Source organism: Photobacterium kishitanii, assembly GCF_003026355.1.
Classification (GTDB): Bacteria; Pseudomonadota; Gammaproteobacteria; order Enterobacterales; family Vibrionaceae; genus Photobacterium; species Photobacterium kishitanii.
On record NZ_PYON01000011.1, the window covers coordinates 1 to 115,343 of the forward strand.

Sequence of the window (115,343 nt, forward strand, 5' to 3'; positions counted from 1 at the left end):
AAGAGCAGGAAGAGCAGGAAGAGCAGGAAGAGCAGGAAGAGCAGGAAGAGCAGGAAGAGCAGGAAGAGCAGGAAGAGCAGGAAGAGCAGGAAGAGCAGGAAGAGCAGGAAGAGCAGGAAGAGCAGGAGAGCATCACAATACGGGCAAGGCACGCAAGATAAGATAGATAAGAATATGGACATTGAAGCTTGTTAGCATAAACGTTTAAGTACGTAAGAGGATTGGTAATGAACCCGTTGCTACAAAAAAGCCCCAGTATCACTTTGAAGTGATGAACTGAGGCTTTTTTATTGGATGCTAATTACTGAACAGAGATTGGGTTACTATTTTCACGCTGTAATTTAAGGCTCGCAAAGTATTGCTGAGTTTCAGCAATTACAACATGACGCAGCATGACTAAACCAATGAGGTTTGGAATTGCCATTAAACCATTAACGATATCAGCAATGACCCAAATCATATCCAATTGCATGAATGCACCGCCAGCGATGAGCACTAAAAATACTAGCTTATAAGGCATTATTGCTTTTACGCCGAATAAGTAAGTAATGCAGCGTTCACCGTAGTAGTTCCAACCCAAAATAGTGGTAAAGGCAAAAAACATTAAGCCGATTGAGACCATTAATGGGCCGTAATATTCAGAATGCAAACCAGTAGCAAAAGCATGTGTTGTCATTGTTGCACCGGCAAAATCACCTGTCCATGCCCCTGTAACCACGAGGGTTAAACCGGTCATTGTACAAATAATAATGGTATCAAAGAATGTTCCTGTCATTGATACTAAGCCTTGGCGCACGCATGAATTAGTTTGTGCCGCTGCTGCAGCAATAGGAGCACTTCCTAATCCTGACTCATTTGAAAATACACCGCGAGCAATACCAGATTGAATAGCCAACATCATTCCAGCACCTACGAAACCACCTGTAGCGGCGTGGCCGGTAAAGGCTGATTGAATAACTGTTTCAATTGCAGCTGGTAGCGCGTGAAAATTCGTACCTAAAACAATTAGGCAAGCAATGATGTAGAAGCCAGCCATAAGAGGTACAACAGTACTCGCCACTTTTGAAATTGATTGAATACCTCCTAAAGTCACTGTTGCGACTAATAGGGTTAATATAACAACGGTAATTTCTTTTGGCACACTAAATGAAATTTGCGCGGCTTCTACAATTGCATTTGCTTGTGGGAATGTACCAATACCAAAACAAGCAACACCGACGGCAAAAATGGCAAATAGTTTAGCGAGCCATTTGCTACCAACGCCTTTTTCAAGGTAGTACATTGGACCACCAAGGATTTGGCCATTAGCATCGATTTCACGATATTTGACAGCTAATAAACATTCAGCATATTTGGTTGCCATGCCAAATAAAGCAGCGAGCCACATCCAAAATAGAGCGCCCGGACCACCGAGTTTGATTGCAGTTGCAACACCAACAATATTACCTGTACCTATTGTTGCAGATAAAGCGGTACATAATGCAGCAAAGCTTGATACATCACCTTCGCCACGGCTATCTGGATCTTTTTTGCCACCAAAAACATATTGCAATGCTAGTGGTAGGTAACGGATCTGGATAAAACCAAGTCGAACTGTAAGGTATAAACCGGTACCTACTAATAAAATTAATAGAGGAGGTCCCCAAACGAAGCTATCTAATGTGCGTAGAAAATTAAAAATTGTGTCATGTAGTGGATTCATTATTCCTCCTTCAACGTACAAAGGAAGAGATATAGAACAACAGGTAAATGTTAGTTACAGAATGGCTTCTGGTTGCTGCTCTTATCTCCTCTGTCCTTTTGCCTGAGAGTTTCACCGTAATATGCTACGGTTTGCTCCTTCGGCGCTCGATTTAACGAGTCTCTCCAGAGGCTCCTCCAATAACAGTCCATACCTATTGCATTACTGCAACCTGGTGCCTGAAAGATTTACGAATTAAAACATGATGGGATCATATCGCTTTTCGCTTACTTCTTCGGCGGGCCGACGTTTTATACCATTATGGTATTCGTCATTGGCCGCTCTCCTGCTATCTTCATCGGAACTCATTTCGCCCGCAATGTTAGGGGATAAAAATGTGATTGTCAGCAAAAAATTAAAAAAAAAAGCGCTTGCTGAATAAAATAAGCGTCAGTTGATAACAAATGGAATATTCCGTATAAAAATAAACCAGCTAAGACGATGGTAGTTATTGTGGCATTATTCCTACTGATGATAATTTATACGCGAGAGTTAAGGGTTTAAGGTGCTATCAAGTACTGAAATTAATTCATTATTAGCGTCAGAGGTGATCTCCCACCCAAATACCCCACCAAGTCCATGTTTTTTCGCATACTCGGCTTTAGCTTTTAGTGAACGTTTATCTTCAAAACTAATATATTCTCTATTTTTCTGATTATAAAGTACTGCGGCCTCGGCATGCTCATCATAATAATAACGGTAACCTAATTTAGGGTTTTTAAGAAAATATTTACTGATATCGCTGTAATTAAAATATCCAGGATCTTTAATATCAGATCCTTTATTTGAACCACCGTTACTACTAAGACCTTCGAACTTATTGAGTGGTATTAAATCAACACCTTGCCATCCTCGGCCATAAAAAGGGCTACCTATAATGATTTTTTGTTTTGCGACTTGTTTATTGATAAGCGTTTTTACTAGGTTATCTACAGAAGTATTATTTGGGGTGTTTGGTGTACTGTATAAGTTGCTATGATGACCAACCACGTTATTCCAGTTGCCTAAAAAATCAAAGCTCATTAAATAAAGTTGATCTAGATTTTTAGCTACATGAGGCCAATTAATACCTGGTAAGGTTTTCGTATCGGCATTGATGGCTGCCGAAAGTTGATAATGGCGGTTATTCTTATTACCGAGATAGTCTAATTTATGACGTAATTCTTCAATTAAAAGGCTATAAGCTTCTCGTTCTTGAATTACTTGGTCGTGCCCTTTGCCTGATAAACCATGTCCTCCTGGGTATTCCCAATCTATTTGAATACCATCAAAAAAATCATATTTAGTCATTAGTCCTACTGCTGTATCAATAAATGTTTGACGATAGATAGGGTTGGTAGCAACAGTATGAAAAGGTTCAGAGAGGGTCCATCCACCAAAGCTGGGTAGAATACTTAAATGAGGGTTTTTTTCAGATAATGCTTTTAATTGACCAAAATTTCCTTTGTAACTAACGTTAGATGCAGTTTCTCCAGTAAGTTTTATCTGTAATGCAGCATATTCATCGAGAATAATAGCGGTTCCAATCGGTTTATCTGCGCATTGGGTTTTGATTATTTTTTTGATGTTATCTGGCGATGAATTAACAGGGCCGCACACTGCTAGAAAAGCATAGATTAAATGAGTTAATTTTTCGGCAGGGATCATGCTTGCAGAGTATGGATTGTTAGGCGTGTAAACTTTCCAATCTGGGTAGTAAGCAGCAACAACATAAGGTCGATCATGCTCAGTAGCATAACTAAGGTTTATTTGAGATAAAAAACCATAGGTTAAAAGAGAGTATGCTGAGAGTGTACGAGCTATAGCAGAAAGAGAGATCATTTATTTCTTAATTAAACTTACAAAATTATTTGTATTATTAACCATATAGATAAAAATCATACATAGACTTGTTGTTATATTTTGATGTGAATCACAAAACTAATGCCAAGATCTAACATTAATTTTCTCAAGTATTTGGATGAAATATTGAGTTGATTATGCTGATAGTTGTATTTTTCATTAGCACATATTGATGTGAAAAGGCGATGGAATCTAATATTTAGAACAACAAATAAAGCCATTCTAAATTATTTTATTAATAGCATGTAATTATCTTCTTATTTAAAGGTATAAATGAGTTTTTTATATTTAAGACGCAATATTGGATAGCTAAGTGCGTTAGTTGTGATGTTAGGAGGTCATGTGATTTGGGTTAATTGCTGCTATAAAGAGAAATATACCAGTGTTAAGAATAATCTTGTGAAATATCATAATGTGTTGGAAGTATCACCTTATGAACTATTATTAACAATGACTGGGTATGAATTGATTTTCATTGAAATTGAAAACTCACAATCTAATGGCTTTAAATTATTACGTATTATCAAGCAACGTTATCCTACTGTAAAAATTGTTATTGTGTATCATGAGTTAGACTCTGAATTAGCGATTGTTGCATTGCGTGCTGGTGCAGAAGATATTTTGGTCGCTAGTGCGAATAGACAAAAACTTGATAGTTGTTTAAGCCGTTTACATACGCATAAAGAAGATATAGTTATTGATGATGATATATCGCAGCGTGAACGTTCAATATTACCGGCATTATCTATTATCGATAACGATATTAGTGCACCATTGCGAGAAGAGGAGCTTGCTAAAGCCTGTGATTTTTCAGCAACATATTTTTCCCGTTTATTTCACACCACGATGGGAGTGACACTGAAACAATATATTATTCAAAAGCGGTTAGATTTAGCTTGTGGATTACTAAGTGCAGATCATGAAAAAATAGCATCGGTTGCTACTTCAGCAGGATTTAAAGATGTCTCTTACTTTTCGCGCGTATTTAAAAAACATATCGGATGTTCACCGGGGAAATTTCGCTCAAATAATTATAAAGGATCATAGTAATTGGATGATCATTTACAGGTTATAGAGGAGTTGTTTATAATTATCGTCTCTTTCTTTTGATGACTTGATTAATGACAACATTTCATGAATTACTTGGTACTGATGATCGCTGCTCAAAAGCAGAAATAAAGAAAAAATATCGACAATTATCAGTTAAGTTACATCCAGATAAAGGTGGTTCTCAAGCATTAATGCAAATGTTGAGCATGGCTTACCAACAAGTAAGTAAAGGAAACGGCAATAAAAAATGTTCAGATATAATGATTGTAAATGATAATGACAGAGAGGAGGGTCGACAACAAGTCGCTGATTTAAATAAAAAAATATCATTATTAATTAAAGAAAAAAACCAGTTGCAAGCGTTGATTGAGCGTTATCAACAACAGGCGAGTGATGCGTATAATGCTGGTGAAAATCAGGCACAACAGACATTAGTTTTATTGCAAACCACTAATAAGCGTCTTAATGAACAACTTCTATTGTTACGTCGCCAAATCGAAGAGAATGAAATTAATCCGTCTTCATCTAACAAGAGATTAAACAAACAATTTGCTGTGATGATATTTTCAGTGTTAATCATTGTTGTTATTTTTTTGGGATGGTTTATTTGGCATTATCAATCTCAATATATACAGCCTCAACCTTTAGATTTGAGACCTACTCCGGTTACCGTTCAAGTAAAAAATGTAATAGCAACACAGGCAACAACGACGGAAAATATTGATGTCATAAGCGGTGCTGATAAAATAATGATGACAGATACGGTGGGGTTATGGCAACAGCGTTATTATGAAGGTACTCGTCAACCTTATATTGCGGTTCGTAGTCTTAATGGATCTTATATAGTTAAAGATTGTCAGGGAACATTTAGTTATTATTCTAATCGTTCTCATAATATGGCACGAGTACCTGCAAATTTAATTTTTAGCGCTAATGACCGCCAATTTTCAGTGTATCGAATACCTTATGGTAATGGGTCGAGTGATCAACAATGGTTAAATAGTCAGAGTCTAAGTATTAATAATAATATTTTTAGTAATAATGGTTATAAATCAAGTTCATTAGCGTTAGCAGCAGTGTGTAATAATACCGTACCATTTTAGTTACTGTGGTTATTTTAAACCTCTAGTACTATAACTAATAGCAATTATATAAAGGAATATTAAATGGATTTATCGTCGTACCAAGGGATTATTTTTGATATGGATGGCACTTTGGTTGATTCAATGCCTGCTCATATTAATGCATGGCAACAAACATGTGCTGATTTTGAGTTACCGTTTGAGCGTGATTGGTTTTACGCAATGGGTGGTTCGCCAACCATTAATACTGCAGTAGCGCTATTAAAAAAATACGACATTGATGCAGATCCACAATTATTGGTTACAAGTAAACTGCGTTATTTTGATGAAATAAAACATAAGGGCGATATTATTCCAGCTACGTTTTCGTTATTACAGCAGCAAAAGGCGCTGCATAAACCGATTGCTATTGGTACTGGATGTTATCGACATCATGCTTTAGAAATACTTTCTACTTCAGGTATTTTACCGTTGGTAGATGTTGTCGTAACGGCTAATGATGTCCAGCGACACAAACCCTTCCCCGATACATTTTTAGAAGCGGCAAGGTTATTGGGCGTACCAGTCTCACATTGTGTGGTGTTTGAAGATACTGAATTAGGTTGCCAAGCAGCACATGCCGCGAGTATGGATTGTTACCTTGTTCGTGATGGGATTATTAGTGAGTTTAGAGCCTTTAAACGATAGGGTTTAGTCATTTAAATAAATACGCTATCCTTGTAGCGTTTTTTTACTTATTAGTGATGTCATTATGACTAACCATTCGTCACGTAAACAGCCTCAACATCAATTATCTGAAACACGTTTTTGGATTCAGCGTTTAAGCAAAACAGCTATTCGAGCAGCTCATATTTTAGGTGTTGCTATCTCCAGTGGTGGTTTTATTTTCCACCTTGATAAAGCGTTATGGCTTAATTGGTGGCTATTAGCGATGTTCAGTGGTGGATTGATGATGGCACAAGAAATTTATCGTTCAAAGTGGTGGTTAATTCAGCTTAAAGGCGTGCTGACATTTATCAAGTTAGGGCTATTAGCATCAATTATTCTGATCCCTCAACAACAGCCTAATATTTATATTATCGTCTTATTACTTTCTGTCTTTATTGCTCATGGCCCCGCGGCATTAAGACATTACTCGATTTGGCATCGATGTGTTATTGATGAGCCAAAAGGGATGAGAAAAAAGAGTTTGAATGGGTAATAAAAAACCGTTAGTTGACTTCGTCGCTAACGGTTTTTTATTACAACAGAAGCAGCAAAAAAGAATCACAGTTAGTACACTGAAGAGTATGAATGAAAAAAGGAGTCGGAATGATTAAATATGGGGCGTTATATTTATTATTTACGATCATTTTTGCTGGCACTGTCATGATAGCTGATCGAATTCATAAGAATCAATTGCTTAAAGAAACAAAAGATTCTGTTTATTTAGATACAGATAAAGAGCGTGCAACATTTGCAGCTGATATTGTACGTAAATATATTTTAAAACCTGATCAACTTTTTCCTGCCGATGAAAATGGGTTACCGCCGTACCGTTATGGGTATGCTGATTTAAATAATAATGGCAGTGATGAAGTGTTTATTATTATGCAAACAGATGAGTTTTGTACTAAAAATGGCTGTCAGGGGTACCTTTTTAGCCATACTCAGAAAGAATTAGCCAGTTGGAAAAGCATTTATCGACCTATTTTAATCGCTGATGAATCTCATAATGGTTGGCGTGATATTTTGATTGGCAATGATAATAAAATGCACCGTATTGAGTATATTGCAGGTGCTTATCAAACAGACTTAGCTAAAGCCCCTGAGTTTAATAATCGTCAACAAGCATTAATTGCTGTTGGATTAGCACTTGATAGTAAATATTATCGCAATGGTGGTAGTAATTTAGCCCTAAATTATTCTCAGCCTATATTTGACTGTCAGCAATGTTTTTTGTTTAGTTTTAATCGTTATGATGAATCAGATAATGACTTTTATTTATCCGTAAATACCAAAGATAAAACGGTAACGACTTACCCTTGAAAAAAGTGTATCTAATTGTTTCAACTTGTAAGATTTTAATTCATTGTTTTTCAAAGGCTTATGTTTTTTGTGCGTTATTTTAAGAATTATGTATTTTACAAAAAAATACGATTGCTTATAGCTATAGTTCAGTATATATATTCCCATAATAGATATAATAAAAATTAATTATGGAAGTTATTTGTGGCAAATAAAAAGTTGATTGTATTAGCAATATCATCTGCATTAATGATGGGCTGTAATGGTAGTAGTGATTCAAGTGAGCCTATTCAACCACCTCCAGTTGTTGATCCTGAGATAACACCGCCGATTGATCCTGAAACACCAGATATTTTACCACCTGTCGATCCTGTTATTCCATCTGCGACAGGTGTGTTCTCGCTTAATGGTGATATGAATTTTGGTGCGAGTGTTATTTGTAATGATTCTCCTGCGACAGAGTTTGTCATTAAGCATGGCGATACTATTGTATGTTCATTTGAGAATATCGAATTAGCGACTTTTACTGATGTTCAATTGCAAACAACTAAGTCTGGCTCTAAAGAAAAAATTAAATTATTAACACTTGCTGAATCAGATCGGTTTGTTGCTTTTGCTGATGATGAGCGTATTAGTGCAATTGCTAATACACAAGCATTATTAAATAAAATGACAGTCGAAAGTGGTAAGGTGATTGATTTTAAATTATCAGCTCTTGACCAATTACGGTTTGATAATTTCTATAATTCTGATGACATATTGCTACCTATTGCTGAATTTAATGCCTTGATTAGCGATAAATTAGAAGAAAGTACAGAAACTGATAGCAAACCATCAACCCATGAACCTGAATCACAACCCGTTGTTACACCAGGAGCGAGTAACGATTTAAACAGTGGTTTTGTAAGTGCGAGTGCTGAGCAAAATTTAGGCTATCAGCCAACGAAAGTAATCTTAACCAAAGGCTTTTTACGTGATTTAGATGGTCAGCCTATTGTTGGTGTTGATTATTACAGTCCATCAGGGCGTGGGCAAACTGATGCTGAAGGTAAATTTAGCTTTAGCTGGGGCGAAAGTGTTGCCTTTGGTATTGATACTTTTGAGCTAGGTGAACTTAAAGCCAATAAAACTCAATTTACGGTGACAGATTTAGCTGAAGGGCATGCTGGTCGTAATATTGCTCGTTTATTAAAACGTTATTCTGATGCTACTGATCATATTCAGATTTCCGATCGTGTACATAACGTGTTTGCTCAATATCCAAATGTGATTAATGAAGCGTTAAATATCGAGCTGTCTGAATCCGTACAATTAGATAATGGTACTGGTCAGGAAGAACTTGTTGCTGGTGAATTCGAGAAGCAATTTGAATCAGGCTTAGCACAACAAATTGATAGCGCAATTTGTGGTGACACTTGTAAATCAAACTTGTTGTTTTCACCATTGTCTTTTCCACGTACGGCAACAGTAACTGAGAAAAATATCCAAGCTGATATTAATAAGCTTTGGGGTGCAGGGGCAGATGCTGTTAAAGATGGTTGGATGCCCGTAGAGAAGTTTCATGTGTTCTCTGATCCCGGTGGTAACTATTATGGCAGTGCAGGTTTTGTTCGAGGGCAAGGTGCGATAAATATTTCTAATCGTGCTTTCCCTATTATGATGACACGAAATGATAATAATTTTTGGTTAGGTTTTAACGAAAAGAAAGCATGGGACGAAAGAGGCCTTGCTTATATTACAGAAGCGCCATCAATGGTAAAACCAGCTTTTGTTGGTGCAGACACTGCTACTTTTGGTTTACCTTTTATAAGTCTAGGTGAATTAGGTGCAGGCCAAGCAATGTTGCTCGGTAATGCTCGCTATACCAGTATTTTAGTTTGCCCACGTAATTATAGTTGGGAAGGCGGAGTAACATCTGAAGGTAAATGTATTGTTCCAGCAGGAAGAACAACTGATACGGCAGATATGGCAAATTTCTTTAAGAATACTTTTCGTTATTTGCTAGCTGATAAATATGATCTTAGTAGCTCTCCTATCACCGTGGGAACAAATATAACAAAGACATACTTTAGAAAGCACACCACGTGGCATGGTAATGAGGCGTTATTTAACATTGATCCACAATTTAATGTGGAAACTAAAATAGTTAATAGTTTTTCTGGCCTTACTCCAGAAGATATACCTCTATTGATTATTCGTACTCATGAATATCAAGATAAGCCAAATGATCATGATCCTATGCTTGCTGATCTATCAAGACCATTATTAACAGAGCAAGATGTTACGGATCTTATTCAATATATAGAAGTGGGCGGTAAAGTAATCATTGTTGAAAGTATAAATGGTAAACCAAATGATGATATTAGACGTTTATTTGATAGTGTCGGTATCGCTGTTAATGGAGAATCTGTAGTACAAAATGGTGGCCCGAGTTGGGGATACCCTGATCGTATTAGATCACAGCGAGAGCATGATTTTTGGGTTATTGAAAGATACGCGGCAGTAAAAGGCCAAGAGGGTATTAAGCTTCCTTATAATATTGATGAAACGACAGGTGAAGTTTCTTGGGATTATATTCTACAAGGAAAACCTGATGATAAACCTAAGTTAGAAGTTGCTCGTAAGTCATATTTTAATATGGTGACGGGCAAGCACGAATCACAGTTAGCTTTTATTGATACAGCAGGTAAATCAGCAGAACAAATATCAACAGAAAAAGCGGCATTATTAACTGTTTTTGACGGCTATAAAGAGTGTTCTGATGATAATTATCATTATGAAGTGAATTGTTTAGAGCGTAGACCAGGTAATGGTATTAAGTTAACGGGCACTATGTACCGTCCAATTTATTCTGAATTAGATCTTAATGAAGCTACAGCAAAAGCGATGGTGAAAGCAGCAGATCTTGGTACCAATATTGAGCGTTTATATCAGCATGAGTTGTATTTCCGCACTAAAGGTCATCAAGGTGAGCGTCTAAACAGTGTTGATCTCAATCGTATTTATCAAAATATGACGGTCTGGCTGTGGAATGATCTTGATTACCGTTATGAGTCCGGTGTTAATAACGATGAGCTAGGTTTTAAACGCTTTACTGAATTTCTAAATTGCTATGGTGATAAAGCCCCAAGTCAAACCGCATGTAGTACAGAGTTAGGTCAAAGCCTTGTTGACAACAACATGATCTATGGTGCAAATAGTGATGTTAATGCTGACTATCAAGGTTGGATGAATCCAAGCTATCCATTGAACTATATGGAAAAACCATTAACACGCTTAATGCTAGGCCGTTCATATTTTGATTTAGATATTAAAGCTGATATTCGTCAATATCCGGGTGAAGCTAAAGGTTCATCATCAGCGTCTGTGGATGTTGATTTATCTAATAATACTGTTGCATGGTATGCCGGTAACCGTCAGTCAACAGGGCAGTGGGCGGTCGCACATCAACCATTTACTATTTCTGTTACAGGAAACAGTAATCCAGTAACAATTACTGTGGCTTTAGCTGACGATCTGACTGGACGTGAAAAGCATGAGTTGGGTTTACAGCGCCCACCGCGTGTTTCTAAGTCATTCACATTGCCCGCTGGTGGCTCTGAACACTTTACAGCCCCGTATGGTGGTTTGATTTACATATCAGGTAATGAAACAGGGAATATCACCGTTAATCTGGATGGAACAGTCGCAGCGCCATGGTACAAAAATAATGCTTGGGTAAACCCTCAAAATTCAGTGGCTCCAATCGGTGAAATTGAATCTGATAGCTTTATTTATACTGCGGCAGCAAAAAATCTACAAGCGAGTAATTATGGTGGTAGTCCACAGCAATTTGCGCAAGAGTTGGATATTTTTGCTGAAGATCTAAATGATTTTTATGCGCGTGATGAAATTAATGGTGAAGGTACAGAGCGTCATAAAAAAGTAACAGATACGACACTGCCTAATAATAAGCATCATGTGGTTAATGATGTAGCCATCTCTATTGGTGCGGCTCATTCTGGTTATCCAGTAATGAATATTAGTTTTGAGACCAATAGTAGCGATATCAAGATGTCACCATTAAATAGCTGGTTGTTATGGCATGAAGTCGGTCATAACGCAGCTGAAGCACCATTTAGTGTTGAAGGTTCAACCGAGGTTACTAATAATATTCTGGCACTTTATATGCAGGATAAACATCTCGGTAAAATGGCGCGGGTTGAGCAAGATATTCGTATGGCACCTGCTTTTGTTAATTTAGAGTCACCATATGCTTGGGCGGCTGGTGGTAATGGTGAACGATTAGTGATGTTTGCTCAATTAAAAGAGTGGGCTGAAACAGAGTTTGATATTACGAAAGCAATTACAGGTAAGTTACCAAGTTATTACGTTACTGATGTTGATGGCATGAAGGGTTGGAATTTATTTAAATTAATGCATCGCTTAAAACGTGGTGGCTTAGAGGAAAATATGCAATTACCAACCCCAAATGCTTGTCAATCAACTCAAGGTTTGAGTAAAGGTGATCAACTAATGGTGTGTGCATCTTATGCGGCACAAACTGATTTAAGCGGTTTCTTTAGCGCTTGGTCACCAGGTTCAAAAGCTTATATGATCCCTGGTGTGACAAAACCTTCCTATGAAGGTGGTGTTACAGATGCAGGGCGTGCGGCAGTAAAAGCGCTTAAGCTTGATATGCCAAAGCGTGATCCATTACAAATTAATTCAGTAACAGTACGACAAGCGAATTAAGCAGTAGCATTGTTAAAAAATGAAGCCGCGAATCAACTAAGATTCGCGGCTTTTTGTTATTTAAAATACTAAACATCTATTTAGCTATACCACAAATGCTCGCTGATATAGCATCCACGCGGTAAGTTGCTGAATATCTTTTTCGATTAAAGCACATAACATATCTTCAGGAATGGGTGTCGATTCAGCATTAAATGGCGGCATAGCACCATGCTTACAACGGTCTGGAAATGTTTGCTTTATCCATTGTAATTGGCTGATCCAACGTGCAGTAGATTGTGGTTTATCTGACTGAATTCCTAATTTCGTTGCTAGTAATAAACTATCGTTTAAACGTTGTATTAAAACCAACAAACTTAACCAATCCTTTGATGTGCGAGGGCTTAGATTAGGCTCTTTCAGTAAATTCATTACTTCGCCGTTCAAGGAGTAATAACGTTGTTGGCTTTGGTATAAGTTGATTTTTTGTTCCCATTGCGGTTTATCTAATACAGCAACATATAAGATTTGAGATTTTATCATGCTAGAAGTATGACGATCTAACCAGGTCATGGTCCAACTTGGCGCAATAAAATAATTGACTGAAAATGCGATAGTTACCCCGAATAGTGTGTCGATAATTCGATAGAATGACACATACGTATTATCAGGAGAGAGCAAGCTAATCGCAAATACAATCATCGATGTTAACCAAAACACATGAATGTCATAACGTTCTTTATGATAAGAGGTAAATGCGAAAAAAACTGAAATACTGGTTAGTAGTATAAGGTGCTGTGGTGGCACGAAATATAAACAAACAAAACAGTAAATACCACCTAATGCAGTACCATAAAAACGGTTCCAAATACGATGGTTAGTCACCGCCATTGATGACGTCAATAAGACAATAAATGCCGTTAATGAGATCCAATATCCTTGAGGAAGGTGATAAAACTCAGTTAAAAATTGTGTGACCGCTAACGTAACAGCGATCTTACCTGCATGGCGCCATTCTTTAGAATTAAATTTAAGTGCCTGACAAAAATCACTAATGAAAGCACTACTGTCATTAGTGAATAAGTAAATATTTTTACTATAATCGGGTGCTGAAAAAGTATCGAAATTGTAGCATCGTTTAAATTTCTCTATTATATCAATAATATAAACTGTGTTTTTATATTCATTAGTCGCAAATGTAGCAGTGATTTGTTGGTTGTTTTTTAATTGTTCAACTGTTGTTTCTATCCATGTAAATAATCTAATTCGCGTTGTTTGGTGAAGGTCAAAGCTGAGTACACGTTCTAAACAAATAATATATTCAGACATTTCTAATAAACGCTGCAGTTCGATTTTTATTTGTAATGCACGTTTAGATGAGGACACAGAGTTACTGTAATAAGCCAAGTTATGGGCACTCTGGTAGAATAACTGTCGTTTTGCGGCTAGTTGTGTTTCATTTTCAGAAAAACGTAATTCATTTAACCAGTCAGCAAGGGCATTGTGCACCGTTACTGTATGCTGTTGCAGAATTCGACCATTAAAAAATGGCCACAAGATTAGCGACGACACCATAACGCATAATCCAGCAAAGATATTCGCCATCATAATAATGGTTAAACTATCACCTACAGAAGCAAAATGAATTGTCATAATGTAGATAAAGCCAAAGTTATAGCCAAATGAGCGAATATGGGGGCGTTGATTAGACATTAAGCCATAGAGAATGGCTATTGAGCATAATGTGATGGCACTTAGCCACATATTATCAAAGACAAAAAATGCTAAATAAGTTGCTACAACGGTAATCAGTGCTGAGATCGCCAGTATCTGTAATCGTTTTAAATAGGGAAGGTTCCGTGCTTGAACACCGAGTAACCATGCAGTGATTAAGCCTGATATTCCCGCGCTAGTAAAACCTAAACTATAAAATAATCCTAAGCTAATTAACATTGGAAAGGTTATACGAATAGAATCAGGAATATCTGCGGCGTTGGAAAACCAGCTGCTAAACGTAGTCGTTAACGTTGTTATTTTCATGATGGCGGCTTGTTAGTAGTGAAACATACAGATACGACAAAAGATAGTTAGGAACTAAAAGCTAAATGAGTCGTAGAAAAGTAATAAATATTGATAAGCGAGTAATGGATTATTGGTAATTTCATAGCAAAAAATTAATGAGAAGATAGAGACAGTGCATCATGTGAAGCACTGCTCGTTTCATGTATTTATGCTGATTGTAGTAACAATTGACCAAGATAATTCATCGCAAAAGCAGCATCCTGTGCTGCCGTATTTACTTTGGTGATGAGTTGTTGAGCTCGCTCATCATCTTTTAAACTGATTTTTATCTTATTAACCAGTTGCTCTGACATTTCTGTCTTTTTCTTACAGTCATTAAATAATGCTGAAATAACTGCAATGTCAATCTCGCCGCCCTTGTCGAATAAATCGGCAGCAATGTTATATACAGTATGAAATTGATTAGCCGTATCTTTCTTGCCTGCTTCAACTTCTTTAGCCCACTCCGTAGACCATGTTTTAAAAATAACGGCAATTTGAGGGTTAGGTTGCACTTTTATTGGTTGCATTATGTAGTCCTTGAAGTGGTTATAACTAGCATAGTAATGCAGCTTATAACGGGATTAAAGCGCAATTTTTAGAAAGTGATAGCATCGGGTGAATTTCATAATGATTGGATGTTTTTACCTCAGAAACTGGTGGTTAACCGTACAACATTGAGGTAAGTATCACATTATTTAGTTATATATTCCATTTTACAGCAAGATCTTTGCGAAATGACTTGCATGCGACACTGTAACGTTTTACGTTAAATACAGCCCTTGGCAGTAGTGATAGCCAATAGGTGCTAAGGAGAAACTCATGATTAGTGTGAACTTCGAATTGGCAAAACAAGCATATGCTAAAGTGCTTATGTATCCTTATGGTGGTGAGATTGAGCAGAATGAATATACTGCACTGCGTGTCTTCCGTTGGGACTTAGCGCGAGCTGGCAAGCCAATAGATAAAGCCTTTGATTTAAGATTGCAAGCGGGTGGTTATCGTAAAATAGCGACACAGCCTGCAAGGGCACATCGTCCACTTCCAGCGTGCGTTTTAGCACAAATGAGCGAAAGCTGGAAAAGCCAACATGGTTACCTATAATGTTTGAATGTCCCTAAGGCTAAAGAATTTATTTCTTTAGCCTTTTTATTATATCCTTATTTTAGCCTACATCACGCAACTGAGTTTTTGATTTGGTGCTGAGTTCTACTCGTAATTGCCGACAGTAAATGTTCGCTAAGAGGGAGGGTAGCTATGGATTCGGAGCGTTATTTTAATATTCAGCTCATTAAGTATCAGCGGTATATTGTTGTCTCTTCTCGGTGATATTGTTGTGTGAAAATAAAGATAAAAAAACCAGTCATTGCTGACTGGCTCTTTAAGTTATAAATAAGATTTGATTCTATTATTTATCAAACGTATTTCCATTCGCTTCGCGTGCTTCTGCGATGGTATCTGGGTGCCATGCACCTTCGATATCTTTTAGTTCTTTAAACTTAGAACGGTCAAATTCTGGTGTTTTACCTGCTTTAAGTTGTTCTTCATAATCTTTGATGACTTTAATTGCCAATCCAGAAAGGAAGATAAGCGCAACAATGTTTACTAGTGCCATTAAGCCCATAGAAACGTCTGCTAAGCTCCAAACGACAGGAAGAGAAGCGACTGCACCAAACATCACCATGCCTAAAACACAAAGGCGGAATATCAGTAGGCCTTTCTTAGTGTTGCCATTTAGGAACATGATGTTTGTTTCGGCATACGAGTAATTTGCAATAATTGATGAGAAACAAAATAACAAGATAGCAGAAGCAATGAAATAGGTCGTCCAATCGCCTAATTGGTTGCTTAATGCTTGTTGTAGTAAACCAATACCTGTTGCTGCATCTGGCGTGTTCATTACACCAGATAGCATGATCATTGCTGCTGATGCCGTACAAATAACGATAGTATCAACAAATACACCTAGCATTTGTACGAAACCTTGCGATGCTGGGTGGTTAGGATTAGGGGTTGCACTTGCAGCAACGTTAGCCGCTGAACCCATACCCGCTTCGTTTGAGAACAAACCACGAGCAATACCACTTTGCATTGCCTGTGAAGCAGTAAATGCAACACCACCGGCAACAGCTTCATGCCAACCAAATGCACTTTTAACAATAAGTGTCAGTACAGCGGGTAATTCAGTAATATTCATTGCCACAATAACTAGCGCGATAGCTAAATAACCAACGGCCATAATTGGAACAATTTTAGTTGAAGCATTGGCTACACGTTTTAAACCACCCATAATAAAGAATGCAGTAAATACTACGATTACAATACCTTGTGTAGTTTCATTCCAACCAAAAGAGTGGTGTAGTGCGTCTGTGATGGTATTTGCTTGAACGGCATTGAAGACAAAACCAAAAGCAATGATAAGACAAATTGAAAAAAGAGTACCCATCCAGCGTTTGCCAAGACCTTGCTCCATATAGTAAGCAGGGCCGCCACGGTATTGGCCGTCAACATCTTTTACTTTGTAGACTTGAGCCAAGGTTGATTCTATAAAAGCGGTCGCCATACCAAATAAAGCAATCAGCCACATCCAGAAAATAGCACCAGGACCACCGATAGTTAATGCAACCGCAACGCCGGCCATATTACCCGTACCAACACGTGCTGCCATTGATGTACAGAAAACTTGATAAGAACTGATACCATTTTCAATATCACGTCCACTTTTTAATACATGTATTGAGTGGCGGAATTGACGTATTTGAATAAAGCCAAGACGAACACTGAAGTAAATACCGACACCAACCAGTAAATAAACGAGAAGCTGGCCCCATAAAACGCCGTTTACTGAACCAATAATCGCCATTAAGGTGTCATTTATTGATCCTAGTATATTTCCATTCGTAGAAGTCATATTTTTTCCTGTTAATAAAACTATGTAGCCTCGTAAGGTTACTTAGTGAAGAGGAACATTCATCATGTGTGAGTGCTCTTGCTATCGGTTGCTATAATAGGTTTTTTATTGATAATAATTTGCAATATATCTAGTCATTAGTTATTACAATTATTAAACATGTAACCGATTTCATTGCCATGGAAGGCGATGCAAGGTAGCACAAAAAATCGAAAATCCAAGGGGACTTATATCACAAAAAAAGAATTATTACTATGTAACACGTTACATTATTAACAATGTGGTGTTAATTTACTCTTTATAATCAATTGGTTACAAAAAAAATGTGAATAGGGTTATAGTAACTATATTGTACGCCGTACATTATCGCATGATGAGATTTAATGGATAAAAAAAACGACATAGATATTATTGATTTCGAGGTTATTTATTATTTTTAGATGGAATGAGTTATTCGAATAGTCGCTATAAAGGCTGTTAGACGGTGAAAAGTTGAATTTAGGCAGATAGAGAGCAAATTAGATATTACTCTCTTATTTTAGAAATAAAGCTAAATATGAGAATGCTTACTTTCCAGCAGCTTCAATGTATATTTTCTTATGACAATTGCCATAAAAAGGACGTCCCTTAGGACCCGACTCAAGCAGCTCTTGAACAGTGTTGTTAACATTAAATGATTTGCCTATATTCAATCTAACTTCATTTAAATAACGACCTTGGCTGCACGCTAAGCTAATTCGATCAACAGCATCGGCTCCAAAATGCGAAATAAGGTTCTTTTTAAAACTCGCGGTTGAGACATTATTGCCTATATTAGCTTTTATAAATTGGCCGATTGCTGAAGCATCTACTTTTTCTACCAGTTTTGTTGCTGTTAAAAAATAGGCGTTATCATCGAGGTTTTGACAGGCACCGTGTTTTTTCCACTGATATTCACCAAATTTTGTTTGATAATAAAAATTTGGCATCCACGGTGCGATTTCTTTGACCGTCGAAGAAGAGAGGTCTAAGCGTGCGTAACGATCGCAATAGCCATATTTGGTACCGCAACTGGTTTTGTTTGGCCACAATCCATGCAGAGTTAAATTAGTAATGTTTAATTTACCGTCATTAATTGCCGTACATTCTGGTTTATTACCCTTGTACTTAAAGTGTTCGCAAAATCCAGGCTGCCAAGTTAAGGCTAATACATATGAATCAAAATCATTGCGAGTATCACAGCTTTTTGACGATGTGTTTAATGATGCTGATGAAGAGGGCTGAGTTATAGCTTCATTATTAAACTTTGCAGTACCACAAGATTTACTAACCCAACGCATAGCTGGGGATGCATTAGGGATAAGTATTTGTATCCAATCATATTCTTTTTTATTAATAGCTTTTATTGCATATTGTTTATTATTAATTAATTGGGTGTTATCAGGGTTGGTTTGTTTACGAAAGGATTGGTAGGCTTCACAATGGCCATTTGATGTAAAACTACCAGAAGATCGAATTGATGCATTTGCAGCCAGACTAGAAAAAGCAATGATACTACCGACAACTACGGTGACTAAAAGAGAATTAGAGCGCACAATTTGCCTATTACTGAAGGATAATTAATTGCTAACTATAGTAGATTATTACATTTTTATTAAGGGATATAATCCGATACATAGAATAATAGAATGTGATATTGAGCGAAAAATCGAGTCAAAAAAGGACATATTCTCAAATTTAAATGAATAAATTGACGATTTTTTTAAATTAGTGTTCACAATAAAGCTAACTCAGAGTAATATTCACAGAAGTAGCGTCCCCTGCTACACGAAAATGAAAAGATCAATTATAATAAAAGAGTCTTTAATGTGAACAGATCACTTAAAGAGTGTTGGTGAACAGATACCAATCTCATTTATTCATCTGAGGTTATTAATTTCATTTAGCTAAATATAGAACAATGTTAATTTATCTGATTAAGATTGATCATCTTATCAATGCATGCTTAACCATTACAGTGTTAAAGCAAATTTGTATTATTATCCGAGGTTATTAATGGACAGTTTCGCTGCTGCAGAAAAAGCGCTCAGTGCGATGTTAAAAAGTGTAGAAGCTACAGGTGAAGTAAAGGAAGCCCGCATTGACTATCGTCAAATTTTAATTGATTTTGCTGATGAAGTTCCAGGTCGCCAAAAAGCGGTAATCAAACGTATTCCTCTGCAAAAAATCAATAACCTAATTGCTGTATTACATGAGTTCAAACAAGAATCACGTCAATCTCGTATGATTGAGATTTTAGCGATGATGGAAAAAGACGGTGTCTCACCGCATGATCTCCTTATTGAAGAGTTATCTAACGAAGTTGAATAACTATATGAATCAATAACTAAACTGATTTAAATGTTTATTTATTAAAATATAACTATGCCTATGCTGCTGATATCTTAATACTATATTTATTGTGTAATATCGATTACAGCCTTCTTATTTTAATATAGTAAGTTGCATTTTTATATTAATTAATTATTTAGTATGCAGAGTTAATTATATTAGCTCTGTATAGCCTCGCTTATATTCGTATTATTGAAAAACATTGCGGATAGTATGCATTGCTATCCGTCTTTTCTACGTCACACAATTAAACGTCGTTTTATTTTATTGCTAATTTTGTAAGCCTTTAATTTATAAAGCTACCTGTTTATGTTATTAATGAATATTATTTTGATTAATTGGTCACTAAGGATTTTATGTGGGTAATATTAACTGCAATGAACCTTTTATTAAAGCTCAGCACATTACTAAATCTTATCATGGTAAAAAAGCATTAGAAAACATTAGCTTTAACTTATCTAGTGGGCAAATTCTAGGCTTACTTGGTCATAATGGTGCAGGTAAATCGACATTAATAAAAACCTTATTAGGTATGCACAGTTGCGCGGGGGAGTTAAGCATTTTTAACTTATCTCCTGAAAAACATCGTGAAAAAATAGTTGAAAACCTTGCTTATATTTCTGATGTGGCGATGTTACCTGATTGGATGACAGTAAACCAATTAATGGCATATACAGCAGGTGTACATTACCGTTTTGAGCGACAAAAAATGCAGCAATATTTAGTTCAAACTAAGATTAATCTTAACAGTAAAATAAAAACGTTATCGAAAGGTATGAAAGTGCAATTGCATCTAGCACTGGTGATGGCTACGAATGTTAATGTGCTTATTTTAGATGAGCCAACGCTTGGATTAGATTTGATGTATCGTTCGACCTTCTATCGTACTTTGATGGCATGGTTTACAGAAGGTGAGCGAGCATTAATTATTGCGAGTCATGAAGTAAATGAAATAGCCCATTTATTAACAGATGTTTTAGTACTTAAAAATGGCCAAGCGGTTTTACAAGCTTCATTATCATCATTAGCTACTGAGTTTACGATTTTATCTGTTAACGAAGATAATATTGTCGCAGCTAAAGAATTAAACCCGTTAACAGTAAACTGCCAATTAGGACAATATCGATTATTGTTTGAAGGCGTTGATGCCTCGAGACTAACCCAGCTAGGTGATATAAGCCAACCAAGTCTTGCTGATATATTTTTAGCTAAGCAGCAGGAGGCGGCGGTATGAAACAAAGCTATACATTGATCAAGAATGAATTATTAGAACATAAAATAATCATACGACTACCGCTATTTCTGGCATTATTTACCATGGTGGTGGTGGTATTGGTATTGAGTAATATTAATAACTTTTCTTTTAATATTCAGATGAATGATATCGATGGTTGGCAACCACCGATTACAGCGTCATCATTCGCTGGTGTGGTTGGTTCGGTGTCTTTATTTATCGCAGGCATTGTATCATTACTGAGCTTTTTTACTTATTCTGCGAGAGCTCTTGCAAAGGAGCGTAAAGAAGGCAGCTTAGCTTTTTGGCATTCAATGCCGGTGAGCGATAGTAAAGCGATTGCGATTAAATTATTGGTTGCATTGGTTGTTATTCCATTGTTTTCATCATTGCTATTATTATTTGTTGATATAACAGTGTGGATCGTTGCTATGTGGGTTATGCCAGCAGACATGCTAGTTGAAAATTCACTTTCTTTAGTTGCGATTGGATTACATTGGGGACAGTTTATTTCAATGATGGCAGCGATGAGCTTAGCTTTATTACCCATTGCTTGTGTTATTTTTTGCGCTTCTCAGTTAACTGAACACCCATTATTGGTGCTGTTTGTTGCGATAACCTTAGTTAAATTCATTAGTTATATGTTGTTTGACTCGATGGCTATAGGCACTTGGCTTAATAAAGTCAGTAATTTGGCGTTTAATATTTTAACCAGTAATCATCCTTGGCAAACATTAACAAGCGTAGGAATGGTAACATTATTAGGACTATTAGTTTTATCGGTGGGAATATTTAAGACAAGTGTGCATTTACGTAGCGGTGATTGAGCCTAATGGTATAATGTTATTAAAAGAGAATGTAGCAATACATTCTCTTTTATTTTGCTTCTAATTAAACCATGGTTATTTTATTTCATATATACATTCGTATATCGGTTTAATTACAAAAAATACATTTAATAATTAAGCAGCAGAAACTGACTCAATGTACTGTACTTCGTTTTTATATTTACGAACATTACGAGATAGCGTGCCTTTTGGTAGCTCATAACGCTTCTCAGCTTCGTAGCTTGATAGTCCATCAAATACTACTGCTGCAACAGCAACACGTTGGTTTTCTGATTTGAAGATACGTTGTGCGATTAAATCATATTGTGTATTAGTCATAGTCTTGCCTATTTAATTTTTTTAGAGTGGGATAATGGTCATTCCAATTCGTCCACTCAATGCTTGAAAAACGGTCGACTTGTTATATATATAACAAGTAAACAAATGCTGTTAGCAAGACAATAGCAATGTGAACCTTAACAGAAGATTAATAGAATTATTTTTGTGGTTTAATTTAGAATTTAAAATGAAAAAGTAAGACTTTCTGTCAGTTTTTTTAATCATGGAGCTAGTAATTATGCTTTATTTTTAAATAGGTAATGTTAGATTGAATATATGTAGTGAAATAAGGGGAGCTGCTAACTCCCTTTATTGCGTTATTTTGAAATTAATTAGCCAATAAGACGTAATCCATTTGGCAGCGCATCACCAAATACGCGTTTTGTCTCTGCTTCTGTCAATATTTTGACCTCAGAAACCATTTCGATCCAGCTATCTGGGGCTTTACTTTGTTTTAATTTATTAATGACTTGCTGGCGTAGATCGTCATTAATATCTAATGTTCTATCACCCGTCATACGCGTCATCATTACTGCAGCAAAACCAATGTATGATTCTTTACGCCAATCATAAGTCATTAGTTCAGGTAAGCAATAAGATACATGCTCTGCTGATAATAAATTATGGGTACTGCCATAAAAAGGAGAGCGAGTTGCTATACGACCAATTGCCCACCAATGTGCTTGTGCATATTGAGTTTTTTGAAGACGGCCAAATAGCCACTCAATCAACTGGAGCTTTTTATCAAACGGTAAATGCTCTAAAGAAGCCGCTAAGCGTACCATATCTTCATAACTACGCTCTTGGAGCTCTTTATTTAGTTTGGCGTTACGGCTCGCGCCAGGAGTAATATATTTAGCAAGATCTTTATAGATAAGAAGCTGTTGTTCTTGCGTTAAACCTCCCGCAACACGACGCCAAAATGTCCACCAATCACACCATGTCTGGGTATTAGTATCAAATTGAATACCATGCTGATACAGCTGCCAGATTTGCTCCATACGGTACTCATCAGCAGGGTAACCAAAGCCTGGACGCATTGTAAAACCGGTTAGTTTTAGCCAATTACGTTCATGAAGATCTGAACGACGACGGCGCTTTTTACTATCAAGCAAGGCATTAGCTAGCTCACGTAAACAAGGAGTCTCCCAATTATCTCGCTTACCTAATATCTTATCGAGATCATTACGCAGTGTTTTGACTGCTTTATTGTTATCCGTCGTTTTACTGCCGCCAAATACTTTTTTAACTGCGTCAATCGCTTCCGGCATTCGAGCTGGAAGCTCACTTTCTGCGAGAGTACTATCAGAATCATTATTACGGTTTAAACGTGCTAAATCTTTGCGGATAGCAAATTCAACTTTCCAACGTTTAGTGTTGTCTGTAAGGCTAACTGCTTCAATTTGAAGCGTACCGACTTCAGTTAGCTGACAAGCTAAAGTAACTTCTTCACGATCTTTTTGGTTTGCTGCGAGTTGATTACGATCTCGATCACTGTCTAAGGTCGCGATAAAAGGAGGTAGGCTAACATAGCCATCACCTAATATTTCAATCAGTTCACCCACATCGTGATGTTTATCATTCGTCGATGAGACTAAGTTAAACCGCACAGGTTCACCTAAGGTCAATGCAAATTTACGGTGGGTTAGTGTAACTTCGATACCTTCCTCAATGCCTTTGGGTAATAAACAGATACCTTGTTTTGTACCTTTGTTTTCGCCAATAGTAAGGAAGAATGAGCGTGCTGAACCACCGCCTATTCTTAGTTGTGCGCCATGACGAGCTTTAGCATAAGCAACTGCACCAAATGCAACGGCTAAATCAGGGTGAAGGTTTTTCAATTCAGTGACAGGTGCGCCACGCCAGCGAGAGATTATATCTAAGGTACGGGCGGAAAGTAGGGGACTGTTAAATACGCCACCATTGAGTAATACCGCGACCGGAATAGCGGGTTGATCATCACTAATAATAATTGAATCTGGATAGCGAAGATTAAAATCATTAAATGCTTCACGGCAGACATTATCGTGTAAATCAATAAACTGCGCTACATGCTTACTAATCGCTGGATCTGCAGCATAGGGTAAGCCAAATTCAACCATAGCGGCTTGACGTTGGTTTGGTTGATCTGTGAATGCTGTGATAGGAAAAAAGCCATCAAGCGCAATGCTGTGCACTTCTTCACGGTTCAGTTCAATACTTTTAGCGCCGCCAATCAAACGCGAGCCACTGCCGAGCATGGTGACTTTGGCATTGTCTGGTGCATTACCTGATAATAACTTTTCTTTCACTTTACGGGTTTGCTGAATCAGTTTTGATAATGCCGCAGGACTCAGTTTCTTAGATTCACCATGTAATCGCTGTTCAGCGACATGTGCTAAGGCTAAATCGAGGTTATCGCCACCTAGCATTAAGTGATCGCCAACCCCAATACGATCAAGGGTCAATTTACCTTGATCGCTGCCGACTTTAATTAAACTTAAATCGGTGGTACCACCACCAACATCGCACACCATTAATAATGGAATGTCTTTTAATAATTCATCGGCTTGTTGACGGTTTTGAGCATACCAGTCGTAACAAACGGCTTGTGGCTCTTCAAGTAATAATACTTTTTTTAACCCAGCCAGCTCAGCAGCTTCTAATGTTAATGCACGTGCTGATTCATCAAAAGAGGCAGGAACAGTAATGACAACTTCTTGTTGTGCAAGTTTATCGTTTTTATGATGATAATCCCATGCTTGACGGACATGGTTAAGGTAGCTTGCACTTGCAATGACAGGAGATACTTTCTTTACATCAGACGTTGAAGCTGTTGATGACCACGGTAAAATGGCTTCGTTACGATCAACATGTTGGTGAGATAACCAACTTTTGGCACTGACGACTTGACGGCCTTCAACTTTGGCGCCTAATTCGCGGGCAAATTCACCAATAATTACGCTTGGGATTTCACCTTTTACAGGTTCAGCGTTCCAAGGTAATACCAGTTGGGTTATATCCATTTCCCCTTCTGCTGGGTGATAACGGAATGAGGGTAACAGTGGTTTACGTACCACTTCACCCGGTGCAATTAATTGGTCGATCTCGAAAATATGCATCGGACTTGTTTCTAACGTATCCGTAATTTCACTATAGGCGACAACGGTATGAGTAGTACCAAGATCAATACCGACAAGGTAGCGTGGAGAAGATGAAGGCATGCTGACTCCATAAAATAATTGAAATGAGAAAATAGCCAGATGGGAAACGGTTGACGTGTCAGGTTTACGGGAAAAAACAGGTGAGTATTGTCCCTGACATGTTTCATTGGCTAGTTGTTAGATAAATAAACGGCGCACTATAAAGTGCGCCGTTGTGTTAGTTATTACGCTTCGCGAACGTCAAATTCGACTTGCCACTTCTGACCGTTATCCGTCGCAATCGCTTCAAGGCATAACATGCCCAGTTCTGTAACATGCGAGGCGAGTTTAACAGGAATAACTTCGCCAGCAGTACGACCTTCAGAGACTGGTAGGGTCATTTGAATCGCGGGTAACTCTTCCATTTCTTCTGGTTGCCACCAATCAAGGTGAGTGCCTGCAATATCGTCACGACGTACAGTTGAACCAAAGAATTTAAACTGCACTGGCTGGCCGATAATCAAACCAAACTCTTGGCTTGGTACATCGGCTTGGCTGCCTTCTTCCATACCAAAAGGTGCTACACATAGTGCTTCTAATGGTGGCTCCATTCCTGGAATAGCAGGCATTGCACTTTCAATACCGACGTAGTAGCTACTTGCAATACCACCACGAATACGTACCCCTTTACCGCGGCGCACAAAGCCGTAGTATGAAGCACCGCTTGCAACTGCAAGATCAAGATCAAGTCCTGAAAGTAACTTCGCTTCTGTTGAGCCCGCTGTTGTTAACCAGTTATTGATAGTAGATAACAGACGCTCTGACAATAATGATGATTTCAGTACACCACCGTTGAACAAAATAGCTGTAGGGCGAATAAAGCCTTCGTGTTGTTGTTCATATTGTGCAAATAGCTCTTCTACAGCTTGGCTTTGACGGCTTAAGAATCCAGCAACATGGCGTGATACCGCAGCATCTTGTGCATATGGCAGACCCATTTGGGTTAATGCGCCACGAGCAGTTTGTACTGGTAATTCATCAATAGTTGTCTGTGGGAAGAAGCCTTCAACCAAGGTTTGTTGTACTTCTTCTTGTGTTAGTTCTGTTTGTAATGTGCCGCCTAGCAGCTTAGAACCACGACTAGGAACAACAATCGGCATCGATTGTAGTTCAGCATCGTTTAATAGTGCTTCTTTAGCATCACGACAAGCATGAGTAATTGCCAGCACTTGCCACGGTTGTAATTGCTTGCCTTCTTGCGCTAGCTTCATCTTTAAGCGATAGGCTAGAGCAAGATCCATGTTATCACCACCCAATAGGATGTGATCGCCAACAGCTACACGGTTAAGCGTTAAGTTACCGTCTTCTTCTGTAACTGCAACTAACGATAAATCCGTTGTACCACCGCCAATATCGACCACTAGAATGATATCGCCAACAGCGACTTGGTCACGCCAGTTATCGTCGTTATTCTTGATCCAGCTATAAACAGCAGCTTGTGGCTCTTCAAGTAATGTCAGATGCTTAAAGCCAACATTACGCGCCGCTTCTGCAGTTAATTCACGCGCAGCAGGATCGAAAGATGCCGGTACTGTGATGGTGACATCTTGATCACAAATAGGCGTGTCAGGATGTTGGAAATTCCATGCATCAGCCATGTGTTCAAGGTATTTTTGTGTCGCCTCTAGTGGTGATACTTTAACCACTTCTTCAGGACTATTTAGTGGTAGGAATGCCTCGCGGCGATTAACGCCACCATGACAAAGCCAACTTTTCGCGCTTGAAATAAGGCGAATAGGTGTCTTACTACCTAGATTTCGTGCCATAGCACCAACAATAGCATTAGGTTTTGCATTCCAAGGAAGTGCAGTATCACCTTCAGCTAGCTCTGATTCGTGAGCTTGGTACATAAATGACGGTAATTGATTTTTATCTTCCACATTACCAGGAGTGGTTAATTGTGGAATCGTCATTACTGTGACATCAGCGTTTTCATTCTCAAGATCGACATAAGAAAGCACACAGTGTGTTGTGCCTAAGTCAATACCCACGCTGTAACGATGTTGTTGTGTGTCTTGCATTATAATTCTACCTCAGCGGCTGCGATGATATGTACATCATGGCCTTCTGCCAGTTTAGGCAATTTAACATTTGTCACTTTCCAACCGCGATGGATCAGAGTGCCACTAAATGGCGCTTCACCGACCACGTTACCCGTTAGGCGTACTTCAGAAGCATTAAATCCTTGGGGTAGGGTGATGCGAGATTCTTCATCTTCAGAACGAACTGGTTCAAAGCTAAAGTATTCATTAAGTACTTTTTGACCGCCTTCATGAATAACACGAGCAGCAGCACCAATATCAGCATCTGCAAAGCCTTTAAGATCTTCTTGCATGAAATCAATAAAGCGCGCGTCTTGTTGTAAAAGTGACAGTAGTTGGAGTGCTGAATCTGGTGTTGATGTTTTTAGTTTTGGTTCAACTTCTACTTCAACGATCTTTTCAACAATTTTTTCTACTTCAACAATTTTTTCAACAGGTTTCTCGACGATCTTCTCAACGATGATCTCGACGGGTTTTTCAATCTCAACGATTTTTTCTACTTCAATCTCTTTTTCAACAATTTTTTCGATCTCAACAGGTTTACCTTTTTTCGTTAGATACATTAACAAAAAGATCACTGCTAATGCGCCTAAGATTGCGTGCCCCATGTCGATACTCGTTGGCATCGCCGACAAATCTACGTGCATCGCTGATAATTCAGTGAGCATATTGGAAAAATCAAAAGCCATATTTGTTTACTCTTAGCGGTTAAAGGTCGATTCGCGAAACGTTCTGTTAGAATCAGCTTCAAATAATTGCATGAATATTAGCATAGACCTTTTCGAAACGTGTTATCTATACAAGGTTTTATCTCTTAAAATCCCGAATAAAAGGTCTCTTCGCTTAAATTACAGTCAAAATATTAAGTTAAATACAATGAAAATTATGTTTAATTTTTAACTGAAAATGTAGCTATCATAATATATGGAGACTGGTGAAAACAATTTCAAGCTAACTGTTTGTATTAAAAGATCAACCTAGATTAAATTGTGATAGATGACAGAAGAGCTGAAACTTTACTTGAAATTTGTTGTTCGGTGGTGGTTCAATACGGCAATTGGCAATACGTTGTCTAAACTGACTAGAGAGACTAGCGGTTAATTCTTTATAAAATAGGTCAAGATATGTCGTCTGATTATACTGGCAGCAGTGCCGCTTATGCTCGTCAAGAAGCGGGCTACCGTGAAAAAGCATTAAAAATTTATCCGTGGGTATGTGGTCGTTGTTCGCGTGAGTTTGTTTATTCAAACCTGCGTGAGTTGACGGTACACCACGTTGATCATGATCATACTAATAACCCTCAAGATGGTAGCAACTGGGAATTATTATGCTTATTTTGTCATGATCACGAACATGAAAAATACACTGATGCAGATAATGGTCAGGGGAGTGTGATTCGTGCTGGTGAAGATGATCATCAAGCGGCGACATTTAACCCATTTGCAGATCTTAAAGCGATGATGGCGAATAAAAAATAACGCGATCGTGATTAAGTAAACACTGTTGTTAATGATAATGAAAAAGCCAGCATTTACAGAGGAGCCGTGTTTTGACACCGTTCACTGAATGCTGGCTTTTTACTTTTTACATTAAGTGCGATTAAGTACCTAAAATTTGTAGCGGTAGGCTAAGTAAACTGTCACCTAAACTCGCAAAATAAGCAATAATCCCTACGAAAGCAGCAACAAGGCCGATATACCACACCGTTGAGAAAATTTGACCGTAGCGATCTAAAGGCAACAAATGACTCTGATGGCGTTGTCGCCATTCAAAGATGATTTCTAAACTGCCCATAATCAGTAAAAAGCCAAATAAAGTTAGCCCTAAACGATAACTTAAAATAACCCCAGCGACGGCTGCTAATGCGCAAGCAATAATACCGATTTTACTGTTCATCGAAAAACTAATACTTTTCAGTACATGGCCACCATCTAATGGCAGAATCGGCAATAGATTGAATAGATTTAGCAGCGCATTAAAAACGGCTAACCCGGCAAAAAACATTTCTCCGGTGATCCAATAAGCAATCATGCTGACTAAGGACATGATTAAACCAAAGGCTGGTCCCATAATTGAAATCACGACATCTTGCCAACGAGTGTTAATTTTCTCGTCGCTTAATGCTAATCCACCAAGGAAAGGGATTAAATAAATGCCTTTGGTTTTCATGCCAAAATATTTCATGGCTCGAATATGGCCATATTCATGAAAGACCAAACACGCTAACAAAGCTAGAGCAAATTGAATTGAGAATAGCCATGAATAAGCGGCTAAACTTGCTGAAGCAAGAACAACTTTAATTAATTTAGCACTTTTAAGAGCTTTCATGCCTAATGATGCGAGTCCGATTAGGCTGAATCTTTTTTCTGGTTTTATGGGTTGTTGAGGTTGCTGGCGTTCAATATCTTTATCATTACGCTCACCCTGCGCAATCATTTGTTGATCGGCACTGGCTTGATAATGGATCAGAAATGGCTGCCAACTCAAAGTGCCGTTAAGTTGGCATTGAATAGTTTGTTCATTATTTGATAATTCAAACTGATGTGTAAATTGATCTGTATCGGTTGGCGCTGCTGCAATTTGGGAAACTAGCGTGTTATCCCAAAACAATTGTTGCCATCCAGCCATTGAGCCTTCAAGTCGCAGCGGCTTACCTAAAAAATCGATAGCCAATAGTTCCAATGCATTATCCATAGTGTAAAAAAAGATAATGGGATTATACGGAAAAAAATGTACTGAACGAGCTTATGTTACTGGTTGTTACATATTCTTCTGTCTTGTTATTGACCTTGCTTAGAGAATATAACTTTAATTGTCATGACTAAAATATACAGGTCGGTTTTGATCCAATTTGAGAGAGAATTAAGTGATAACGCATAACTATGATCAAAACCAACTTTGGAACGTACATCATCAATGCAAGTATCATAACCTTGGCTTATTTGAGCTAAGCCAGTAATTCCAGGTAAGACACCATAAGTACGTTCACTAAAATAAGGAATTTCATTCTCTAATTTTTGATAAAAAGGGGGCCTTTCAGGGCGAGGACCCACTAAAGACATATCACCACGTAATACATTGAATAATTGTGGTAATTCATCAAGACGAGTACGGCGTAAGAAGCGGCCAACATGAGTGACACGTTGATCTTCTTTAATGGCAAGTACTGCACCAGTATCATCTTCAGCATTTTGCTCCATGCTTCTAAATTTTATCATTTCAAAAATATGAATTTTGCTAGGTGTTGCCTTACCTACACGTAGTTGACGATAGAAGACATCACCTTTAGAGTCGAGCTTAATGGTTAAAGCAATAAGTGGAAAAAAGGGTAACACAATAATTAATATAATTACGGTGAGAAATAGGTCAAAAATACGTTTAGCAATCATAGTAGGCCTATGAATCCGTTGGTTTTTTATTTTACGAGATGAAGCTAGCATTGCCAACCTAATATTATTTATGCACACGATTCAATGGCCCTATTAATCTACGGAAAAGATAATTTATTCCACCAATAAAATTAGCGGCATGCCCAGCAATAAGATATGCCAATATTTGAAAAGATTTATGCGAAAAAATACGAGGTAGAATGATCCCTAATATGCCAAAAATATAACCTAAAGTTTGGCAAATAAAGGCAATTAAAAATAATGGATAAGTGATTAATAGCCCTGAGCCAATATAGGACATAATCATAAAATATGGCATGGTTATTCTTAAACCTTTACCTGAAAAAAAGGTAAAAGCGGTGCCTCTATATTTAGGATTAAATAAAGAGAACAAACGAATAAGTTGTTGTATATTCCCAGCAGAAATACGTAAACGTCGAGAAAAGTCATCTTTTTTATCGACATAATCGAGTTCTACTGCACAAATGCTGGGATCATAAATAGCATGATAACCTTGCTCAACAATACTCATTGGCAGAATAAAATCATCGTTAATGGTTTCCTTATCTAAAGGAACAAAAAGAGACGTTCGAAATAGATAAAATGCGCCATGGGCACCTAAGCTATCACCAAATGTAGCCTCTTGTTGTTTAATTTTAGTTTGGTAATCCCAATATTTTCTTTCTCCAACAGAACTTGGGGTTAGTAGGCGATAGGTCGCATTTACAACTCCGACATGGCTTTTTTCAAAGTGTTTAGCAGCAATGAGCAACGCATCATAGGAGATTAATGCAGAGACATCACTTAAGGCGATGATATCGCTATCATATTGAGGAATAAATTGATTAAGAATAGCGACTTTGCCTTGATTTTTTTCAAGGGATAAAACTTCGATATGAGTATCAGAACAGAGGGCTTCTTGAATAGTATTGTTAGCTATTTCGACGGTATTATCGCTGCATCCATCACAAGCGATAATAACTTTTAGTTTATCTGTTGGGTAATCTAGATATGAAATATTACGTATTTTTTCTGCGATCCATTGTGATTCATTATAAGCCGGAATGATGATGGTTATTGTTGGTAAGATGCAGTCTTGGTTGTTTTTTGAAAATTTCCGAGGTGTTGGATATATGGGTTTTTGTGGATGACGTTTAGCAAACCAACTTAAAAGCATTGGATAAAGTGCATGATGATAAATCACGGCAAATATGCTAAGAGATGTCATTATAAAGAGAAAGAGAATCATATATTTCCTCCTGAGAAGTAAAGTTGTTCATAAGCTTTTGTCATCGCTTGAGCATGATTATGTGTCAGAATAAATTCTCGAGCATCATAACTAATAGTTTGGTGTGGCATTGATTTTATGGCAGTAGATAAGGTGATTGCAGTATTGTTTGGCACCAGAATACTATCAGTACTTAATGTCTCTTTTACACCACCAACATCATTTGCAATACAAGGTATACCGCAGGCTTGGGCTTCTAATATAGAGAGCGGAAAGCCTTCGTTATTTGAAGGTAAACAAAATAGATCAAGAGCCTGATAAAAAGTTGGCATATCATCAACATGACCTAAAAAATGTACTCGGTGAGCTAATTTATATTGCCGTACTAATTGCTGTAGTGCGATGAGTGTTGAGCCTGATCCTGCGAATAATAAATGAAATGAAGCGGGTAATAATCGGAGGGCTTCAATAAGATGCTGCTGTCCTTTAATGGTTTCAAAACGGGCGGCATTACCGATCATGGTCGCATGTTTAGGTAGTGAAATTTGAAGCTTATTTCGAGCTTGGTATTTATCGCCAATCGTAAATAGACTGGGATTAATACCATTCTTAATTGTATAAATAGGGTAGGTTTTAAATATATTTCGTATTTTACGACTAACAAAATCAGCGTCAGCTACCACTATTGGCGTTGATAATTGGAGGGAAATATATTGTATAACTCGATGTTTATAAGTGTTTAAGTGCCATGCATCATGTTCTGTATGAATGTGTTTTATGCGGTTGCTATTATATTGAATAGCACAGCTTGTATAGAGTAATGGTCCAATATGGTGTGAATGGACAATATCAGCTTGATAGTCTTTCAATACTGAATGCAACTTTTTTATGGTCGATAATGATATTCCCTGAGGCTTATCTAAGCCTATTATTTGGTGTTTAAATGGAGCTAATTGTGTCCAGTTAGCCATTATTTGTTGTGTCGAGCCTTCCATGCTACAGATAAAAACACGATAACAAGGATCGCTAAATGCCAACATATTTAAGACCATTGTTTCAAGCCCGCCGGGGGATAAGTGCTGCACAACATGAATAATGGTTTTCATTACACACTCCTTATGATTCAGATATTAGAATGCAGGGATTGTGCCATTTAAAAGTTTTTTATATTCAGCAGGTTATTTTTAGTTTAATGGGGTTGTCAAAATGAGAATGAATATAATAGTGATTTGATATAGTTCAAAAAGATTTGAAAGATGTGGTTATTAATTTTTATTCGTTATTTCAGATTGCTTGGGAATACGACTGAGTATAGGAACTGAACTCAACATCGTAATTTGATCTTTTCTCCTAATGCTGGTGTCACAGACTTCGGTTAAAAAAGCTAATCCAGCGCCTAAACCTATTCCACCAATAAAGCCAGCAATAGCAAAAAAGTAAGATGGAAAATTGGATGGGCTCGTAGGTGTATAAGGACGGTCAATAATTTTAATACGTTTTTCTTGTTCAAAAACTCCTAATGAACGGGTTAATTTTGCCATTTCAAAACGATTGACGAGGTCGTTATATAATTGACGTTTTAATACTAGATCGCGTTGTAATTGCGCTAATTGTTTTTCATTTTGACTAAAACTTGCGACTTTCTTTTCTATTTCAGTAATGATGACTTCCAATACGCGAGTCTCTTCTTCTAAGGCGTCAACTTTAGCAGTTGCTTCTTGAAGCTCTTCTAGTTGAGATAATAAAATAGGGGGAGATTGCGCTATATTTTTACCCGGATTACTACTGGCGATATCCCACAATTGTTCTGTACTGAGTCCTGCTGGTTTTTGTGATAATAATCGTGCTCGCTCTTTTTGTAAGCGAGTTAAATTGCGTAAGCGTCCCTGTATTTGGCTATGTTTAGGCGTATATTTAGCTTGTAATAAGGTGAGTTCTGCTCGAATTTTAATGATTTGTTCTTCTAATTTACCTATGACTGGATTGGTTTTTGATAGCTGTAAATCAATAGAACCGAGTCGTTTTTTTGCACCAGCAAGCTCAGCTTGGCGTTCATATAAACGCTGTTTGAGTTTAGCTAAACGATCTAAGCTGGATAGCTGCATTTCTGGATGCGTTGTATTTTCTCTGTTTTTGAAATCGACTAATTCCTCTTCTGCGATATCAAGCTCTTTACGCCTAAACTTAATATGTTCGGCTAAGAATTGACTAGAATCTTTCATTGAAGAGCGTTCAGGAGCAAGTAACTGATCAGTGAAATAGCGACTGATTGTTTCTAATGTTGTTTTCATTCTATCTGGATTATTTGATCGATAATCAATTCGAATTAAATCTTTACCAGCCATTCTGACGGTAAGACTTTTGGATAACTGAGCAATAGCTTTATCAATTTCCTGTGGTGACATTGATTTATGTGTATAGCCTCTTTCCTCAGCGACAAGACCTAATATATGACGGCTATGAAGCAGGGTTTGCAGCGCACTAAGGCGTTCTTTTAGCATGGTTGAAACGGCAAGATCTTCTAAAAATGGATTCATTTTTGCTGTTTCTTGAATAAGCATACTAGTATGGGATTCATAATGCTTAGGTGATAATTTAGCAATAACAAGCCCAATAAAAGGCATAATAAATATCGGAATCACAATCATATATCGCCGTCGCCATGCGGCAGTTAAGATAATATAAAAACGCTGGCTTAGTGAAATCATAACGCTTTTAGCCATTGTTCAAGTTGATGTGCTTGTGCCTGCCATGTTTGTTGTTTACTTAACGCAATTTGTCGTAAACGTTTACTCTCTGCATCAGTGTTTACGTTGTCATTGTTATCCCAGTACGCTTTTATGAGGTTAAGATTTGTATTGAATTCGATGGAATTACGCGCAAGGTAAACAACCGATTTATAAGGTAGAACCGCAGGAAATGGTGTGCTAATAACCGGTGTACCAGTAGATAAATATTCTAATAATTTTAATGGATTACATGCTCTTATTTGAGAGTTGTCGACAAATGGCAATAAACTTACTTGCCAATGTTGGCTGTATTGCGGTAATTGGTGGTGTGGCTTTTCACCTAATAAATAGAGGTTATCATGCTCAAGAAAAGGCGAGTAACCTAATGTGTTTTTTCCAATGAACACGAAATTCCAATCTGGATTATCGGTAATAATATTATTTAATAAATTGTAATCGAGCCAGTGTGATAAGCTGCCGTAAAATCCTGCAGTAGGGCGATTATTATTGGGTAAGTCAGAAGCTCGCGATACTGGATTATTAAATAGATTAAAATCAACGCCATGCGGTAAGTAATGTACTTTATGCTGCGGAAATTTATTATATAATTTCATGCTTGCGGCTAGAACGAGATCAGCTTTGGCGATGAGTTTTTTTTCATGTTCACGGACAGTCGCATGATCGACACCAGCTAAAGCTTCAAAATCATCGCCACAGTAATAGACAACGCCATACTCGCCTAATAAGCCACAAAGATCAGCGACAGTTGGCAGTGATGTCCATAATAATGGTTGATATAATTGTGCTTGGTTTAAAATAGGAATTAATTGCTTACAAATGAGCTTCTTTGCTACCCAGCGAGCAAATTTACTTTTAGGTGCTGGGATTGTTTTTAGAGTTATGGTTTGAAAAGGTGAGGTTTGTGCAAGATGTGCAGATTGTATTTTTGATTGAGTAAGTTTGTCGAAAATACGTTTTATATCGTGCAAGGTAAATTGCGGCTGACGTAAACCAATAGAATTTACCCAAATAATTTTTCGAGTGAGCGCGAGGTGCTTAATAAGATGTTGCGTGCTTGAGGGTAATCCGCCCCAATCTTCAGCAAAAACGATGAGATCATGCTTCATGATGTATCCTTACCTTGGGAGTGAAGAACATCATTTTTCAATGTTTTTATAGCTTTAGCTGGATTGCCTGCAATCAAGGTATTAGGAGGAAAACTTTTAGTTACCACACTCCCTGTTGCAATAATTGACCTTGCTCCGATTGTTACATTGCCAATAATGCTGACTCGTGTGCCTACCCATACATCATTTTCTAAGGTGATATTACCGATTTGCTGTGGTAAATCAGGTAAACCTTGTGCCCGTAAATGAGGGTTTATTGGATGACCTGGGTAGCCACATAAAAATCCTTGGCCAGCAATACGTACGTTATCACCAATATTAATTTTGTTACCGACAACAACTGTTGTTTGCCAACCGATATCGACGTTATTACCAACGCAGAGGGTCGGATAGATAGAATCAGAGCGACCTATAAAGGTAGTTTTTCCAGAAATTCTACAATCATTCCCAATCGTCATAATGAGTGGACCATTAAAAAATGGTAAGCCGTTATAGAGTAAAGTACGTTTACCGTAGCTGTGTAAACGGCCTTTAAAAGCAGGAAGGTAATAAAAAAAGTGGCTAAAATAATGCCACAGAGTAATGATAGTCTGATGTAGACAGTAAAGACAAAGATTAAACCATTGCGGTGAAGGCAGTTCGAATACACGAATAAACGAGACTAGTCGGAACAATGCCATAGGGAATGGATGTTTACTATTTTTAATCCATTTCTCACATCGAGCAAAAGATAATAAATACATCATCGCTATGCCTTATTTTATGCACTATCTTAGTACTTACATAGTCTGTGCCAATAATTTCTTTAATTTTATCAATTTGTTAGCAATGAAGTGGTCATGTTTCTTAAATTGAGAATAATAATGAGAAAAATTATGGTTCGAGTTTGTCTAATACCCGTTTTGATATATTATTTATTGAAATAATTAATGCAGCTAAGATATAAATTGGCCAGGTAAAACCTTGTGTTAGAAATGTTCCAGATACAATCGTACCGATAAGTCCTGCATAGACTCCCTGCGCACTGACATAAATAACAGGATCCACTTGATTTTTATATTGTTGTAGCTTTTGTAAAGTAAGTTTAATATTTTTAATTAGAATAATAATTAAGCTAACGAAAATACCTAGTCCTATAAAGCCTGTTTCTGCTAAAACCGAAAGCCAAGTGCTATGAACCGCATGATTCATGCCGTCCCAATATGATGTGAAAAAAAAGAAGTTAGGGTAAAAGTTGCTGAGACCAACACCTGATAACGGGTTAGCAATTGCCATCTTGAAAGCCGCTTGCCATGCGTATAAACGACCCATTGATGATTCATCAATTCCAACTTCTGCGCTACCACCAGAGGTTCTATCTGCTATACCGGCAATTGTGAAGAGTATTATTCCAGTAATGGCAGCACTGCTAATAAGCAGTATTTTTGATTTTACTCGTTGCAACCCGTAAATGCCAAAGACAGCAATAATACCAAGTAGACCCCCGCGACTTTGAGTAAAGATTACGGCACAGAATAAAATAATCGTTACGATTAATCCAAATAAACGATATGGCCAAGATACTTGATGAGTTAGTAATAGTGCTATTGAAAATGAGATAGGGAACATTAGTACCAATGCTAAGTCGTTAGGATCACCTAGCATGGATCCGAGATCACGACCTATAGTAGTCCGGGTGCCCTCTACAAGCCCAATCCCTTTAATTCTATTATAAATTGCAGTTATTGCGACGATCAGTCCAGATATAATAATTGCTTTTAACGTTAATGCTAGTTGCTGAGGACGTTGAATTAGAATGGCAACAGCAAAAGTCATAACAATTATTTTTGAATAAATATCTAGAAAAGATTCTAATGCGAGACGACGGTCTATTGCAAAAAAAATACCGCTAATAATAATCATGGTAAATGCGGTAATTAATGTAAATTCACGACACCAGAAAAGCTGGATTCTACGATGAATAAAAATCTGCCATATAAAAGCTGTGAGCGAGATTATAGATAAATATTTTGGTATTTTAAAATCATATAAAAATGGAAAAACTTCATGTATTCGAAAGAATGAAAAGATAACAAATAGTAGTACGATTAAAAAAGGATTATTGAGGCTGTAATAAACGCTAATAGGTATTATTCCTATCGTTATAATTATCAGAGGATGAGGTATAAAATACCATATAACACCTACAATGATAGAAATAAAAAATGTGATTAGCCAATATGATTTTGATGATTTAGGCTGTGTGTAATTGGAGAACATCATTATCTCTTTTGAGTAATTTGTGTTGATTTACCCGTTATGGGGAAGATAATTAGCTGATTCCAAAACGAAAAAATTAATAAAGTAGATATTGATAAAAAAGCATTAGATAAATGTAATAATATGGTGCTTTGATATTGGCTTAATCCGATAGCTACGGCACTTATAACAAATAAACCGGCAATTTTTTTTATGGCATATGGAAAAGCAAAACAACGTTGAGATAGCCAGTAGGTGCTAAGTGTCCTGATACTTTGGGCTACGATTAAGGCAATGAGCACCCCATTAATTTTATAATAGGGTGTAAGTAGTATTATCATGGTTACTCCTATTATTGTCGAAAAGATATTAATCACTAATAATTTTTTTGTTTCTTGCTTAACTAATGCTCCTAAATTAATGAGTTCATTAAGTTCTTTGATAGCAAAAATAACAGCTAAAATATAAACCATCTCTTTGGCTGGTTGGTAGCTTGGTGGCATAAACCAATCTATAAAAAAAGGTGAAAAATAACATACCAAAACAGTTAAAACACATAATAAGACAATACTTATATGGGTAATTTCTGTTGTTGTATTCGCTCCGTTTTTAGATAAATACTCAAATCGTTTAGGCATCCACCACATACCAAATGGTTGCATTAGTAAAACAAGTATTAATGCAAATTTAAAGGCAATGGCATAAAGTGCAACGTCGTTAAATGAAACATAAATAATTAAGAACCAACGTTCGAGACCATTAAGTCCGAAAAATATGACACCACTGAACATTAAAGGTAAGCAATAGACTAAATATATTCGTGTAATGCGAAGATTAAAGTGATACTTAATATAAGTGGCTTTATTCATTTTATATTGAATATAGATAACTGCGACAGTTTGGATCATTGCACTAATAAATCCCGTTAAAATCACCTCAGTAACGCCATATCCATAGTGAAGTACAATCATGACTAACAGTGCTTGAAGAAGTGCTCTTCCGGTTGTTAAGTAAAAAAATACCCATGCTTTTTCTTTCATTCGTAATGCTGCGAGTACAACCATAACAACAGCTTCAAATGCTAATGGGATTAGTAGAAGTTCAAGTTCAAGAGTCGAACTTTTTAATGCGCTAATTTGACTTAATAAAGGACATAATATCCAAATTATAGGCAGAGAAATGGCTGCAATAATAAGACTGAGAATAAAGATATCGGCAGTAATCTTATTTTTTTTATTTTCATTGGCTATTCCTGAAAATCGATATAACGCTTCATGTAACGACAGCCCAAAAATAATACTAATAATAATAGCAATAGTTGAAAGAACTTCTAAACGGCCTAATTCTGATTGAGAAAGGTGAGTAGCAATATACGGTAACATTATAAGAGAGACACCTTTCATTAGTACAATACTCGTACTATAAAGAATGATATTTTTGATAGGTGTTGATAATGACCATATCTGCATCTGTACTTATACTCGTACAGGTGTTGATGGGTATTTGTTAACTATGGTTAGGTTTAATATTAGATTACTAATGAACTTAGATCGACCGACATAGAAAACTGTTCCAAAAACAAAGATATAATGACTGCTACCCATAATATTTCCTTGTGTATCTAAATAACTCATATCAAATTATTAAGATATGAAGATAAAATAAAGCAAAAGGAGTGCCAAGTTATTATGGTGTTAATTGATTGAAAATAAACGATTTTAATTTATTTTTAGTATCCCCATATTGATAAATCTATATTCTTAAATTGAGAATACACTTAATGACTATAAGCGGTTAATAATTCAGGGATTACAGCGCGCGATGAATAAGATTGGATAATTGTATTTTGAGCCATTTTTTGTATTTTATCTCGCTGTGATTTTTGTAATTGAGACCAATGCAGGACAGCAGCGGCAAGGGATTGTGGTTCAATAATCCAACCATTAATATTGTGTTTAATAAGTTGATGTATATTACCGACAGCAGTAGCAATAACAGGGATCCCATGTCCCATCGCTTCAAGGGCTACCATTGGTAAGCCTTCATATCGGGAGCAAATAACTAATAGTCCAATATGGGACCATATATTATCCATAGATTGCTTTTGCCCATGAAATTTCAAGTTCAAGGGAGCGCGCTGCCGCAAGGTGAAAGCTAAAGGACCATCACCATAAATATGAAAATTGAACTGTGGTAAACATAGCGCGAGTTCTACAAATCGTTCCGGTGCTTTTTCGTGACTTAAGCGACCAACAAAAGCTATCTGTTTACCGTGGGAAAGGGGAAGATGATCGGTATTTATGAAATTGTTAATAATATTGGTTTTGAATGGAATCCGTTGTTTTATATCATCACTGACAGCGAAATTTGTGTGATTCAAACACGCACTCCATCGATCAATTGCATCATATAATTTCACCTTCCCTGTAGGTATTTCTCCAGCATGGAAGGTATTAATAAAACGAATATTGCATTGAGTACAAAATAGGATTAGACGTATTAATCGACAATAAATAGCAGCTTTGTAACCATGAGAATGAATAACGCTGGGGCGATGTTGCAAAGTGAGTTGCAGTAGTGATCGTATTGAGCCTGATAAAAAATGATAGTCAATTTTTGCGTGGTTAAGTAAATGGGTTAATGGATGTGTTTTATGGTAACGGCATAAAAAAACGATACTAACATGTTGATGATGAAGAGTTAAACCTTTAGCGAGTTGTAAAATATGTGACTCAATGCCACCAATATCTTTACTATCGACTATCAGCCAAATACGTAATGATTTAATCTGACTCTTCATAGGTATCCCAAATTTGTTTTTTCCTATATAAAGTTGATGGGCTTAGTTCAAGTAATACTGCTGCATTTAGGACATTTCCTTCGCAATAATCAATTGCATTTTCAATAACTTCACGTTCAATATCAGCCATTGGACGAATGAGGTTCGTATTAATAGTTTTTGTATCATCATTTTCGATATTTGGCGTAGCGGCGGTATGCAATGGTGGATCTAGGTTTGCTGGTGGCTTTATGGGGGTGACGTTATTTTGCTTCTCTTGTGGCTTTTCAGAGACTTTAGTGGAAGACGTTAATTTATTGAGTGGCTCAGGTAAATGTTCCATTAGTACATGGGTATCATTGTGGAGCACAACAATATTACGAATGATATTTTGTAATTGACGGACATTACCAGGCCAAGAATAATGACAGAGTTTTAGTTCGACATTACGTTTTATAGCTCTAAATTTTTTATTGTCTTCTTTTGCATATTTTTTCAAAAAGAAACGTGCAATATCAATAATATCGGTGTCTCGGTCTCGAAGTGGTGGCATTTTGATGGGAACAACATTAACTCGGTAATACAAATCTTCACGAAATCGTTTTTCATTAAGTTCAGTAAGAGGATCACGGTTAGTCGCGCAAATAATACGTAAATCGGTACTTATTTCTTTACTACCACCGAGGGGAGTGAAGCGGCCAGTTTGTAAGAAACGGAGTAATTTCTTTTGCATTTCTAGTTCCATTTCACACAATTCATCTAAAAAAAGAGTGCCCCCATTTGCTTGCATTGCGGCACCTTTTCGGTCAGTCGTTGCACCAGTGAAAGCCCCTTTTACATGGCCAAATATTTCACTTTCCATTAAATCGCGAGGAATTGCACCGCAGTTAATGGCAACAAACGGTTTATTATAACGTTGGCTTTTATAATGAATAGCTTCAGCGCAGACCTCTTTACCTGTGCCACTTTCACCTGAAATGAATACATTGGCATTGGTGGGAGCAACAGCGTCAATAATTTTGTATACTGCTTGCATTGGTAAACAAGATCCAATAAACCCTTGATATTTTTTGTAGTTAAACGTGTTTTGAATGTCTTCAACTAACATTTCAAGCTTATTATTTTTAAGGTGATTTTTAATTGAAGTTTTAAGGCGATCGGCTTGAATCGGTTTTTCTAAAAAATCATTTGCACCATTTTGAATGAGTGTAACAGCGATATCTATGGTGCCATGAGCTGTTGCAATAATCACTGCTGTTGGTATTTTTTGATCTCTAATCCATTGTAAAATCTCTTTACCTGATATATCAGGGAGTTTGAGATCTAGAATGATTAACTGGGGGGGATTCTTTACAATAAAATTTTTCGCATCCTCACCTGTTGTTACATGAAAGAACTCGTAAGGTTCATTCTTCACATACTGTTTATAAAGAATCGCTAATGATGTTGAGTCTTCTACTAAAAGTACTTTTTGTAGCATAATAACATCCTGTTTATAGAGAAGTTTAACAACTAATTTTTATTGGTTTTAGTCTTTTCCTAAGTTTATAAATATGAGCTATTAGCGACTGATTTTTTGAATAAATACATATATAAGTGATAGTTAATCGGTGATTAATTATCTTTATATAATAATCAATTCTAATCTTATCAGTAATTATAGTCGTATTTTTAAATGCTTGATGAATAATAATAAGACGAGTTAATTCTATGATTAGGTAGTAGGTATTAACCATAAATAGAAGGTAGTTAATGACGGAATAGTCTAAATATCACAATTAATTACCATAAAGTAGTGTCATTTTTTTTCAATTAGTAATAGTAATGCATCATCATTAGGAGGAGTACCTGCTAACGTATCAAAAACATGCATTATTTTCTCAAGTGCGATATTAAGTGGAAGGTTTGCTGTTATAAGTAAATGTTTTTTTATTGATAGCTCAAGTGTTTCACGTTCTGTTATGGTGTTACCAGACTCAAATAAGCCATCAGTTAATAGTACTAATCGTTCATTTTTGTTTAGGATTAGAGAGATATTTTGATATTCCGTGTGAGGTAATAATCCGGGTAATGTGCCTTCAGCTTTAATTGAATGTAATCTCTTGTGGTGAATGTGTATTGGGTAAGGGTGTCCAGCACCACTTAATTTAATCGTATTAGCGTTAATAAAACTGAGGCAGCAGCCAGTTAGCATTGTTTGGGATAGTAATTGATCTTTATAAGCATTATCGGATAATTTCGTGAGTAATTGAGCTGGTTGGGTTAGATCTGTATTTTGCATTAGCCCGCGAATATAGCCAATATATGCGTAAGAGAAGAATTTAGCACTTTCATCATGCCCCATAACATCTGCAAGTAATAATTGTGTGATGCCGTTATGACTCGTCGATAGGATAAAATCTCCGCCACCTCGCCCTGTGTTGCGTTGCTGGAAAGCCAGTCGCCAGTGATTTGAATTAAGGTTGACTTGTGGCAGCAGTGAGGCCGTGATTTTCTGATTAACCTGTTGAGAAAGGAAATGATAAACCTGATTAAAGCGCGTAAGAACACGATGTATTGAATTGAGTAACTGCTTTTTTTTAATGGGTTTTTTTAAATAATCATCAATACCTAAATCGACTGCATCATGAATTATGGCTTCATCTAATGAATGAGACAAAAAGATAAAAGGCGTTGAAGATGTTTTGATTTTTTCCAATTGTTGTCGTAATTCAATTCCGCTCATTTCTGGCATTTGAATATCTGAAATAATTAAGTCGACTTTTTCATTTTTTAGAAAAGTTAAGGCTTGTCTACCATTAGCTGCAATGCTCACGCTAAATTGTGGTTTTAGATACGCACAGTAAAGCTGAACTTGGGATGTATTATCTTCAACTAATAAAATATGAGGCTTAATACGATGTGTATCGCGTTCCCAAAGGATAGTGAAAAGGTTATAGGTGGGTTGAGACTGGTAAAACATTCCATCAGAAATATTATTAATTATATTTATACCATATCCACAGCCTTTTAATATATCCGTCTTCGTTCTGGCATCTATTATTGAACGATGCATGGTTGGATCCCATGTTTCTCCATTATCTTTAATAAGTAATAGCCATTTCTTTTTTGACTTTCTAAAGCTAACCGTAATATCACGACTTGGAGGCGTCGCATGAATAATAAGATTAGTACACCACTCAGAACAACATAATAAGCAGTGTTGTTTTACATTTGTCTTAATATCAAGATGATCAAGAATTTTAGATAATGATTGACGTAATACTCGTACTGATTCAAGTTTTGTTGGCTGGATGCTTTCAAATAGAAGAATGGAATCTGCCATTATTACACCAAAATAGATAGAAATCGGTTATTTTTAATAAACTTAATAAGTTTTGTCGATATTTTGTCAGGTAAAAAAGTACAGCGTTTAATTTCGCGACAAATTTCATTTTTAATATGTGGTTGAAATTGGTCATTAAATACAAGCCCAACTAGGTTTGCATTATGTGCCGCTAATTTATCTAGCGCCTCTTTGATTTCATTTTGTCGTGTTTGACCAGATAGAATGATAAGGATAGTACCATCACAGCAACTTGCAACTGTATGTGCTGGAATATTTTGTAGGGCAGATTGAGACAGTGGTGAGGTATCTATGATAATTTTATCAAATTCTAATAACCATGTTGCGATTGTTTTTTTCAAGTTTTGAGGCTGGCGTAATGCAATAATATGCGCTTTGTTTTTAATGATCGATGTCCCTAATAACCCCACTTTATTATGAGGATCATAGGTTAAATAATCATTTGTTTGATTGTTAGAGTATGGGTTTTTTATAAACTGCGTTAAAGGAATTAAACTTGGATTTTGAAAATTAAGATCGACTAATAGGGTACGATAACCTGCTAATAAATGACGTTCAGTAATCGCTTGCGCTAGTGAAGTAACGCCTTCTTTGGGATTGCTAGATGTAATGCATATTGAGTGATAGTTCTGTTGCTCTAGGAACAAAAAAATATCTTCAATTTCCATCTGGTATGACGGGATTTTCATTACAAAGATCCAATCAAAGCCAGTGTTGCAAGTACTTGGAATATATCTTGGATACCAAGACGAACATTTGCCAGAATACTTTCATCTTTAGTTGGTACATAAACGGTGTCTCCAGCTCTTAATACAGGTAGCATTTTATAATCGCCTGTGCGGCTAAATTTGATAAGATCAAAGGTCCGTGCTTGCCCTTGATGACGCGAGTTATTAATAACACTGATTTTTTCAGGGTAAGCATTATCGGTCGTACCGCCAGCCTTAGCTAAGATATCTAATATGGTCATAGAATCATGAAAGCGATAACGTCCTGGTTTATGAACTGCACCCAACATGCGAATAGTTGTTTCATTAGTTTCATCTATCCATATACGTTTTTTTTCTGGAATATAAATTGAGTCACCGGTTTTCACTATCGGGAGTAATGATTCATCACCGGTTTCAAAATAAAGTGCTAGGTCTAATTTAGATACTTTTGAATATTTTTGGTTTCGGTGCGTGACACGAATATTATGCAGATCAGCATCGATTGTCGGTCCATCGGCAGCAGCAAGAATATCTAAAAAATGGAGATTATTAGTAAAGCGATAACGACCTCCAGAATTAACTTGTCCAAAGATATAAATAGAACTGTCTGATGTTTGACGTACCCATTGTGATTTATTATCCGTTGGATCGAGGGGTAAATCTCGAATTCTGATTGTTGCGCCAGCTCTAATGATAGGGAGAGAAGACTCAGGCCTTCCTTCTAACATAAAAGTATCAAGGTTAAATGTATAAACAAGGTTTTTTCCGTTAGCGTCAGGAGTAACAACTTCGATGTTGGCGGTATCTGCTCGTACCGTTGGACCACCGACATGGGCTAATAAATCGAGGAAGGACATTTCATCAGACCATTCTATTCGTCCTGGATCTTCGACTTCACCGAAGACACGTACAGCACGATGAGGTGCTATTTTTAACCATGATTTCTCATTCATATCTGTTTTTTCAGGAACAAAAATAGCATCGCCAGATTCAATTAATGGTGGTGCTTGATAATTAGTTCCTTCGGTATACCCAGAGAGGTCAAAATTAATGACTTCACCATGGGATTTTATGATTCGGATTTGCCGTGATTCTGCAAACCGAGTGGGGCCGCCTGCATTGGCAAGAATGCCCATAAAAGTAGCTCCTTTTTTACCTTCGTATGCACCAGGACTAGCTACCTCACCCATGACATAGACGATATTGGCACCAAATTTAATCTCTTCTTGTTGCTTAGGAATAAAAATAGTTGAACCTGGATACAGCTTGGGTAGTAAAGTTTCGTCACCTGAATCTAAGTATTTTTTTAGGTTAAAAGTTCGTGGTTCATTATTAGAAATAACTCTGATTTGCTCAACAGTCGCATAACGAGTTACCCCCCCTGCACGCATTAAAACATGCACGATAGTGGCATCCTCTTTATAAGAAAACGTACCAGGGTCGTGAACTTCACCAAAGACTTTGACAGCGTTTTTATCATCAGCAGCATCACCAGCTTGTGCTAATTTGGCGGTATCAAATTCTTGTTCAATATTACCAATCATTGCTGATGCTGGAATAAACAGGGTATCGAGAGACTGCAGGGTCGGTAATTTTGATAGATCACCGGAGTCTAAAAACGATTTATAATTAAATGTTGTTATTGTGTCACCACGACGTAGTTGTAAGCGATTGAGTTGTGCGCCTGGCCGTAATCCTCCGGCTGCATAAAGTGCCAGTTGTACCGAATCAGTATCAGCAATAATATATTCGCCAGGTTGATTAACATAACCTTGAATATTAATAATCAGTTGCCGTTTACTGATAAAAACTCTTAAGTGATTAAGATCCTGCATCACGGTTTTTAAGCTCATAGTAATAATCGTGACCATTTGTTGTTCTGTTTTCCCAGCAACGGTTAAAGGGCCTATTTCAGGTAGGGTGACTTGCCCTTGTTTATCCACTTGAAACGTTGCATTGAGTGATTCTTCTCCAGGTAAAATAATAGTTATAATGTCACCAACACGAACCGTATTTTCTGATTCAGCATAGGCAAAATGACCGGTTAACAGAAGGTAATAACAAGAGAATATAATCAGCCTAAATAAACGCATTGTATTTACCTCCAAGAGAAGTCATCAAGCATGAGAGGTTGATTTATATGCATTAATTCAATAGTGACTCGACGATTACTCAAATGCTCGCGTGCTTGTGGTGTAGAAAAAGAAGGGGGTTGAGAGTCTATTGAATCAATATGAATACGGTTAGGGTTGAGTCCAAAAATACTGAGATAGCGTTGTATTTGTTCGGCGCGTTGACGAGCAAGCTGACTGGCAGGTATATCGGCTGAAAACGAATCGCTATGACCTGTTATTAGTATTTTGTAATTATCGTTTTTTGCAAGTAATTGCGAGGCAACAGATAAATTAACAATGTATTTAGGATCAAGCTCTGATGAGTTAAAAATAAATTGATCAGCTTTATTGAGCAGATTATATATCTTTTTGGTGAAGACAATATTGTTTGTATCAGTGTCGCTGTCTATTGGGGGTTGGCAGATTTTTTGTTTTTTTGCGTAGTTTGTTTGTTGCTCCAATCGCTGTAATAAATTTCGTTGAATAATAAGACTGTTGGTGGCATCTATCTCTAATCCACCAACAAGCTCACTCGCTATTCTAGATTCATTTTGTTGAGCTTGGAGTACTGTGGCAGGAAAACACCATTGTGATTTATTCATGATTAATTCATCAAGATGACGGGCGACAAGTTCCCATTCAAATCGTAAACCATCTTCAGGGCCTAATGGTTGTAGATGCTCTAATATTGTCGATCGAGTGTTTAAATAATTATTAGTGCCTCCACCACGACCAGGTTCAGCAAAAGTAGTACAACCTGGCGTAAAAAATAAGCTAAGTATTAGAATTAACCCTAAGTTATGCTTCAGTTTTCTGAGTTCCATATCGTGATCATCTCCATTATACAATGAGTGCTATTCACGGCTTTCGTTTACAGGTATAGCATTCTCAATTCGTAGTAGTTTTAGTAATGACAGTGGTTGTCCATGAGCATTTTTTATCCGCATACTATGCTGTTTTTCTGTTAGTCTTTTATAGAGATAGACTAAAGCCCCAATCCCAGATGAATCTAAAAAAGCGACATTTTCCATATCTACGTCTATATGTGGATGTGGTTTGCTAATTACATCGTCAATGGTTGATTGTATATTTTGACATCCAGCTGCATCCATATCACCACTGATAGATAACACGATCGTATCGTCATTTATCTCTAATTGACGTAATTCCATATTTGACACCTAATTAAGTAATGTTGAGGTTATTAACAAATTAGCAGTAATTGTGCCAATAATATTATTCTTATAATTCAGTGCCTTGAGTGTTTTCGTCAGAGCGATAAAACTAAAAAATATAATTTCTATATTTGCAATGCAGTCTGATAGTTAATCTATTTTGGCATAACAGCTGATTTATTTACTGTGGATTAAGTAATAACAGTGACGATATGTCGATAACAGGTAGCATAAAAAATAGAGATGAATAGAAAGGGTTAATTGATATGTCATTAGTTAGGAATAATGTTAAATAAAAAATAATAACGTATTGTTATATATTGGTGTTTTTCATTTTTAGTCACTAAAGTATAGATTATGCTAATTTTGACAATAAAAAACGTAGTTTTGCTTTTTACTCGAGTGCGAAAGGACTATTATAACGGCTTCTAACTATCATGTTTTTTAGTAAATCATTAAAACCCAAGGCTATAATATCGTATGAGTTCTAAGCATATTCCTGTTTTTTCTTATTCATTGCTGCATCCTCGCTATTGGGGAACGTTAATGTTGATAGCATTAATGTATCTTCTTAGTTTATTGCCTTATCGTGTACAGTTTTTCTTGGGCCAACGTATCGGCCGCTTAGCGATTAAGCTAATGAAAAACCGTCGTCATGTAATTTATCGTAATCTAGAACTATGTTTCCCATCAATGAGTGAAAGTGAACGAGATAATTTAGTTAAAGAAAATATTGATAATACAGGGTTAGCATTATTTGAAACGGGTATGGCATGGTTTTGGTCTGATGCACGAGTGTGTCGTCACGTCACGATTAAGGGTATGGAATATATTGAACAATTAGAGCGTGAAGGCAAAGGAGCATTAATGGTTGCTGTGCATTCAATGAATCTTGAGCTTGGTGCTCGTGCTTTTGGTATTAAAAAGTCGGGTATGGGGGTTTATCGTCCCAATAACAATCCGTGTTTTGACTACTTTCAATATAAAGGTCGTTCACGTTCTAATCGCACCCTTATTGATCGAAAGGATGTTAAGGGTATGTTACGCGCACTAAAGTCAGGCGAACGAGTATGGTATGCTCCTGATCATGATTATGGTGTACGTCGTTCAGTATTTGCTCCTTTATTTGCGGTTGAGCAAGCATGTACAACAACGGGTACGAGCTTATTAGTCGATGCGACTCATTGCGCGGTAGTGCCATTTACTATGGTACGTGATAACGATTCTGGCCATTATACATTAACGGTATGTCAGCCTGTTGATGGCTTTCCTAATAAAGATCCAGAAGCCGCTGCTGTTTTTATTAATAAGATAGTTGAACAATCAATTATGGCCGCACCTAGTCAATATATGTGGCTTCATCGTCGCTTTAAAAATCGCCCAGAAGGGCAGCCAAGCCTTTATTAATTAACGTTATATTATCAATACAATCAAGCTCACTTTTTTAAGTGGGCTTTTTTATTGTGCTCTGATTCAGTGATTAAATTTTGTTTATTAACGTAATAATAACTAACCTTAATCACCGCTGTATAATGACGATTGCCGTATGGTATTCGCTTGCATTTAATAAACTATTTCACCTAATATAATAATAACATTAGTCAGATGAATACTTCGAAGGCGTTGTTTATTGTCAACACTTTGAAGATATTAACAGAGGAACCCTGTATTTTGTTATGAGTAAATTTACTGAGCCAACATTTATTAAATCATTATTACATCCTCGTTACTGGTTGGTATTGATGTTAATGGGAGTAATGTATCTGCTTAGTTGGTTACCATATTTCATCCAATTTCGATTAGGACAAGGTGTCGGTCGATTAGCTATGAAGGTTATGTCTAGTCGCCGTGAAACGATTAAGCAAAATATAGAATTGTGTTTTCCTTCTTTATCTGTAGATGAGCAGCAACAGTTAATTTCACAGAATATGGATAACACTGGATTAGCATTGTTTGAAACTGCGATGGCGTGGTTTTGGCCTGATATTCGAGTGGAAAGACATGTTGATGTTGAGGGGCTAGAGTATGTTGAGCAAATACAGCAGCAAGGAAAAGGTATTCTATTAATAGCAGTGCATTCTCTGAATTTAGAGTTAGGTGCGCGTGCTTTTGGTTTGAAAAAACCTGGCGTCGGTGTATATAGACCAAATAATAACCCTTGTTTTGATTATTTCCAGTTTAAAGGTCGTGTACGCTCAAATAAATATATGCTTGATCGTAAAAATGTTAAAGGCATGCTTAAGGGGTTAAAAGACGGAGAAATCTTATGGTACGCTCCCGATCAGGATTATGGTCGTGGCCGTAATTCAACCTTTGCACCATTATTTTCGGTAAAAGATGCTTGTACGACAACGGGGACCAGTTTATTGATTGATGCATCTGGCGCTGTTCCATTGCCTTTTGCGATGATCCGCAATAGTAATAGTGGTAAATATACGTTAAAGATATTTCCACCGTTAACTGAATTTCCACATAAAGAGCCTCATGATGCTGCTGTTTATATTAATAAAGCAGTAGAGCATTCAATTATGGCAGCACCTAGCCAATATATGTGGCTGCATCGGCGCTTTAAAACTCGCCCCGAGGGTGAACAAAGCTTATATTATTAGTTAATATATTAATAATAGCGCTACTCTATATAGGAAAAAACCGAGTATTAATATCTCGGTTTTTTTATACGTAGCTAATTAGAAATCATAGGTTAAGCTGACAGTGCTATAGATTTCGGAATGACTTTTATCGGAAGCTACTTCAGTGTTATAGATATATTTAGAATCGAGTAATAATGAAACATTACCAATAAGTTTGTTTTTAATATATCCATCAATAGAATAATTAGTATTTGAAACACCGTAGTCAATACCACTATTTGCACCGACTGATAATGTGGGAGTAATGTGTTTTTCCGCATTTACAAATGCATTGGCAATGATATTGCGCTCAACTTGATTAGGATGATCGGGATCATTTAGTTGGCGTTTGCTGTAACGAAAACCAGGACCACCGCCGATCGTTAATTTAGTCGTCTTTGTATCATAAATTTTATAACCTAAACCTGTTGCAATAATATATTCATGACGATAGGTTTCAAATTGGTCATGATTATATTCATTACGTAAGTAAGTAAATTTATGTGCATTAATCATATAGCGGGTATCTAACGCAATGCTATATTTATTGACACCATCTTCTTCTTTTGTTGAATCAGTGTAATAAGAACTAAATTTAAGTTTGTTACTCCAATCTTCTGTGCTGTGCTTCAACGAGGCGGCAGAATTCATCGACATCGAAGTATTTGTCGTTTTAGAGTAAATGAAACCTAACTTTGCCGTGCCTTTAAAATCAGAAGAAGACTCTTCAATTGGTTGATTATCTATGTTTGTGGCGTAGGCGGCGTGGCAAAATAAAGTTGTAATGGGTACTAACAGTAATGCTTTCATTGTTTAGCCGTCGAATGTAATTTGAGGCACAATGTAAGCAATATAGCAGTATAAAATGTCATGGTACTGTATGGTTGCTGTAAAGTGCTTGTGATGATGTTTAATGGGGGTGATGACAGGTGACTAAAAATATTTATAACTATTTGGTTTAAATAAAAAAGGCTAGTGGTTAGTTAGCCTTTTCTATAGTTTGTATAATTATTATTTACTGTATTAGTGAATAAAAAATAGCAGAGATAGACATTAAACCAATAATAGTTACGAATACATTACTGATAGCCCCTGAATATTTTTTCATAGCGGGTACTTTTTTTATTGCATACATTGGCATAATAAATAACAACATTGCAATAATTGGTCCGCCTAAGTTTTCAATCATGCCTAAAATACTTGGGTTGAGTGTTGCAACAGTCCAAGTGGTAATAAGCATAAATAAGGCAGTGAAACGATTAAGCGCTTTGTCTGAAATAGTTTTATTCTTATCACGTGCGACTTTGTGAATGATGCCATTTAAACCTTCACTTGCACCTAAATAGTGACCTAAGAAAGATTTTGTTATCGCGATAATTGCAACAATCGGTGCGGCATAAGCGATAACGGGTGTATCAAAATGGTTTGCAAGGTAAGTCAGAATAGAAGCATTTTGTGCTTTAGCCTCTATAAGATCGGCTGGTGTTAAGCTTAATACACAGCTACACACAAAAAACATCACGGTAATAACCATCATAATATGAGCGCGTAATAAAATACGTGAGCCTTGACGCTCAGCATTAACGCCATATTCTTTTTCTTTAGCAACCGCAAATGAAGAGATAACAGGTGAATGGTTAAAAGAAAATACCATTACAGGTAGGATTAACCATACAGCCATCATTACGGTATTAGTACTACCACCTTGAGGAATGATGTCAGTGAAAATAGCACCGTTCCAGTGGGGGACAAGGTATAACGCAAGCATCAGTAATACAGCAACAAAAGGGAAGACTAAAATGCTCATCGCTTTTACGATCAGTTGCTCACCTAAACGAACGATTGCCATTAATGCAATAATTAGGATTAATGCCAAAATTGCACGTGCTGGTGGCTCGATACCTAATTGAAACTTCATGAAGCTTTCAACGGTATTGGTTAAAGCCACGCTATAAACTAATAAAATAGGATAGATAGCAAAGAAATACAGCAGGGTAATAATTTTACCCATATTTTTACCAAAGTGTTCTTCAACCACATCAGTGATATCAGCACCAGGATTAGCACTAGATAATACAAAACGCATCATTGCTCTGTGAGCAAAAAATGTCATTGGTAATGCTAAAATCATCATGACGATGAGTGGGATTAAGCCACCAACCCCAGCATTGATAGGTAAAAATAAAGTGCCAGCACCAACTGCTGTGCCATATAAACCGAGCATCCATACGGTATCACTTTTACTCCAGCCGAGCTTTTGGGTATTTTCGGTTGTTGTTGCAGTTGTTTTTTGTTGTGCGGTGCCCATTATGGACATCTCCTCTATTTTATTTTCAGTCAATGTGTACTGAATAAGTTGAGTCACACAACAAGCGAATAAATACTTACAACAATAATTGTTGTAAAAAGTGAACGTTCCATGATCGTAATAAGCATATCCATGCTAGTTATCGTTGTTGTTGCTCTTTATCCTATTATGTTAGCAACAGAGAATGAAAAATAATTAACCATTATTGAAGTGGGTGAATTATAGGGTATAAGCATGCTACGCAACAATTTTTGCAATTAAAAAAAATTTGTTTGCTTAAAAAGTATTCTTGGTTGTAATTGGGGTGTTAATGGTGTTGTGTTGCGGTTTTTTGAATGGTTTCAGATGAGGAGTTATTGTTTATTTAATGTGTTATTTTATATTTGTATGACGTATTTCAATGTAACAGTAAAGTATAAATTTAATAGTAACAGTTTAAATGTTATCATTATTTTTAAAGTTACTCAAAAATAGTTGAATATTTAAATCAAAAAAAAGGAAGCGATGATACGCTTCCCTTATGATATTAATAGTGATTAATCACGAAAATTATCAAATTGGAATGGTTGACCAAGATCTTGCGCACGAACTAGCGCCATAGTCGCTTGTAAATCATCACGCTTTTTAGCTGTTACACGTAATTTTTCACCTTGAATAGCCACTTGAACTTTTAATTTGGCGTCTTTAATCGCCTTAACCAGTTTTTTAGCATTAGTGGTTTCTACACCTTGCTTAAATTCAATGTTCTGTGATGCTGTTTTACCTGAGAAGTTTATTGCTTTACGCTCAAGAGCATTGGCATCAACACCGCGTTTAGCAAGATTACCACGTAAAATCGCCACAATCTGATCGAGTTGAAATTCTGATTCTGAGGTGATTTTTACGATTTCTTTGTTTAATTCTACGCTGGCTTCAACACCACGAAAATCAAAACGAGTGCTAATTTCTCGGATTGAATTATCTACCGCATTTTTGATTTCTACGGTATCGACTTCGGAAATAATATCAAAACATGGCATGTTATTGGCCTCTAATCTGAATGTGGGAAATATATCCCGTTATAAATTAACGCGTACATTATACCGTTAATTGAATATGAGGAAAGGAGCAACAATGTATTGAAGCTCCTTTATTGTATTAAGATGTTAAGATGAAATTACGCGTTGGCGTCTTTAACGGCATCAGCAAGCATATTAAGCATCACTAGTGTATCACCCCAATCGATACATGGGTCTGTAATCGATTTACCATAAACCAGTTCAGTTTCTTTACCGCTAATTACTGTCTGGTTACCTTCTTCAATAAAGCTTTCGGCCATAATGCCAGCAATAGACTGACTGCCATTACGAATTTGCTCACAAATTTCAGCTGTAACATCAAGTTGGCGTTTATGTTGCTTTTGGCAATTACCGTGACTGAAATCAACGATTAACTTAGGCGTTAACTTAAATTCAGTTAAAGTAGCGCAAGCCGTCGCAATATCTTGTGGGTGGTAATTGGGCATTTTACCACCACGAAGAATAATGTGACCGTATGGATTACCAGAGGTGCGGTAAATCGTCATTTGACCATTTTTATCTGGTGAACAAAACAAATGTGATGCGTGTGTGGCTCGAATAGCATCAATAGCAATTTTAATATTGCCATCAGTACCATTTTTAAAGCCAACAGGGCACGACAACGCCGAGGCCATTTCACGGTGAATCTGAGATTCTGTGGTACGGGCACCAATGGCACCCCATGTGATCAGGTCAGCAATATATTGGCCAGTGATCATATCTAAAAACTCAGTCGCTGTTGGTAGTCCTAACGCGTTAATATCAATTAATAGTTTACGCGCTTTATGCAAACCAGCAGCAAGGTCAAGGCTACCATCTAAATGAGGATCTGAGACTAGACCTTTCCAACCTACAACGGTACGCGGCTTTTCAAAATAAGTACGCATAACGATAAAAAGTTGGTCTTTATATGTTTCTTGTACAGCAACAAGGCGTTTCGCATAATCAATAGCAGCATCGGTGTCATGAATTGAACATGGACCTACGATCACCAATAGACGTGAATCTTTCCCTGATAGGATCGCTTCAACTTGCTTACGTGCGTTATCAACATGCGCAGCAATAGCATCTGTCATTGGTGAGGCTGTTTCTACTTCTGCTGGTGTCGGCATTCGGCCGAGACTCATTGTGCGAAGTTCATCTGTTTTCATTGGCATAATAGTTTGCCTACCTTGGTATCTCTGTAATAACCCCGTTAAGATAGCCCAAATCAGTGTTGGAATAAACCAAACTTGTGATAACAAATAGGTTTTTAGCAAGTAACTATAGATATTGATAGCTGAAATGGCGATTTTGCATCCAATTATTAATATTCATAAACCTAGTCGCATATGTCAATGATGTTGAATAATTGTTATTAAATAATGTTTTGTTCTTGCTTGAAAATTGAACACGCAGTAAGGTCAATAAATAGTTATTTAATGGATTGATATTTATAAGCATCAGTCTCTTTAACACGGACGTATAGGTGGTGTATGACAACACAAACAGAATTAACGCTTACAACAACAACCGTATTGCGCAATACGCAACAATTAGCGACGATCTGCCATCAAGGGATAGGATTGGTATCATTAGATGATCTCATTGCAACCGCAATTGGTATTCATCCATTAGTTTTTACTCAACAAAGCGCTTTATCAGAATTAACTCAGCAAACATTGCAACAAAAAATAGCTGATCAATATGGACAGCAATCCGTTGCTTTAGCTGAATATTATGTCGCTATGTTGACAGAGTTATTAGTGTCAGCGGCAAGGCAACAAGGGGCTTCGCCATTAAAAGTGCAATTGGTGGGCGCTGATTCTGGCACTCGACATCAATTATTAGGTGCGGAATTAGAAATTGCAGAAGTGAATCCTCAATTAGGGTTACGCGGTGCCAGTTTTTGTGCTGATGTAAATTACAGACCGAGTTTTGCGCTGCAATGTGAAGCGATTAAGCGTGCCCGTGCTGCCGCAGGCGGAGAACAGATTGAATTAGTGGTGCCGTTTGTACGTACATTCAGTGAAGCCGCAACCATGATTGATTTGTTGGCTGAGCAGGGGTTATGCCGCGGTGCTAATGGCCTGAAAGTACATATGCTGTGTTCTGTACCTGCAAATGCATTATTAGCTGACACCTTTATTCATTACTTTGATGGTTTTGTGGTAGATGTTGAGCAACTGGCACAATTGGCATTAGGGCAAGATTTTTCTAATCCACATCTTACTTACCGAGTTGATACCCAAAATGATGCAGTGGTGCAGCTATTAAAAATGTTATTCGCCACGGTGAGTAATACCTCTAAAGATTGTGATATTTATTATAATAAGATTACTCAATCACCACGTTTACAACGATGGTTGATTGATAATGAAGTAACGACTGTCATTTGCTGATAATACAAACCAGCCGTTATTGTGCTAATAGCGCTGGTTTATTTTTGATTGAGGATCCGCAATTGAAGAATAAGTGCATCGAGTTGACAGATAAACTGGCGGGTTAGCCAAAAATAGCCATAAATGCCTAAAGCGTTGGCTGTATCATCAGGCGATATTTCTTCGGCCATTGTTGATAGAAGTTCAATATTGGGTAACTCATCGATATTGACTAAATGACTATGATTAACCGATGCCAACTCTAATTGATTTAAAATAGTAATAATATGTTGTTGATACTGCTTTAGATCTGTCTGGGCTAATAATTGACGACGGCTAATATCTGAACTCCAGTGGGTTTCAATTAATTGCTCTGTAACACTAATTAATGTGCGTTGTATAGTAATAATGGTTCGATAATGGCCTGCTAATTTGTGTCTTTCTTTTTGCACGTTAGGTAATAGGATTATCATTTTCATATGGCGTTCTAATACTTCACGTTTCATCGAATTAAGTTGTTTAATACTGAGCATATGAGCTGAAGCGTGAGCTTGATAAAGCTGACGTAATGCGCGTAAATTTTGATTAAACAGTGTATTCCAACTGGTTACAGCACGAATAGGTAATAACAATGAAAAGGCAATCGCAATTAAACTACCAATTAAAATATTAGCCACGCGCCATAGCGCTACACTCACTTCTAAAGCGGTATCACCCTGATAAGAAACTATAATTAGCGTCATTACGGCTAAAAAGAAGAAATAAATATTTTTTCCATAAGATTTTAGTGACAGTAAAAAGACCCATGCCAGCATCCACACTGGAATCAGATAATTAAGCTGGTGGGGGAATAAAACCGTTAATAGTCCTAATAAAGCGCCTAATAAAGTACCGCCAATGCGTTGAAAACCTTTATAAACAATAGCTCCAGCATAAGGTTGCATCATAACGACGACTACGGTAACAGGCCCCCACATCGAATGCGGTACATGCACAATAGAATAAAAAGCGAGTGTAAAAGCAATAGCCAATGTTACCCGTAAAGCATGAGAGAATTGTGCATGCGATATTAATAATGCTTTAAGACGTAAATACATGGCGTAGCCTATAGCTATTTAATAAAAGAATATAAACATGAGTTATCTCGTATTTTTCCATTATTGTTATTATTCCGCAATAGAATAATAGCAACAGTGTTAGCGATGAATAACTTGGCGCGGGATCACCTCGATATTTGGCTCATAAGTCCCTTTTATTGCATTTAACGCAAGTGTTAACGCATGTTCAGCAATAAGCTCAAATTGTTGTGGTAATGATTGTATTTTATTAGGCAAAAAATCGAGCAGACGATTATCACCAAAAGTTGCTAAACAAGTGGTACTCATCAATTGAGGATTTTTAAGTAAGCAATCAAGTACGCCTTCAAATAAAGTATAAGACGTGGCTAAAATAGCATCAGGAAAACAGTCATTATCAATCCATTGTTGAACAATTTGTTGGCCGTTTTGCTGACTAAAATGTTCGCCATATTCAATGAGAGTTGTGATGGCGTTGGGATGACGATCTATAGCAGCGATAAAGCCTTGCTGACGTTCTTTAGATACCCCGAGTTCCGCTACAGCACCAACTAAGCCAATGCTATTGATCGGTTGAGTTAGTAGTGATTGGGTTAGCTGATAAGCACCTTCTAAATCTTCGCTAATGATTGATATAAAAAACTCATCATCTAACGCACGGTCTATAGCAATAACGGGTACACCATTAGCTTGAATTTTACGATAAAAATCATTATCGGCAGCTAATGCACTGGCCACAATTAACGCATCAATGCGGCGACTAAGCAGAATATCAGCAACCTTCATTTCAGTTTCAGGATCATCATCAGAACAAGAGATGATCATCTGATATCCAGCTTTACGCGCATTACGTTCAAGTAGCTTAGCGATTTTTGCGTAACTGGTGTTTTCTAAATCAGGAATAATGAGCCCAAGAGAATAGCTATTGCCGATACGAAGAGATGTCGCGGCATGATCGGGACGGTAATTATGTTGTTCAACAATTGCCATTACCTTATGTTGGGTTTTTTCGCTGATACGGTATTGTTTAGCTTTACCATTAATAACGTAACTAGCTGTAGTACGAGAAACCCCTGCAAGTTTTGCAATATCATCCAATGTCATGGTGTTTATCCGTTGTTTATTAATATAAAGGGAAGCTTAAAATTTGTTAATTAGGCTGTTCATTATTTAACTGAATCTAATTTTGTGCGCTTGATCATATATTCATATGGCGTATGCTTAACAACGTTTGCAATTCTAGCTGAAACGATTCAGTATGCAAGCTGAAAGGTTTCAGCAGAAATTAAATGTGCATTTATTGGGTTTAGAATGTTGTGTTAGCATAACATTTTTATTTTCCCCAGTGCTGAAACGATTCAGCTATTGATAAGAAAAGATTCCTATTGAAAACAGATAGGGCTTATCAATAGTTAATTAATGAATAGCACCATAAATAGCGATGATCTCACAGAGCATTGAATCGGAGAGTTAAATGTTATCACTGTCTAAAAATGATATTGCGATGCAACAAATCGCATCCAACAAACAAGACGCAATCAAATCGTTGGCAGCTGATCTTGAAGCAACAGGGTTAGTACAGACAGGGTATGTCAACGGCATGCTTGCTCGTGAACAACAAAATTCAACCTATCTTGGTAATGGTATTGCGATCCCTCACGGTACAACTGAAACCCGAGATTTAGTCAATCATACTGGCGTTAAAATTCATCATTTTCCGCAAGGTGTGCCATGGGGCAATGATCAAACAGCTTACATTGCGATTGGCATTGCGGCTAAATCAGACGAACATTTAGGTATTTTGAAACAGTTAACCAAAGTGTTATCAGCTGACGGTATCGAAGACAAACTACGCCATTGTGAATCAGAGCAAGCTATCATTGCGTTACTTAATGGTGATGAACAGCAAGAAGCTGAATGTAACCCTGAACTTATTTTGAAGCAGTTTCCCGCACTAGATTTATTACAATTAACGGCAGTTGCCGCAGGGTTAATTAAATACCAAGGCTTTGCTGATACAGCTACCGTCACTGATGCGATAAGTCAGGGTCCGACTTATTTAGGCCAAGGCTTGTGGTTAGTGAGAAGTAATAAGCAGGTTAAGCGTACTGCGATTGCTATTGTGACGCCTCAAGTACCTTTTGAAGAATTAGGTCATCCCGTTGCCGGTATGATTATGGTTGCGGCTAATAATAACGCTCATAAAGCTAACCTTGAGTATTTAACGAACTTGATCTACCAAGGGAAAGTTAGCCAATGGTTAGCATCATCAGCTGTTGAAATGGTAACCGCATTGACGCAAGTGAGTTTAGAGGGGCATCAAGCTACATTCGCAATTCGTAACCCTCATGGTTTACATGCTCGTCCAGGCGCAATGCTAGTTAATACGACCAAAAAATTCGATGCAGATATTCAAGTGGTTAATGTTACTAGTGGTAGTAAACCTGTTAATGCCAAAAGTTTAATGAAAGTCATTGGGCTGGGTGTGAAATGTGGTAATGAACTGCAATTTACTGCGCAAGGTAGTGATGCTGAAGCGGCCTTAACCGCTATTGGTCAGGCGATTGCTGATGGTTTAGGTGAGAAATTATAAAAGGACAGTACTGATGACGATTTCAACCAATAATTCAGAGACAAACAACATGCAACAAGTGCTAAAACCGAAAGTCGTGACTGTCACACTTAATCCTGCATTAGACCTAACCGGAAGCTTACAGACCATTTCGCTAGGCACTGTCAATGTGGTTGAACAAGGTAATCTACATCCTGCCGGCAAAGGTGTTAACGTCGCTAAAGTATTAGCAGAGCTTGGTGCTGATGTTACCGTGACTGGTTTGTTAGGTGCTGATAACCAAGAACCTTTTTGCCAACTGTTTGAGAAAATGGGCGCGACGGATAAATTTGTACGTGTCGCTGGTGCGAGTCGTATTAACGTTAAATTGGTTGAGAAAAACGGTCAAGTTAGTGACATTAATTTCCCAGGGGTTGCGGTTACAGCAGCCAATATTTTAGCGTTTGAAAAAACATTATTTGAGTTAGCGACAACCCATGATGTATTTGTGATAGCGGGGAGTTTACCGCAAGGGATCACTCCAGAAATGTGTGCTAATTGGTTAGAAAAATTACATCAATTAGGCAAGAAGGTGTTATTTGATAGCAGCAAGTCAGCATTAGATGCAGGCTTAGATGCTCATCCATGGTTAGTTAAACCTAATGATGAAGAGTTAGCCGAGTGGGCAGGACAAGTATTTGAAACCCCACAACAATGCATGGCTATTGCTGAAAAAATTGCAGCGAAAGGCATTACTAATGTCGTGGTATCACTGGGTGCGAAGGGTGTGATGTGGCTAAACCATGAAGGTTGGTTACAGGCTCAACCACCGAAAATGGACGTTGTCAGTACTGTTGGTGCAGGCGATACCCTTGTTGCTGGTTTGTGTTGGGGTGAGATCAATCAATGGTCAAAAACGCAGTCACTACAATTTGCTACTGCATTATCGGCTGTGGCTGTTACCCAAGTGGGTGTTGGCGTTGATGATATCAATAAAGTAAACAACATCGCTCAACAAGTCATTTTAACTCAATAACTTAATCGCATAATAATAAGAACGTGAAGCGATATTGACCAAGGTGTAAATATGAAAATTGCATTAGTAACAGCTTGTCCTAGCGGCATTGCAACCACCATTATAGCTGCAGGATTATTAGAAAAAGCCGCAGCAGAATTACAATGGCAAGCAAGTATAGAGTGCCAAACATCACTTAATAGTACTAAGATTTTGACACAACAGCAGATCGATGATGCTGAGATGATCATTATCGCAGCGAGTACAGCGGTTGATACTACTCGTTTTGTAGGTAAAAAAGTTTATCAAGCTGATATCACTGCTTGTTTTGAAGCGCCAAAAGTATGGTTAGCTGATGCTGTAACCCATGCACAATTATTAACAGAAGCAAGTGCGCCGTCTGTTACTGATGCAACTGACAATGCAGTTAAAAAGATTGTAGCTATTACTGCTTGTCCAACAGGGGTTGCTCATACCTTTATGGCGGCTGAAGCGTTGACAGAAGAAGGTCAACGTCAAGGTTATGACATTAAAGTTGAAACCCGTGGTTCTGTTGGGGCTAAAAATCAATTAACTGATGCTGAAATTGCGGCTGCAGATTTAGTTATTATTGCTGCTGATATTGAAGTCGATTTAGCACGTTTTAATGGTAAAAAACTTTATAAAACCAGTACTGGTTTAGCATTAAAGAAAACTAAATCAGAGCTTGAAAAAGCCTTTGCAACGGCTGCGGTATATAATCATTCCGGTAATACCAACGCACAAAATACAGATGCTAAAACAGAAAAAGCAGGCCCATATAAACATCTAATGACAGGTGTGTCTTACATGTTACCATTAGTCGTGGCTGGTGGTTTATCTATTGCATTATCTTTTGTCTTCGGTATCGAAGCCTTTAAACAAGAGGGTACGTTAGCCGCAGCATTAATGACCATTGGTGGTGGTTCTGCATTTGCGTTAATGGTGCCTGTATTGGCAGGTTTCATTGCGTTCTCAATTGCAGATCGTCCTGGTTTAGCGCCAGGTTTAATTGGCGGTATGTTAGCAAGTTCTACGGGCGCAGGTTTCTTAGGCGGTATCGTTGCTGGTTTCCTCGCTGGTTACTGTGCTAAGTTCTTAGTTGAAAAGATCAAATTGCCACAATCAATGGAAGCGTTAAAGCCGATTTTGATTGTGCCATTACTGGCGAGTTTAGTAACCGGTTTGGTCATGATCTACATTGTTGGTGGCCCAGTATCAGCAGCGATGGCAGGTTTAACCACCTTCTTAAATAACATGGGTTCAGCTAACGCAGTATTACTGGGCATTATCCTTGGTTGTATGATGTGTTTCGACTTAGGTGGTCCAGTAAACAAAGCGGCTTATACTTTTGGTGTTGGTCTATTAGCTTCGCAAACTTATGCGCCAATGGCAGCAGTTATGGCAGCAGGTATGGTACCAGCAATGGGCATGGGCTTAGCGACATTCCTTGCAAAACGTAAGTTCTCTAACAGTGAGAATGAAGCGGGTAAAGCTGCATTTGTACTAGGTATGTGTTTTATCTCTGAAGGTGCGATTCCATTTGCAGCTCGCGATCCAATGCGTGTTATTCCAAGCTGTATGATTGGTGGTGCATTAACGGGTGCATTATCAATGTTGTTTGGCGCAAAACTTATGGCACCACACGGCGGCTTGTTTGTATTGCTCATTCCAAACGCAATTTCACCAGCGTTACTTTACTTAGTTGCTATTGCAGCGGGTACGATAGTAACAGGCGTATTGTATGCATTCTTAAAGCGTCCTGAAGAAGGCTCTATTGCCGCTCAAACGGTAGCTGCTAAAGCTTAATTAACAGCTACAAATTATTAATTAAAAGCCGACTTAATTGTCGGCTTTTTTATGGGGAAAGGGAGGGAATAGGTTATAAGGGACGAGGGAGTAACAAGAGGGCATTAAAATTCCAAACAGTGAATACAAAACCCATCCGTCATTCCCTACAGTGAGGTTACGAACGCCGATAGGGAATCTAATTACAGCACGTTGAATCGTTATTATTTTTGCGAGATGTATTTCTTTATGTATATAAGAAAGATAGACGCCATATCGTACCTTTTATACTGTTAATACATACAGAAATTAGTATTAGTAAAAAAGTGGCAACTAAAAGGCAGATGCTCGATTTTGTGACTTCTATCGGGTAACCAATGTAATAATGCTTTTGATGTATAATGCTTTTTTATAATGACGAATGAAATACGGGCGCAGGTTCAAAGAACAAATTCGGGCAAGTTGTTAATATAATAAGTTGTTATGTATCAGGAGAACTTGATGAGTATCGAAGAAAATCTATTTAAGACGGAAGAAGAAAAAGAGATGGCTGCCGGTATCGTTAAGTCATTCATTAAATCTGTAATTGGATATGGTGGCGTCGATATAAAAGGTTTATCGGATGAGGAAGCGTCCGTTAAAATAAAAGAGTACTTAGAGGAATTTCTTAACTCTGAACAAGAGATTAATATGATTATTGATCATAAAGACAGCTTGTTGGAAGAAGCTAGGAGATTAGTCTCAGAAAATAAAACAGACTTAGCTTTAGTGACGTATGCGACTTGGTGGGAACATTGGATTAATGGTGTCTTAGAGTCAAAACTGTACCGCAAGGAAATTACGGGCAAAGAGTTTAAGCAGGTTATTACTTCTCTCAACAATCGCGCAAAAACATCCTGGTTTCTCAAACTCATTGAGTTACCACCATTTGATAAGACACATTTAGAAGTGATGACTAAGCTAGCAGAAAAGCGTAATAGCTTTGTCCACTATAAATACCCAGTGGATATCGGTGAAAGCGAGAACCTAACAGAGTTTTTTGAACAAGTAGAAAATTCGATTCTTTATTTCATAGACTACGAATATATCCATATATTCCAATCTAAGCCAGACTTTGACTTCTGATACATAACAAACTGTTGAAGAGTGATTCGCAACGCGTGGCATTTTTACTATGCGTTGGTTTTAGTGATTAAGGTGGTATGCGGAAGCCTCGGTATTGCGTAGCTCACACCTTAACAGGGCGTTATGCACTAGTGTTTTTCGATATCAGAGGTGTAAATTGGAATTACTTTTTAATAATTACTTATCAGAATTTATTGCAGTTTTATCTATTACTGTTTTGACTATTATTATCCCTGGACCAGACTTTTTCATCGTTGTCCGTAATAGTCTAGCTTACACAAGACGTTCCGGTATTTTTACTACCCTAGGTATCTCTTTTGCAGTTTAGATCCGTGTTATATACACTCTTGCAGGTATCGGACTTATTTTGTCCAACTCTATTGTTTTGTTCACTATTGTAAAATATTTAAGGGCTGCTTATTTAATGTATTTAGGTTGGCAGTGCTTAAAAAGAAAACCTTTAAACTCTAAACAATATATTAAGCAAGAGATAAAAATTTCAGATTATTCTTATTTCAAGATGGGGTTATTAATAACGCGTTAAATCCTAAAGCAACTTTGTTCTTTCTGAGTTTATTTACTCAAGTTGTAAGTGTTGAAACTCCTTTTGAGATTCAGATTATTTATGGTGCTACAGTCTCCTTATCTTGTTTAATTTAGTTTAGTTGCTCAGAAAAGCGTTAAAAATACCTTTGAATTTATTCAATATTATTTTGAAAAACTCATGGGGGTAGTGTTAATTACTTTCGGTATAAAAGTAGCGTGGGCATCGAAGTAAGCGCATAACAAGTTGCTTAAATGGACTTGTAACTTGTGTGATTAACACTGCTCGTTATTGCTGCACACATTAACTCCCCCCTTAAGTGGCGTTATAGTCAAGGAGATAAAATGGAACTTATTTACCTAGAACGTACAGATGAGCTATATCAAGATGCATTAGATCTACGCTATGACTTGTTCTTTAGAACTCCCGGCCTTCCGCGAAAAATAATGTTTGATGAGCTTGAAAGTAGCAGCTTTCATATTGCAGCAGTAGATAATAACTCATTGTGTGCATATGGTAGATTAAGCGAGGAAAGCCCTCGAATATTTAAGATTTCGCAGATGGTCGTCCGCCCAAACATGCAAGGTCAAGGCTTAGGTACTCGCGTTCTAACAAAACTGACACACGAAGCTCTCGCAAAGGGAGCAGATGAAATATATTTAAATGCTAGGCTTCATGCCGTATCAATGTATGAAAAGTTGGGCTTTAAGACTTCAGGTCAATCTTATGTGGCTAATAGCACAGGCGTTCCTCATATCAAGATGATCAGGCGCGTCTAAATTGTCTATAACACGACTTAAAGACGGATTTTCATACCTGATATTTTTGTGCTAAAACAAAGGGAAGCCATAACCTTGCACATCAACTATGCGGTATTAAAATTGATCTTGTTATTATATTAAAATACTCACTAAAAATTCTGATAGTGACTGTAAAACCCATCCCGTCATTCCCTACAGTGAGGAACGAACGAGATAGGGAATCTATTATTAACGTGTTGTATCTTATTGTTTTCCACTCGTACCATTGATGGCCGATACGGAGAATAGCTCACGGTTATTTTATTACTGACTAATTTTGATATTAGATGTTGGAATTGAACAACAGGCTAATACCATTCCTTGTTGTTTATCATGATCATTTAATGCTGTGCTTGGTTGTTGTAAGACTTCCCCTTCAATGACTTTAACCTTACAACGGCCACATAAACCGGCACGACAACCGTTTTTTATGGGTAAATCTGCGGCTTCAATTTGATCAAGTAAGCTAGCCTGGTTATGTCCAGTAAATTGTTGTTGATTAAATTGGATGTTAATTGAGTGCTGTTGTTCAGGTACTGCTAATTGTTGACTAAATTGCTCTTGGTAAAAGTGAGCGGCAGGTAACCCCTGATTTATTAACAACTCTTGTGTTGTTTGGCTAAAGCGTGCATTACCACAGACATAGGCATGATAGTTGGCGAGGGATTGAAGTGACACAAAGTGCTCAGCACAGATACGGCCACAAAAAGAATGAGTCGAATCCTGTTGTTGGGTTAAACAGATAAATATTTTTATTTCTGGATGCTGGCGTTCTATTGCTGCAAGTTCAGTGGCAAATGGAATATCAGCCTGTGTTCGACAGTAATGATAAAAAATGAGTCCCTGAGTGTTTTTTTCGGCGATCAAGCTACGTAGCATCGACATCATCGGTGTGATTCCACTGCCAGCAGAGATGAGCAATGTATTTTGTTCTTTTTGTGGTTCGAGATAAAAACTCCCTGATGGCGTATCACTCCATATGTTGTCACCGACCTGTAAATTATCATGAAGCCAATTAGAAACCATGCCTTGATCAACTTTTTTCACAGAAATAGTGTAATGCTGGTGTGTTAGCGGTGATGATGAAAGGGTATAGCAACGCTCAAAAATCTGATTATTGATCGAGATATGAATAGGTAAGTATTGCCCCGGAGAGTAAGAGGCTAAAGTTTTTTTTTGCTGCGCTTTAAAAGAAAAAGAAACAAAATCCTTTGCGATGGGCTCACGTTTGATACACGTTAAAGCGATACGTCGATCTTTATATTGCTCTGGTGTGCGATATGATAATACTTCAACGCTATCACCTTGATGTATGATTCCTTCTTTTACGACGATAGCATTCATACCAAAATTAACATTTGTTGGGATTGCATTGTCAGAACGAAAGGTCATCAGTGTTGCAAGCGGTTCGTTATTGACGGCTTTTTGTGCAGTTTGAGGGTCGTAGTTGACTAATACACAACGGCTGCATGGTGCTTTAATTTCAAGCTCTACTTCGCCAATTCGAATTCTTTTCCAACTATCTTCTGCAAAAGCTTCAACACCTGAAACGACTAAGTTGGCACGAAACTTATCTATTGAGTGAATTTGTTGGGTACGTGCATTAAGGTTATCTAAAGATGCTTCAGAGATAATCATGACTGGAAAATTATCAGCAAAACTGACCTTTACTTGTGCTTTTCCTCCTGTTCTTTGACTTTCAATGCCGTTATACAGTAATTGTGCCGGTTGGCCTATAATCTCACTAACCCATTGATTTGCTTCTTCTGATGTTGTGTAGGCTTGAAAGGAATCATTCCATACGGCAGTTGATGTTTGTGTCTGCGTTAATTGTGTAAAATCCAAAGATAGTGGTGCTTTATTTGGAAAATTAAACAGTAAACCATGAGGTTGAATAACAGTAGTGAGCTGAAGTAATTGAGGATAACGTCGAGAGGTGATCATTGAACCATCAGTTAATGCGATCATAAAACGACGATCAATATCAATACCTGCGGATTTGACGATAGCGTGAGATAAAGAGAGTTTTTGAGTTGATTTAATAGGGTATATATTAATTTGAGAAAGCATTTTATTCACTGAGAATATCATCCTATGAGGTTAAATCGATACTTATTGGTTGAATAATGGAATTTCAGTGTTAGTGAAATGTCAGCTAATGACTGTTTATTAGTAAACTGTCTGTTTTTAGTGATTAAATGGGCGAAAAAGTGGATCTTATAATAGCTAGTGGTTTGTTGCTTTTATAAACCATTCTCTGTTGATTTTTTCTGGTTTTTATTAATTTTGTACTTATATGAAATTATATTGTTAGTTTGCATATAAATGTAGAAGTTATATGTGGAAAAGAATTGCTTGATGGTCAGTGTTATAATAATCCAGAATAATGTTAATTTATTAAACATTACTAAGAGTAATTTAAACACAAGGTATTTTATGTTTTCAGTGAATGACTATTAAGAATAGAAAATATGAGCTCGCGCTTTTAAGTGACATTTATTGATGTAATGATTTTTATTTTTTAAATCGTGATAAAGGAATATTTGGGTTGTATTTATATCACTTTCTACATTGTTTTATTCTTATTTAATAATTTACAGTGAAGGTTTATTTGGTTGAGTGTTATTTAGGGTAAGGTTATACCATTTTATTATTTCAGGTGTTGATGTTTATTATTAGTCGGGTAAATTCGTTTAACTGATTTCATTTATACAATATTCAATAATAACTAATTTTATATTGATTCAGCTATCAATTTATTATTTTAAAGCTTGCACGAAAAAGATGACACCTTAATAATCGGCTGATTTTTTATTTTAAGGTATTGATATGATTAACTCTTGTCCTCCGCATTGTGGAACACCGACATACTTAAGTGATACATATTGCCCTATTTGTGGTGATACTCTCGATGAAAAGCGTGCGTTGAATAATGTGCAAGACTTGTACCCAGATGCTTTTAATAGGCTTAAAGCACATTATCCAAATGCACAGTTAATTACTGGCCAAATTACTAAAACGCATTTCTACAAGCGAACAAAGCATACCAAGAATAATACTAATAGTTGTGCATTATGGTTTCTGACGGTTGAAAGTACTGATGGTATTCAATATCGATTTAATGTTGATGCTGAGAATAAGATCCTTGTTAACTTGAAAGTCGGTGATGTTATCACGTTTTCTGAACCTTACGCGGTTAAGGTACCAATGGTGCGTGATAATAATACCCCAGATGCGATCACCAATGATATTTTGCTTGATGCTGTTGTTTTACATACTGGTGAGGGACAGTTTTTACAACATGTGGGTATTCACCAACCGATTAATCCAATCGAGAAAATCATTACATACTATTTTTTTGCTCTTCTTTTTGCGGTGATTTTGGGTGGGTTTATTACATTGGCACCACACGGTCTTAATTTTTTCAAAGGAAATTTTTGGATATCGGTACTGCTCATTGGGGCGCCTGCCTGGTACTTTTGCCATCGTAAGCACCGTGAATTTTCTCAGGTGTTTGAAGATGAAAAACGGGTATATCAGTCATTCCTTGATATTTTGCCATTGATGCAAGGTGTTAGTTTGACGGATCTAGGCTATCACCAGAAAGTACGTCCAAAGGGGAATGATGACATATTATGTGACTATTGCGATCATCGCTTATCTACGCAAGCACATTATTGTCCTCATTGTGGAAAATCTCAGCACAATAATGAAACGGATGTCGATACTGTGATAGTTGATGCCATGGTGGCGTCTCATGATGGTGAGCTGGGGGCGGAAAGTGCGTTAATGACAGCGCCTAGCGGGGAGAATGTCGTTACAACAGAGAATATTGTTATGGCACACGCTGCCACGGCAACTCTGGCTGTTGAACCATCGGTTACCGTTAATCCTCGCCGAAATGTTATGGATGTCATTCATGCCAAAATGGCCGAGTTTCGTTACGATCATGAAGATAAGATAATATATCGACATGCTTTGGTTCCTAATGAAGAACTTAAAGTGACGGCTTGGTGTTACATGGCGCGAGTGATTGAGCGTGAAGCGAGTGTGGATATTAATCGTACTTCGGTGACGACGACGACGACTCGAACCGATCGTTATGGTGATAAAGATACCAGTATCTCTACTCATCATACGCGTGATGTTAGTTTCAATTCAAAATTGTTGATGCGTACCGAGCTGGGTCATGAATTTGAGTTGTGGTTACCCGAAAAAATGCGCAGTTATACTGATGTGGGTGACATCCTGATGGTGGAGGGAGTGAAACTTGAGGACAAGTCTGGTAAATCACACTATTACAACCCACATTATTTAAACATGACGAAAAAACGATATAACCGTGAGGGTTCAAATCTTGGTAGTTATAGGAATAAACCGATTTTACCTCAACTGATTCAGCTTTCTTTAGCTCTAATCTGTCTATGGGGATTTATTGAAATTGAACCGCAGATGTTGGCGATATTTCATCAGTGGGCGTGGAGTAGTGCGCTTATTAATCACTTAGGTTATACCATTTTTACGGCGTTACTTACCTTTGTTCCTTATATGCTGTTCTGTATCGTGATCAAGTGGCTGGATTCCCGTTCTCGTGATTGGTACAAAAATGAAGCTATAAGGATATATCAGCCAGTGTGGGCATTAAGAGATAAAGCGCTAGATGATATTGATGAACTACATGATTTGTTTACAAAGCTAAACTGATCGTCACTATATATGCCAAGTGTACTAAAGGTATAACAAAGTAATCTGTACGATACTAATGGCACTCATTGTTTAGAGTGTCATTGGTTAAAGAATTAAGTTAATAACAAATTTGTATTTCGTTTAGTCGGTATTATATGCTTGGAAAGGTTGTAAGTTTAAGCAAACATCAAAGCAGAAAAGAGAAGCGGATCCTTATCTTTTCTGCTTTAATTTCACATTACTTATTTGCTACACTTTTTAAATAAGCTAAGATTTCATCCTTCAGTAAAAGCTTTTCTTTTTTTAATTTATCAATTTCTACTTCATCAAAACCATCTTTTGACGTCATTTTTTCAATTTCAACATCTAATTCATTATGCTTCTTGTATAAACGGTCAAAAGCAATATCTTTACCTTCTAATGAATCGATTAATGCGCTGTATTCTGTAAACATGATTTTATCCTCATAATTAGTATGTCTTAGTTATACGCATTATCTGAATGAAAAATAAGAGATATTTTACTCTATTTATGAAAACGAATTTTACTTTTTACGACTATTGAAATAAAACTTGGCAGCCATAATATTGCAGGTTTTGACAACAATGTTTATGCTCATCTCAGATATATTTATATTAGGATTTAATGTTACGTGATACGGTAAGTACCCTCATGAATTGAAACAATGCGTATTAGATCTATTTTGAGGACATAATGCAATTATCAAAGAAACAAGCTGGTGTATTTAAAGGTATGGCGTTGGCAATGCTAATTTCTATTATTGTCATATCGCTAGCAATTTTTTTAGATCCTTTTCATTATTCGACTATTGATCAACTATCACAAAAATTGACGGTATTAGGGCTTTCTTTGATATTACCGACATTATTTTTACTCGTTTCAATTGGACGATTAGCAAAGTTTAGATTTTTTAGCCCAGAAGATATTGATGGCAGCGGGTTAACCTCGGCTACAAGTGAAGCAACTGTTTTACAAAGCTTACTTCAAAATACCTTAGAACAAATTGTTATCACATATGGTGTATATACTGCTTGGTGTCTATTAATGCCGGCGTCTTGGTTATCAGTTGTACCTTTGTGTTCAGTGTTATTCGCTATTGGGCGTATATTCTTTTTTAGAGGTTATAGCCAAGGTGCTCCAGCAAGAGCGTTTGGTTTTGCATTAACATTTTACTCAACAGTGCTAATGTTTTTGGTGCTTGTAATATATCAATTGATGATCGTTATTAGCTAAAATCTTACCTATGACTGATTATTATTAGAACAGGGTGTCATTGACATTGTTTTTATGACTGCCTATACCTAATAAACAGGGATGAATAATGGGTGGAATATATGACAAGTCTAAAGTCAGTGATTAAAAATATTATTCCTCCATGGGTTGTCACATATAAAACCGCTGAAAAGGGGATTTTATTAACCTTTGATGATGGCCCTGATCCAGATATAACGCCTCTCATATTAGACTTGCTTGAGCAATATCGAATCCATGCTGTTTTTTTTGTGCTAGGTAAGCAAGTGGTAAAGTACCCTAAAATTATTCAACGCATCGTTGCGAATGGACATTGTATTGGTAATCATTCTTTTAGGCATAAAACTGCAGATGAGTTGAGTTTTGGTGATTATTCTGATGATCTCAATAAATGTCAGAATATTTTGAAACCATTTATTACGTCAAGCCCAACATTATTTCGCCCACCTGAAGGTAGACTTTCATTTTTGGTTTGGTTTGTCATTAAATATCATCGTATGCAGGTGATGCTATGGTCGATTGAGTCGGGGGAGTGGGGGAAATATTCTCATGAAAGTGTCGATCAAATGTTCGACCGTTTAGTTAGTGATATTAAACCACATGATATTGTTCTTATGCACGATAATAGCCGTAAGGTTTTATTATTACTAGAAAAACTATTGCCGGTGTTAGTTGAGAAGGGAGATGAATTTATTAATCCCAAACAGGCTTTCCCGTATTTACATCATCATTAACTGAACAGTACTGGTATGTATCAGTTAGAGGTTTTATCTCAACAAGACTTAAAACAAGCGCTTTGTTTACCTAAAGAGGTGCAGCAGGCCTTTATTTTAGGCCAAACTGTTATAGATAACTGTTTTAGATATTCAGTCTTGCAGTGGGAAGAGCATTGCACTGAATGTGCGATGCCTGCCTGTTATAAGACATGTGATCTGTATGAACCGCGTCGTGATGGTCATTGTCGTCGGTTTGTGAAAGGTATTGTTCCTCTTTCAATTGCTGAGCGTCAATATCCGGTAGTTCAAGTTGACTTCAAACGTTGGGGGGCATTGATGTCAACATCATATATTGGCGTATTTGAACCTCAACAAGCCGATATTATTAATCGCAAGGCATCACGTGCTGAATATATTGCTCAACATACTGAATTTTCAGATGGATTATCTATTGCTGGACGACGGGGTATTGTTGTTCGAATGGCGACTCGGTATAAAAATTATTTAAGTCAGTCTATGATACCTAAGCAATGTGCGGATGCTTTTCTCATTGAAATATATTGTGAAACGAAAATAGATTTGAGCATTGTTATTCGGGCTATAAAAGGTAAATTGAATAAGATCCCATTTCAATATCGTCTACAAAAAGCGGCGGGTTATCATCAAGTTTTTATACCTTTTAAAAGTATTGCTCCACATGTTGATTTTCAAGAAATGCACTTTATTAATATTATTCCTAATAGAAGTGAAGCCGAAGAGGTGGACCCATTAACTGTTGTCTTTGGATTTGTCGGCTTTATTCAGCAGAGCCCTCAGTTACAAGAAAGAATATCGTTAGATGCATTACCAAATAAATCTATTAAAGTATTAGTTTGGGATTTGGATAATACATTATGGGATGGGGTTCTTGTCGAAGATGGCGCAGATCGGATTCAACTGAAAAAAGGTATAACTGAGGTTATAAAAACCCTCGATGCTCGTGGCATTGTTAGTTCGATTGCCAGTAAAAATGATCATGATATAGCTTGGGCGCATCTTAGCGCGTTAGGGCTTGCTGCATATTTTGTTTTTCCTGAAATTAATTGGGGGCCTAAAAGCCAATCAATTCAACGAATAGCTGAAAATTTTAATGTTGGTAAAGACACTATTGCTTTTATTGATGACTCCGCATTTGAAAGAAATGAAGTAAAGAACATACACCCTGAAGTAAGTATTTTTAAACATAGTGATTATATGACGTTAACTGAATTAGCGGCATTTAGTCCCCAGACTTCATCGGAATCAGCATTAAGACGTTCTTTTTATGTTGCTCAACAAAAACGATCAACAGTGCGCTGTGGTTTTGATGGGGAATATGGTGAGTTTATAAAGACGTGCAATATACAATTACAGATTAGATGCGCGCAACTGACATTTATCGATCGGATCCATGAATTAGTACAACGAACTAACCAAATGAATTTTTCAGCTACACGCTATGATCGTGAAATGTTGATGCAATTAATTCAAGATCAATCAGTAGCAACATTTTTTTTAAACGCAACGGATAAGTTTGGTGATTATGGAACGGTTGGTTTTTGTATCATTGATTTGAATCAGCGTCGAGTAACGGATTTGATGTTCAGTTGTCGTATTCAATCTAAACGGGTGGAACATGCTTTTTTAGGTTGGCTGTTAAATACGGCTTATTTGTCGGGATGGGATTGTTTACACGTTGAATATAAAGCGACAGCAAAAAATAGCCAATCTGAAAAAGTATTCTCTGATCTAGAATTTAAAAAAATCACTCAGCACCAAGGTGTAGCTGTTTACAGTAAAGAAACAACGAATGAGGATGTCAGTGATTATTTTATAACCATTGACGCGCCTAATATTGTTTTTACTGATCGTTAATCCTACGTTTTATATTATAGCTAACATAGTTGTATCGCTTTTTTTACTTTTAATTATTATGATAGCAATGATGATTATTGAGGCTAGGGAATGGCGACATTATTTTTTAAATGTCTATTGGGTGCCGCAGCAGTATTACTGATTGCGTTATTATCGAAAAGTAAGAGCTTTTATATTGCAGGATTAGTGCCTTTGTTTCCGACATTTGCATTAATTGCCCATTATATAGTGGGCTCAGAGCGCAGCATGGAAGATCTTCGTATGACAGCCTTATTTGGATTGTGCTCGTTAATACCTTATGCCGGATATTTAATGGCAGTGTATGTCTTGAGTTATTATTATAACTTAACCGCAACGTTATCGTTAGCAACGGTGGTATGGTTAGGTTGTGCTGGATTATTGTTAGTTGCGTGGACGCGTTGGAGTCCATTACTGATTGCTAATTCGCTTTAATAATGACGATCGCCATCTTAATGTCTTGCACTAAGATGGCGATGTTGTATTAGTTACGCAGATTTAGGCTTGCGTGTGCCGCGTGGAATACCGGTATCACGATCAGTGATTGGTTTACGGTTTCTTGGCTTCTTTGCCTTTGGTTTATCTGTGCTTGGTGTGTTGCTACGCGGCTTATCATTGCGACGTGGCTTACCATCAGTACTATTTTTATCTTCAGGTTTATTGTATTTAGGTTTGAAGTTTAAAATAGAAATAGGCACTTCTTTTGTTGGTACAAAGCCTTCAATTTCTTTACGAACGATTAAGTGACCTAATAGACGCTCAATCATGCATAAGTTTTTAAAGTTATCGCGTGATACAAATGAAATCGCTTCACCTTTAGATCCTGCTCGACCAGTACGGCCAATACGGTGAACATACTCTTCTGGTGGGAAGGGGAGATCATAGTTCACTACGCGGGTTAACTCATCAATATCTAGACCACGAGCAGCAACACCGGTTGCAATTAAGTATTTCACTTTACCCGCTTTAAAATCGTCTAAAACTTGTGCGCGTGCGCCTTGACTACGACCACTATGAATAGCTTCAGCAGCAATACCACGTTTTTCAAGTTGGCTAACTAATTTCGCTGCACCATGCTTTGTTTCAATGAAGATTAACGCCTGATCCCATTGTTGCTCATTAATTAAATGGCTTAATAGGGATGACTTCATGTCTTTATCGACAGTGATCAGACACTGATCAATTTTAGGTTGTGATGCTTCATCTTTGGCAACACTGATCTCAACTGGATTACGAACTGCTGTTTTTGCCAGTAAACGCACTTGAGCAGATAGCGTTGCTGAGAACAACATGTTTTGACGATCAAGAGGCAAGCGTTCGATGATCTTATTAATGTCTTCGATAAAGCCCATATCTAACATACGGTCGGCTTCATCAAGCACTAAAATTTCAATGGCATCGAAATGAATAGCACGTTTAGTGTACATATCCAATAAGCGACCTGGCGTTGCAACCAGAATATCAACACCCTCAATAAGGCGGCGTTTTTGTGGTTCGTAATCGACACCACCGTACATTGCCATAGAGGTTAAATTGGTGTGTTTGCTGTATTGGGCAATATTTGCCTCAACCTGAACAGCAAGCTCACGTGTTGGCGCGAGAATTAAAGCACGCACTCGTTTAGCTCGTACTTGCTGACCATCATCAAGCATTTGCAGAATTGGAAGCACGAAACTGGCTGTTTTACCTGTACCTGTTTGTGCTGCTGCAAGTAAATTTTTGCCGGTTAGTGCCACCGGAATGGCTTTTTCTTGAATCGGCGTAGGAGTGGTGTAACCCATATCGGTTACTGCTTTAACGATAGCGTCGCTTAATCCAAGCTTAGAGAAAGGCATGTAGAATCTCAGATAAATAAATCAAATAACGGCTCTCCCTAGTGTTAGGGTAACAGCCGACGAACAATAATGCGGATTATAGCACGGGCGACATTAGCTCATTATATTATTTCGTATTAAGCCTCGGCGAACATTTTTACACAGTTTGCCAAACTGCCTAATTTCATCAAACTGTGGAGTAACCCCACGTTCAATCGCGTGCTCCCAATAACTGACTTCAGTATCGACTAACTCTAATAATTTTTTAGGACAGCCAATGCATTTGTTATCAGGACCACAAACAAAGGTTTCAGGATCATAAAGTGGAAATGCCTGCTTAACATCGCTTAGAAGTTGACGCATGGCTGTTTGACGATCAGGTTTTTTATTCATGGTGTGTATGTACCTGTGCTAAATCAGTATTCTAATTAAGCACAGTGTAAATAACCATATTTATATTATATCTGATATCACTTGATCTTTATTTGGTTGAATTAACACATGTTTCTTTTTAATCCGCTCATTGATAGTAGTCGAGTTGATATTTCTTCAACGGATAATGACGAGGTGTTTAAATAAGGTATGGCTTCACGGCGAAACATAGCTTCCACCTTATGCAGCTCGTCTTGACATTGTTCTAGGCTGGCATATTCACTGTCAGCAAAACGCTCATTTCTAATTGCAACTAATCGTTCGATATCTATCGTCAGACCAAAAGTTTTAAAGCGGTAAGGCTCAATAGCTTTGGGGAGTTTTAATGCTGACATATCATCGGCAATGAAAGGATAATTGACCGCACGTAACCCAAACTGCATTGCTAGATATAAGCTCGTGGGGGTTTTACCACAACGAGACACGCCTAATAAAATAATATCGGCTTGCTCTAAGTGGTTGAGTGATACGCCGTCATCATGAGCTAGAGTATATTCAATTGCTGCAATACGATCATGATAACTAGCAGAGTCTTTATTTATGCTATGTGAACGCTGTAATTGTGGTGTTGCTTTCATGGCTAAATCACGTTCTAAAGGTTCAACTAAGACCTTCAGGACATCATAAAAAAGCGCATCAGCTTGCTCTATGATCTGTTTTATTTCAGGTACAACCACAGAATAAAACACGAGAGGTTGTACGCCATACTTTTCATTTGATTGATTGATAAGGTTTTTTACTTGTTTAGCGCGTTCAATTGACTCAACAAAAGGCAGGGTTGTTTGTTTAATATCGAGTGAAAATTGACCTAAAACGGCATGGGCGAGAGTCTCTGCCGTTATCGCTGTACCGTCTGAAATGTAAAACACGTCACGAAAATTGGTTTTATTTTGCATTGTATGTTGAATCCTTCAAAAAAAGTTGCAATTCTGTGCTTCATAGGAATAGCGAAGAGATACGTTAACATAAAATGGCATATCTTTAACACCGTCCACGCAAACGATTGCTGGTGTCGCTCGTTTTAGCTAATGATCAAGGAGAACTACCGTGCAGCAGAATGTTATTTGGTACAGTGATCTATCAATGAATGATGTTGATAGAGTTGGTGGAAAAAATGCTTCCCTGGGTGAGATGGTAGCAAATTTGTCTAATGCCGGGGTGAAAGTCCCTAATGGTTATGCGACAACCTCCTATGCTTTTAATCAATTTTTACAAGCTAATGGATTAAGCCAACGTATTTACGCTTTGTTAGATACACTTGATGTTGATGATGTGAATGCACTAAAACAAGCGGGTGCAACTATTCGTAATTGGGTACTTGAAAATCCATTACCAGCAGCGCTAGAAGATGATATCCGTACTTGTTACCAACAACTCGGAGAAGGTGATGAGATGCTATCTGTTGCGGTCCGTTCATCTGCAACAGCTGAGGATTTGCCTGATGCATCGTTTGCTGGACAGCAAGAAACATTTTTGAATGTACGCGGTATAGATGCAGTTATTGAAGCAACTAAGCATGTATTTGCTTCACTATTTAATGATCGTGCAATCTCATACCGAGTTCATCAGGGCTTTGATCATGAAGGCGTAGCATTATCTGCTGGCATTCAACGAATGGTTCGTTCTGATAAAGCATCCTCTGGCGTGATGTTTACATTAGATACTGAGTCAGGTTTTGATCAAGTTGTCTTTATTACTTCTTCATGGGGACTTGGCGAAATGGTCGTTCAGGGAGCTGTAAACCCTGATGAATTTTATGTCCATAAACCAACCTTAAAGGCAGGAAATCCAGCGGTTGTGCGCCGTACGATTGGCTCTAAACTTATTAAGATGGTTTACGCTGATGGTAAAGATCTTGGGACACAAGTTGAAATAACCGACACGACGGCTGCAGAACAAAGCCAGTTTTCATTAACTGATGCTGAAATTATGGAGCTGGCCAAACAAGCGCTGATTATTGAGCAACACTATGGCCGTCCAATGGATATTGAATGGGCAAAAGATGGTAATACCGGTGAGTTATTGATTGTTCAAGCACGCCCAGAGACAGTACGTTCGCGTGATGATCAACAAGTAATGGAACGTTTTCATCTTAATGATCAGGGACAAACCTTGATTGAGGGACGTGCGATTGGGCAACGCATTGGTAGTGGTCCAGTACGAATTGTGTCTGATTTATCACAGATGGATCAAGTACAGCAAGGTGATGTGCTGGTGGCTGATATGACCGATCCTGATTGGGAACCGGTAATGAAAAAAGCGTCAGCGATTATCACTAACCGTGGTGGGCGTACTTGTCATGCTGCTATTATTGCGCGTGAATTAGGTATTCCTGCTGTTGTCGGTTGTGGTGATGCAATGGCACTTCTACAAGACGGCCAAAATGTAACCGTATCTTGTGCACAAGGTGAAACGGGATATGTTTATGATGGCATTCTTGAATTTGAAGTACGTCGTTCTGAGGTAGAACAATTACCAACATTGCCACTAAAAGTGATGATGAATGTGGGTAATCCTGATCGTGCATTTGATTTTGCGTGTATTCCTAACGAAGGTGTTGGCCTCGCTCGGTTAGAATTTATCATTAATAAAATGATAGGTATTCACCCGAAAGCGTTACTGAATTATGATCAGCAAAGTGTCGAAATAAAGGCTGAAATAGACAAGCGAATTATCGGTTATGCAAATCCAGTTGAATTTTATATTGAGAAATTAACGGAAGGTATCTCAACATTAGCAGCAGCATTTTGGCCTCAGCGAGTGATTGTGCGGTTGTCAGACTTTAAATCAAATGAATACCGTAATCTTGTTGGTGGCGTAAATTATGAGCCAACAGAAGAAAATCCAATGCTAGGATTCCGTGGAGCATCTCGCTATATCGCGCCACATTTCCAAGATTGTTTTGCACTTGAATGTGAAGCGATAAAGCGCGTTCGTGAAAAGATGGGATTGAAGAACGTAGAAATTATGATCCCATTTGTGCGTACTGTCAGTGAAGCTGCATCTGTGATTGACTTATTGGCTAAATTTGAACTGCGTCGCGGTGATAATGGTCTTAAAGTGATGATGATGTGTGAATTACCTTCAAACGCGATTTTGGCTGAAGAGTTCCTTAAATACTTTGATGGTTTCTCAATTGGTTCTAACGATATGACTCAGTTAACACTTGGTTTAGATCGGGACTCTGGTGATATTGCGCATTTATTTGATGAACGTAATGATGCTGTGAAAGCGATGCTATCGTTAGCCATCAAAGCAGCCAATAAAGCGGGTAAATACGTAGGTATTTGTGGTCAAGGACCATCAGATCATGAAGATTTTGCTCGTTGGTTAATGGATCAAGGTATTGATTCAGTGTCATTGAACCCTGATACGGTATTAGAAACATGGACCTTTTTAGGTAAGCCTCACTAAATTGATGCTTAAAATAATACGGTAAATAAATATTAAGCCTGACTTTTATGTCGGGCTTTTTTTACGTTCTTTGCTACGCTTAATAAATACTATTATGAAACTGATGGTACTAAGTTTTACTTATAGCATTAGCAAGGATGAAAACATGATTAAAAATATAACGACAATATTCTATGTTGTAATTCTATTTTTTATCGGCTTAACAAAAGCTTATGCTAGTGAACGTCTGCATCAATGGGTGATAGATAGCACTTGGTTACAGCAGCAAATTATTCAACAACAGCCAATTATTATTTTTGATGCTAGAGATAAAGACCTGTATCAGCAAGGGCATATAAATACTGCAATTAATTTTCCTACTGCATTAACCTATGTTGAAATTAATAATGCTTATTATGTGAAAAATATCAAAAAAATAGCGCCATTATTACAACAAAAAGGAGTAACGATCTCACAACAAATCATTATTTATGATCAAGGCGATCTCAAAAATGCAGCGCGTTTATTTTGGGTGTTAGAATTATACGGTATTAAAAATATTGCTATTCTTAATGGGGGGATTGATGCTTGGTCTGAGCACTATCTACTGACTAAAAAAAGCACAACAGCTCAACCATCGCAGTATTTTCCTGTATTAAATCCCGCAGTTTATGCCAGTACAACAGTTGCTAAAGTGGCTGCTTATAGCGATTTATACCAACTATATGACAGTCGAACATTAGCGGAATTTATGGGTGAGCGTTCAGCAACGAAAAAATTTGGTCATATACCGACAGCCAAAAATATCCAAAATAGTGTGTTTTTTAATACAACGACTGAGGGGACTAAAATACTGAAGTCCCCTAAGCAGCTTGAAAGTATCTTTGCCACCTTAGATAAAAGTCGTAAAAGTGTGACTTATTGTAATAAAGGTAGAGCCTCAACGTTGACGTATTTTTTAATGAAACAAGCTGGATTTAAAGTGTCTCATTACGATGGTTCATGGTTAGATTGGTCAGAGAAAGGATTACCCGTAGAGAAGTAGATCGAGGGGTACTTTATGCAAAATACATCTGAGACTTATTGTATTAGTCAGCAACTCAAATCACAAAAAGGGTTGTTTCATAAAATTGCTTTAATGATGAGTGGCGTATTAATTTGTGTCATGTTAACAGCATTAACACTCAGTTATTATAGTAATACTCAGCGTTTAGTTAAAAACGTAAAAGTCATGATGAATGCACTGGCACCTGTTTTTATAGATACGATCGTATTTCAAGATACGGAGTCATCATTAGAATTTAATCGCTTAATTAGTCAGTATAAAGAAATTCGTTCATTATCTGTTTATGATTTTAATAATAAACTTCTCCATTATTATCATTCAGATGATGCCCAAGATCTTAATTTAAGGCCATTTCTTTATATATCAGGATTATCTAGATATAAACAGGATTATCTATTAAGTTATCCGGCTTATTTTAATGGGGACCCAATTTTCAAATATGTCGTTTATTATAGTTCTAGCAATATTATTAAAACGATAGTGATCCAAATATTGATTTATGTTTTACCTTTTTTGTTTTTTATTGTATTTATTCTTTTTTATATGTACCACAAAGTTACCCAACCATTAAATTATCTCATTCGTGAATTAACGAAGATGGGATCTGGGCGGTTAGATATTTCAGGATTGAAAAAAGATGATAGTGAAGTATCACTATTAGCGATCAAACTCAGTAAAGTGGATAACTATATTTTTGATAATGAAACCAAGCTACAAGGGTTGAACAATAAGTTACAGCAACAAACTAACCAACTAAATGAAGCATTGCGAATAAAAGGTAATTTTATGGCAAATATGAGCCATGAAATACGAACGCCAATGAACGGTGTCTTAGGATTTGTACAATGTTTAGAGGATAAAAAATTAGATTATCAATCAAAACAGCAGGTTGAATATATTAAGCAATCAGCAAATGCGTTACTTATTATTATTGATGAAATATTGGACTATTCAAAATTAGAAGCGGGTAATGTTGAATTACGTTTTAATCATTTTCATTTAGAAACGTTTATTCACGGCTGCATTGCTCCTTTTGAACATCAGTTACGAGAAAAAAACATTCAGCTATACACGGATATCGATGCCAATATAGCTCCTTATTTTGATGCTGATGAAGGACGAATACGGCAAATTTTAACGAATTTGTTAGGTAATGCTGTTAAATTTACCCATCGTGGAAGCATTGAATTGAGGGTGGGGTTATTAGACGATATTGATAGAAGCTCAACAACACCTCATGATCAGCTAGGGTTACACCAACAGCTATGTTTTAGCGTTAAAGACTCAGGAATAGGTATTGCTCCTGAAAGTATTGATACTATTTTTGATTCTTATACACAAGCAGATGGTTCTATCTCGCGTCAATTTGGTGGAACAGGACTAGGTTTATCCATTTCGAATAGTTTGTGTCAGTTAATGGCGACGACATTAAATGTCATTAGCGAACTAGGTAAAGGTACAACATTTTGGTTTAATGTTAACCTTAAATGTTGCGATCATCCACAAGCGATGAGTTGCAGTGAAAATTATAAAAATGATTTAAGTTTTTATGCAGATAAACGCATTTTAGTTGTTGAAGACAGTAAAGTAAATCAACAGTTAATCAAGGCATTTTTAGGTTCTTTTGGTTTATTGGATATTAATATTGTTAGCGATGGTGTGTTGGCGATTGATTACATTCATGGTCATGTTACCGATGTGATTTTGATGGATTGCCAAATGCCCAATATGGGCGGTATTGAGGCAACGCAACGTATTCGTCGTATGGATATCGTACAGCCATATATTATTGCGTTAACGGCTAACGTGCTTGAACAGGAAAAACAACATTGTCTTGACGCTGGTATGGATGATTATCTATCAAAGCCAATAGATAAGAAAAACCTATCTCGAACATTAGAACAGGCCTTTTTACAAATAGGAACGCTACCATTACTACAAAAAAACCAGCAATAAGCTCTGTACTTACTGCTGGTTAGTATTAATTATCGATAACTATTGGCGACAATTAATTATAGCTTGTCCCAAGCATCAGCCCAGTATTGAGATGTACCTGGAGCATAAGATGCGCTAGCACACCAGCCAGTGTAAGGCCATGGTTTACATTGGTAAATATTACCATCGTTAGCTAGCACTTTATCTCCAGCAAGATAGGCTTTACCTGCTTCATACGCAGGAGCATCAGTTACTGGCGGCTCAACGGTGCCTTTATCTTCAAGTGTAAAATCTAAACGCTGTTCTACGTTTTCATTGTTTGATGTTGCGATCATACGCAGTGAATATTTACCTGCAACAACATCGTTAAGTACCATATTAATCGTTTTGTTGCTATCTACACTATCGGTAAATTGCCCACCTGAAACAGGGTAGCCCATTGTATCAATAACATCGATCTGTACTGAACTCGCTTTATTAGCGCTGTAATTAAGGGTTAATTTTGCCGTGCCGTTAGTGATTGTGTAATTACCATTAACACCCGTTAAAGTTGCAGTAAAATCAACATCAGGTTGCTCTGTACCGCCACCACAATCGGTATCACCAACTTCACGCCACACCCCCCATTCGCCAGTTGTGCCTGGTTCATTACCTTGTGTCCACCAACCCGCTTGCCACTCTTTACCATTGTGACTTACTACATCACCTTCAACATAAGTAGCATCGGCTTGCCATGCTGGAGTACATACGATAGAGCCATCGTTAACAACCACTACACGTTTTACAGTTACGGTTTGGTTAGCACTGTCAGTAATGCTATAAACAAGCTCATATTGACCCGCAATTGCAGTGTTTACTGTGCCAGAGACTAATATTTTTGCCGTTAGATCGCCGTCTTCAGCATCTGTTGCTGCAACGCCTGCCATTGGGTCAAAGTTTTCACCCACTTTAATAACGCTATTTGCTACGCCAGTGAAGGTTGGAAGGGCGCTAAATACAGTTACTTTACGCGGCGATACTGTTTCGTTGTTATCAGAATCAGTAACTGAATAAGTCAGTACATATTCACCAACACGTTGAGTATCAACAGAACCCGTTACGGCAATAGACGATGTTAGATTACCATCTTCTTTGTCGTTTGCGGTTACGCCTGACATTTCATTAAATGTTGATTTATGTTGCACTCGAACATCAGCGATACCAGTAAAGCTTGGCTTACCCGGTTGTACTACTGGTGGTGTTTGACTATGAATAAATGGACCATAGGTATTAATAAAGCTGCTGTTGTATGCTTTACCTGATGCGTCAGTGCCGATATCCCAGTTAATCGACCATGTCATTACACCACGAAGAGGTTGAGCTTGGTTCTCTAAACGTTTAAACGCATTAAACAGATCTTGAGGCTCTTTAATAAAGCCTGTCGCTGCAGCATCGATATTAGTTGGAATACCAAAAACTAACTTATCATGCGGAATTGTTGTAAAGCCGCGGGTACCGTTAACTAATGAATCAGCAATGTAATAGATGAATTCTTCTTTTAGCGCATCGTTGTTTTGCGCAATCCAGCCAGGGCCTTCAACATAAACACCGTCGCCACCTTGGTTATAAAACTGCGGGTTGATCCAATCATAATAACCGTCAAGCCCTGTGATATAAGGAACATACTTACCAGCAGCCGTTAAGTATGGGAATTCAGGTGCCATGGTGATCAGGAAGTTTTTACCTTGCTCACGGTAGTGATCTTTTACGATACGTAATGCCGCAGGGATAACAGTTTGGTTATCTTTAGCATCAATCGCCGCTTGCTCAAGATCGATATCTAAACCATCAAACCCGTAAAGGTCGGTTAGACGAATAACTTCAGCAGCGAAAGCATCTTCGTCGCCTTTTTGTAATTCAACATGTGCATCAGCACCACCAAGCGCCAGTATTACTGCACGGCCTTGATCGTTAAGTTGCTTAATTTGAGCGATAAATTGTGATTCAGTTAAACCTGTTGCAGGATCTAAATGAAAAGTAGGGATACGGCCTTCAGCAAGGTCGTAAACTTTCATGAAAGAAACAGCAACCACATTATACATTGGGTTCGTTGCTTCTAAGGTCATTGCCGGGGCATTACCTGCTTTATAACCTCGGCCATCAGCCCAGTTATGCCAATAACCTACAACAACACCACCTTCAGGGTTAACCATCTTTTCGCCGGCATTAGCGGCAAAACTCATCGAGGCTAACGCTAGAGCTACAGCGTTTAATGTTAAGACTGTTATTTTTTTATTCATTTATTTGACCCTGATATAAGTAGGAGTTGTTATAATCTAAGAGCGAATAAATGCTATCACAATAGGTATTTATTAGAAGTGTGATTTTGTAACAAAAAACTTTTAAAACAGATGCTTACAGTGTCAATTAATTGTCGAGACAGTGTCAATATCTGACTGAATTTTGTCATTATTAAATCGTAATTGAACGATGAGTTATTTGGGGTGAGGTTTTGAGCAGAAATAATATATAAAGTAAGCGCAAATATAAAAAACACTACACTTAAAGAGGAGATAACATCGAGATCAGTTATTACTAGATTATGAATACATATTAATAAAACGGTCTTTTTTATTATGGTTTTAGTATTAAATTAGATTCACTTATTAGATTAATTGTTATTATCAATTGTTGCTGAGGCCATTTTCTAGGTAAAATAGCACCATCAACAGAATATACGTTGGGATTATGATCCTGAGCGTTAATCTGATAAGTTACTGCAAAGTAACCTAAATACTAGATTAAGTAAGAGATAAAATGGCAGTTTTAGAAATTTTAACCGAACCAAATCCAAAGCTACGCGTTCAAGCTGAAGAAGTAACAGATGTAAAAGCTGAACATATCCAAACGCTTATCGACGACATGCTACAAACCATGTACGAAACGGGTAATGGTATTGGTTTAGCAGCTCCTCAAGTAGGCCGCAAAGAATCTATTATTGTTATCGACTTATCTGAAGAGCGTGATGAACCACAGGTATTCGTTAACCCTAAGATCGTTCGTGGTGAAAATCCAGTGATTGGTCAGGAAGGCTGTCTATCAGTACCTGATTACTACGCAGATGTAGAGCGCTTTGAAAAAATCGAATTAACTGCGCTTGATCGTGATGGTAATGATATTCACCTTGAGCGTGATGATTTTCTTGCTATCGCACTCCAGCATGAAATTGATCACCTAAAAGGTATTCTTTTCATTGATTATCTTTCACCTCTTAAGCGCCAAATGGCAATGAAGAAAGTGAAGAAATTCCTGAAGACGCAAGCGAAATAACCATTTAAACCGTCGCTATCGAAAGGCTGTTGAGAACTGCTCAGCAGCCTTTTTTATTGGTAAATGATGACGATTTATTTACTGTGAAAGGGAGTTTGAATACATGTTGCGTATTCAGTCATGTCTAATCCCGTTGAATCTTGGTTACGTTGTAACGTGATACTTTCACCGAGAATAAAAGATTGGTTATATTTTCCATGGCCAAAGAAAGGGAAGTAATAAACCGGCTTATCGTATTGCGCTGCAAATTGTTGTAATACCGCTTTATACATCATGCGTTCTTGGTCGGTTGGGTCTATGGAATAATATTGACCAAAAATAATTGCTTTTAAATTATCATCTTTTAGAAATAATAATTGTTGTAAATATCTATCTAGCTGACGAAAGGTGACCCCAATATCTTCAAGTATTAAGATCTTATCTTCAAAATCAGCTTGGTAGTGAGTACCAAATGTTGCAGCCACAAGCGTATGATTACCACCGATTAACGTACCACTGATAGATGCAGCCTGTTGTGCTAATGCATTAAGTGGTAAGACATTATCGTAAACAACGCCTCGCGTCATTAACGCTGTTATATCAGGCAAAGGCTGTAGATTCGTTGCACCCATCTCAAGATGATTATTAGCATTTACACCATGAATAGAGCGCCATCCTAGCTCGTTATTTAAAAAGCCATGAATAGCTGTCACATCACTGAATCCTACAATCAGTTTTGCTGGAATTGCTAATAGCTGTTGTTTATAACGATGTAGGTATGGCAATAGGTTTAATGCACCGCCACCACCTCGATAAAACCATAACACTTCAATTGTCGGATCAAGTAATGCTTGAATTAGGTTATGTGCTCGTGCTTGATCGGTATCAACGTAGCCAAAATCAGAGATATTTTGTTGTAAATACTGGCAACTGACTTGATAACCGTGTTGCGCCAAAATAGCCGTTACTTGTGGCACTTGTGAAGGCTCATATTGAGTAGAGCAAGCGATAAGGGCTAGATTTTTATATGGAATGTTTGCAGCTTGTTTATTCATGGCTAATTCTCATCAAAGGTAAATAATCATCGATAGATACGATGTTTAGTCTGCAGGATAAATAGCCCCTAATTGCGCTAAGCGACGAGCTCCTGTGACTTCGGGTAAATTACCAGATTGATGATGCATAGTACGGTATGCCAGCCATGCAAAAGCCATTGCTTCCATGTTATCAATATCGACACCCCGATCTGCGGTTGTCATAACACACCAGTTTGGGAGTAACTCTGTCAGGCGCTGCATTAAAATAGAATTATGAGCACCGCCACCACAAACTAAGAGTTCATTTGGATTAACGGTTGTTGTTAAGCCCGTTTTTTTAACCTCATTAGCGATGGTTTGGGCGGTATATTCAGTGAGTGTTGCTTGAATATCGCAAGCAGAAAGTTGCAGTTTCTCAATAGCAGGATCAGCTAAGTATTGTTGTAACCATGTGAGGTTAAACAACTCACGACCAGTACTTTTAGGTGCTGGTTGCTCTAAATAGGGTTCTGATAATAAAAGTGTTAATAATGGAGTGCTAATGCTGCCTGAACGTGCCCAGTTGCCGTCTTCATCATAATTTTTTTGCTGGTGGAGGTTGATCCATGCATCCATCAACATATTACCAGGGCCTGTATCAAACCCTGTTACAGCTTTATTGGGTTCTAATACGGTAATATTTGCAATGCCGCCAATATTTAAAATAACACGGGTACATTGGGTCGAGCTAAAAAGTTGTTGATGGAAAGCGGGCACCAGTGGCGCGCCTTGGCCACCAAATGCCATATCTTTACGACGAAAATCAGCAATGGTAGTAATGCCTGTTTTTGCGGCAATTATATTGGCATCACCAATTTGCATCGTAAATGCATATTCAGTATGTGGCGAGTGAAATACCGTTTGACCATGGCTGCCAATAGCTGTGACATCAGCGGCTTGAGTATTGGTTTTTTTTAGTAGTGCTAATACGGCATCAGCAAAAAGGTGACCTAAACGATGGTCGAGTTCACCTAATGTTTGTAAGTTAGTTGGTTGGCCTAAACAGATATCTAATAAAGATTGTTTGAGGTTATTACCCATAGCAAAGGGATGCGATCCAAGTAACTGAATATTATTGTTGTTAATTTCAACGAGAACAGCGTCAACGCCATCCATACTCGTACCTGACATTAAACCAATATATTTTTCCATCGCGATTCCCACTATATTTCAATTTAACAGCAGTGATTTTTACACTCGTTAAACCAGTTAATTATACTGATCACAGTATAAGGTATGCAGTCACTTTAATCAGAAGTGACTGAGAAATAAAGCGTAGATGGAATATTTAGTTTATTGCGATCAATGCATAACGGTACGTGAAGCTGCTAGGCTTTGAGATCCTTGCTGTTGAACAACACTGTTCATTTTATTTGCAAATTCAGCTAGTTCATGACTAACCGCAGAGCTGGCAATGATCGCATCATCAAGATCAAATATTTCAATCATGTGGCCGGTTGTACCATCGTCATAAGTACCTGAAACAAAATGAATCGCGGTATCAGTTAGAATCGAACGACCATACGTATTCTCGACTAAACGCATCCAGTGGATTAATTCATCATGATTTTCTATGATTTTTGAGTGCATGAACACTTATCCTTTTATCATTGGAGGCATACATTGAGAGGACCGATTGTCCTTTATTTTGTGATGACCTTTTATGCGTTAAGTCTATCAGTATTGTCAAAATGATAACTTTAGCATCACGACAAAAATGAGGCTTAAAAAAAACTAAAAGTGACAAAAACGCACATTTTCCTAATTAATCAATGATTTACGAGTTAAAATTTGCTATCACGTAGTCAATAAATGCTCTTAACCGTGCTGGCATAAATTTAGTTGGCGCATATTGTAGTGCAATATCACCGTGATAATTACCGCGGATTGTCCATGTGGGTAACACTCGAATAACGCTGCCTTGTTGTAATGCATCCTTGATCACAAAATCAGGGAATATACCAATGCCTAAATTATCTTTTACCCCATTAAGTCGCATTTGAGAGTGATTAACCGCATAGCGACCACTGACTGTCACTCGATGCCGCGTTTGTTGTTGTTCAAATTCCCAAATATTGTCGGTGCTGGTTTCACCTAAATATAAGCAGTCATGATGGATAAGATCCAATGGCGTCGTCGGTGTACCACGCAGAGCAAGGTAATCAGGGCTAGCACATAGCATAAGATCGACTTTGCCGATCTGTTTTAAAACGAGATCTTCACTGGGTTTTTCTGTCAACCGAAACACCACATCAATCCCTTCTTTAAGGATATCAATTTCACCGTCGCGGGCTTTAAGTTTTAGTTGAATATCAGGGTATTGAGTCAAAAATGGCGTGACTAGAGGTTGTAATACAATCGATAAAAATGCTTTTGGGGCTGCAACCGTTATCATTCCAGCAGGCACTATCGGCTCTGAATGTGATATTTCAATAGCCTTTTTGGCGGCATCAAACATCGTAGTACATTGAGTATAAATGCGCTTGCCCGACTCGCTGATCATTAGTTTACGTGTGGTTCGCTCTAATAATTTAACTGAAAGTGCCGTTTCTAAACGAGAGATTTGTTTACTCAATGCGGAAGGGGTGACATTAAGCTTTTTAGCTGCAGCGGTATAACTGCCTTCATCAACCACCACGATAAAAACAGCCAGATCTGGCATTAGTGCGATGAGCTTATTAGTTTCCATTCATTTGTGCCTGAGGGTCAATAATCATTTTCCATGGTATGGGATAATACTGTGGTTGAGTTTGAATTAGAATGCTGAAAAGTAACCAATCAAGTTCTAGTTCAAAGAGTTGATAAAAAACACCAAATAGTTGACGATTTTCAAATAAAAAAGGTGTAAAAGGAATTCTATCTACCTAGATTCCAATATTTCATGCTGCGATTGTAGTGTGTTATTGGTCTAGGAGAGTAGCTTTTAGGTTTTATTAGCGATTTAGCCTTCTTAACCATCCAATAAATCTGTGAGGAACACATGTCTTCTGCATTCTATAAGCAAATAAATCAGCAAATTGAAGATGTTAAAGCTGAAGGTTTGTACAAATCTGAGCGTATTATTACATCAGCGCAAAAAGCTGCAGTTTCAATTCAATCGGGTGAAGAAGTATTGAACTTCTGTGCTAACAACTATTTAGGCTTAGCAAACCACCCTGAATTGATTGCAGCTGCAAAAGCAGGCATGGATCAACATGGCTTTGGTATGGCATCTGTTCGCTTTATTTGTGGAACACAAGATGCGCATAAAGAGCTAGAGAAAAAATTATCAGATTTCCTAGGAATGGAAGATACCATTCTTTACACCTCATGTTTTGATGCTAATACTGGTTTATTTGAAACGATTTTAGGCGCTGAAGATGCGATCATTTCTGATGCACTAAACCACGCGTCTATTATTGATGGTGTACGTTTATGTAAAGCAATGCGCTTCCGTTACTCAAATAACAATATGGAAGAGCTTGAGCAACAATTGATCGCTGCTAAAGAAGCTGGCGCACGTAATACATTGATCGTAACTGACGGTGTATTCTCAATGGATGGTGTCGTCGCTAATCTACCTGCTATTTGTGATTTAGCTGATAAATATGATGCACTTGTGATGGTTGATGACTCACACGCAGTAGGTTTCATGGGGGCTAATGGTCGTGGTACTCATGAGCACCATAATGTGATCGATCGTATTGACATCATTACAGGTACATTAGGTAAAGCAATGGGTGGCGCATCAGGCGGTTATACGTCTGGTAAGAAAGAAGTGATTGATTGGTTACGCCAGCGTTCGCGTCCATACCTATTCTCAAACTCAGTTGCCCCTGCGATTGTAGCCGCATCAAACCGTGTTATTGATTTATTGGCTGAAAGTGGTGATTTGCGCGACAACTTATGGCTAAACGCAGCCCATTTCCGTACCCGTATGACAGATGCTGGCTTTACTATGGCTGGTGCTGATCACGCTATCATTCCAATCATGTTGGGTGATGCGAAAGTTGCGGCAGAATTTGCAGAGCGCGCATTAGCGAAAGGTATTTACGTTGTCGGTTTCTCATTCCCAGTAGTACCGAACGGCAAAGCACGTATTCGTACTCAAATGTCAGCAGCCCATACTCGTGAGCAACTTGATAAAGCAATTGATGTCTTTATCGAAGTGGGCAAAGAGATGGCTATTATTTAATTCGCTTTTCGTTGTTAACATCGGCACGGCCTTAGCAATCTGTTAAGGCTATTGTATAGAACGCCCACTGAGGTTGTTCTAGCTTTATGGAATAAGTGTTATGAAAATCAAAGCTCTTGCTAAGTTAAAGCCTGAAGAAGGTATCTGGATGACGGAAGTAGATAAGCCGCAAATGGGGCATAATGATCTACTGATTCGTATCAAGAAAACAGCTATCTGTGGTACTGACGTGCATATCTACAACTGGGATGAATGGTCACAAAAAACCATTCCTGTTCCAATGGTTGTTGGTCACGAATATGTTGGCGAAGTTGTCGGCATGGGACAAGAAGTACGTGGCTTTAACCTTGGTGATCGTGTTTCTGGTGAAGGTCATATCACATGCGGACATTGCCGTAATTGTCGTGGTGGCCGTACCCATTTATGCCGTAATACTATCGGTGTCGGTGTAAACCGTGAAGGTGCATTTGCAGAGTTCTTGGTTATTCCTGCATTTAACGCGTTTAAAATCCCTGATGATATTTCAGATGACTTAGCATCGATTTTTGACCCGTTTGGTAACGCTGTTCATACTGCTTTATCTTTTGATCTTGTTGGTGAAGATGTATTGATCACTGGTGCTGGTCCAATTGGTATTATGGCTGCGGCTGTTGCTAAACATGTTGGTGCTCGCCATGTTGTGATCACTGATGTGAACGAATACCGCTTGAATCTTGCGCGTGAAATGGGCGTAACTCGTGCGGTTAACGTTGCCAATGAAAACCTAACGGATGTTATGGCTGAATTAGGCATGAAAGAAGGCTTTGATGTTGGTCTAGAAATGTCAGGTAATCCAATGGCATTTAACAGCATGTTATCAAGCATGAACCATGGCGGTAAGATTGCATTACTAGGCATTCCACCATCAGATATGGGCATTGATTGGACTCAGGTAATCTTTAAAGGTTTGATCATTAAAGGTATCTACGGTCGCGAAATGTTTGAAACTTGGTATAAAATGGCAAGTTTAATCCAATCAGGCTTAGATCTAACGCCGATTATTACGCACCATTATAAGATTGATGATTTCCAGCAAGGCTTTGACGTAATGCGTTCAGGCATGTCAGGTAAAGTTATTCTCGATTGGGAATAAGCATTATTTAAATGATTAAAAAAGCGAGCTTGATGCTCGCTTTTTTTATGCCTATATAAATAAGCGTTAATGATGGCGACTAAAACTTAATAGCGCGCCTGCACCAATAAATAATGAACCAAAAATTTGATTTTGTAATTTCATTCGACGTGCATCTTTTACAATTCGCATTAACCGGGTTGCTAATAATGAATAACCAATCATGACAACTAAATCAACAGTAATCATTGTTGAACCTAATAGGGTCAGTTGGTACCAGTGTGAACCTGTCGGTGTTAAAAACTGTGGTAGTAGGGCAACCAAGAACATGATGCTTTTAGGGTTGGTAATATTAACAATAACCGCTTTAGTAAACAGTCGAGAATAAGAGGCAGTAACACTATTGGCTTGATCTAAATTAATGGTGCCAGCCTCTTGGAATTTTTGATAACCAAGGTAAATTAAATAGAAGACCCCGCCCCATTTTATGACGCTAAAAGCTGTTTCAGATTCTGCCAACAAAGCCCCGAGTCCCGCACCAACAATGATGATATTAATCAGATTGCCGGTTTGTAGACCAAGGTTACCGACCAATGTTGTTTTAAAGCCATGTTTAATGGTGTTTGACATGGTTGAAATAGCCCCAGCACCGGGGATGAGGGATAATAAAATAGCAGCACATAAAAAGGTTAACCAAATATCCATGCTCATTGTCGACTCCTGTGCGTTGTATGCATAACGACTGATTGGTATTGTTTATGTGGTAAGGGTATCTTAAGCTAGTTAAATCATCAATATGAATGACAATTGAGCGTCAACAAGAGAAATCTTGTCTTTTTTATTGATGCGTAGTCAGTTATTACCAGTATAATAACCTTAGCACTCAGCCAATACCTGCTAGGAATAATGATGTCAGAGTTAGAACAACAACCACAACAACAAAAAGCGCCAAAAGAATTGACGCTAGAGCAGCAATTACTACAAAATAATCCATTACATGGTCTTAGCTTAGAGAAAATGATAACGGAATTAGTTGATCATTATGGCTGGGAAATTCTTGATACTGCAATGCGCATGAATTGTTTTAATACCAAACCTTCAATTGCAAGTAGTGTGAAATATTTGAAAAAAACAGAGTGGGCGCGTGAGAAAGTAGAGGCATTTTATCTGTCTCGTTTTAAGCGTATGCCGCGCGCATCAGCGGCTGAATTTGAGTTACCACCACGCATGCGTACTTTTGCTCATGGTATTACGCCAAAAACACCAATGGAACTAACCGTTGAATCTATTTTGCTATCGCAAGCAAAAGCAGCATCAGCGCATAAAGAACGTTCAAATAATGGCCGTAATCGTCGCCGTTAAGCATATTGATATTTGATTAATATGATAATAAAAACACCTTAAATATTTCGTTATCAGCGATGTATTAAGGTGTTTTTTTATTTATCAATTAACGACGGCAATACAAGAACAGACCGGTATATTAGTCGCATTAAGCCCAGGCTCAGTACGATGGAAATCAAAACTAAGATTAACGTGTGGGCCAAAAATAAGACAGTGTGTTGAGCCACCACAGTGAAACATACCGAGTTGCTGACCTTTATCTACATGTTGCCCTTGAGTGACTGTGACTTCACAAGATGACACTTCTGCGATCCCTACAGCGATAAAACACATTAATCCAATATAGGGATTATCTGACTCTATAAAAATAATCGCACGGGTTGCGACCGCTGTGAGAAATGGTAGCGACGAGCTTGGCGCATAATCATAGCTGCCATTAACAATATCAATTTTTTTTATGGTGCCTGAAACGGGGCTGTGCCAGCGGTGATAACTTAATGCGTTTAAGTAAGCTTGGTATACGGTACCGCCAACAAACTGTTCAGCGAGAGGATCAAAATTCATCATATTTTGCAGTGAATAAGGATGTCCCTTCAGCCAAAATTTTGCATTTAGTTCTACATTCTCTACGACTTGTAATGGCGCTGATTCACACGGGTTAGCAATAATATCCTCACCTGCAGCGATAGGGCGAATACTTGAAGTAAATTTTCGAGTAAAAAAGTCATCCCACGATTTGAAACCGTAGAATTCATCATTTGGGTCACATTCAAAATAATGCTCAAATGGAAATGCTTTTAACGCGGGATCAAAGCTAGCTTGACAAGCAATGTCTATTATTTGCTCTTGAACGATTGGATTTAGCCATGCCAGTATCTGAGGCTCTTGATTAAGACAATCTTGTATCAACACATCACGTGATGCTTCACTTGTCAAATAAACCGACCAATAGGTCAATATTTTCTTAAATTGTTGACAGACTAGCTGGTTAGAAAAAAAATGCCGACTTGCAGTTGATGTTATAGCTGCCGTGAGCAAAGCATTAATCGGTAGACCTATAAAACCGCTAGGGTTAAATGCTTCAGCTGTGAGGTTATTAGAACGAATATAGGCTGGGGCTTGTGTCATAACTGCGTTGAGTAACACAATAAACTCATCAAAAGATTGAAGCACCAGCGTACTAAGTTGTAATTGTTGTGTTTGCTGAGGAGGACAAAACATCTGCTTTGAAAGTAACAGTAATTGTTTGTCTTGCTTAACCAATTCAAGCAATACCTTGATCGGTGGTACTAAGGGGGTTGGATTGTTATCTGCACGTTGCTTGAGGTGCTGTATCCAAGTATTTATTTGATGTTGATTTTGCGGCAACCCACTATCCAAAGACTGTCTGTGCATAAAAGTATCATCTTGATAAGTATAAACTTAAATCAATATACTATTTGGGTGACTTTTATCATCTAGTATTATAATAAAATCAATTTTCATTATTCTTATTTCGCCGTCGTGGTTGGTTAAGTTATCGGTTATGTGTATATGGCGGCGTGATGAAATAGCAGTAGACTGACTCGTTGCAGTATTATTTAGCTGATAATTTTGAGGTGATGTGTGTCACGAAAGCTGCTATACTATACAACAATTTAGAGAAAAGTCGCTTGTAAGAAGCGGCTTTTTTAATGCTCGATATATTCACAAATTTTGGAAACAGTACATTGATTTCAACAGCTAATATCACAATGCAATTTGGCGATAAGCCATTATTTGAAAACATCTCAGTTAAATTTGGTGGTGGCAACCGTTACGGCCTGATCGGCGCAAATGGTTGTGGTAAGTCGACATTCATGAAAATCTTGGGTGGCGAACTAGAGCAATCTGGTGGCACTGTTTCTCTTGATCCTAACGAGCGTATGGCTAAGTTAGGTCAGGATCAATTTGCATTTGAAAACTACAGTGTTGTTGACACTGTAATCATGGGCCATAAAGAACTATGGACTGTGAAAGAAGAGCGTGACCGCATTTACGCAATGCCTGATATGTCAGAAGACGACGGTATGCGTGTTGCTGATCTTGAAGTTGAATTCGCAGAAATGGACGGCTACTCAGCAGAAGCACGTGCTGGTGAACTTCTTCTAGGTCTTGGTATTTCAGAAGATCAACACTTTGGTCTAATGAGTGCTGTTGCTCCAGGTCTTAAAGTGCGTGTGTTACTTGCTCAAGTATTGTTTGCTAACCCAGACATTATGCTTCTTGACGAACCAACGAACAACTTGGACATCCATACAATTGCATGGCTTGAACAGCTTCTTCTTGCGCGTAACTGCACAATGATCATTATCTCGCATGACCGTCACTTCCTAAACAGCGTATGTACTCACATGGCTGACTTAGATTACGGTGAAATGCGTCTGTTCCCAGGTAACTATGACGAATACATGATCGCAGCAGAGCAATCTCGTGATCAGCTACAAGCAGATAATGCGAAGAAAAAAGCGCAAATGGCTGAACTACAAACGTTCGTAAGCCGTTTCTCTGCTAACGCATCTAAAGCAAAGCAAGCAACATCTCGTCAAAAGCAATTAGATAAGATTCAGCTTTCTGAAGTTAAGGCATCTAGCCGTCAATCGCCATTCATTCGTTTCGATCAGGAAAAAGAACTGTTCCGTAACGCACTTGAAGTTGAGAACCTAAAGCAAGGTTACGGCGATAATATTCTTATCAATGGTGTTAACCTATTGGTAGAAGTGGGTGAGCGCATTGCGATCATCGGTGAAAACGGTATCGGTAAATCAACTTTCCTTAATACGCTTGCTGGTCAAATGGAACCAATGGCAGGTATGATTAAGTGGTCTGAAAACAATAATATCGGTTTCTACGCACAGGATCACAGTGAAGACTTCGCTGAAGACATTACGCTATTAGAGTGGATGGGTCAGTGGAAGAAAGAAGGCGACGACGAGCAAGTTGTTCGTGGTATTCTTGGTCGTATGCTGTTCTCACAAAACGACATTAAGAAATCAGTTAAAGTGATTTCTGGTGGTGAGCAAGGTCGTATGTTGTTTGGTAAGCTAATTATGCAACGTCCAAACATTCTATTGATGGATGAACCAACCAACCACATGGATATGGAATCTATCGAAGCCTTGAACCTTGCACTAGAGAACTTCAAAGGTACATTGATGTTCGTATCACACGACCGTCAGTTTGTAACATCAGTTGCAACACGTATCATTGAGATCACTAAAGATGGCGTTGAAGACTTCCACGGTACGTACGATGAGTACATTGCTAAGAAAGGTCTTGTTGGTTAAGTTTCATTATAATGAAGCGGCCTAAGCCAAAGAATTAAATAAAAGCCGCCTTTATATAGGGCGGTTTTTTTATATAAAATGAATAAAGGAATGATCAATGAAAATTTGGGTTGATGCAGACGCATGTCCAAACGTAGTGAAAGAGATTCTTTTTCGCGCAGCCGATCGCGCTAAAATACACGTAACGCTGGTGGCTAATCAATATATTCGTACACCGCCATCACCCTTTTTACGCTCGATTCAGGTAGAACAAGGCTTTGATGTCGCAGATAATTATATTGTGCAGCAAGCCGAAGTAGGGGATTTAGTGATCACTGCTGATATTCCCTTAGCTGATGAGCTCATCACCAAAGGCGCACATGCATTAAACCCTCGAGGCGAGCTTTATACGAAAGACACCATCAAACAACGCCTACAAATGCGTGACTTTATGGAAACCATGCGGAGTAGTGGAATTCAGACAGGTGGACCGTCTGCATTAACACAAGCTGACCGCCAAAATTTCGCTAATAAACTTGATGCTTTCTTAGCTAAAAATCATAAGATACAATAAGTTATAACTTTGGAGGTAAGCGCTGTTTTACCTCCTTTTCTCCCTTCTGCTGTATTCACATTTCCTCTGCTTTCTACGTAAAATTCCAATTGATAATATTATTGCTAATATGAATTGTTAATCTAATTGATTACTTTGTATTCTTCATGAAAATAGAATTCCATAATTATTTAAAATAAGTGAATTTAATGGAGTGGGGTTTGGTGATTTATTCTGACTGTAATAGCCGAAATTGTTTATTTAAATCGGTAGGATTTAATTCTGGTTAATATTAGGCGTTATGGTTTTTAGATATATTTCGTAACACATTCAAGAAATCATTAATTCTATTTAATTGTTATTATCGGCACTGTAAAATTTCAGATAGCGATTAATTTTTTATTTGAAATATGAGCGTGTGGTGCGGAGTGATTTTGTGTGAAATATGAATCTAACGAGTTTTGTCCACTTTTAAGTTAGTCACTATGGTTAACTTAAAACTGCCCCATTATGAGCCAGCACCAGTCGAACTCGTTCTCGGATATCATGTCGCTTGTCTTAGTTTTACTAATACCTGCAATTTTCCAATGATTAACCATTCCCAGTGATCATGTGACCTACTTCAAGTATTAAATAATCCTCCTCGGGGTATACTCACAAGACTACCTATGAGCTCTCTAGGTTTGTCCTTTTAATTAAATTAGATGAAAAATATGTATCTTTCAGAATTAAAAGCAAAAAAATTTCGACAATTCAATGATTTTTCTATGTCCTTTAGCAAGGGACTCAACTTACTTGTAGGCGAAAACAACGCTGGTAAAAGCTCGGTTATCGATGCTATTAGATTTACGCTTGATACGACTTCTGCTGAATGGGTGAGCTTGAAAGATACTGATTTTCATCATGGTACAAGTGAACTAAGTATTACCCTTAAATTTGAAGACTTATCTTCACAGGAGCTGGGAATATTTCTCGAACATTTAACGAATGAAGAGACAGTCTCTGGGCCTGACCGCGCAATTTTGGTTGTTAACCTTAAGGCAAAATTAGCACTAAATCCTTTTAAGAAAACTCAATTTATTAAGACTGAATTTCGTTCAGGGTACAATGGTCAAGGGCCTACGATTGATAGAGAGATTCGAGATTACCTCGCCACGACGTATTTGAAACCTCTTCGAGATTCAGAAGCTGAACTTTCAGCTGGAAGATCGTCAAGACTTTCCCAGATTCTTGGCAGCAGCTCTAGTTTAGCCGGAGACTCTACAACAACTGAGCGCATCATTAAGTTGTTGACCGATGCTAGTAAAGCTATTCAGTCAGATAGTGCTATTCAGTCTACCCAGGCAAAAATCACTGAGTTAATAAACTCACTAACGTTCAGGAACGATGTATTTTCTCCTGTTTTAAATCTTTTGGGGAGTCAAGATTATGGAGATATGAATGACTCAGAAAGAGCTTTAGCACTCAAAGCTATCCTTGAAAAGTTATCCCTTGAACTTGATGCTACTGGCGTTAAGCATGGCCTTGGATACAGTAGTTTGCTATTTATGGCAGCCGAGCTAATGCTTATCAAGCAAGAGGAGAACCACTACTCCTTGTTATTAGTTGAGGAGCCAGAAGCCCACCTTCACCCCCAACTACAACTGAAATTCATTAACTATCTTCGAGCCGAAAATAGTAATCTGCAATGTATTTTATCTACTCATAGTCCTGTGCTTGCATCCAAGGCTCCATTGGAGAACTTGATTTTGATGCAAAAAGGACAAGCTTTCCCATTGAGGAAGGGATGCACAGCTCTCAATAAAGAGGACTACATTTTCCTTGAGAAGTTTTTAGATTCCACTAAAGCGAACATGTTTTTTGCAACTGGTGTGCTTTTGGTAGAAGGTATTGCTGAAGTTGTACTAATTCCTCAAATCGCGAAACTGCTAGGTAGGCCTTTAGAAGATTACGGAGTATCGCTAGTTAATGTCAGCGGTTTATCCAGAAAGCGCTACGCAAAAGTTTATCGGTCTGGTCCTTTAGAGGATACAAAGCCACTGCCGATTAAAGTTGCATGCTTAACAGATCTAGATTTGTGGCCTAGTGAAGCAGAAGATACCGGAGAAGAGGGATGTATTGGATTCAAAGAAAAGAAACGACCTAGTGGTAGAAAAAAAGGAAACCTGCACCACTGGCTTAATGAGTTGACTGATCCTCAGATTGAGGAGAGAAAATCGAAGAAATCCGAGTTTGACGGAGAAAATGTAAAAACTTTCATTTCTGATGAATGGACTTTTGAATTCTGCCTTGCCAAGTATGGACTTAGCGAGGAATTATATGAAGTAGTCAAAGGTAATCTCGATGGTTATAGCGCATTAAGCTCAAATAATCAGGAAAGAGCAGTACAGATATATAGCCTTATAGAGGATGGAAAAAGTGAGGTGAGCTATTCATTGGCTAACCTGTTGTCTCGTTATGAAGGACGACCTGACGACCTAAAAGCAAAATTACCGCCATATATTATAAATGCTATTGAGTATGTGACGGAGCCATTTTCCAGTGAAGAGGAGCCCGCGTAATATGATTGATATTAGCAGTGAAGATATCAATGCGGTTGAAGGCACTCTTGGTTTAACATTTGACGAAACAAGAAGGCGAATAATCACCACATATGATGATGTTCAAGCATGCCCGGGTAGCGGTAAAACTACTATAGTGGCAGCTAAGTTAATGATACTTGCCAAAAAGTGGGAACCAAGCAATCAAGGGATTTGTGTATTAACTCATACAAATGTTGCCAAAGAAGAAATTATTGAGCGTCTAAGTACAAACTCTGATGGTCAAAAGTTACTCTCATTTCCACACTTCATCGGGACAATACAAGAATTCGTAAATAAATTCTTAGCAATACCTTATCTAAGATCAGGTGGATATCCGATTAGTCATATCGATGATGAGATATGTAATAGTAAAGGTTGGAGTTTACTGAATGTTGGAACAAAGCATTACCTAGAACAACGGCGCATATCATCCTTAGATAAACTGCAATACAGGTTCGTTGAAGAACAATTAGTTTTGGACGTTCCTGGCTTTAATTCGGTATCAACCTCAAGTAGTTACCGAAATTTGGAGTCAGTGAAAGCGACACTATTAAATCTGGGCTGCTTTTTTTTTCATGAAATGTATGCATTTGCAGAACATTATTTGCTAAGTAATCCATCTATATATGCTGCTATAAGATCTCGCTTTCCATATGTTTTTATTGATGAAATGCAAGATACGCAAAAATTCCAAGATGAACTTCTCAACAAGATCTTCAATGTTGAAGGCGTATCATTTCAGAGGTTTGGTGACCCTGATCAAGCGATCTACAGTGGTGAGCAAGAGGAAAACGAGTCCTACAACCGAATTGAACTAAGTCGAGTTGAAAACAGCCATCGATTTACTAATTCTATAGCAGCTTTGGCCAAAAACCTCAGTTACAACCGCATTAACCTACAAGCTGCCTCTGATGTTTCAGAACATACGTTTCACACCATATTTTTAGTTGATGATAACTCACGTAATGCTGTCTTCAGAAAATTTGCTGAACTATGTGCACAAGCTATCCCTGAAGGCTGTCAGCGAAAAATAAAAACAGTAGGTGCCGTTGGGACTAGAAAAGATGATGGACTAACAATTTGTAACTATCTTGATTCTTTCGATAAATCAAGCTCTGTTAAGGCTTTCAAACCAAGTAAACTTATTCACTACTTGTGCGAAGGACGCCGACAAAAGGATTATCACGTAGCGTATAGTCTAGTTTTAGATGGTATTTCTAGGCTCGGTCGAAAGGCTGGTGCGGAGTTAGTCCATCAAGGCGGCAATGTAGCTTATTCTGCAAGTGCTGTTCGTAGACATTTAAAGCAGTCCAACCAAACTCTTGATTTTAACCTTATTGTCAGAGGGCTAATTGTTGATGATTTGAGTGCTCAAAACTGGGAAAGTGCGATTCAACGCTTATGTAGTATTTTTGCTTTAATAATTCCGGACGGTCTTGAAGAATTCATTTCCTTTGATTCTGACAATTTAGAAGTAGACAATGCCGAACATGGTAATCGCCTAAATACGGTTTATTCTGATATCTCGGGACGATTGATTGAAAATGAAGTTACAACGATTCACGGAGTCAAAGGTGAAACGCATGCAGCAACCCTAGTTTTGGAGACCAAATTTCATCAAAAAGATATTGCTTCATTAGTTCAGCACATCCTCAGTGTGGATCAAAGTAAACCTACAGGAGTTCGTAAAATTAAGTTTATGAAACAGTTGTATGTCGCTTTTACACGGCCAGAACATTTACTTTGCATAGCAATGGATAAGTCTGACTTTCCGTCTTCGCTGATTGGAGTAAGAGAACATGCTGGGTGGAAGATACACGATCTTACTTTGGAGTAGGAATCGGCACAGTCGAAGTCTAGCTTGCCCTAACTCTGTTAATCTGAAGAAATGACTTCGAGCATGAGACCTAACTCACATCTGTCCACAAATGAGCTAGAGTTAACGCTATAACCTCAACGCAAAAAGCCCTCACTTCAAGTAGGAGGGCTTTTTGCTATTGATCACTCTTAAGTTGATTAATACTTTTTAGATTGAGTGGTGGCACCATGTCCACTTTACGATCATAGGTATTAACTTGAGCAAATTCTTTATGGCCAGAGAACCGTTGTTTGTCTGCCATGGTTCCTTCGTAATCTGAAATACCTTTAGCTTTTAAATCATGAAACGTGAAATCCGTATTGATGCCATATTCTAAAGCGGCTTGCTTTTTTGCTGCTTGCCAATAATCTTGTAGTGAACGATCGTGAACCTTTTGGCCATTAGGGCGACGAAGTACAAAGTTAGTTTGTTTTTCAGCTAACGTTTCAGATAGTGCAATTGCCTCACGTAGGCGTGGTGACCACATCTTGATTTGTTTCTTGCCAGTTTTAGACTGAGTAATGAAAATACCATCTTCTAATAAATGCGAGTACTCAAGCTTTAATATGTCACCTTTACGAGCAGCACATAAATAGGCCAACTCCATTGCAACTTTTGTGATGGTATTCGCGCATTGGTAAACAGCAAGATACTCTTCATCTGTAATATAGCGATCACGTTGATTGGCTGAAAACTTTCTAACTCCACGACATGGATTTTTATTTATTTTGCCACGTTCGTATGACCACTGCATAACTTTAGATAGTAATGAAAAGTCATTATTTGCAGTTGATATCGAATGTTCACCACGTTTATCCATAAATGCCCGAATATGTTTAGGTAATAAAGCATTAGGATTCATGTTACCAAACACTTTTATTAAGGTTGATACTCGTGCCAAATTAGAACGCTGCGTTGATGGTGCAAGTGCTTTAAATTGCAATGAATCAAAATATTCATGAAATAATTCAGTGATATTTCTTTTGTGTATATTTAGAAGCTTTTCATATTCAAGCCAAACTAATGATAACGGTGCATCTACGGAACATATTGCAATAGATCCACCTGCTTTGGGATGCCAGCGATATTTTCTACCATGAGCATAAACGCGAGATGGCAGTTTACGTTTGCTTTTGTTACTGCATTCTTTCATGTTAACGCCTCTAGGTTAAATCCATCGTTATTATTATTGCGGTGTGAAGCAGGGTGGTTAATGTGATACCAAGTTGTTCTTATACGACCATCTTTCCCTTCAACATAAAAGATGCCGTGGCTTCTTAAACAAGAAGCTTGATCTGCAGCGCGGCTATAACCTGTTAGTTCTACTAATTCAGGGGAGGTAATAATTAGATTCTGCATGATTAAATCCTTTTATTTGATGGTTGAGAAAGACGAACTCGATTCATGGTGTGCCAGCAACGGGCATCACCTTTAAATAAGCCTCCTGCCTTTAATTTTGCACATCCTTCCGGTAATGACTCACCACAATGTTGGCAAGTACCTAGTGATTGTTTGATTTGTTCCATTTCACCATGAATACGATGGATCATTAGTTGTAATGCTTCGGCGCTATCACAAGCTGTATTGGGATAAGAGAAAAATTTACAGATCTCATTTAGCCGTTCGATCTCCATATTATTTAATGGGAGAGGAAAACTGGTCACGCCATTGGTTTTGCGGTTATCTCTCAAACGTTGGGCGCGTTTACGTGCTTGTTCACGTTTTTTATCATTAGTAGTCATAAGCCGATATACGTTATAGAAAGTGAATAGCTTCATGAGCAAATTGCTCGACAAGTTCTTGAGTGATGTCGGTTTCAAGTGAATAAGATTTTGAGACACCCCAACCAGTTGTTGGATTTGGAATAATCAACAGTTCCCAACATTCTTGCCAATCACTATTACGTGATTTAATGAGTTTTACTGCCCCTTGAGCAGTATTGAAATGAGAACACATTGATCATTCATCCTTTTATTATGAAGCTATGATAAGTATTTAATTCACGTTTTGTGTAAAACAAAGATACACAAAACGTGTTTGTGATGTCAACACAAATCGTGAACTTAAAATTTAAGTATAAAAAAACCGCCAGGAAGGCGGTTCATGTTTACGTGTTACTGATTAAAACAATTTTAGTTTGGCATCAATAACAACCCCGATAATTTTGCAATTACCGTTAATGGGTAAAGTAGGATATTGAGGGTTTAATGGTTTTAAGAATCGTTGGCCAGCATCAATAACCAGTTTTTTAAACGTGGCTTCATTTACGTCTGTCAATTTTGCAACAACAAGTGAGCCGTTTCTCGCTTCTCGTTCGGCATCAACAAGAACCAGTGTTTCTTCTGGAAAACTAATACCACTAGATGATGTCATTGAATCACCATGAACACGAAGCCAGAAGCAATTAGCGCTTGTTCGTTCAGTCGTGCCGTACCATTCGCTTATTTCATCTTTCAAGTAAGGCTCACACGCTTCTGTCCATGCGCCTGCTTGAATCGAACTTAAAACAGGGAAAGATTTTTGATAGTTCGGTTGGATATCGATAGTGGTGACATTGGCAAAGTTGGTTAGCTCATCATCATCAAACAAAATCTGATATGGCTTAATGCCTAAATGTTTAGCCAGCATATCAGCATCATCTAAATTAATACTTCTCAATCCAGACTCATAGTTACTGATGCGCGAAGGTCCCCAGCCGCAAAGTTCAGCTAGGTCTTTTTGGCTAATGCCTTGTTTGGTGCGGAGCTGCTTTAAACGCAGTCCTACTTCAGTCTTTTTATTCATATTCATAAATTATCACGAAGCGTGAAATTAAATAACACACTATTTGTGAATTTCGAGTTGATAATAATTCACGATATGTGTATCTTGACCGTAACCAAGGAGCTTTAATGAATCAAATCGCACAGAAACGGAAGCTATTAAATATTTCTCAAGCTGAACTCGCTGGGAAATTAGATAGTGGTCCATCTCGAATCTCTAATTTTGAAGCATCAATAAGAAAACCCAACCTACAAACATGTTGGATGATTGTTAATGCTCTCAATGAGTTAGGTGCAAACTGCACGTTTGAAGAAGTATTTCCCAACCCTAAACAAAATAGTAACGAAACAATCTGATTATAGATGATTGTCCATCTTCTGGTTATTTATACAGTTAAGGAAAACCCGCATGTCAATTCAGAGCCTAAAAAGCGTTATGCGTAACGCTGTAGAGGGATGGCGTACTGAAGTCAGTAAAGAGTTCATTGCTCAAAAAGTTGCCCGTCAATATCACAATATGGATTTACCATTTGAAGTTGATGCACAACGAAAGCAATTGCTCAAACCGGTAGGGGCTGATGATAAGAACAATCAACAAAACTTTTTCCGTTATTTAGAACGAACCAGTCTTGAAGCCAAAGCCACCATGATGGATTTGTTACCGGCTATTTTGGTCGCCTTACCTAAACAACGAGCTTCTGATGCGCTCAATGCGTTTTTAAATCCTCTCGGGTTTTCTGTAGCAGTAATAGGAATGGGGAGTGAAACACCTAAACGTGATCAGCTATTGGCCATGTTTAACAAAGAATCATCCGAAGCACTGTCATCGTTATTGTTGCTACCTGATAACGCCACCGTAGAACAGCTTCGTGCTGCTTACCGTGAAGTACAAGAAAGTGAAGGCTCTCATAAACCTTTATTGGGGTATTTAGAAACCTTAATGACGGCTAAAAAGCATAAGGTTGGCAGCCATGAATAATTGTCATCAAGTTATCGACATTACATCAATACAGATACGGGGGCGGTATGTCAGGGTTATTTAACGCAATACGAGAGCTATCAGGTAATGAAGCCAATATCAGTATTCCGCGGGTTTACATTCGCTTTTGTAAAGGTGATTTAAACCAAGCTGCAGTGCTGTCTCAGTTAGTGTTTTGGTCAGGCCGTACAACTAGAACAGATGGTTGGTTCTATAAGCGTCATGAGCAATTGGCGGATGAATTAGGCTTCTCTGTCGATCAAGTTCGCTATGCATTGAAGAAGCTAAAAACACGCTTAAATGATTGCCTAGAGACAGCGCGTAAGAAGGCTAATGGTGTACCGACAGTGCACTACAAATTCAACGAAGCAAAGCTAATGGAAGTCATCTTTTTTAGTCAATATTCCGATTCGGTAAATTTACCGAATGGAAACGGGAATATTACCGAATCTATTCGGGGATCTCACCGAAACCTAGGAAACGGGAAAATTACCGAATCCATTAACAGATCCAATACAGATCCGATAAAACAGATCAATAACCCTGTAGTCCCTCGTGAGGATGCTTATCAAATTACTGAGCAACCACAACCAGCACCACAGGAACGTAACACCAAACCTGTTCGTGTTCAGCGTAAATTAAAAACTGAGCTGGCAGATGATTTCAGCATCACTGAGCCAATGCAGCAGTGGTACTCAGCACAAGGATTCACACTGGATGCACAAGCCGCAACCTGTCAGTGGGCGGATGCGATGAAAGCTCGTGATTGCAAATATTTAGATTGGGTAGCGGCTTGGCGTAACGGCATGCGCAATGCCAATAGGTGGGCAACAGAGCGTACAAACAAGCAAATTTCAGTTACACAACGAATGGGTGCCAGTGATGGTAAATATGGTCCACCGGAGGATTACTTATGAATATCATGCAACGTTTAGCGCAAACTATGCCTGCGCATGTAAAGCCATACACTTATGAACAAATGCAAGCCATTCATCAGCGTGAAACGAGTGAGTTAGGTAGAAACGTCTATGAGCAAAACCAACAAACACGAGTGTCAAAAGCATTAGGACGTTCAGGTATTAAAAAGCGTCACCAACACTGTAGCTTTGATAATTTCATGATTCAGAATGCAGGGCAGCAACATGCGTTCAATGAGTCAAAAACGTTTGTCGATAATTTACTGAATGATCGTGCATGTGGTGGTTTTATCTTCGCGGGTACATCAGGTACAGGTAAAAACCACTTAGCGTGTGCGATTGCCAATCAAGCACTTCAGCAACGCCGATCAGTAGTGGTGATCACCGTTGCCGAATTGATGCTTAAATTTCGTGATACCTACCGTCAAGACTCAGCAACCAGTGAAACAGCACTGATCCGTTTTCTGAGTAATGTCGATTTGCTGGTGATAGATGAATTGGGCGTTCAGCACAACAGCAATAACGAACGAGTAATGATAAACCGCATCATTGATGAACGTTATACCCTAGAAAAACCAACAGGGGTGATTACCAACCTTCAGAGTGATGAACTTATAACAACCTTAGGCCGTGCAGCTGTCGACCGCATTATGGAAGGCGGTAAGTGGGTAACGTTTAATTGGTCAAGTTTTAGAATTAACAAAGGAACACAACCAGCATGAGAATTGAAATCCTGTTGAGTAAATTTGCGATTAAAGGAATCAACTACGATCCTCAGTCTGGTGGTGGTAAAGCGTTATTGTCTGCAGAAGAACAATTGGCGGTAGTCGGGTTATGTTGGCATGAATCGCCAGTAGGGTGGTTGGTACTGTTTGTTGAAGGGCTAAGAGATGTTCATGCACTTAAACAACTGCAAATAGCGACCAGAGGTGAAACATTACGCTTAATGGAAGATTGGCGCGGTGTTTATCCGGAAAAGGCATTAACAGCGTTATGTGCCACGGCAATTGCTGAAGCGACTCAACAGAACGGTCAAGTATGTCCAGAGTGTAATGGTAGTGCCATTGTAGTTGATAAAAATCGTAATCGTTGTAAGTGCCAATGCTGTAAAGCAGGTCGTATTGTATGGACGCAAGAAACGCGTTTTGCCTATTTTGCGCAAGTTCTGCCAGTAACCTATAGCCGATTTAAGCGTTATAACGTGGTGTTGAATTTGTTGGTGTTGTGGTTAGTAGAAAATAAGGCTGTGGCAGTTATGGCGATGGAAAATAAGGTCAAAAAGGAAAGTAGTGCACTTGTAGCTTGAATATTTAGTGATTTTTAGTATTTAAAATTATACATAGATCAAATTATAGTAAGTTACTTTATTCGTGGTTCCTATTTACTGCTTTTATGTGAATCCAATATGATACAGTAATGTATGCAATTAATTTAATTATTTGGTTATTGGTGTACATATGGACTTTATCGATCGTTTACAGAGCCTATCAAAAAAAATCGCACAGATAGGTTTTACATTAGAGACAGAAGAAGCAACAAAAAATGCTCTTATCATGCCGTTTTTACATACAGTATTAGGTTACGACGTTTTTGATCCTACAGAGGTTGTCCCTGAATATAATGCTGATATAGGCACTAAAAAAGGAGAAAAAGTTGACTATGCTCTTCTTAAAGATGGTGAAGTTCAAATTTTAATTGAATGTAAAAAATTTGGTGAACAATTATCGACTAAACATGCAAGCCAACTTTTCCGATATTTTTCAGTTACTAATGCTCGTATTGCCATACTTACTAATGGTGATATTTATGAATTTTATACAGATTTAGATGCGCCAAACAAAATGGATGAAAAACCATTTTTGATTTTGAATATGTCTGATTTAGATGAGCATATTGTTCCTGAAGTGAAAAAGTTGACTAAGTCTTCATTTGATGTGGATTCAGTTGTTGATGCTGCTGGAGAGCTTAAATATCTAAATCAGATTAAAGGTGTACTGAAAGAACAGTTTAATGCTCCAGAAGAGGAGTTTGTTAAGTTCTTTACATCTAGAGTATATGAAGGTGTACAAACGGCCAAAGTTAAGGCTCAATTCTTAGATATTACAACAAAAGCTTTAAAGCAATTTTTAAATGATAGTATTAATAATCGTTTGAAGTCAGCAATTGGAACTAATGACGAGATTTCTATAAAAGCACAGTCAATGCCTGAGTCTGTAACCGAAATTGAGTTAGAAATAGTAGAAGAAAAATCAAAAGTTGAGACAACTCAAGATGAGTTAGATGGTTTTAATATTATTAAAGCAATTTTGCGTTCAAAATTTGAAGTCTCACGTATTACTCATCGAGATACGCAAAGTTACTTTGGTGTGTTATTAGATGATAATAATAGAAAACCATTATGTAGATTACATTTTAATGCCAAACAAAAATATCTTGGTGTTGTTGGAGAAGATAAGAAAGAAGTTCGATATCCAATTGAAGTATTAGATGACATATTTAACCATAGTGATTTATTGTTAGAAGCTGCATCTAAATTTGAATAGTAAAGTATATTAAGGAGAGGGCATTAGTCTACTTCTATGTGTTTTTATAAATGAAGGTAAATTTAATTACCTTCATTTTTTATTAGTCGTCAGATAAAATTTCTAATTCAGTATCAGTATGATCTTGTATTTCTGTGTTTATTTCAAAAGAATCAAAGTAATTAACAATGAAATCATTATTAATCATCGCTAAATATAGAGCAACATCCCACCTATTATTATTACCACCAGTATAATTTTCCTTAATACGTTGATTTAAAGAATCTGGGACATAGTATTTTTTTTGTTCAGAAACTCTTATCCAATATAGATATTTTTCTGTTATATATTCACGAATATGATTTTTTATGTTTAAATATTTGATGTGAAGTGATAATCTTTTTTTATCATTTATATTCATACCTCTTGGTAAAGTAAAATTAATAACGAAATTAGGTTGTTTTATACTTTCAGGAGAGGGAAAGTTAATTTCTATTTGAATACCAATGAATTGTAATAAGTTGAAAAATTTAGGATGAATGAATTTAACACTATTATCTATATCTGAATAATAGTGAGACCATTTTTTTGTTGAACATTTATCACATTGTGATACTAAATTATTAGGGAAAATACAAAATTCAGGCCATAGATCTTTTGGCAAGAAATGGTCGAGGATACTTGGCTTACAAGGTCTACCACAAAAAGGACATTGTTCGAAAAGATGTTCATTTCTTTGTTCTAGAAGATTTCTATTTAGATTTGTTGGTGCATGTTCATAAAAATTTTTAAGTAGTTTTCTTTCTTGTAGAAAGGTGCTGTTAATAGGTTTTGTAGTATATTCAGTTATAATGTTTTCATAATTATTATAAGCTAAAATCAAACGATCTTTTATATTTGTGAGATCTTGAACGTTATCTTTATTAGAAGATAAAGCCAGATCTAACCAACCACTATCGTTATTATCATTTATCTTCATTGGTGTAAGATCTAACATTATAACTCCTTAAATGTTATTTCTTCTTCATTAATATCATTATTTTTTAAATTTAGAAGGTAGGTTAAAGCTTCATCTCCAATTTTGGGGGAAATAATATCTATTGCTTTATTAATATCGTCATATTTATTTACAAAATTCATTAATTCTGTTTGGTAAAGCTTTTCTGTATTATAATCATCAAAAACACTACCTGTTATTTTATCTAGTGACTCACCAAACGTTTCATACTCAGGTTTTATTATTTTATTATTTTTGAATATATTAACATAGTCTCTTTTTATTTCTCGAGTTATTATTGATGAATGAGTTGCTATAATTGCAAACGAATCTGTTTCTTTTAATATAAAGTTGAGCATAGATATTAACCCAACTTCTAATTCTGGATGTAAATATAGTTCTGGTTCATCAATTAATAATAAACTACTATCTTTTATTTCATTGATAATATTTGGTATCATGTATGAATATATTTTTTGACCAGAGCTTAATGGTATTTCTTTTTTATCTTTATCTAGAAAAACTAGGCCGTAATCAGAATCTATATCTTTTCGTGGTTCATCTGAATATGATTTTTTTGCTAGTTCTTTACCATATATATAGTTACCATTAAGGAGTTTTAATGCAATCTGGTCAAACTTCATTGCTTGCAAAAGTGTTTTTTCAATTAATTCAAATTTTAATAAATCAGTCCACCATTTGTTTTCTTTATCGTATAATAAAGAATCTAAAATAGAAAAAACACTTTTCCTATTTATATTGATTAAGTCTAATGAGTTAGACTCTGATTTTAAACCTATATATGAATATTCATTAATGAAAGTTGTTCGGTTTTTTTTTCCATTCTTTTTGTTACCTAGTTTTTTGATAAGCCCTTTTTTTGTATAGAAATCTTCAAATGGCGAAAATGCAACAATTAACAGTTTATTGAAGTATGGCCATTTTTCATCTTGTTGTTCTATTCCCGTAAATAAATTTGATATTTTTTTTAATGCTTGAGTTTTTCCTGTTCCATTTTTACCTATAAGAATATTTATATTTCCATTTAAATAATCATTTTTAACAAAGTGAAATTTTAATTGTGTTTGATCTTTTATTTTAATGGCTATTTCAAATTCATCTTTTGGCTTATATGCACCAATAGCAATTGCATACCCATTTTCAAAGCAAGCCTGAGATGATGAGTCTCTTAGTAAGGAAGAACTGAATCCATCCCATTTTATGAAGTCTTGGCTATCAGTTTTCAAGTAACCAGCATCATTTAATTGTTCTAAATACTCTAATGTTTCTTGGTAACTAAGATACTTATTTAGCTTATTATAATAATCAATATCAACACCAAGAGATATAAATAGCTCTTTTTCAAGCAGATTGTTGAGGGTAAATAATTGGTCATTAATTTTTTCTGCATTTTTTTCTATAAATTTATGACTTGTATTCGACTCTTTAAATAATATTTTAACAACACCAAAATCTGTATACGAATAGTCATTTATCATAAACATTATAAATGTTGTTTCGTAATTGAAGTCATCCCATAAATTAAGATTTGGTTTATTATAGTTATCAGGTAAAAATAGGATGCCATTTTTAATATCATGGCCTTCTTTTTTTTTAGAATAATAGACTTTCATAATGTGCCTTTCTATTGAGTTATGTTTATAAATGCTACATTATGCATATTTATCTATGTGTGCATATTGCTTTATATTAAAGTTTTTTATTACTTGATCTTTATCATTATTTCGTGCAGAATCCTCATACTGAAAAACCTCACCTACTCGGTGGGGTTTTGTCGTTTTAGGATCCTATTAAATCCATAACCGTCCTTTGAGGCGGTTTTTTTATGTCTGAAATTCGCCTATGAGAGAGAAAGTTATTAGCTGGTTTGCTTACCTTTGGGCAGGTTTAACCGGTGTAGCCTCTGGTCTTTCCATGAACGAAATAGGGGTGCTCATCTCTATTTTTGCCACCGTATTTACCGCGTTTATTAACTGGTTTTATCGACATCGAACCCTCAAAGCCCTGCAAAACCATCCAGAGGTGAAGAAAATCTATGAGCAAATTGAAGAAGACTAGTGGCGTTATTGGCTGCTTGGTCGCCAGTGTGCTGGCGGTTGTAGCCGGTACTCAACACGATTTAAAAACAAGCCCTGATGGATTAGCGTTTATCAGTAATTTAGAAGGGTGTTCATCATCCGCTTATCAATGCAGTGCTGACCGTTGGACTGCAGGGTTAGGCCATACAACAGGAGTAAAACAAGGCGATATAGCAACCACCGAAACCATTGCTGATTGGTACATTGAAGATATTAGTGCAGCGGAAAAGGTGGTTGATCGGCAAGTAACATTACCTGCTGGCCCTCAATACGATATGGCAGTGTCATTCGTGTTTAATCTTGGGGCTGGCAACTTTCGCAGTTCTACCTATCTCAAGAAGCTAAAAGCAGGGCAGTTAACTGCCGCCTGTAATGAGTTTCCACGGTGGGTCTATGTGAATGGTAAAGATTGCCGGCTTGATAGCAGTCACTGTGCTGGCATCGTTAAACGCCGTTTAGCAGAGCAAAAGGTTTGCTTGTATGGCTATCAGTAAGTTCAAGCTAATCGGAGTTGTTGGTGTATTAACGGTGTTATCGATGTTGATGTGGAGGTATTCACAGACAGTGCAAAAGCTGGAAGCGGCTCAAGCACTGGTTGTGGAACAACAAACCAAATCAAATCACTTAGTGGACGTTAATCAGTCGATGCAATCTACTATTACCCGTTTAGAGCAAGCATCTCACCAAGAACGATTAGCCGCTGAACATAACGAACGTCAACGTCAGCAATGGCAACAACGGGCGTTAAAAGCACAACGTCAAATCGATAAGGATATTGCTCATGAAAAGTGTGCTGATTTGCCTATCCCTAATGCTAGTCAGTGGTTGTACTACACCAAGCCCGCAAGTGGTGACTCAATACAAAATTGAATACATCAAACCACCTGCCGCGTATTTGATTAGCTGCAAACAACCTTTCTATAAACCGCCGATGACTTGGGGTGAAGCCGCTAAACGTGATCCAGTGTGGTTACATCATTTCTCGCTGTGTGCTGCACAAATTGAAAACTTACGCCGTTGTTATAACGACCCAACACACTGTGCGGCGTTACCCATTGCAGAGGGAGAGCCATAACCACGATTGAGAGTGCCATGAATAATGAAAAACGTTTTTGGAATACCACCGAACTTGAACAGTTTGGTAAGCACCGTTCAACCATTCGTAAGAACTTAAAAGCGGCAGGGGTTTCACCTGTCGCTTATAAGGGCAACACGCCACTTTATGATGTGGTGCAAGTCGCACCGTACCTATGCCAACAACCGCGTAAAGAATCAGATGCGCCCGATTTAATGGGGTTTAAAACGGCAGCTGAATTACGGGCGTATGTGCAAAGCGAACGTGAAAAACTGATTTTGATGCGGGAGTCTGGTGAGAGTGTCACTAAAGAAGATTATGAAAATGAAATTGCTGTCTGTATTGCCAGTGTTAAAGGCTTTAAAGATAAGGTGATCACCCGTATTGAATCTGCCATTCCTACCGCGACACCGCAGCAACTTGAAGATTTAGAAACTCTGCTTAATTTCGATTTAAAGGCGGTCGCTGATGAGCTTGAGACAGTTTGATGCCCGTTTAGGGATTGAGTTTGCCAATGCCAAAGATATTCGGCGCAGTTTTGCTTATTTGTGCGCACCTACCGATAAAACACCGGTGGAAGCGGCCGATGATGAACTGTGGATCTCTGATGGCACCGATGTGACCAAGTTTTTATCGTCACAAGTCCCGTACATGCGAGAGCCGTTAAATTGTTTGGCTCGGCGTATTTATGAAGCGGTGATTGTGGTTGGTCCTGCGCGTTCAGGTAAAACCAAAGCGATGGTGGAAGGCTGGATAAATTACACTGTCACCCAAGCCCCTGGTGACATGCTGCTTATCTACAGTACCAAGACCAAAGCTACTGATATGTCGAAGGTCGATTTAGAACGAAGCTTTTCAGCTACCGCAGGCATTGCCAAGCTGCGAACAGGGCGTAAGGCTGATGACAATATCACCTCGAAGAAATTTAAAAATGGCATGATCTTAAAACTCGATTCTGCCACCGAAACCAGTTTATCTGCATCTACATATCGTTATGCCGGTGCGACCGATTACGATCGTGCTGATGATGCGGTAGGCCAAGAAGGTTCTAAGTTTGAACTGATGCTAATGCGTGTCCAAAACGCGAAATCATCCGGCATGGTGATGGCAGAATCTTCTCCTGGTCGTATTGTACGTAACCCTAAACGGGTTGAAGATTTATCACCGCATGAATCCCAACCCTGTGGTGGTATTGCTGATTTATATAACCAAGGTGATCGCCGCCGTTTCTATTGGTTATGCCAAGACTGTAATAGCTATTTCCGTCCAGATTTTGAAACCCTCAAATGGGAACAACATGCTGAGCCTTTAGAAGCGGCTAAAACTGCGTGGGTGGAATGTCCTCGCTGTTGTCATCGGCATACTGAATCACAAAAACAGACCATGAACCTTGAAGGCCGTTGGTTTCGTGATGGTGAAATTGACCAATATGGTGATGTAGTCACCGATGAATCAGCTATTCGAACCAGTAAATGGGCAACGTTTTGGTTTGAAGGCATTGTGGCAGCCTATGCCAGTTGGGAAAACTTGGTGTATCGCTTTCTTAATGCAGATGCCTTGTTCCAAGATTGTGGTGATGAAGAGTCATTAAAAACCTTTATCAACGTGCGTATGGGACGACCTTATGTAATGCAGTCGCGTGGTCAAGAAGTCGGTGCTCATCAGTTAATGGCGCGAGCTGCAGATCATGAACGCGGTATTGTGCCATTGGGTGGACGCTTCTTAATGATGTCCATCGATGTACAAGGTGGCAAGCAGAACCCACGTTTTGTGGTGCAAGCCCATGTCTATGGTGAAGGGCTGCAACGATGGGTGATTGACCGCTTTGAAATTCTCACCAATCCTTATCGCAATAATGACCGTATTAACCCGATGGTGTATGCCGAAGATTGGGATTTATTGATTGAACAAGTGATCAAGAAAACCTATCCCTTAGCTGATGGTTCAGGGCGAGTGATGAAGCCGGTATTAACCTTGTGTGATTCCGG

At 37.7% G+C, this 115,343-nt stretch carries 99 protein-coding genes and 1 riboswitch (1 of these 100 running past the window's edge); of the genes, 48 read left to right on the top strand and 51 right to left on the bottom strand.

The genetic code is table 11. The features are described from left to right. Window positions 1-301: 301 nt before the first annotated feature. Both C0W29_RS13330 and C0W29_RS13335 read right to left on the bottom strand, forming a co-directional pair. Entirely contained in the window at window positions 302-1,702 is a 1,401-nt protein-coding gene (locus C0W29_RS13330; RefSeq protein ID WP_045042721.1) for an alanine/glycine:cation symporter family protein, read from the bottom strand. A gap of 80 nt (window positions 1,703-1,782) precedes the next feature. Beyond that, window positions 1,783-1,880: riboswitch (glycine riboswitch) on the bottom strand. A 353-nt stretch (window positions 1,881-2,233) separates the two neighbouring features. Next, entirely contained in the window at window positions 2,234-3,562 is a 1,329-nt protein-coding gene (locus C0W29_RS13335; protein ID WP_045044417.1) for a glycoside hydrolase family 18 protein, read from the bottom strand. Window positions 3,563-3,925: 363 nt separating this feature from the next. Between C0W29_RS13335 and C0W29_RS13340 the strand changes: the two genes are divergently transcribed. From C0W29_RS13340 to C0W29_RS13365, 6 genes are all read left to right on the top strand, one after another. Beyond that, complete coding sequence (locus C0W29_RS13340) at window positions 3,926-4,630, top strand: helix-turn-helix domain-containing protein (protein ID WP_045042723.1); 705 nt, start codon at window positions 3,926-3,928, stop codon at window positions 4,628-4,630. A gap of 74 nt (window positions 4,631-4,704) precedes the next feature. Continuing rightward, window positions 4,705-5,736 carry a DnaJ domain-containing protein gene (locus C0W29_RS13345; protein WP_052671552.1) on the top strand — a complete coding sequence of 344 codons (1,032 nt, stop codon included), beginning with the start codon at window positions 4,705-4,707 and terminating at the stop codon, window positions 5,734-5,736. Between the two features lie 63 nt (window positions 5,737-5,799). Further along, the gene (locus C0W29_RS13350; protein WP_045044418.1) at window positions 5,800-6,402 is read left to right on the top strand and encodes an HAD family hydrolase; all 603 of its coding nucleotides are present in this window, start codon (window positions 5,800-5,802) and stop codon (window positions 6,400-6,402) included. A gap of 64 nt (window positions 6,403-6,466) precedes the next feature. Next, window positions 6,467-6,916 (top strand): hypothetical protein, encoded by a 450-nt coding sequence (locus C0W29_RS13355; protein WP_045044419.1) that lies wholly within the window; start codon window positions 6,467-6,469, stop codon window positions 6,914-6,916. A 92-nt stretch (window positions 6,917-7,008) separates the two neighbouring features. After that, entirely contained in the window at window positions 7,009-7,743 is a 735-nt protein-coding gene (locus C0W29_RS13360) for a hypothetical protein (RefSeq protein ID WP_146145230.1), read from the top strand. A gap of 183 nt (window positions 7,744-7,926) precedes the next feature. Continuing rightward, a complete protein-coding gene (locus C0W29_RS13365; RefSeq protein WP_412973449.1) occupies window positions 7,927-12,456 on the top strand; it encodes an SslE/AcfD family lipoprotein zinc metalloprotease in 4,530 nt (1,509 codons plus the stop codon). An 84-nt stretch (window positions 12,457-12,540) separates the two neighbouring features. On the opposite strand, the gene C0W29_RS13370 is transcribed toward C0W29_RS13365, so the two are convergent. Together C0W29_RS13370 and C0W29_RS13375 are read right to left on the bottom strand one after the other, a co-directional pair. Continuing rightward, complete coding sequence (locus C0W29_RS13370) at window positions 12,541-14,475, bottom strand: FUSC family protein (protein ID WP_045042726.1); 1,935 nt, start codon at window positions 14,473-14,475, stop codon at window positions 12,541-12,543. A 188-nt stretch (window positions 14,476-14,663) separates the two neighbouring features. Further along, window positions 14,664-15,026, bottom strand: coding sequence for a hypothetical protein (locus C0W29_RS13375; protein ID WP_045042727.1), 363 nt, complete (start codon window positions 15,024-15,026; stop codon window positions 14,664-14,666). Between the two features lie 292 nt (window positions 15,027-15,318). On the opposite strand from C0W29_RS13375, the gene C0W29_RS13380 reads away from it, so the two are divergent. Further along, on the top strand, window positions 15,319-15,600 hold the full coding sequence (locus C0W29_RS13380) for a hypothetical protein (protein WP_045042728.1): 282 nt from the start codon (window positions 15,319-15,321) through the stop codon (window positions 15,598-15,600). Window positions 15,601-15,904: 304 nt separating this feature from the next. On the opposite strand, the gene C0W29_RS13385 is transcribed toward C0W29_RS13380, so the two are convergent. Together C0W29_RS13385 and C0W29_RS13390 are read right to left on the bottom strand one after the other, a co-directional pair. Continuing rightward, a complete protein-coding gene (locus C0W29_RS13385) occupies window positions 15,905-17,407 on the bottom strand; it encodes an alanine/glycine:cation symporter family protein (protein ID WP_036795057.1) in 1,503 nt (500 codons plus the stop codon). A gap of 566 nt (window positions 17,408-17,973) precedes the next feature. After that, a complete protein-coding gene (locus C0W29_RS13390) occupies window positions 17,974-18,981 on the bottom strand; it encodes a ribonuclease T2 (RefSeq protein WP_045044420.1) in 1,008 nt (335 codons plus the stop codon). A gap of 460 nt (window positions 18,982-19,441) precedes the next feature. On the opposite strand from C0W29_RS13390, the gene C0W29_RS13395 reads away from it, so the two are divergent. The 3 genes from C0W29_RS13395 to C0W29_RS13405 all read left to right on the top strand — a co-directional run bounded on the left by C0W29_RS13395 (window position 19,442) and on the right by C0W29_RS13405 (window position 21,838). After that, on the top strand, window positions 19,442-19,756 hold the full coding sequence (locus C0W29_RS13395) for a hypothetical protein (protein ID WP_036795054.1): 315 nt from the start codon (window positions 19,442-19,444) through the stop codon (window positions 19,754-19,756). Between the two features lie 379 nt (window positions 19,757-20,135). Then, window positions 20,136-21,011, top strand: a complete 876-nt coding sequence (locus C0W29_RS13400; protein ID WP_080895315.1) for an ABC transporter ATP-binding protein — start codon at window positions 20,136-20,138, stop codon at window positions 21,009-21,011. Then, window positions 21,008-21,838: an ABC transporter gene (locus tag C0W29_RS13405; protein WP_045044421.1), complete on the top strand. Its 831-nt coding sequence runs from the start codon at window positions 21,008-21,010 to the stop codon at window positions 21,836-21,838. The genes C0W29_RS13400 and C0W29_RS13405 overlap by 4 nt, the downstream gene beginning before the upstream one ends. Before the next feature lie 135 nt (window positions 21,839-21,973). Here C0W29_RS13405 and C0W29_RS13410 read toward each other — a convergent pair whose 3' ends face one another. The 4 genes from C0W29_RS13410 to C0W29_RS13425 all read right to left on the bottom strand — a co-directional run bounded on the left by C0W29_RS13410 (window position 21,974) and on the right by C0W29_RS13425 (window position 28,048). Next, a complete protein-coding gene (locus C0W29_RS13410; protein WP_036795050.1) occupies window positions 21,974-22,177 on the bottom strand; it encodes a hypothetical protein in 204 nt (67 codons plus the stop codon). Window positions 22,178-22,509: 332 nt separating this feature from the next. Next, window positions 22,510-25,380 carry an Hsp70 family protein gene (locus C0W29_RS13415; protein ID WP_045044422.1) on the bottom strand — a complete coding sequence of 957 codons (2,871 nt, stop codon included), beginning with the start codon at window positions 25,378-25,380 and terminating at the stop codon, window positions 22,510-22,512. 164 nt (window positions 25,381-25,544) lie between these two features. Next, complete coding sequence (locus C0W29_RS13420) at window positions 25,545-27,380, bottom strand: Hsp70 family protein (protein ID WP_045042732.1); 1,836 nt, start codon at window positions 27,378-27,380, stop codon at window positions 25,545-25,547. Next, on the bottom strand, window positions 27,380-28,048 hold the full coding sequence (locus tag C0W29_RS13425; RefSeq protein WP_036796415.1) for a DUF2760 domain-containing protein: 669 nt from the start codon (window positions 28,046-28,048) through the stop codon (window positions 27,380-27,382). The genes C0W29_RS13420 and C0W29_RS13425 overlap by 1 nt, the downstream gene beginning before the upstream one ends. 477 nt (window positions 28,049-28,525) lie before the next feature. Here C0W29_RS13425 and C0W29_RS13430 point away from each other — a divergent pair, with 477 nt between their 5' ends. Beyond that, window positions 28,526-28,879, top strand: coding sequence for a YajD family HNH nuclease (locus C0W29_RS13430; protein ID WP_036795047.1), 354 nt, complete (start codon window positions 28,526-28,528; stop codon window positions 28,877-28,879). Window positions 28,880-29,000: 121 nt separating this feature from the next. Here the strand turns inward: C0W29_RS13430 and C0W29_RS13435 are convergent, their stop codons facing one another. From C0W29_RS13435 to C0W29_RS13510, 16 genes are all read right to left on the bottom strand, one after another. Continuing rightward, entirely contained in the window at window positions 29,001-30,083 is a 1,083-nt protein-coding gene (locus C0W29_RS13435) for a site-2 protease family protein (RefSeq protein ID WP_045042733.1), read from the bottom strand. Between the two features lie 98 nt (window positions 30,084-30,181). Continuing rightward, window positions 30,182-30,841, bottom strand: coding sequence for a sugar transferase (locus C0W29_RS13440; RefSeq protein WP_045044423.1), 660 nt, complete (start codon window positions 30,839-30,841; stop codon window positions 30,182-30,184). Between the two features lie 13 nt (window positions 30,842-30,854). Continuing rightward, window positions 30,855-32,039 carry a glycosyltransferase family 2 protein gene (locus tag C0W29_RS13445; protein ID WP_045044424.1) on the bottom strand — a complete coding sequence of 395 codons (1,185 nt, stop codon included), beginning with the start codon at window positions 32,037-32,039 and terminating at the stop codon, window positions 30,855-30,857. Continuing rightward, window positions 32,036-33,124, bottom strand: a complete 1,089-nt coding sequence (locus tag C0W29_RS13450; RefSeq protein WP_045044425.1) for a glycosyltransferase — start codon at window positions 33,122-33,124, stop codon at window positions 32,036-32,038. The genes C0W29_RS13445 and C0W29_RS13450 overlap by 4 nt, the downstream gene beginning before the upstream one ends. 159 nt (window positions 33,125-33,283) lie before the next feature. Then, complete coding sequence (locus C0W29_RS13455; protein ID WP_045044426.1) at window positions 33,284-34,726, bottom strand: GumC family protein; 1,443 nt, start codon at window positions 34,724-34,726, stop codon at window positions 33,284-33,286. Continuing rightward, window positions 34,723-35,874, bottom strand: a complete 1,152-nt coding sequence (locus tag C0W29_RS13460) for a glycosyltransferase family protein (protein WP_045044427.1) — start codon at window positions 35,872-35,874, stop codon at window positions 34,723-34,725. The genes C0W29_RS13455 and C0W29_RS13460 overlap by 4 nt, the downstream gene beginning before the upstream one ends. Beyond that, window positions 35,871-36,620 carry an acyltransferase gene (locus C0W29_RS13465; RefSeq protein ID WP_308810161.1) on the bottom strand — a complete coding sequence of 250 codons (750 nt, stop codon included), beginning with the start codon at window positions 36,618-36,620 and terminating at the stop codon, window positions 35,871-35,873. Before C0W29_RS13465 ends, C0W29_RS13460 begins: the two co-directional genes overlap by 4 nt. 127 nt (window positions 36,621-36,747) lie before the next feature. Then, complete coding sequence (locus C0W29_RS13470; RefSeq protein ID WP_045044428.1) at window positions 36,748-38,133, bottom strand: O-antigen ligase family protein; 1,386 nt, start codon at window positions 38,131-38,133, stop codon at window positions 36,748-36,750. Between the two features lie 2 nt (window positions 38,134-38,135). After that, window positions 38,136-39,581: a lipopolysaccharide biosynthesis protein gene (locus C0W29_RS13475; RefSeq protein WP_107174153.1), complete on the bottom strand. Its 1,446-nt coding sequence runs from the start codon at window positions 39,579-39,581 to the stop codon at window positions 38,136-38,138. A 308-nt stretch (window positions 39,582-39,889) separates the two neighbouring features. Beyond that, the gene (locus C0W29_RS13480; RefSeq protein WP_045044429.1) at window positions 39,890-40,912 is read right to left on the bottom strand and encodes a glycosyltransferase family 4 protein; all 1,023 of its coding nucleotides are present in this window, start codon (window positions 40,910-40,912) and stop codon (window positions 39,890-39,892) included. Next, window positions 40,896-42,371, bottom strand: a complete 1,476-nt coding sequence (locus C0W29_RS13485; protein ID WP_045044430.1) for a sigma-54-dependent transcriptional regulator — start codon at window positions 42,369-42,371, stop codon at window positions 40,896-40,898. Before C0W29_RS13485 ends, C0W29_RS13480 begins: the two co-directional genes overlap by 17 nt. Window positions 42,372-42,689: 318 nt before the next feature. After that, complete coding sequence (locus tag C0W29_RS13490) at window positions 42,690-44,216, bottom strand: response regulator (RefSeq protein ID WP_045044431.1); 1,527 nt, start codon at window positions 44,214-44,216, stop codon at window positions 42,690-42,692. 2 nt (window positions 44,217-44,218) lie between these two features. Continuing rightward, a complete protein-coding gene (locus C0W29_RS13495; protein WP_045044432.1) occupies window positions 44,219-44,926 on the bottom strand; it encodes a CpsD/CapB family tyrosine-protein kinase in 708 nt (235 codons plus the stop codon). Beyond that, entirely contained in the window at window positions 44,926-47,040 is a 2,115-nt protein-coding gene (locus C0W29_RS13500) for an SLBB domain-containing protein (protein ID WP_045044433.1), read from the bottom strand. The genes C0W29_RS13495 and C0W29_RS13500 overlap by 1 nt, the downstream gene beginning before the upstream one ends. 5 nt (window positions 47,041-47,045) lie before the next feature. Beyond that, complete coding sequence (locus tag C0W29_RS13505; RefSeq protein ID WP_107174152.1) at window positions 47,046-47,885, bottom strand: OmpA family protein; 840 nt, start codon at window positions 47,883-47,885, stop codon at window positions 47,046-47,048. Between the two features lie 30 nt (window positions 47,886-47,915). Beyond that, complete coding sequence (locus C0W29_RS13510; protein ID WP_045042741.1) at window positions 47,916-48,233, bottom strand: STAS domain-containing protein; 318 nt, start codon at window positions 48,231-48,233, stop codon at window positions 47,916-47,918. A gap of 483 nt (window positions 48,234-48,716) precedes the next feature. Here C0W29_RS13510 and C0W29_RS13515 point away from each other — a divergent pair, with 483 nt between their 5' ends. Together C0W29_RS13515 and lpxL are read left to right on the top strand one after the other, a co-directional pair. Next, on the top strand, window positions 48,717-49,643 hold the full coding sequence (locus tag C0W29_RS13515; protein WP_045042742.1) for an LpxL/LpxP family Kdo(2)-lipid IV(A) lauroyl/palmitoleoyl acyltransferase: 927 nt from the start codon (window positions 48,717-48,719) through the stop codon (window positions 49,641-49,643). Between the two features lie 269 nt (window positions 49,644-49,912). Continuing rightward, the gene (lpxL, locus tag C0W29_RS13520; RefSeq protein ID WP_045042743.1) at window positions 49,913-50,845 is read left to right on the top strand and encodes an LpxL/LpxP family Kdo(2)-lipid IV(A) lauroyl/palmitoleoyl acyltransferase; all 933 of its coding nucleotides are present in this window, start codon (window positions 49,913-49,915) and stop codon (window positions 50,843-50,845) included. Window positions 50,846-50,923: 78 nt separating this feature from the next. On the opposite strand, the gene C0W29_RS13525 is transcribed toward lpxL, so the two are convergent. The 4 genes from C0W29_RS13525 to C0W29_RS13540 all read right to left on the bottom strand — a co-directional run bounded on the left by C0W29_RS13525 (window position 50,924) and on the right by C0W29_RS13540 (window position 55,389). Further along, a complete protein-coding gene (locus C0W29_RS13525) occupies window positions 50,924-51,676 on the bottom strand; it encodes a DUF481 domain-containing protein (protein WP_045042744.1) in 753 nt (250 codons plus the stop codon). 205 nt (window positions 51,677-51,881) lie between these two features. Continuing rightward, entirely contained in the window at window positions 51,882-53,174 is a 1,293-nt protein-coding gene (locus tag C0W29_RS13530) for a serine/threonine transporter (RefSeq protein WP_065190845.1), read from the bottom strand. Between the two features lie 536 nt (window positions 53,175-53,710). Then, window positions 53,711-54,193, bottom strand: coding sequence for a YajQ family cyclic di-GMP-binding protein (locus tag C0W29_RS13535; protein WP_036795011.1), 483 nt, complete (start codon window positions 54,191-54,193; stop codon window positions 53,711-53,713). Window positions 54,194-54,330: 137 nt separating this feature from the next. Further along, window positions 54,331-55,389 (bottom strand): 3-deoxy-7-phosphoheptulonate synthase, encoded by a 1,059-nt coding sequence (locus C0W29_RS13540; RefSeq protein WP_045042745.1) that lies wholly within the window; start codon window positions 55,387-55,389, stop codon window positions 54,331-54,333. Window positions 55,390-55,707: 318 nt separating this feature from the next. Here C0W29_RS13540 and C0W29_RS13545 point away from each other — a divergent pair, with 318 nt between their 5' ends. Then, entirely contained in the window at window positions 55,708-56,613 is a 906-nt protein-coding gene (locus tag C0W29_RS13545) for a putative PEP-binding protein (protein WP_045042746.1), read from the top strand. Window positions 56,614-56,651: 38 nt separating this feature from the next. On the opposite strand, the gene C0W29_RS13550 is transcribed toward C0W29_RS13545, so the two are convergent. Together C0W29_RS13550 and cra are read right to left on the bottom strand one after the other, a co-directional pair. Next, window positions 56,652-57,689, bottom strand: coding sequence for an FUSC family protein (locus C0W29_RS13550; RefSeq protein ID WP_045042747.1), 1,038 nt, complete (start codon window positions 57,687-57,689; stop codon window positions 56,652-56,654). A gap of 99 nt (window positions 57,690-57,788) precedes the next feature. After that, entirely contained in the window at window positions 57,789-58,772 is a 984-nt protein-coding gene (gene cra / locus C0W29_RS13555; protein WP_045042748.1) for a catabolite repressor/activator, read from the bottom strand. A gap of 370 nt (window positions 58,773-59,142) precedes the next feature. Here cra and fruB point away from each other — a divergent pair, with 370 nt between their 5' ends. The 6 genes from fruB to C0W29_RS13590 all read left to right on the top strand — a co-directional run bounded on the left by fruB (window position 59,143) and on the right by C0W29_RS13590 (window position 65,488). Then, on the top strand, window positions 59,143-60,261 hold the full coding sequence (fruB, locus tag C0W29_RS13560) for a fused PTS fructose transporter subunit IIA/HPr protein (protein ID WP_045044434.1): 1,119 nt from the start codon (window positions 59,143-59,145) through the stop codon (window positions 60,259-60,261). 49 nt (window positions 60,262-60,310) lie between these two features. Continuing rightward, entirely contained in the window at window positions 60,311-61,255 is a 945-nt protein-coding gene (gene pfkB / locus C0W29_RS13565; protein WP_036796411.1) for a 1-phosphofructokinase, read from the top strand. Between the two features lie 51 nt (window positions 61,256-61,306). Beyond that, window positions 61,307-63,061: a PTS fructose transporter subunit IIBC gene (fruA, locus tag C0W29_RS13570; RefSeq protein WP_045044435.1), complete on the top strand. Its 1,755-nt coding sequence runs from the start codon at window positions 61,307-61,309 to the stop codon at window positions 63,059-63,061. 480 nt (window positions 63,062-63,541) lie between these two features. Further along, window positions 63,542-64,165, top strand: a complete 624-nt coding sequence (locus C0W29_RS13575) for a hypothetical protein (RefSeq protein ID WP_045044436.1) — start codon at window positions 63,542-63,544, stop codon at window positions 64,163-64,165. A gap of 355 nt (window positions 64,166-64,520) precedes the next feature. After that, a complete protein-coding gene (locus tag C0W29_RS21845; RefSeq protein ID WP_328588800.1) occupies window positions 64,521-64,709 on the top strand; it encodes a LysE family transporter in 189 nt (62 codons plus the stop codon). A 344-nt stretch (window positions 64,710-65,053) separates the two neighbouring features. Beyond that, window positions 65,054-65,488, top strand: a complete 435-nt coding sequence (locus C0W29_RS13590) for a GNAT family N-acetyltransferase (RefSeq protein WP_045044437.1) — start codon at window positions 65,054-65,056, stop codon at window positions 65,486-65,488. A 285-nt stretch (window positions 65,489-65,773) separates the two neighbouring features. Here C0W29_RS13590 and C0W29_RS13595 read toward each other — a convergent pair whose 3' ends face one another. Beyond that, window positions 65,774-67,579, bottom strand: coding sequence for an MOSC N-terminal beta barrel domain-containing protein (locus tag C0W29_RS13595; protein ID WP_235869026.1), 1,806 nt, complete (start codon window positions 67,577-67,579; stop codon window positions 65,774-65,776). 759 nt (window positions 67,580-68,338) lie between these two features. On the opposite strand from C0W29_RS13595, the gene C0W29_RS13600 reads away from it, so the two are divergent. Continuing rightward, a complete protein-coding gene (locus tag C0W29_RS13600) occupies window positions 68,339-70,213 on the top strand; it encodes a hypothetical protein (RefSeq protein ID WP_107174151.1) in 1,875 nt (624 codons plus the stop codon). 220 nt (window positions 70,214-70,433) lie between these two features. Here C0W29_RS13600 and C0W29_RS13605 read toward each other — a convergent pair whose 3' ends face one another. Then, window positions 70,434-70,649: a DUF465 domain-containing protein gene (locus C0W29_RS13605; RefSeq protein ID WP_036794990.1), complete on the bottom strand. Its 216-nt coding sequence runs from the start codon at window positions 70,647-70,649 to the stop codon at window positions 70,434-70,436. A gap of 260 nt (window positions 70,650-70,909) precedes the next feature. Here C0W29_RS13605 and C0W29_RS13610 point away from each other — a divergent pair, with 260 nt between their 5' ends. From C0W29_RS13610 to C0W29_RS13625, 4 genes are all read left to right on the top strand, one after another. Further along, window positions 70,910-71,449 carry an MAPEG family protein gene (locus tag C0W29_RS13610; protein WP_107174150.1) on the top strand — a complete coding sequence of 180 codons (540 nt, stop codon included), beginning with the start codon at window positions 70,910-70,912 and terminating at the stop codon, window positions 71,447-71,449. A 101-nt stretch (window positions 71,450-71,550) separates the two neighbouring features. Next, window positions 71,551-72,201: a polysaccharide deacetylase family protein gene (locus C0W29_RS13615; RefSeq protein WP_045044441.1), complete on the top strand. Its 651-nt coding sequence runs from the start codon at window positions 71,551-71,553 to the stop codon at window positions 72,199-72,201. 15 nt (window positions 72,202-72,216) lie between these two features. Further along, window positions 72,217-74,076 (top strand): HAD-IIIC family phosphatase, encoded by a 1,860-nt coding sequence (locus tag C0W29_RS13620; RefSeq protein WP_052671556.1) that lies wholly within the window; start codon window positions 72,217-72,219, stop codon window positions 74,074-74,076. Between the two features lie 90 nt (window positions 74,077-74,166). After that, window positions 74,167-74,529 carry a GlpM family protein gene (locus C0W29_RS13625; RefSeq protein WP_036794986.1) on the top strand — a complete coding sequence of 121 codons (363 nt, stop codon included), beginning with the start codon at window positions 74,167-74,169 and terminating at the stop codon, window positions 74,527-74,529. 53 nt (window positions 74,530-74,582) lie between these two features. On the opposite strand, the gene C0W29_RS13630 is transcribed toward C0W29_RS13625, so the two are convergent. The 3 genes from C0W29_RS13630 to ppsR form a co-directional block, all read right to left on the bottom strand. Next, window positions 74,583-75,929 carry a DEAD/DEAH box helicase gene (locus C0W29_RS13630; protein WP_045044442.1) on the bottom strand — a complete coding sequence of 449 codons (1,347 nt, stop codon included), beginning with the start codon at window positions 75,927-75,929 and terminating at the stop codon, window positions 74,583-74,585. A 93-nt stretch (window positions 75,930-76,022) separates the two neighbouring features. Then, on the bottom strand, window positions 76,023-76,301 hold the full coding sequence (locus tag C0W29_RS13635) for a hypothetical protein (RefSeq protein WP_036794984.1): 279 nt from the start codon (window positions 76,299-76,301) through the stop codon (window positions 76,023-76,025). 101 nt (window positions 76,302-76,402) lie between these two features. Further along, window positions 76,403-77,236, bottom strand: coding sequence for a posphoenolpyruvate synthetase regulatory kinase/phosphorylase PpsR (gene ppsR / locus C0W29_RS13640; protein WP_045042768.1), 834 nt, complete (start codon window positions 77,234-77,236; stop codon window positions 76,403-76,405). 151 nt (window positions 77,237-77,387) lie between these two features. Between ppsR and ppsA the strand changes: the two genes are divergently transcribed. The 3 genes from ppsA (at window position 77,388) to C0W29_RS13655 (ending at window position 82,755) form a co-directional block, all read left to right on the top strand. Next, a complete protein-coding gene (gene ppsA, locus C0W29_RS13645) occupies window positions 77,388-79,754 on the top strand; it encodes a phosphoenolpyruvate synthase (RefSeq protein WP_045044443.1) in 2,367 nt (788 codons plus the stop codon). Window positions 79,755-79,899: 145 nt separating this feature from the next. Next, window positions 79,900-80,778: a sulfurtransferase gene (locus tag C0W29_RS13650; protein ID WP_045044444.1), complete on the top strand. Its 879-nt coding sequence runs from the start codon at window positions 79,900-79,902 to the stop codon at window positions 80,776-80,778. 15 nt (window positions 80,779-80,793) lie between these two features. Further along, window positions 80,794-82,755, top strand: a complete 1,962-nt coding sequence (locus C0W29_RS13655) for a response regulator (RefSeq protein WP_045044445.1) — start codon at window positions 80,794-80,796, stop codon at window positions 82,753-82,755. Window positions 82,756-82,811: 56 nt separating this feature from the next. On the opposite strand, the gene C0W29_RS13660 is transcribed toward C0W29_RS13655, so the two are convergent. Next, the gene (locus tag C0W29_RS13660) at window positions 82,812-85,013 is read right to left on the bottom strand and encodes an immunoglobulin-like domain-containing protein (protein WP_045044446.1); all 2,202 of its coding nucleotides are present in this window, start codon (window positions 85,011-85,013) and stop codon (window positions 82,812-82,814) included. A gap of 517 nt (window positions 85,014-85,530) precedes the next feature. Here C0W29_RS13660 and def point away from each other — a divergent pair. Continuing rightward, a complete protein-coding gene (def, locus tag C0W29_RS13665; protein ID WP_036794978.1) occupies window positions 85,531-86,043 on the top strand; it encodes a peptide deformylase in 513 nt (170 codons plus the stop codon). A 74-nt stretch (window positions 86,044-86,117) separates the two neighbouring features. Here the strand turns inward: def and C0W29_RS13670 are convergent, their stop codons facing one another. The 4 genes from C0W29_RS13670 to C0W29_RS13685 form a co-directional block, all read right to left on the bottom strand. Further along, window positions 86,118-87,077: an LD-carboxypeptidase gene (locus tag C0W29_RS13670; protein ID WP_045044447.1), complete on the bottom strand. Its 960-nt coding sequence runs from the start codon at window positions 87,075-87,077 to the stop codon at window positions 86,118-86,120. A gap of 45 nt (window positions 87,078-87,122) precedes the next feature. Then, window positions 87,123-88,250, bottom strand: a complete 1,128-nt coding sequence (locus tag C0W29_RS13675) for an anhydro-N-acetylmuramic acid kinase (protein WP_045044448.1) — start codon at window positions 88,248-88,250, stop codon at window positions 87,123-87,125. Window positions 88,251-88,400: 150 nt separating this feature from the next. Further along, window positions 88,401-88,688, bottom strand: coding sequence for a hypothetical protein (locus tag C0W29_RS13680; protein ID WP_045042775.1), 288 nt, complete (start codon window positions 88,686-88,688; stop codon window positions 88,401-88,403). A gap of 187 nt (window positions 88,689-88,875) precedes the next feature. Beyond that, a complete protein-coding gene (locus C0W29_RS13685; protein ID WP_045044449.1) occupies window positions 88,876-89,787 on the bottom strand; it encodes a LysR family transcriptional regulator in 912 nt (303 codons plus the stop codon). 291 nt (window positions 89,788-90,078) lie between these two features. Between C0W29_RS13685 and C0W29_RS13690 the strand changes: the two genes are divergently transcribed. Further along, on the top strand, window positions 90,079-91,272 hold the full coding sequence (locus C0W29_RS13690; RefSeq protein ID WP_036794973.1) for a glycine C-acetyltransferase: 1,194 nt from the start codon (window positions 90,079-90,081) through the stop codon (window positions 91,270-91,272). A 100-nt stretch (window positions 91,273-91,372) separates the two neighbouring features. Next, complete coding sequence (gene tdh, locus C0W29_RS13695) at window positions 91,373-92,404, top strand: L-threonine 3-dehydrogenase (protein WP_036794972.1); 1,032 nt, start codon at window positions 91,373-91,375, stop codon at window positions 92,402-92,404. A gap of 66 nt (window positions 92,405-92,470) precedes the next feature. Here tdh and rhtB read toward each other — a convergent pair whose 3' ends face one another. Next, a complete protein-coding gene (rhtB, locus tag C0W29_RS13700; protein WP_036794971.1) occupies window positions 92,471-93,094 on the bottom strand; it encodes a homoserine/homoserine lactone efflux protein in 624 nt (207 codons plus the stop codon). Between the two features lie 198 nt (window positions 93,095-93,292). Between rhtB and C0W29_RS13705 the strand changes: the two genes are divergently transcribed. Next, window positions 93,293-93,745, top strand: a complete 453-nt coding sequence (locus C0W29_RS13705) for a VF530 family protein (protein WP_373455513.1) — start codon at window positions 93,293-93,295, stop codon at window positions 93,743-93,745. Window positions 93,746-93,829: 84 nt separating this feature from the next. On the opposite strand, the gene C0W29_RS13710 is transcribed toward C0W29_RS13705, so the two are convergent. Then, a complete protein-coding gene (locus C0W29_RS13710) occupies window positions 93,830-95,122 on the bottom strand; it encodes a phosphatidylserine decarboxylase family protein (protein ID WP_045044450.1) in 1,293 nt (430 codons plus the stop codon). Between the two features lie 314 nt (window positions 95,123-95,436). On the opposite strand from C0W29_RS13710, the gene C0W29_RS13715 reads away from it, so the two are divergent. From C0W29_RS13715 to C0W29_RS13730, 4 genes are all read left to right on the top strand, one after another. Then, entirely contained in the window at window positions 95,437-97,032 is a 1,596-nt protein-coding gene (locus C0W29_RS13715; protein ID WP_036794968.1) for an ABC-F family ATPase, read from the top strand. A 97-nt stretch (window positions 97,033-97,129) separates the two neighbouring features. After that, window positions 97,130-97,585: a YaiI/YqxD family protein gene (locus C0W29_RS13720; protein WP_036794967.1), complete on the top strand. Its 456-nt coding sequence runs from the start codon at window positions 97,130-97,132 to the stop codon at window positions 97,583-97,585. A gap of 692 nt (window positions 97,586-98,277) precedes the next feature. Then, window positions 98,278-100,125, top strand: a complete 1,848-nt coding sequence (locus tag C0W29_RS13725; RefSeq protein WP_045044588.1) for an ATP-dependent nuclease — start codon at window positions 98,278-98,280, stop codon at window positions 100,123-100,125. Between the two features lies 1 nt (window position 100,126). Then, window positions 100,127-101,983: a UvrD-helicase domain-containing protein gene (locus C0W29_RS13730; RefSeq protein WP_045044451.1), complete on the top strand. Its 1,857-nt coding sequence runs from the start codon at window positions 100,127-100,129 to the stop codon at window positions 101,981-101,983. A gap of 157 nt (window positions 101,984-102,140) precedes the next feature. Here the strand turns inward: C0W29_RS13730 and C0W29_RS13735 are convergent, their stop codons facing one another. The 5 genes from C0W29_RS13735 to C0W29_RS13755 form a co-directional block, all read right to left on the bottom strand. After that, window positions 102,141-103,157, bottom strand: coding sequence for a tyrosine-type recombinase/integrase (locus tag C0W29_RS13735; protein ID WP_045044452.1), 1,017 nt, complete (start codon window positions 103,155-103,157; stop codon window positions 102,141-102,143). Continuing rightward, on the bottom strand, window positions 103,154-103,363 hold the full coding sequence (locus tag C0W29_RS13740) for a DUF4224 domain-containing protein (RefSeq protein ID WP_045044203.1): 210 nt from the start codon (window positions 103,361-103,363) through the stop codon (window positions 103,154-103,156). The genes C0W29_RS13735 and C0W29_RS13740 overlap by 4 nt, the downstream gene beginning before the upstream one ends. A gap of 2 nt (window positions 103,364-103,365) precedes the next feature. Beyond that, window positions 103,366-103,746 carry a hypothetical protein gene (locus C0W29_RS13745; RefSeq protein ID WP_045044453.1) on the bottom strand — a complete coding sequence of 127 codons (381 nt, stop codon included), beginning with the start codon at window positions 103,744-103,746 and terminating at the stop codon, window positions 103,366-103,368. A gap of 13 nt (window positions 103,747-103,759) precedes the next feature. Next, the gene (locus C0W29_RS13750) at window positions 103,760-103,960 is read right to left on the bottom strand and encodes a hypothetical protein (protein ID WP_045043903.1); all 201 of its coding nucleotides are present in this window, start codon (window positions 103,958-103,960) and stop codon (window positions 103,760-103,762) included. A gap of 165 nt (window positions 103,961-104,125) precedes the next feature. Then, a complete protein-coding gene (locus tag C0W29_RS13755; RefSeq protein ID WP_107174154.1) occupies window positions 104,126-104,788 on the bottom strand; it encodes a LexA family protein in 663 nt (220 codons plus the stop codon). A 107-nt stretch (window positions 104,789-104,895) separates the two neighbouring features. Between C0W29_RS13755 and C0W29_RS13760 the strand changes: the two genes are divergently transcribed. The 6 genes from C0W29_RS13760 (at window position 104,896) to C0W29_RS13785 (ending at window position 109,205) form a co-directional block, all read left to right on the top strand. Then, window positions 104,896-105,123 (top strand): helix-turn-helix domain-containing protein, encoded by a 228-nt coding sequence (locus C0W29_RS13760; protein WP_045044455.1) that lies wholly within the window; start codon window positions 104,896-104,898, stop codon window positions 105,121-105,123. 52 nt (window positions 105,124-105,175) lie between these two features. Beyond that, window positions 105,176-105,745, top strand: coding sequence for a toxin YdaT family protein (locus C0W29_RS13765; protein WP_045044456.1), 570 nt, complete (start codon window positions 105,176-105,178; stop codon window positions 105,743-105,745). Window positions 105,746-105,792: 47 nt separating this feature from the next. Then, window positions 105,793-106,662, top strand: a complete 870-nt coding sequence (locus C0W29_RS13770; RefSeq protein WP_052671557.1) for a hypothetical protein — start codon at window positions 105,793-105,795, stop codon at window positions 106,660-106,662. Further along, a complete protein-coding gene (locus C0W29_RS13775; RefSeq protein ID WP_045044457.1) occupies window positions 106,659-107,384 on the top strand; it encodes an ATP-binding protein in 726 nt (241 codons plus the stop codon). Before C0W29_RS13770 ends, C0W29_RS13775 begins: the two co-directional genes overlap by 4 nt. Further along, the gene (locus tag C0W29_RS13780; protein ID WP_045044458.1) at window positions 107,381-107,968 is read left to right on the top strand and encodes a hypothetical protein; all 588 of its coding nucleotides are present in this window, start codon (window positions 107,381-107,383) and stop codon (window positions 107,966-107,968) included. The genes C0W29_RS13775 and C0W29_RS13780 overlap by 4 nt, the downstream gene beginning before the upstream one ends. A gap of 151 nt (window positions 107,969-108,119) precedes the next feature. After that, window positions 108,120-109,205 carry a type I restriction endonuclease gene (locus C0W29_RS13785; protein WP_045044459.1) on the top strand — a complete coding sequence of 362 codons (1,086 nt, stop codon included), beginning with the start codon at window positions 108,120-108,122 and terminating at the stop codon, window positions 109,203-109,205. Window positions 109,206-109,287: 82 nt separating this feature from the next. On the opposite strand, the gene C0W29_RS13790 is transcribed toward C0W29_RS13785, so the two are convergent. Next, on the bottom strand, window positions 109,288-110,181 hold the full coding sequence (locus tag C0W29_RS13790) for an HNH endonuclease (protein WP_107174148.1): 894 nt from the start codon (window positions 110,179-110,181) through the stop codon (window positions 109,288-109,290). Beyond that, window positions 110,181-111,815 carry an AAA family ATPase gene (locus tag C0W29_RS13795; protein ID WP_045044461.1) on the bottom strand — a complete coding sequence of 545 codons (1,635 nt, stop codon included), beginning with the start codon at window positions 111,813-111,815 and terminating at the stop codon, window positions 110,181-110,183. Before C0W29_RS13795 ends, C0W29_RS13790 begins: the two co-directional genes overlap by 1 nt. Window positions 111,816-112,044: 229 nt before the next feature. On the opposite strand from C0W29_RS13795, the gene C0W29_RS13800 reads away from it, so the two are divergent. The 6 genes in view from C0W29_RS13800 to C0W29_RS13825 are tightly spaced (at most 17 nt apart) and all read left to right on the top strand, a layout consistent with a single transcriptional unit that may run on beyond the window. Continuing rightward, complete coding sequence (locus tag C0W29_RS13800; protein ID WP_036794948.1) at window positions 112,045-112,260, top strand: HP1 family phage holin; 216 nt, start codon at window positions 112,045-112,047, stop codon at window positions 112,258-112,260. After that, complete coding sequence (locus C0W29_RS13805; RefSeq protein ID WP_045044462.1) at window positions 112,238-112,774, top strand: lysozyme; 537 nt, start codon at window positions 112,238-112,240, stop codon at window positions 112,772-112,774. The genes C0W29_RS13800 and C0W29_RS13805 overlap by 23 nt, the downstream gene beginning before the upstream one ends. Then, window positions 112,761-113,150, top strand: a complete 390-nt coding sequence (locus C0W29_RS13810) for a hypothetical protein (protein ID WP_045044463.1) — start codon at window positions 112,761-112,763, stop codon at window positions 113,148-113,150. Before C0W29_RS13805 ends, C0W29_RS13810 begins: the two co-directional genes overlap by 14 nt. Next, window positions 113,131-113,355, top strand: coding sequence for an Rz1-like lysis system protein LysC (lysC, locus tag C0W29_RS13815; RefSeq protein WP_235869023.1), 225 nt, complete (start codon window positions 113,131-113,133; stop codon window positions 113,353-113,355). Before C0W29_RS13810 ends, lysC begins: the two co-directional genes overlap by 20 nt. A 17-nt stretch (window positions 113,356-113,372) precedes the next feature. Further along, the gene (locus C0W29_RS13820; protein ID WP_036794941.1) at window positions 113,373-113,843 is read left to right on the top strand and encodes a hypothetical protein; all 471 of its coding nucleotides are present in this window, start codon (window positions 113,373-113,375) and stop codon (window positions 113,841-113,843) included. Beyond that, window positions 113,824-115,343, top strand: partial view of a terminase gpA endonuclease subunit gene (locus tag C0W29_RS13825; protein ID WP_045044465.1) — the 5' portion only. 574 nt of this gene lie beyond the right edge of the window; only the first 1,520 of its 2,094 coding nucleotides appear in the window; the start codon lies at window positions 113,824-113,826; its stop codon lies beyond the right edge, outside the window. Before C0W29_RS13820 ends, C0W29_RS13825 begins: the two co-directional genes overlap by 20 nt.

Bases quoted from the DNA above. Each gene is read 5' to 3' on its own strand.
- C0W29_RS13330 (WP_045042721.1), bottom strand. From the start codon at position 1,702: ATGAATCCACTACATGACACAATTTTTAATTTTCTACGCACATTAGAT.
- C0W29_RS13335 (WP_045044417.1), bottom strand. From the start codon at position 3,562: ATGATCTCTCTTTCTGCTATAGCTCGTACACTCTCAGCATACTCTCTT.
- C0W29_RS13345 (WP_052671552.1), top strand. From the start codon at position 4,705: ATGACAACATTTCATGAATTACTTGGTACTGATGATCGCTGCTCAAAA.
- C0W29_RS13350 (WP_045044418.1), top strand. From the start codon at position 5,800: ATGGATTTATCGTCGTACCAAGGGATTATTTTTGATATGGATGGCACT.
- C0W29_RS13355 (WP_045044419.1), top strand. From the start codon at position 6,467: ATGACTAACCATTCGTCACGTAAACAGCCTCAACATCAATTATCTGAA.
- C0W29_RS13360 (WP_146145230.1), top strand. From the start codon at position 7,009: ATGAAAAAAGGAGTCGGAATGATTAAATATGGGGCGTTATATTTATTA.
- C0W29_RS13370 (WP_045042726.1), bottom strand. From the start codon at position 14,475: ATGAAAATAACAACGTTAACGACTACGTTTAGCAGCTGGTTTTCCAAC.
- C0W29_RS13375 (WP_045042727.1), bottom strand. From the start codon at position 15,026: ATGCAACCAATAAAAGTGCAACCTAACCCTCAAATTGCCGTTATTTTT.
- C0W29_RS13380 (WP_045042728.1), top strand. From the start codon at position 15,319: ATGATTAGTGTGAACTTCGAATTGGCAAAACAAGCATATGCTAAAGTG.
- C0W29_RS13385 (WP_036795057.1), bottom strand. From the start codon at position 17,407: ATGACTTCTACGAATGGAAATATACTAGGATCAATAAATGACACCTTA.
- C0W29_RS13395 (WP_036795054.1), top strand. From the start codon at position 19,442: ATGGACAGTTTCGCTGCTGCAGAAAAAGCGCTCAGTGCGATGTTAAAA.
- C0W29_RS13405 (WP_045044421.1), top strand. From the start codon at position 21,008: ATGAAACAAAGCTATACATTGATCAAGAATGAATTATTAGAACATAAA.
- C0W29_RS13410 (WP_036795050.1), bottom strand. From the start codon at position 22,177: ATGACTAATACACAATATGATTTAATCGCACAACGTATCTTCAAATCA.
- C0W29_RS13415 (WP_045044422.1), bottom strand. From the start codon at position 25,380: ATGCCTTCATCTTCTCCACGCTACCTTGTCGGTATTGATCTTGGTACT.
- C0W29_RS13420 (WP_045042732.1), bottom strand. From the start codon at position 27,380: ATGCAAGACACACAACAACATCGTTACAGCGTGGGTATTGACTTAGGC.
- C0W29_RS13425 (WP_036796415.1), bottom strand. From the start codon at position 28,048: ATGCACGTAGATTTGTCGGCGATGCCAACGAGTATCGACATGGGGCAC.
- C0W29_RS13430 (WP_036795047.1), top strand. From the start codon at position 28,526: ATGTCGTCTGATTATACTGGCAGCAGTGCCGCTTATGCTCGTCAAGAA.
- C0W29_RS13440 (WP_045044423.1), bottom strand. From the start codon at position 30,841: ATGCTAGCTTCATCTCGTAAAATAAAAAACCAACGGATTCATAGGCCT.
- C0W29_RS13445 (WP_045044424.1), bottom strand. From the start codon at position 32,039: ATGATTCTCTTTCTCTTTATAATGACATCTCTTAGCATATTTGCCGTG.
- C0W29_RS13450 (WP_045044425.1), bottom strand. From the start codon at position 33,124: ATGAAAACCATTATTCATGTTGTGCAGCACTTATCCCCCGGCGGGCTT.
- C0W29_RS13455 (WP_045044426.1), bottom strand. From the start codon at position 34,726: ATGATTTCACTAAGCCAGCGTTTTTATATTATCTTAACTGCCGCATGG.
- C0W29_RS13460 (WP_045044427.1), bottom strand. From the start codon at position 35,874: ATGAAGCATGATCTCATCGTTTTTGCTGAAGATTGGGGCGGATTACCC.
- C0W29_RS13465 (WP_308810161.1), bottom strand. From the start codon at position 36,620: ATGATGTATTTATTATCTTTTGCTCGATGTGAGAAATGGATTAAAAAT.
- C0W29_RS13470 (WP_045044428.1), bottom strand. From the start codon at position 38,133: ATGTTCTCCAATTACACACAGCCTAAATCATCAAAATCATATTGGCTA.
- C0W29_RS13475 (WP_107174153.1), bottom strand. From the start codon at position 39,581: ATGCAGATATGGTCATTATCAACACCTATCAAAAATATCATTCTTTAT.
- C0W29_RS13480 (WP_045044429.1), bottom strand. From the start codon at position 40,912: ATGAAGAGTCAGATTAAATCATTACGTATTTGGCTGATAGTCGATAGT.
- C0W29_RS13485 (WP_045044430.1), bottom strand. From the start codon at position 42,371: ATGCTACAAAAAGTACTTTTAGTAGAAGACTCAACATCATTAGCGATT.
- C0W29_RS13490 (WP_045044431.1), bottom strand. From the start codon at position 44,216: ATGGCAGATTCCATTCTTCTATTTGAAAGCATCCAGCCAACAAAACTT.
- C0W29_RS13495 (WP_045044432.1), bottom strand. From the start codon at position 44,926: ATGAAAATCCCGTCATACCAGATGGAAATTGAAGATATTTTTTTGTTC.
- C0W29_RS13500 (WP_045044433.1), bottom strand. From the start codon at position 47,040: ATGCGTTTATTTAGGCTGATTATATTCTCTTGTTATTACCTTCTGTTA.
- C0W29_RS13505 (WP_107174152.1), bottom strand. From the start codon at position 47,885: ATGGAACTCAGAAAACTGAAGCATAACTTAGGGTTAATTCTAATACTT.
- C0W29_RS13510 (WP_045042741.1), bottom strand. From the start codon at position 48,233: ATGGAATTACGTCAATTAGAGATAAATGACGATACGATCGTGTTATCT.
- C0W29_RS13515 (WP_045042742.1), top strand. From the start codon at position 48,717: ATGAGTTCTAAGCATATTCCTGTTTTTTCTTATTCATTGCTGCATCCT.
- lpxL (WP_045042743.1), top strand. From the start codon at position 49,913: ATGAGTAAATTTACTGAGCCAACATTTATTAAATCATTATTACATCCT.
- C0W29_RS13525 (WP_045042744.1), bottom strand. From the start codon at position 51,676: ATGAAAGCATTACTGTTAGTACCCATTACAACTTTATTTTGCCACGCC.
- C0W29_RS13530 (WP_065190845.1), bottom strand. From the start codon at position 53,174: ATGGGCACCGCACAACAAAAAACAACTGCAACAACAACCGAAAATACC.
- C0W29_RS13535 (WP_036795011.1), bottom strand. From the start codon at position 54,193: ATGCCATGTTTTGATATTATTTCCGAAGTCGATACCGTAGAAATCAAA.
- C0W29_RS13540 (WP_045042745.1), bottom strand. From the start codon at position 55,389: ATGCCAATGAAAACAGATGAACTTCGCACAATGAGTCTCGGCCGAATG.
- C0W29_RS13545 (WP_045042746.1), top strand. From the start codon at position 55,708: ATGACAACACAAACAGAATTAACGCTTACAACAACAACCGTATTGCGC.
- C0W29_RS13550 (WP_045042747.1), bottom strand. From the start codon at position 57,689: ATGTATTTACGTCTTAAAGCATTATTAATATCGCATGCACAATTCTCT.
- cra (WP_045042748.1), bottom strand. From the start codon at position 58,772: ATGACATTGGATGATATTGCAAAACTTGCAGGGGTTTCTCGTACTACA.
- fruB (WP_045044434.1), top strand. From the start codon at position 59,143: ATGTTATCACTGTCTAAAAATGATATTGCGATGCAACAAATCGCATCC.
- pfkB (WP_036796411.1), top strand. From the start codon at position 60,311: ATGCAACAAGTGCTAAAACCGAAAGTCGTGACTGTCACACTTAATCCT.
- fruA (WP_045044435.1), top strand. From the start codon at position 61,307: ATGAAAATTGCATTAGTAACAGCTTGTCCTAGCGGCATTGCAACCACC.
- C0W29_RS13575 (WP_045044436.1), top strand. From the start codon at position 63,542: ATGAGTATCGAAGAAAATCTATTTAAGACGGAAGAAGAAAAAGAGATG.
- C0W29_RS13590 (WP_045044437.1), top strand. From the start codon at position 65,054: ATGGAACTTATTTACCTAGAACGTACAGATGAGCTATATCAAGATGCA.
- C0W29_RS13595 (WP_235869026.1), bottom strand. From the start codon at position 67,579: ATGCTTTCTCAAATTAATATATACCCTATTAAATCAACTCAAAAACTC.
- C0W29_RS13600 (WP_107174151.1), top strand. From the start codon at position 68,339: ATGATTAACTCTTGTCCTCCGCATTGTGGAACACCGACATACTTAAGT.
- C0W29_RS13605 (WP_036794990.1), bottom strand. From the start codon at position 70,649: ATGTTTACAGAATACAGCGCATTAATCGATTCATTAGAAGGTAAAGAT.
- C0W29_RS13610 (WP_107174150.1), top strand. From the start codon at position 70,910: ATGCAATTATCAAAGAAACAAGCTGGTGTATTTAAAGGTATGGCGTTG.
- C0W29_RS13615 (WP_045044441.1), top strand. From the start codon at position 71,551: ATGACAAGTCTAAAGTCAGTGATTAAAAATATTATTCCTCCATGGGTT.
- C0W29_RS13620 (WP_052671556.1), top strand. From the start codon at position 72,217: ATGTATCAGTTAGAGGTTTTATCTCAACAAGACTTAAAACAAGCGCTT.
- C0W29_RS13625 (WP_036794986.1), top strand. From the start codon at position 74,167: ATGGCGACATTATTTTTTAAATGTCTATTGGGTGCCGCAGCAGTATTA.
- C0W29_RS13630 (WP_045044442.1), bottom strand. From the start codon at position 75,929: ATGCCTTTCTCTAAGCTTGGATTAAGCGACGCTATCGTTAAAGCAGTA.
- C0W29_RS13635 (WP_036794984.1), bottom strand. From the start codon at position 76,301: ATGAATAAAAAACCTGATCGTCAAACAGCCATGCGTCAACTTCTAAGC.
- ppsR (WP_045042768.1), bottom strand. From the start codon at position 77,236: ATGCAAAATAAAACCAATTTTCGTGACGTGTTTTACATTTCAGACGGT.
- C0W29_RS13650 (WP_045044444.1), top strand. From the start codon at position 79,900: ATGATTAAAAATATAACGACAATATTCTATGTTGTAATTCTATTTTTT.
- C0W29_RS13655 (WP_045044445.1), top strand. From the start codon at position 80,794: ATGCAAAATACATCTGAGACTTATTGTATTAGTCAGCAACTCAAATCA.
- C0W29_RS13660 (WP_045044446.1), bottom strand. From the start codon at position 85,013: ATGAATAAAAAAATAACAGTCTTAACATTAAACGCTGTAGCTCTAGCG.
- def (WP_036794978.1), top strand. From the start codon at position 85,531: ATGGCAGTTTTAGAAATTTTAACCGAACCAAATCCAAAGCTACGCGTT.
- C0W29_RS13670 (WP_045044447.1), bottom strand. From the start codon at position 87,077: ATGAATAAACAAGCTGCAAACATTCCATATAAAAATCTAGCCCTTATC.
- C0W29_RS13675 (WP_045044448.1), bottom strand. From the start codon at position 88,250: ATGGAAAAATATATTGGTTTAATGTCAGGTACGAGTATGGATGGCGTT.
- C0W29_RS13680 (WP_045042775.1), bottom strand. From the start codon at position 88,688: ATGCACTCAAAAATCATAGAAAATCATGATGAATTAATCCACTGGATG.
- C0W29_RS13685 (WP_045044449.1), bottom strand. From the start codon at position 89,787: ATGGAAACTAATAAGCTCATCGCACTAATGCCAGATCTGGCTGTTTTT.
- C0W29_RS13690 (WP_036794973.1), top strand. From the start codon at position 90,079: ATGTCTTCTGCATTCTATAAGCAAATAAATCAGCAAATTGAAGATGTT.
- tdh (WP_036794972.1), top strand. From the start codon at position 91,373: ATGAAAATCAAAGCTCTTGCTAAGTTAAAGCCTGAAGAAGGTATCTGG.
- rhtB (WP_036794971.1), bottom strand. From the start codon at position 93,094: ATGAGCATGGATATTTGGTTAACCTTTTTATGTGCTGCTATTTTATTA.
- C0W29_RS13705 (WP_373455513.1), top strand. From the start codon at position 93,293: ATGTCAGAGTTAGAACAACAACCACAACAACAAAAAGCGCCAAAAGAA.
- C0W29_RS13710 (WP_045044450.1), bottom strand. From the start codon at position 95,122: ATGCACAGACAGTCTTTGGATAGTGGGTTGCCGCAAAATCAACATCAA.
- C0W29_RS13720 (WP_036794967.1), top strand. From the start codon at position 97,130: ATGAAAATTTGGGTTGATGCAGACGCATGTCCAAACGTAGTGAAAGAG.
- C0W29_RS13725 (WP_045044588.1), top strand. From the start codon at position 98,278: ATGTATCTTTCAGAATTAAAAGCAAAAAAATTTCGACAATTCAATGAT.
- C0W29_RS13730 (WP_045044451.1), top strand. From the start codon at position 100,127: ATGATTGATATTAGCAGTGAAGATATCAATGCGGTTGAAGGCACTCTT.
- C0W29_RS13735 (WP_045044452.1), bottom strand. From the start codon at position 103,157: ATGAAAGAATGCAGTAACAAAAGCAAACGTAAACTGCCATCTCGCGTT.
- C0W29_RS13740 (WP_045044203.1), bottom strand. From the start codon at position 103,363: ATGCAGAATCTAATTATTACCTCCCCTGAATTAGTAGAACTAACAGGT.
- C0W29_RS13745 (WP_045044453.1), bottom strand. From the start codon at position 103,746: ATGACTACTAATGATAAAAAACGTGAACAAGCACGTAAACGCGCCCAA.
- C0W29_RS13750 (WP_045043903.1), bottom strand. From the start codon at position 103,960: ATGTGTTCTCATTTCAATACTGCTCAAGGGGCAGTAAAACTCATTAAA.
- C0W29_RS13755 (WP_107174154.1), bottom strand. From the start codon at position 104,788: ATGAATAAAAAGACTGAAGTAGGACTGCGTTTAAAGCAGCTCCGCACC.
- C0W29_RS13760 (WP_045044455.1), top strand. From the start codon at position 104,896: ATGAATCAAATCGCACAGAAACGGAAGCTATTAAATATTTCTCAAGCT.
- C0W29_RS13765 (WP_045044456.1), top strand. From the start codon at position 105,176: ATGTCAATTCAGAGCCTAAAAAGCGTTATGCGTAACGCTGTAGAGGGA.
- C0W29_RS13770 (WP_052671557.1), top strand. From the start codon at position 105,793: ATGTCAGGGTTATTTAACGCAATACGAGAGCTATCAGGTAATGAAGCC.
- C0W29_RS13775 (WP_045044457.1), top strand. From the start codon at position 106,659: ATGAATATCATGCAACGTTTAGCGCAAACTATGCCTGCGCATGTAAAG.
- C0W29_RS13780 (WP_045044458.1), top strand. From the start codon at position 107,381: ATGAGAATTGAAATCCTGTTGAGTAAATTTGCGATTAAAGGAATCAAC.
- C0W29_RS13785 (WP_045044459.1), top strand. From the start codon at position 108,120: ATGGACTTTATCGATCGTTTACAGAGCCTATCAAAAAAAATCGCACAG.
- C0W29_RS13790 (WP_107174148.1), bottom strand. From the start codon at position 110,181: ATGTTAGATCTTACACCAATGAAGATAAATGATAATAACGATAGTGGT.
- C0W29_RS13795 (WP_045044461.1), bottom strand. From the start codon at position 111,815: ATGAAAGTCTATTATTCTAAAAAAAAAGAAGGCCATGATATTAAAAAT.
- C0W29_RS13800 (WP_036794948.1), top strand. From the start codon at position 112,045: ATGAGAGAGAAAGTTATTAGCTGGTTTGCTTACCTTTGGGCAGGTTTA.
- C0W29_RS13805 (WP_045044462.1), top strand. From the start codon at position 112,238: ATGAGCAAATTGAAGAAGACTAGTGGCGTTATTGGCTGCTTGGTCGCC.
- C0W29_RS13810 (WP_045044463.1), top strand. From the start codon at position 112,761: ATGGCTATCAGTAAGTTCAAGCTAATCGGAGTTGTTGGTGTATTAACG.
- C0W29_RS13820 (WP_036794941.1), top strand. From the start codon at position 113,373: ATGAATAATGAAAAACGTTTTTGGAATACCACCGAACTTGAACAGTTT.